The 96,451-nt window shown below is 70.4% G+C and carries 97 protein-coding genes and 9 tRNA genes (1 of these 106 running past the window's edge); 41 read left to right on the top strand and 65 right to left on the bottom strand.

Annotation, left to right across the window (positions count from 1 at the left end; genetic code table 11):
* The 3 genes from EFL95_RS03695 to EFL95_RS03685 all read left to right on the top strand — a co-directional run.
* The coding region (locus tag EFL95_RS03695) for a helicase-related protein (RefSeq protein ID WP_123232727.1) at positions 1 to 1,472 on the top strand (1,472 nt) is incomplete at its 5' end.
* Positions 1,473 to 1,539: 67 nt separating this feature from the next.
* Entirely contained in the window at positions 1,540 to 2,055 is a 516-nt protein-coding gene (locus EFL95_RS03690; protein WP_123232648.1) for a SigE family RNA polymerase sigma factor, read from the top strand.
* Entirely contained in the window at positions 2,048 to 3,265 is a 1,218-nt protein-coding gene (locus EFL95_RS03685) for a hypothetical protein (protein ID WP_123232647.1), read from the top strand. Before EFL95_RS03690 ends, EFL95_RS03685 begins: the two co-directional genes overlap by 8 nt.
* Before the next feature lie 8 nt (positions 3,266 to 3,273).
* On the opposite strand, the gene EFL95_RS03680 is transcribed toward EFL95_RS03685, so the two are convergent.
* From EFL95_RS03680 to EFL95_RS03655, 6 genes are read right to left on the bottom strand one after another with little or no spacing between them, the layout of a single operon-like run.
* Complete coding sequence (locus tag EFL95_RS03680; protein WP_123232646.1) at positions 3,274 to 4,281, bottom strand: GTP pyrophosphokinase; 1,008 nt, start codon at positions 4,279 to 4,281, stop codon at positions 3,274 to 3,276.
* A gap of 29 nt (positions 4,282 to 4,310) precedes the next feature.
* On the bottom strand, positions 4,311 to 4,979 hold the full coding sequence (locus EFL95_RS03675) for a response regulator (protein WP_123232726.1): 669 nt from the start codon (positions 4,977 to 4,979) through the stop codon (positions 4,311 to 4,313).
* 32 nt (positions 4,980 to 5,011) lie between these two features.
* Positions 5,012 to 6,271: a sensor histidine kinase gene (locus EFL95_RS03670; protein ID WP_123232645.1), complete on the bottom strand. Its 1,260-nt coding sequence runs from the start codon at positions 6,269 to 6,271 to the stop codon at positions 5,012 to 5,014.
* A complete protein-coding gene (locus tag EFL95_RS03665; protein ID WP_123232644.1) occupies positions 6,268 to 7,230 on the bottom strand; it encodes a D-alanine--D-alanine ligase family protein in 963 nt (320 codons plus the stop codon). The genes EFL95_RS03670 and EFL95_RS03665 overlap by 4 nt, the downstream gene beginning before the upstream one ends.
* Positions 7,227 to 8,378, bottom strand: coding sequence for an alanine racemase (gene alr / locus EFL95_RS03660; protein ID WP_123232643.1), 1,152 nt, complete (start codon positions 8,376 to 8,378; stop codon positions 7,227 to 7,229). Before alr ends, EFL95_RS03665 begins: the two co-directional genes overlap by 4 nt.
* Entirely contained in the window at positions 8,375 to 9,001 is a 627-nt protein-coding gene (locus EFL95_RS03655) for a M15 family metallopeptidase (RefSeq protein ID WP_123232642.1), read from the bottom strand. Before EFL95_RS03655 ends, alr begins: the two co-directional genes overlap by 4 nt.
* A gap of 92 nt (positions 9,002 to 9,093) precedes the next feature.
* Here EFL95_RS03655 and EFL95_RS03650 point away from each other — a divergent pair, with 92 nt between their 5' ends.
* Positions 9,094 to 9,597 carry an SHOCT domain-containing protein gene (locus tag EFL95_RS03650; RefSeq protein WP_123232641.1) on the top strand — a complete coding sequence of 168 codons (504 nt, stop codon included), beginning with the start codon at positions 9,094 to 9,096 and terminating at the stop codon, positions 9,595 to 9,597.
* A 1-nt stretch (position 9,598) separates the two neighbouring features.
* Here the strand turns inward: EFL95_RS03650 and EFL95_RS03645 are convergent, their stop codons facing one another.
* Together EFL95_RS03645 and EFL95_RS03640 are read right to left on the bottom strand one after the other, a co-directional pair.
* Positions 9,599 to 10,426, bottom strand: coding sequence for a serine/threonine-protein kinase (locus EFL95_RS03645; protein ID WP_123232640.1), 828 nt, complete (start codon positions 10,424 to 10,426; stop codon positions 9,599 to 9,601).
* Between the two features lie 98 nt (positions 10,427 to 10,524).
* On the bottom strand, positions 10,525 to 11,073 hold the full coding sequence (locus EFL95_RS03640) for an SACE_7040 family transcriptional regulator (RefSeq protein ID WP_123232639.1): 549 nt from the start codon (positions 11,071 to 11,073) through the stop codon (positions 10,525 to 10,527).
* A gap of 73 nt (positions 11,074 to 11,146) precedes the next feature.
* Here EFL95_RS03640 and EFL95_RS03635 point away from each other — a divergent pair, with 73 nt between their 5' ends.
* Genes EFL95_RS03635 through EFL95_RS03625 form a run of 3 tightly spaced genes read left to right on the top strand, consistent with a single transcriptional unit; the run spans position 11,147 to position 15,508 of the window.
* Positions 11,147 to 12,718: a carboxyl transferase domain-containing protein gene (locus EFL95_RS03635; RefSeq protein WP_281272185.1), complete on the top strand. Its 1,572-nt coding sequence runs from the start codon at positions 11,147 to 11,149 to the stop codon at positions 12,716 to 12,718.
* A gap of 5 nt (positions 12,719 to 12,723) precedes the next feature.
* The gene (locus EFL95_RS03630) at positions 12,724 to 14,616 is read left to right on the top strand and encodes an acetyl/propionyl/methylcrotonyl-CoA carboxylase subunit alpha (RefSeq protein WP_246004782.1); all 1,893 of its coding nucleotides are present in this window, start codon (positions 12,724 to 12,726) and stop codon (positions 14,614 to 14,616) included.
* Positions 14,609 to 15,508: a hydroxymethylglutaryl-CoA lyase gene (locus tag EFL95_RS03625; protein ID WP_123232637.1), complete on the top strand. Its 900-nt coding sequence runs from the start codon at positions 14,609 to 14,611 to the stop codon at positions 15,506 to 15,508. Before EFL95_RS03630 ends, EFL95_RS03625 begins: the two co-directional genes overlap by 8 nt.
* A gap of 3 nt (positions 15,509 to 15,511) precedes the next feature.
* On the opposite strand, the gene EFL95_RS03620 is transcribed toward EFL95_RS03625, so the two are convergent.
* Complete coding sequence (locus EFL95_RS03620; protein ID WP_123232636.1) at positions 15,512 to 16,204, bottom strand: EcsC family protein; 693 nt, start codon at positions 16,202 to 16,204, stop codon at positions 15,512 to 15,514.
* Between the two features lie 31 nt (positions 16,205 to 16,235).
* Between EFL95_RS03620 and aat the strand changes: the two genes are divergently transcribed.
* Positions 16,236 to 16,895, top strand: a complete 660-nt coding sequence (gene aat, locus EFL95_RS03615) for a leucyl/phenylalanyl-tRNA--protein transferase (protein WP_123232635.1) — start codon at positions 16,236 to 16,238, stop codon at positions 16,893 to 16,895.
* Here aat and EFL95_RS03610 read toward each other — a convergent pair.
* The 3 genes from EFL95_RS03610 to EFL95_RS03600 are packed head-to-tail and all read right to left on the bottom strand — an operon-like array spanning position 16,892 to position 19,435.
* The gene (locus tag EFL95_RS03610; RefSeq protein ID WP_123232634.1) at positions 16,892 to 17,227 is read right to left on the bottom strand and encodes a rhodanese-like domain-containing protein; all 336 of its coding nucleotides are present in this window, start codon (positions 17,225 to 17,227) and stop codon (positions 16,892 to 16,894) included. The two genes, aat and EFL95_RS03610, sit on opposite strands and share 4 nt — an antisense overlap.
* Positions 17,228 to 17,244: 17 nt before the next feature.
* Positions 17,245 to 18,111: an Fpg/Nei family DNA glycosylase gene (locus EFL95_RS03605; RefSeq protein WP_123232633.1), complete on the bottom strand. Its 867-nt coding sequence runs from the start codon at positions 18,109 to 18,111 to the stop codon at positions 17,245 to 17,247.
* A gap of 16 nt (positions 18,112 to 18,127) precedes the next feature.
* Complete coding sequence (locus EFL95_RS03600; RefSeq protein WP_123232632.1) at positions 18,128 to 19,435, bottom strand: hypothetical protein; 1,308 nt, start codon at positions 19,433 to 19,435, stop codon at positions 18,128 to 18,130.
* Between the two features lie 126 nt (positions 19,436 to 19,561).
* Here EFL95_RS03600 and EFL95_RS03595 point away from each other — a divergent pair, with 126 nt between their 5' ends.
* The 4 genes from EFL95_RS03595 to EFL95_RS03580 all read left to right on the top strand — a co-directional run bounded on the left by EFL95_RS03595 (position 19,562) and on the right by EFL95_RS03580 (position 22,922).
* A complete protein-coding gene (locus EFL95_RS03595; protein ID WP_123232631.1) occupies positions 19,562 to 20,767 on the top strand; it encodes an ATP-binding protein in 1,206 nt (401 codons plus the stop codon).
* An 82-nt stretch (positions 20,768 to 20,849) separates the two neighbouring features.
* The gene (locus tag EFL95_RS03590) at positions 20,850 to 21,440 is read left to right on the top strand and encodes a 1-acyl-sn-glycerol-3-phosphate acyltransferase (RefSeq protein ID WP_221176303.1); all 591 of its coding nucleotides are present in this window, start codon (positions 20,850 to 20,852) and stop codon (positions 21,438 to 21,440) included.
* A gap of 55 nt (positions 21,441 to 21,495) precedes the next feature.
* The gene (locus tag EFL95_RS03585) at positions 21,496 to 22,119 is read left to right on the top strand and encodes a DUF4304 domain-containing protein (RefSeq protein WP_123232629.1); all 624 of its coding nucleotides are present in this window, start codon (positions 21,496 to 21,498) and stop codon (positions 22,117 to 22,119) included.
* Positions 22,120 to 22,205: 86 nt separating this feature from the next.
* Positions 22,206 to 22,922: a hypothetical protein gene (locus EFL95_RS03580; RefSeq protein WP_123232628.1), complete on the top strand. Its 717-nt coding sequence runs from the start codon at positions 22,206 to 22,208 to the stop codon at positions 22,920 to 22,922.
* A gap of 1 nt (position 22,923) precedes the next feature.
* On the opposite strand, the gene EFL95_RS03575 is transcribed toward EFL95_RS03580, so the two are convergent.
* The gene (locus tag EFL95_RS03575) at positions 22,924 to 24,453 is read right to left on the bottom strand and encodes an SDR family NAD(P)-dependent oxidoreductase (protein WP_123232627.1); all 1,530 of its coding nucleotides are present in this window, start codon (positions 24,451 to 24,453) and stop codon (positions 22,924 to 22,926) included.
* 36 nt (positions 24,454 to 24,489) lie between these two features.
* Here EFL95_RS03575 and EFL95_RS03570 point away from each other — a divergent pair, with 36 nt between their 5' ends.
* From EFL95_RS03570 to EFL95_RS03560, 3 genes are read left to right on the top strand one after another with little or no spacing between them, the layout of a single operon-like run.
* Positions 24,490 to 25,278 (top strand): glycerophosphodiester phosphodiesterase family protein, encoded by a 789-nt coding sequence (locus EFL95_RS03570; RefSeq protein ID WP_221176302.1) that lies wholly within the window; start codon positions 24,490 to 24,492, stop codon positions 25,276 to 25,278.
* 58 nt (positions 25,279 to 25,336) lie between these two features.
* A complete protein-coding gene (locus EFL95_RS03565; RefSeq protein ID WP_123232625.1) occupies positions 25,337 to 25,753 on the top strand; it encodes an ATP-binding protein in 417 nt (138 codons plus the stop codon).
* A gap of 45 nt (positions 25,754 to 25,798) precedes the next feature.
* The gene (locus EFL95_RS03560) at positions 25,799 to 26,731 is read left to right on the top strand and encodes a DUF5926 family protein (protein WP_123232624.1); all 933 of its coding nucleotides are present in this window, start codon (positions 25,799 to 25,801) and stop codon (positions 26,729 to 26,731) included.
* Positions 26,732 to 26,863: 132 nt separating this feature from the next.
* On the opposite strand, the gene EFL95_RS03555 is transcribed toward EFL95_RS03560, so the two are convergent.
* From EFL95_RS03555 to larB, 6 genes are read right to left on the bottom strand one after another with little or no spacing between them, the layout of a single operon-like run.
* A complete protein-coding gene (locus tag EFL95_RS03555; protein WP_123232623.1) occupies positions 26,864 to 28,045 on the bottom strand; it encodes an arginine deiminase in 1,182 nt (393 codons plus the stop codon).
* A 16-nt stretch (positions 28,046 to 28,061) separates the two neighbouring features.
* Complete coding sequence (locus tag EFL95_RS03550) at positions 28,062 to 29,123, bottom strand: hypothetical protein (protein WP_123232622.1); 1,062 nt, start codon at positions 29,121 to 29,123, stop codon at positions 28,062 to 28,064.
* Positions 29,120 to 29,641, bottom strand: coding sequence for a SigE family RNA polymerase sigma factor (locus tag EFL95_RS03545; protein ID WP_123232621.1), 522 nt, complete (start codon positions 29,639 to 29,641; stop codon positions 29,120 to 29,122). Before EFL95_RS03545 ends, EFL95_RS03550 begins: the two co-directional genes overlap by 4 nt.
* 52 nt (positions 29,642 to 29,693) lie before the next feature.
* Positions 29,694 to 30,296, bottom strand: a complete 603-nt coding sequence (locus EFL95_RS03540) for a TMEM165/GDT1 family protein (protein ID WP_123232620.1) — start codon at positions 30,294 to 30,296, stop codon at positions 29,694 to 29,696.
* Between the two features lie 9 nt (positions 30,297 to 30,305).
* The gene (gene larC / locus EFL95_RS03535) at positions 30,306 to 31,511 is read right to left on the bottom strand and encodes a nickel pincer cofactor biosynthesis protein LarC (RefSeq protein WP_123232619.1); all 1,206 of its coding nucleotides are present in this window, start codon (positions 31,509 to 31,511) and stop codon (positions 30,306 to 30,308) included.
* Complete coding sequence (gene larB, locus EFL95_RS03530; RefSeq protein ID WP_123232618.1) at positions 31,511 to 32,203, bottom strand: nickel pincer cofactor biosynthesis protein LarB; 693 nt, start codon at positions 32,201 to 32,203, stop codon at positions 31,511 to 31,513. Before larB ends, larC begins: the two co-directional genes overlap by 1 nt.
* 107 nt (positions 32,204 to 32,310) lie before the next feature.
* Between larB and EFL95_RS03525 the strand changes: the two genes are divergently transcribed.
* Positions 32,311 to 33,090, top strand: a complete 780-nt coding sequence (locus tag EFL95_RS03525) for a VOC family protein (protein ID WP_123232617.1) — start codon at positions 32,311 to 32,313, stop codon at positions 33,088 to 33,090.
* 1 nt (position 33,091) lies between these two features.
* On the opposite strand, the gene EFL95_RS03520 is transcribed toward EFL95_RS03525, so the two are convergent.
* The gene (locus EFL95_RS03520) at positions 33,092 to 33,931 is read right to left on the bottom strand and encodes a prephenate dehydratase (RefSeq protein ID WP_123232616.1); all 840 of its coding nucleotides are present in this window, start codon (positions 33,929 to 33,931) and stop codon (positions 33,092 to 33,094) included.
* A 64-nt stretch (positions 33,932 to 33,995) separates the two neighbouring features.
* On the opposite strand from EFL95_RS03520, the gene EFL95_RS03515 reads away from it, so the two are divergent.
* Positions 33,996 to 34,394, top strand: coding sequence for a DUF4446 family protein (locus EFL95_RS03515; RefSeq protein WP_246004781.1), 399 nt, complete (start codon positions 33,996 to 33,998; stop codon positions 34,392 to 34,394).
* Position 34,395: 1 nt separating this feature from the next.
* Here the strand turns inward: EFL95_RS03515 and EFL95_RS03510 are convergent, their stop codons facing one another.
* From EFL95_RS03510 to EFL95_RS03495, 4 genes are read right to left on the bottom strand one after another with little or no spacing between them, the layout of a single operon-like run.
* The gene (locus EFL95_RS03510) at positions 34,396 to 34,896 is read right to left on the bottom strand and encodes a nitroreductase family deazaflavin-dependent oxidoreductase (RefSeq protein WP_123232614.1); all 501 of its coding nucleotides are present in this window, start codon (positions 34,894 to 34,896) and stop codon (positions 34,396 to 34,398) included.
* A 16-nt stretch (positions 34,897 to 34,912) separates the two neighbouring features.
* Complete coding sequence (locus EFL95_RS03505) at positions 34,913 to 36,499, bottom strand: bifunctional phosphatase PAP2/diacylglycerol kinase family protein (RefSeq protein WP_246004780.1); 1,587 nt, start codon at positions 36,497 to 36,499, stop codon at positions 34,913 to 34,915.
* Positions 36,496 to 37,176, bottom strand: a complete 681-nt coding sequence (locus tag EFL95_RS03500) for a phosphatase PAP2 family protein (RefSeq protein WP_183407000.1) — start codon at positions 37,174 to 37,176, stop codon at positions 36,496 to 36,498. Before EFL95_RS03500 ends, EFL95_RS03505 begins: the two co-directional genes overlap by 4 nt.
* The gene (locus EFL95_RS03495) at positions 37,173 to 39,437 is read right to left on the bottom strand and encodes an FdhF/YdeP family oxidoreductase (protein WP_123232613.1); all 2,265 of its coding nucleotides are present in this window, start codon (positions 39,435 to 39,437) and stop codon (positions 37,173 to 37,175) included. Before EFL95_RS03495 ends, EFL95_RS03500 begins: the two co-directional genes overlap by 4 nt.
* Positions 39,438 to 39,480: 43 nt before the next feature.
* On the opposite strand from EFL95_RS03495, the gene serS reads away from it, so the two are divergent.
* Genes serS through EFL95_RS03475 form a run of 4 tightly spaced genes read left to right on the top strand, consistent with a single transcriptional unit; the run spans position 39,481 to position 44,068 of the window.
* A complete protein-coding gene (gene serS / locus EFL95_RS03490; protein WP_123232612.1) occupies positions 39,481 to 40,755 on the top strand; it encodes a serine--tRNA ligase in 1,275 nt (424 codons plus the stop codon).
* Positions 40,756 to 40,757: 2 nt separating this feature from the next.
* The gene (locus tag EFL95_RS03485; protein ID WP_123232611.1) at positions 40,758 to 41,633 is read left to right on the top strand and encodes an HAD family hydrolase; all 876 of its coding nucleotides are present in this window, start codon (positions 40,758 to 40,760) and stop codon (positions 41,631 to 41,633) included.
* Positions 41,621 to 42,127 (top strand): GNAT family N-acetyltransferase, encoded by a 507-nt coding sequence (locus EFL95_RS03480; protein ID WP_246004779.1) that lies wholly within the window; start codon positions 41,621 to 41,623, stop codon positions 42,125 to 42,127. Before EFL95_RS03485 ends, EFL95_RS03480 begins: the two co-directional genes overlap by 13 nt.
* A 39-nt stretch (positions 42,128 to 42,166) precedes the next feature.
* Positions 42,167 to 44,068, top strand: coding sequence for a reprolysin-like metallopeptidase (locus tag EFL95_RS03475; RefSeq protein ID WP_123232610.1), 1,902 nt, complete (start codon positions 42,167 to 42,169; stop codon positions 44,066 to 44,068).
* Here EFL95_RS03475 and EFL95_RS03470 read toward each other — a convergent pair.
* Positions 44,037 to 44,603: a TIGR03086 family metal-binding protein gene (locus EFL95_RS03470; RefSeq protein ID WP_123232609.1), complete on the bottom strand. Its 567-nt coding sequence runs from the start codon at positions 44,601 to 44,603 to the stop codon at positions 44,037 to 44,039. The genes EFL95_RS03475 and EFL95_RS03470 overlap by 32 nt on opposite strands.
* A gap of 55 nt (positions 44,604 to 44,658) precedes the next feature.
* Between EFL95_RS03470 and EFL95_RS03465 the strand changes: the two genes are divergently transcribed.
* Positions 44,659 to 45,453: a Cof-type HAD-IIB family hydrolase gene (locus EFL95_RS03465; protein ID WP_123232608.1), complete on the top strand. Its 795-nt coding sequence runs from the start codon at positions 44,659 to 44,661 to the stop codon at positions 45,451 to 45,453.
* 25 nt (positions 45,454 to 45,478) lie between these two features.
* On the top strand, positions 45,479 to 46,051 hold the full coding sequence (locus EFL95_RS03460; protein WP_123232607.1) for a hypothetical protein: 573 nt from the start codon (positions 45,479 to 45,481) through the stop codon (positions 46,049 to 46,051).
* On the opposite strand, the gene EFL95_RS03455 is transcribed toward EFL95_RS03460, so the two are convergent.
* On the bottom strand, positions 46,048 to 46,596 hold the full coding sequence (locus EFL95_RS03455; RefSeq protein ID WP_123232606.1) for a bacterial proteasome activator family protein: 549 nt from the start codon (positions 46,594 to 46,596) through the stop codon (positions 46,048 to 46,050). The two genes, EFL95_RS03460 and EFL95_RS03455, sit on opposite strands and share 4 nt — an antisense overlap.
* A gap of 62 nt (positions 46,597 to 46,658) precedes the next feature.
* On the opposite strand from EFL95_RS03455, the gene EFL95_RS03450 reads away from it, so the two are divergent.
* Positions 46,659 to 47,147 (top strand): YgdI/YgdR family lipoprotein, encoded by a 489-nt coding sequence (locus EFL95_RS03450; protein WP_148044955.1) that lies wholly within the window; start codon positions 46,659 to 46,661, stop codon positions 47,145 to 47,147.
* 22 nt (positions 47,148 to 47,169) lie between these two features.
* A complete protein-coding gene (locus EFL95_RS03445) occupies positions 47,170 to 47,550 on the top strand; it encodes a hypothetical protein (protein WP_123232604.1) in 381 nt (126 codons plus the stop codon).
* Here the strand turns inward: EFL95_RS03445 and EFL95_RS03440 are convergent.
* Genes EFL95_RS03440 through mobA form a run of 3 tightly spaced genes read right to left on the bottom strand, consistent with a single transcriptional unit; the run spans position 47,547 to position 49,469 of the window.
* Positions 47,547 to 48,515 (bottom strand): NAD(P)H-quinone oxidoreductase, encoded by a 969-nt coding sequence (locus tag EFL95_RS03440; RefSeq protein ID WP_123232603.1) that lies wholly within the window; start codon positions 48,513 to 48,515, stop codon positions 47,547 to 47,549. The two genes, EFL95_RS03445 and EFL95_RS03440, sit on opposite strands and share 4 nt — an antisense overlap.
* 23 nt (positions 48,516 to 48,538) lie before the next feature.
* The gene (locus tag EFL95_RS03435; RefSeq protein ID WP_123232602.1) at positions 48,539 to 48,844 is read right to left on the bottom strand and encodes a DUF6457 domain-containing protein; all 306 of its coding nucleotides are present in this window, start codon (positions 48,842 to 48,844) and stop codon (positions 48,539 to 48,541) included.
* 49 nt (positions 48,845 to 48,893) lie between these two features.
* Positions 48,894 to 49,469: a molybdenum cofactor guanylyltransferase gene (gene mobA / locus EFL95_RS03430; protein ID WP_123232601.1), complete on the bottom strand. Its 576-nt coding sequence runs from the start codon at positions 49,467 to 49,469 to the stop codon at positions 48,894 to 48,896.
* Positions 49,470 to 49,510: 41 nt separating this feature from the next.
* Between mobA and EFL95_RS03425 the strand changes: the two genes are divergently transcribed.
* The 3 genes from EFL95_RS03425 to EFL95_RS03415 are packed head-to-tail and all read left to right on the top strand — an operon-like array spanning position 49,511 to position 52,226.
* Entirely contained in the window at positions 49,511 to 50,284 is a 774-nt protein-coding gene (locus EFL95_RS03425; RefSeq protein ID WP_123232600.1) for a carbon-nitrogen hydrolase family protein, read from the top strand.
* A gap of 56 nt (positions 50,285 to 50,340) precedes the next feature.
* A complete protein-coding gene (locus tag EFL95_RS19810; RefSeq protein ID WP_246004778.1) occupies positions 50,341 to 51,960 on the top strand; it encodes a hypothetical protein in 1,620 nt (539 codons plus the stop codon).
* Positions 51,961 to 52,004: 44 nt separating this feature from the next.
* Positions 52,005 to 52,226, top strand: a complete 222-nt coding sequence (locus EFL95_RS03415; protein WP_123232599.1) for a biotin/lipoyl-binding carrier protein — start codon at positions 52,005 to 52,007, stop codon at positions 52,224 to 52,226.
* A gap of 7 nt (positions 52,227 to 52,233) precedes the next feature.
* Here the strand turns inward: EFL95_RS03415 and EFL95_RS03410 are convergent.
* A tRNA-Ser gene (locus EFL95_RS03410) sits at positions 52,234 to 52,321 on the bottom strand.
* A gap of 43 nt (positions 52,322 to 52,364) precedes the next feature.
* Entirely contained in the window at positions 52,365 to 52,721 is a 357-nt protein-coding gene (locus EFL95_RS03405; RefSeq protein WP_148044954.1) for a hypothetical protein, read from the bottom strand.
* A 150-nt stretch (positions 52,722 to 52,871) separates the two neighbouring features.
* Here EFL95_RS03405 and EFL95_RS03400 point away from each other — a divergent pair, with 150 nt between their 5' ends.
* Together EFL95_RS03400 and EFL95_RS03395 are read left to right on the top strand one after the other, a co-directional pair.
* Positions 52,872 to 53,333 (top strand): hypothetical protein, encoded by a 462-nt coding sequence (locus EFL95_RS03400; protein ID WP_123232597.1) that lies wholly within the window; start codon positions 52,872 to 52,874, stop codon positions 53,331 to 53,333.
* Positions 53,334 to 53,404: 71 nt separating this feature from the next.
* A tRNA-Ser gene (locus tag EFL95_RS03395) sits at positions 53,405 to 53,498 on the top strand.
* 489 nt (positions 53,499 to 53,987) lie between these two features.
* Here the strand turns inward: EFL95_RS03395 and EFL95_RS03390 are convergent.
* Together EFL95_RS03390 and EFL95_RS03385 are read right to left on the bottom strand one after the other, a co-directional pair.
* Positions 53,988 to 55,016, bottom strand: coding sequence for a TrmB family transcriptional regulator (locus tag EFL95_RS03390; protein WP_183406999.1), 1,029 nt, complete (start codon positions 55,014 to 55,016; stop codon positions 53,988 to 53,990).
* Between the two features lie 118 nt (positions 55,017 to 55,134).
* A complete protein-coding gene (locus EFL95_RS03385; RefSeq protein ID WP_123232720.1) occupies positions 55,135 to 56,961 on the bottom strand; it encodes a phosphoenolpyruvate carboxykinase (GTP) in 1,827 nt (608 codons plus the stop codon).
* Between the two features lie 261 nt (positions 56,962 to 57,222).
* Between EFL95_RS03385 and EFL95_RS03380 the strand changes: the two genes are divergently transcribed.
* A tRNA-Arg gene (locus EFL95_RS03380) sits at positions 57,223 to 57,295 on the top strand.
* A 53-nt stretch (positions 57,296 to 57,348) separates the two neighbouring features.
* On the opposite strand, the gene EFL95_RS03375 is transcribed toward EFL95_RS03380, so the two are convergent.
* Together EFL95_RS03375 and EFL95_RS03370 are read right to left on the bottom strand one after the other, a co-directional pair.
* A complete protein-coding gene (locus tag EFL95_RS03375; protein ID WP_123232596.1) occupies positions 57,349 to 58,572 on the bottom strand; it encodes a S1C family serine protease in 1,224 nt (407 codons plus the stop codon).
* 125 nt (positions 58,573 to 58,697) lie between these two features.
* The gene (locus EFL95_RS03370; protein ID WP_123232595.1) at positions 58,698 to 59,657 is read right to left on the bottom strand and encodes an alpha/beta hydrolase; all 960 of its coding nucleotides are present in this window, start codon (positions 59,655 to 59,657) and stop codon (positions 58,698 to 58,700) included.
* Positions 59,658 to 59,729: 72 nt separating this feature from the next.
* Between EFL95_RS03370 and EFL95_RS03365 the strand changes: the two genes are divergently transcribed.
* Positions 59,730 to 60,761 carry an AraC family transcriptional regulator gene (locus tag EFL95_RS03365; RefSeq protein WP_123232594.1) on the top strand — a complete coding sequence of 344 codons (1,032 nt, stop codon included), beginning with the start codon at positions 59,730 to 59,732 and terminating at the stop codon, positions 60,759 to 60,761.
* Here the strand turns inward: EFL95_RS03365 and EFL95_RS03360 are convergent.
* Positions 60,754 to 61,203: a nuclear transport factor 2 family protein gene (locus tag EFL95_RS03360; protein WP_123232593.1), complete on the bottom strand. Its 450-nt coding sequence runs from the start codon at positions 61,201 to 61,203 to the stop codon at positions 60,754 to 60,756. The genes EFL95_RS03365 and EFL95_RS03360 overlap by 8 nt on opposite strands.
* A gap of 8 nt (positions 61,204 to 61,211) precedes the next feature.
* On the bottom strand, positions 61,212 to 62,243 hold the full coding sequence (locus EFL95_RS03355; RefSeq protein ID WP_123232592.1) for a CE1 family esterase: 1,032 nt from the start codon (positions 62,241 to 62,243) through the stop codon (positions 61,212 to 61,214).
* Between the two features lie 46 nt (positions 62,244 to 62,289).
* On the opposite strand from EFL95_RS03355, the gene EFL95_RS19165 reads away from it, so the two are divergent.
* Positions 62,290 to 62,946, top strand: a complete 657-nt coding sequence (locus EFL95_RS19165) for a Crp/Fnr family transcriptional regulator (protein ID WP_183406998.1) — start codon at positions 62,290 to 62,292, stop codon at positions 62,944 to 62,946.
* 148 nt (positions 62,947 to 63,094) lie between these two features.
* On the top strand, positions 63,095 to 64,351 hold the full coding sequence (locus tag EFL95_RS03345) for a choice-of-anchor P family protein (protein WP_123232591.1): 1,257 nt from the start codon (positions 63,095 to 63,097) through the stop codon (positions 64,349 to 64,351).
* Between the two features lie 65 nt (positions 64,352 to 64,416).
* Here EFL95_RS03345 and EFL95_RS03340 read toward each other — a convergent pair whose 3' ends face one another.
* From EFL95_RS03340 to EFL95_RS03280, 14 genes are all read right to left on the bottom strand, one after another.
* Positions 64,417 to 65,706: a sensor histidine kinase gene (locus tag EFL95_RS03340; RefSeq protein ID WP_123232590.1), complete on the bottom strand. Its 1,290-nt coding sequence runs from the start codon at positions 65,704 to 65,706 to the stop codon at positions 64,417 to 64,419.
* Positions 65,707 to 65,769: 63 nt separating this feature from the next.
* Positions 65,770 to 66,636 (bottom strand): alpha/beta fold hydrolase, encoded by an 867-nt coding sequence (locus tag EFL95_RS03335; protein WP_183406997.1) that lies wholly within the window; start codon positions 66,634 to 66,636, stop codon positions 65,770 to 65,772.
* A complete protein-coding gene (locus EFL95_RS03330) occupies positions 66,633 to 67,091 on the bottom strand; it encodes an HNH endonuclease (RefSeq protein ID WP_246004777.1) in 459 nt (152 codons plus the stop codon). Before EFL95_RS03330 ends, EFL95_RS03335 begins: the two co-directional genes overlap by 4 nt.
* Positions 67,092 to 67,129: 38 nt before the next feature.
* Positions 67,130 to 67,363 (bottom strand): hypothetical protein, encoded by a 234-nt coding sequence (locus EFL95_RS03325; RefSeq protein ID WP_123232588.1) that lies wholly within the window; start codon positions 67,361 to 67,363, stop codon positions 67,130 to 67,132.
* 87 nt (positions 67,364 to 67,450) lie between these two features.
* Positions 67,451 to 68,692 (bottom strand): RtcB family protein, encoded by a 1,242-nt coding sequence (locus EFL95_RS03320; protein ID WP_123232587.1) that lies wholly within the window; start codon positions 68,690 to 68,692, stop codon positions 67,451 to 67,453.
* A 33-nt stretch (positions 68,693 to 68,725) separates the two neighbouring features.
* Positions 68,726 to 68,799, bottom strand: a tRNA-His gene (locus tag EFL95_RS19345).
* A 2-nt stretch (positions 68,800 to 68,801) separates the two neighbouring features.
* Positions 68,802 to 68,873: transfer RNA gene (locus EFL95_RS03315), tRNA-Arg, on the bottom strand.
* A 49-nt stretch (positions 68,874 to 68,922) separates the two neighbouring features.
* Positions 68,923 to 69,234 (bottom strand): WhiB family transcriptional regulator, encoded by a 312-nt coding sequence (locus tag EFL95_RS03310; RefSeq protein ID WP_221176300.1) that lies wholly within the window; start codon positions 69,232 to 69,234, stop codon positions 68,923 to 68,925.
* Between the two features lie 129 nt (positions 69,235 to 69,363).
* A tRNA-Gln gene (locus tag EFL95_RS03305) sits at positions 69,364 to 69,439 on the bottom strand.
* Between the two features lie 4 nt (positions 69,440 to 69,443).
* Positions 69,444 to 69,515 (bottom strand) — tRNA-Pro (locus EFL95_RS03300).
* 6 nt (positions 69,516 to 69,521) lie between these two features.
* A tRNA-Asp gene (locus tag EFL95_RS03295) sits at positions 69,522 to 69,594 on the bottom strand.
* A 1-nt stretch (position 69,595) separates the two neighbouring features.
* Positions 69,596 to 69,681, bottom strand: a tRNA-Tyr gene (locus EFL95_RS03290).
* 492 nt (positions 69,682 to 70,173) lie between these two features.
* On the bottom strand, positions 70,174 to 71,880 hold the full coding sequence (locus EFL95_RS03285; RefSeq protein ID WP_123232586.1) for an aminotransferase class V-fold PLP-dependent enzyme: 1,707 nt from the start codon (positions 71,878 to 71,880) through the stop codon (positions 70,174 to 70,176).
* 19 nt (positions 71,881 to 71,899) lie between these two features.
* Positions 71,900 to 73,564, bottom strand: a complete 1,665-nt coding sequence (locus EFL95_RS03280) for an APC family permease (protein ID WP_123232585.1) — start codon at positions 73,562 to 73,564, stop codon at positions 71,900 to 71,902.
* Between the two features lie 31 nt (positions 73,565 to 73,595).
* On the opposite strand from EFL95_RS03280, the gene EFL95_RS03275 reads away from it, so the two are divergent.
* Positions 73,596 to 73,976: a hypothetical protein gene (locus tag EFL95_RS03275; protein WP_148044952.1), complete on the top strand. Its 381-nt coding sequence runs from the start codon at positions 73,596 to 73,598 to the stop codon at positions 73,974 to 73,976.
* 39 nt (positions 73,977 to 74,015) lie between these two features.
* Here EFL95_RS03275 and EFL95_RS03270 read toward each other — a convergent pair whose 3' ends face one another.
* From EFL95_RS03270 to EFL95_RS03260, 3 genes are all read right to left on the bottom strand, one after another.
* Entirely contained in the window at positions 74,016 to 75,854 is a 1,839-nt protein-coding gene (locus tag EFL95_RS03270; protein WP_123232583.1) for a phosphoenolpyruvate carboxykinase (GTP), read from the bottom strand.
* A gap of 160 nt (positions 75,855 to 76,014) precedes the next feature.
* Positions 76,015 to 76,365: an MmcQ/YjbR family DNA-binding protein gene (locus tag EFL95_RS03265; RefSeq protein WP_221176299.1), complete on the bottom strand. Its 351-nt coding sequence runs from the start codon at positions 76,363 to 76,365 to the stop codon at positions 76,015 to 76,017.
* Positions 76,366 to 76,398: 33 nt separating this feature from the next.
* Positions 76,399 to 77,643 (bottom strand): cytochrome P450, encoded by a 1,245-nt coding sequence (locus EFL95_RS03260; protein ID WP_221176298.1) that lies wholly within the window; start codon positions 77,641 to 77,643, stop codon positions 76,399 to 76,401.
* Between the two features lie 35 nt (positions 77,644 to 77,678).
* On the opposite strand from EFL95_RS03260, the gene EFL95_RS03255 reads away from it, so the two are divergent.
* Positions 77,679 to 78,260 (top strand): TetR/AcrR family transcriptional regulator, encoded by a 582-nt coding sequence (locus tag EFL95_RS03255; RefSeq protein WP_123232581.1) that lies wholly within the window; start codon positions 77,679 to 77,681, stop codon positions 78,258 to 78,260.
* A 9-nt stretch (positions 78,261 to 78,269) separates the two neighbouring features.
* Here the strand turns inward: EFL95_RS03255 and EFL95_RS03250 are convergent, their stop codons facing one another.
* The 6 genes from EFL95_RS03250 to EFL95_RS03225 all read right to left on the bottom strand — a co-directional run bounded on the left by EFL95_RS03250 (position 78,270) and on the right by EFL95_RS03225 (position 84,255).
* On the bottom strand, positions 78,270 to 79,493 hold the full coding sequence (locus EFL95_RS03250) for an HNH endonuclease (protein WP_123232580.1): 1,224 nt from the start codon (positions 79,491 to 79,493) through the stop codon (positions 78,270 to 78,272).
* 117 nt (positions 79,494 to 79,610) lie between these two features.
* A complete protein-coding gene (locus tag EFL95_RS03245; RefSeq protein WP_123232579.1) occupies positions 79,611 to 80,459 on the bottom strand; it encodes an SCO6745 family protein in 849 nt (282 codons plus the stop codon).
* 45 nt (positions 80,460 to 80,504) lie between these two features.
* A complete protein-coding gene (locus EFL95_RS03240) occupies positions 80,505 to 81,083 on the bottom strand; it encodes a hypothetical protein (RefSeq protein WP_123232578.1) in 579 nt (192 codons plus the stop codon).
* A gap of 3 nt (positions 81,084 to 81,086) precedes the next feature.
* Entirely contained in the window at positions 81,087 to 81,935 is an 849-nt protein-coding gene (locus EFL95_RS03235; protein ID WP_281272189.1) for a 3-hydroxybutyryl-CoA dehydrogenase, read from the bottom strand.
* Between the two features lie 8 nt (positions 81,936 to 81,943).
* On the bottom strand, positions 81,944 to 82,765 hold the full coding sequence (locus EFL95_RS03230; protein WP_123232576.1) for a carboxymuconolactone decarboxylase family protein: 822 nt from the start codon (positions 82,763 to 82,765) through the stop codon (positions 81,944 to 81,946).
* Complete coding sequence (locus EFL95_RS03225; protein WP_123232575.1) at positions 82,762 to 84,255, bottom strand: aldehyde dehydrogenase family protein; 1,494 nt, start codon at positions 84,253 to 84,255, stop codon at positions 82,762 to 82,764. The genes EFL95_RS03230 and EFL95_RS03225 overlap by 4 nt, the downstream gene beginning before the upstream one ends.
* Positions 84,256 to 84,344: 89 nt before the next feature.
* On the opposite strand from EFL95_RS03225, the gene EFL95_RS03220 reads away from it, so the two are divergent.
* From EFL95_RS03220 to EFL95_RS03210, 3 genes are all read left to right on the top strand, one after another.
* Positions 84,345 to 84,557, top strand: coding sequence for a hypothetical protein (locus tag EFL95_RS03220; protein WP_123232574.1), 213 nt, complete (start codon positions 84,345 to 84,347; stop codon positions 84,555 to 84,557).
* A gap of 92 nt (positions 84,558 to 84,649) precedes the next feature.
* Complete coding sequence (locus tag EFL95_RS03215) at positions 84,650 to 87,136, top strand: lamin tail domain-containing protein (protein ID WP_123232573.1); 2,487 nt, start codon at positions 84,650 to 84,652, stop codon at positions 87,134 to 87,136.
* 126 nt (positions 87,137 to 87,262) lie between these two features.
* Positions 87,263 to 88,261 (top strand): hypothetical protein, encoded by a 999-nt coding sequence (locus EFL95_RS03210; RefSeq protein WP_123232572.1) that lies wholly within the window; start codon positions 87,263 to 87,265, stop codon positions 88,259 to 88,261.
* 68 nt (positions 88,262 to 88,329) lie between these two features.
* On the opposite strand, the gene EFL95_RS03205 is transcribed toward EFL95_RS03210, so the two are convergent.
* The 3 genes from EFL95_RS03205 to EFL95_RS03195 form a co-directional block, all read right to left on the bottom strand.
* Complete coding sequence (locus EFL95_RS03205) at positions 88,330 to 89,772, bottom strand: phosphoinositide-specific phospholipase C-related protein (RefSeq protein WP_221176297.1); 1,443 nt, start codon at positions 89,770 to 89,772, stop codon at positions 88,330 to 88,332.
* 77 nt (positions 89,773 to 89,849) lie between these two features.
* Complete coding sequence (locus tag EFL95_RS03200; RefSeq protein WP_183406996.1) at positions 89,850 to 90,179, bottom strand: DUF3817 domain-containing protein; 330 nt, start codon at positions 90,177 to 90,179, stop codon at positions 89,850 to 89,852.
* Between the two features lie 22 nt (positions 90,180 to 90,201).
* Positions 90,202 to 91,458, bottom strand: coding sequence for a PucR family transcriptional regulator (locus tag EFL95_RS03195; RefSeq protein ID WP_246004776.1), 1,257 nt, complete (start codon positions 91,456 to 91,458; stop codon positions 90,202 to 90,204).
* A gap of 120 nt (positions 91,459 to 91,578) precedes the next feature.
* On the opposite strand from EFL95_RS03195, the gene EFL95_RS03190 reads away from it, so the two are divergent.
* Positions 91,579 to 93,429, top strand: a complete 1,851-nt coding sequence (locus EFL95_RS03190; RefSeq protein WP_123232571.1) for a DUF3556 domain-containing protein — start codon at positions 91,579 to 91,581, stop codon at positions 93,427 to 93,429.
* Positions 93,430 to 93,436: 7 nt separating this feature from the next.
* Positions 93,437 to 94,873 (top strand): phytoene desaturase family protein, encoded by a 1,437-nt coding sequence (locus tag EFL95_RS03185; RefSeq protein WP_123232570.1) that lies wholly within the window; start codon positions 93,437 to 93,439, stop codon positions 94,871 to 94,873.
* Here the strand turns inward: EFL95_RS03185 and EFL95_RS03180 are convergent.
* The gene (locus EFL95_RS03180) at positions 94,860 to 95,384 is read right to left on the bottom strand and encodes a gamma carbonic anhydrase family protein (protein ID WP_123232569.1); all 525 of its coding nucleotides are present in this window, start codon (positions 95,382 to 95,384) and stop codon (positions 94,860 to 94,862) included. The two genes, EFL95_RS03185 and EFL95_RS03180, sit on opposite strands and share 14 nt — an antisense overlap.
* 10 nt (positions 95,385 to 95,394) lie before the next feature.
* Positions 95,395 to 96,451, bottom strand: the 3' portion of a protein-coding gene (locus EFL95_RS03175) for an adenylate/guanylate cyclase domain-containing protein (RefSeq protein WP_123232568.1). Its footprint extends 374 nt past the window's final position; only the last 1,057 of its 1,431 coding nucleotides appear in the window; its start codon lies off the right edge, out of view; its stop codon occupies positions 95,395 to 95,397.

Raw genomic sequence — 96,451 nt, 5'->3', positions numbered from 1 at the left:
GCGTCTCGAAACCCGTCCTGGTGCTCCGCGGCGAGCTCGACCGCGAGTCCCTCAGCCTCGCGGTCCTCCAGCTCAAGCGACCCGAGGAACGACTCGGTTGGCTGGCCGACCACCTCGACGAGCTCGACGGCTCCGGGATCATCTACACGCTGACCGTTGCCGCGGCGAGCGAGATCGCGGACTTCCTGCGCGACCGCGGGCACAACGTCGCGGCTTACTCCGGGCAGACGGAAACCACCGAGCGCCAGGTGCTCGAGCAGGACCTGCTGGCGGGCCGGTTGAAGGCGCTCGTGGCCACCAGTGCGCTGGGGATGGGCTTCGACGCAATGCTCGGGTTCGTCATCAACGTCGGTGCTCCAGCCTCCCCGGTCGCCTACTACCAGCAGGTCGGTCGTGCCGGACGTGGCACCGACAAGGCGACGGTGCTGCTGCTGCCGGCCTACGAGGACCGCGACATCTGGCGCTACTTCGCCTCGCTCGCCTTCCCGCCCGAGCAGCACGTCCGGACGGCACTCTCCGCGCTGGAGGCGCACGGTGGCGCGATGTCGACCGCGACCCTGGAGACCTTCGTCGAACTCTCCCGCAACCGGTTGGAGATGATGCTGAAGGTCCTCGACGTAGACGGAGCGGTGCGACGCGTCCAGGGTGGCTGGACCTCCACCGGGCAGGACTGGGTCTACGAGCAGGAGCGCTACGACCGGGTGGCGGCCGCGCGCCGCGACGAGCAGGCGCTGATGCTCGAGTACATCGCCACCGACCGCTGCCGAATGCGGTTCCTGCGCGAGGCGCTCGACGACCCGGGCGCGACCGACTGCGGGCGGTGCGACAACTGCGTCGGCCTCCCGGTCTCCGCCGACGTCTCCGAGGCGTCGCTCCGGGGTGCGGGCGAGCGGCTGGCCCGTCCCGGCGTCGCGGTGCAGCCCCGGAAGCTGTGGCCGACCGCGCTGGCCAATCTCGGGATCGAGCTGTCCGGCAAGATCACGGGTGCGGACGAGGGGCGGGTCGTCGCCCGGCTCACCGATCTCGGGCTCGGTCAGGCGCTGCGCGACGTTTTCCGTCCCGGGACCCCGGACGCCGAGGTCCCGGCAGCCCTGGTCCAAGGAGTGCTGGCCGCGCTGACCGACTGGCAGCCCAAGCCCGACGGCATCGTCGGCTTCGAGTCGCGCACCCACCCAATGCTGGTCGACAGCCTGGTCGACGGACTCTCCCGGGTCGGCCGGATCCCGGTGCTCGGGCGGGTCGTGATCCGCAACGACGACATCGGACCCGGGCAGGGCGCGACCAACTCGGCGCAGCGGGTCGCGGCGATCAGCCGGCGCTGCACGCTCGACGCTCCGGAGGTGGCCGGCAAGCGCATCCTGCTGGTGGACGACCTCATCGTCTCCGGTTGGTCGATGACCCTCGCGGCCCACTGGTTGCGCGAAGCGGGCGCCGAGGCGGTGCTCCCGCTGGCTCTCGGCAGCGAGACCTGAAAAAGATCGCCCCCCGACCCAACCGAAGACCGCGCTCGTCGGTCTGAAGGGGTGAAAGGTGGTGCACATGGACCTCGACGAGTCGTTCACCGCGTACGCCGGCGCCCGCTGGCCCGCGCTGTACCGGCTCGCCGTCCTCCTGGCAGGCGAGAGCGATGCCGACGACCTCGCCCAGCAGGTGCTCTTCCAGGCGTACCGTGCCTGGGACCGGGTGATGGCGGCTTCCTCCCCGGACGCCTATGTCCGCAAGATCATGGTCAACACCCTTATCAGCCAACGGTCCCGGCATCGGCGCGGACTCGAGCTGGTCACCAGCGGCCGGGTCGATGACCGTGTCGCCTCCGTCGAGGACGACGTCGTGCAGCACGACGAGCTCTGGAACCGGATCTTCCTGCTTCCGCCGAAGCAGCGGGCCGTGATCGTGCTCCGCTACTACGAGGACCTCTCGGAGCAGGCCATCGCTGATGTCCTGGGCTGCGCGCCCGGCACCGTCAAATCGCAGGCGGCGGCCGCCCTGAGGACACTGCGGATCGGCTACGACTCCGCGTCCGACCTCTCCGCGTCCGGAGGAACCCATGCCTGAGCCCACCCTCGACGACCTCCGGTCCGTGCTCCAGCAGCACGCAGACCGGCCCAGGGTCCCCGACCTGCCCCTGGATTCGCTCCAGGAGCAGCTCGAAACGCACCGGCACGGGCGCCGTCGTCGTGCTGCGATCGTGGCCGTGCTGGCGGCGGCCGCGGCAGCGGTGGTCGTGGTGACGGTCCCGGGACTCGGGGTCCGCCACGACTCCGGCAACCCTGCGCCGGCGACGAACCTGCCGACACCGACCCCGACGGCAGACGGATTCCGCCTCCCGCGGGGAGGCCCGCCCGAGGTCGCCTACACGGCAGGGACCCAGCTCTTCGTCCCCGGCCCCGACGGGCCGACCAAGGTCGTCCTCGACGGACAGCCGACCAGCCTGCACCAGGCCGGGAACACCCTGATGGTGAACCTTGACGAGAACCGCGTGCGCGTCTTCACCTTCGGCTCGAAGAGCGACCTGGTCGACGAACCGGCGACCGGCGCCAGTGTGCTCTCGGGCGACGGCCGCTACGCGGCGTGGGTCAAGCCGGGAGGCGGCAAGCCGGTGGTCGTGGTCCGCCGACTCGATGGAACCCAGCCGGCGGACCGGTCGATCACTTTCCCGGTTGCACCGGCCGCCGACGACCCGCTCCGCCTGGTCGGCATCACCACGGACGGGCGTCTGCTTGCGTGGATGGGCGGGCAGATGGCGACCTGGGTCTGGGACTTCGCGCACGGCGGGGACGTGGTCGAGGTGCGGAAGCTCGAGAACCCGCGACCGCAGCGGGGCCAGAACCCCGGCCTCGGCATCGTGCAGCAGGTGATCGGCAACCGCTTCGTCGTCCAGTACGACGGCGGCGGGCACGACCTGGGGGACATCGCCCCGGACGGCTTGTGGAAGCCCGAAGCTCGGAACCCCGACGACGGGGCGGCCTCCCTGTTCGGGGAAACCTTGTTCTCGCCCGACGGGAAGTCGGCCGTTGAGGTCCAAGGAAGCAACGTCTTCGCGTACGTCGGCGCCTCGGCTTACGAGCTTCCCTTGCCGGACGGGACCACCGAGGCTGCTGCGACCTTCGAGAGCGACACCCGCGTTCTCTTCGCCCTGGAGCCCGATGCTGAGAACCGCACGGTCGTGGTCCGTTGTACGGCACCCGCGGAGACCGACTCGGTGCCCGGAGGATGTGAGCAGGCTGCGGTCATCCAGGGGAGCTACCTGCTGCCGCAACGCTGAGGTTCCGCTCAGCCCTCCTCGTTGCGGACCTTCTCCAAGCGGGTCGCGAGCAGCTCGCGCCGGTGCGCGTTGCCGGTCAGGTCGACGTAGCCCTGGCCGAACACCGCGAGCAGCGCGTCGTCGAGACGGCGGACCGCGCCCGGCGGGTACTTGTAGGACAGCCGGGCGTTGATCATCTCGCTGTCGACGGAGGAGAGCAGCGCGTCGAGCTCCTGGAGCGAGGTGATCCCGAGCTCGAGCAGCAGCCCGGAGATCCAGGCGTAGTGGTCGGTGCGCGACCAGCCGGCGTCGGCGTACTGGCCGGAGAGGAACGCGGCCAGGTCCTGCGCCGAGAGCCGCGGGTCGCCCGGGTCCTCGCCGTCGCGGGGTTGCGGGACGGCTGCCTGGATCCGGTCGCGGATCTCGGAGAACTCGCGGTCGGCCAGCTCGAGCAGGCCGGCGGCCAGGGTGAACCGGCGGTCCAGGTCGGGCACGTGCTCCTCCGGGACGGTGCCCTTGTAGCGGATGTCGTGCTCGAACTCGGCCCACGCGTGCTGGAGCACCGTGCGGATCTGCACCGAGGCGGGGCGCACCAGCGGGGCTTTGCGGTCCTCCACCAGGACGTGCCGACTGGCGTAGCCGAAGCTGCCCCTGCTCGCGGTCTCCATCGCCATGTCCCGGTCGTCGAGGACCCGGAGCTGGTCGGCGAGCAGGTCGGCGACCGCGGCCACGTCGCTGAGCACGTAGGTGATGACGCGGACGCCGCACTGGTCGGTGATGCCGCTCATCGGGTCGTCGTGGGCCGGCGAGCCCGGCAGCGAGCGGTTCGCCTTGGCGGCGAAGGAGGGGACGCTCTTGGTCCGGCCGGTCACCGAGAGGTAGTTGATGCCGGCGTCGTCGAGCAGCCGAGTGACCAGGTCGATGTAGGCGTCGGTGACCTCGAGCAGGCGCGGCTGGAGCTCGGCGTACGCCTGGACGGCGCTGTGCACCGGCCCGGTCGAGGCCGGTCCGGAATCCAGGTCCGCTTCTGTGCTCACCGGACCATCATGGCCGTTGGGTACCGGAGTCAGCGACCGACGAGCCCGTGCTCGTGCGCGAAGACGACGATCTGGACCCGGTCGCGCAGCGCGAGCTTGCGCAGGATCGCACCCACGTGGGTCTTCACCGTCGACTCGCTGGCGAAGATCAGCTCGGCGATCTCGGTGTTCGACAGACCGCGGGCGACGGCCGCGAAGACCTCGCGCTCCTTCTCGGTCAGCGCCTCGTACGCCGGCGGTGCCGGCGTACGGGCCTGGAACTGGCCGTCGAGCAGGACCGTGAGGTCTTCCGGGGCGAGCACCGCGTTGCCGGCGTGCACGGTTCGGATCGCGTCGCGCAGCATCACCGGCGTGGTGTCCTTGAGCAGGAACCCGCTGGCGCCGTGCCGGATCGCGGTCGCGGCCCGGTCGTCGAGGTTGAACGTCGTCAGCACGATCACCCGGACCGGCTTGCTGCGCCGCTTGACCCGGTCCGGGGAGAAGATCTGCCGGGTCGCCTCGACACCGTCCATCTCCGGCATCCGGATGTCCATCAGCACCACGTCGGGCTCGAGCTCGTCGACCAGCCGGACCGCTTCCAGCCCGTCGGGAGCAGCACCGACGACGGTCATCCCGTCCTGGGCGTCGATGATGACCGCGACGCCCTCGCGGAACAGGTCCTGGTCGTCGACCAGCAGCACGGAGATCTCGGAGGTCATCGCGGAGCTCATCCCGGTGCTCATCTCGGTGCTCATCTCGGGCGCACCGGGATCCACGCGGTCACCGTGAAGCTGACCCCGTCGGACTCGTCGCGCTTGCGGACGTCGAGCCGTCCGCCGACCGCCTCCAGGCGACGACGCATGCCGGTGAGGCCCTGACCGCTGCCGATCGGGATGGCGCCGGTGTCGTCCGGGCTGCCGCTCATGTTCCGCACCTCGATCCTCAGGTCCTCGCCCCCCAGGCCACTGTCGGGCCAGTGTCGCTCGACGCGGACCGGCTGGTCGCGGCGGCCGTACTTGATCGCGTTGGTGAGCATCTCCTGGAGCACCCGGTACGCGACCACCTCGAGCTCGGGCGGCAGCGGTTGCCGGGTGCCGATCTCCTGGGAGTCCAGCTCGTGACCGCCACCGCGGATGCCGTTGATCAGCGAGTCCAGGCCGCCGTCGCGCGGGGCCGCCGGTGCCTTGGTGGCCGACAGCACCTGGCGCACGTCCTGGAGCGAGGAGCGCGCCGAGGTCGCGATCGTGGCCATCGTCTCCTTCAGCTTCGCGGCGTCGTCGGGTTGGTACTGGGCGGCCTCCGCCTGGGCGAGGATCACCGCCAACGAGTGACCGACCACGTCGTGCACGTCGCGGGCGAGCTTGGCCTGCTCGTCGCGCAGCCCGGCGATCTCGTGGGCCTGCTCCGACTCGACGTTGGCACGTTCGGCATCGGCCTGGGCGGCGCGCTCGGAGATCCGGGACTCGGTGGCGCGGGTGCTGAACCGGAGCGCCAGACCGGCGAGCCAGGGAGCGGCCAGCAGGATCGTGCCGAGCACCGCCGCCGCGACCTGCCAGGTGGTGCCGGTCGCACGCACCGCGTCGAAGATCCGGTTGTACTGGGCCCGGTTGAGCATGGCCACGAACAGGTCCGGGCTCGCGAACGCGGTGGCCAGCACTCCCGCGACGGGGATCGAGGCACCGCTGATCGCGACCGTGATGGTGCGGCCCCACCGCGCAGCGCCGAACGCCACCACCGCCATGGTGACCTGCACCAGCATCAGCTGCACCGCGGAGACCAGCTGGAAGCCGCACACCAGCCAGACCAGCGCCAGCGCCGCGCTGGGCAGCCGCCGGCTCAACGACACTGCAAGCGCCGTCAGGGCCGCGATCCAGATCAGGCCCAATCGGGTCTGCGAGGTGATGTAGTCCGTGGTGAACGCCTCGACCAGGCCGAGGGCCAGGACGAGCAGTCCGCCGACGGCGTCCGGGACCCAGTTGCGGGGCTCGGCCCACACCTCGTCCCACGTCATGCCGGTAATGGAACCACGCGGCCCGACGCCGCCAGCGCATCGGTGACCAGCAGGTCGAGAAGGTCGGTGTAGGAGATGCCGGCCGCGGCGAACATCTTCGGCACCTGGGACGCCGCCGTGAAGCCAGGCATCGTGTTGACCTCGTTGAGCACCGGTCCGTCGGCGGTGAGGAAGAAGTCCACCCGGGCGATGCCGTTGCAGCCGAGAGCGTCGAAGACGCGCACCGCGGCGGACTCCAGCGAGGCGAGCTCGGCCTCGTGCAGCGGCGCCGGGATCCGGAAGTCGGCACTGCCGTCGTACTTGGTGCCGGCGTCGAACAGGCCGTCGACCACGATCTCGAGCGCGGGTGCGACGGCTCGGGTGCCGTCGGGGCGAGCCAGCACGGCGAGGTCGATCTCGCGTCCGACGACGACGTCCTCGACCAGGATGCGGTCGTCCAGCGCGAACGCGGCGGCGAGGGCCGGACCGAGGTCGGCGGCGGTGCGGACCAGGGCCACTCCCTGGCTCGATCCGGCGGCGACCGGCTTCACCACCACCGGGTGGGTCCACCGGTACGACGAGTCCTGGGTCAGCAGCACCCCGGGCGCGGTCGCCACCCCGACGTTCGCCGCCAGGAGCTTCGTCGCGTGCTTGTCCATCGCCAGGGCCCCGGCCCGCACCCCGGAGCCGACGTACGGGACTGCGGTCAGGTCGAGGAGCGCCGCCACGGTGCCGTCCTCGCCCCGCGGTCCGTGCAGGGCCGGGATCGCGACCGCGCACGACTGGAGCAGCGTGATCGCGTGCGGCAGGGCCAGCCCGACCCCGTTGGCGTCGGACCACCTGCCGTCGCGTCCGATCGTCAGACGGACCGGCCGGTACTTGGTCGGGTCGAGCGCCGCGGCGATCCCGGCGGCCGAGGCGAGGGAGACCTCGTGCTCGCAGTTCTGACCGCCACCGATGACGGCGACCCGGGTGCTCACGACAGCCTCCGCAGGCTCGTCGAGGAGGGGGTGTGCACCCGCTCGAGGCGGCCCCCGAGGCCGGTGACGATCTCGTGCTCGGGAACCCCGGCGGCATCGGCCCACGCGCGCACGGTCGGCTCGCCTGCCCGACCGGGTCCGAAGACACAGGCGAGGTCGCCGAGCTCGGCGGGGGTGTCGCCCAGGTCGACCACCGTCATGTCCATCGAGATCCGGCCGACCACCGGGACGCGCCGACCCGAGATGAGCACCTCGGCGCGCCCGGAGGCGGAGACGGGGAGGCCGTCGGCGTACCCGACGGGCAGCAGCGCGAGCCGGGTCGCCCGCGGTGCCTGCCAGGTGTGCCCGTACCCGACGCCGGTCCCGGCGCGGACCGAGCGCAGCGCGACGATCGGCGCGGTGAGCGTCAACGCCGGACGCAGATCGGTCGTGCGGCTGGGGTCGATGCCGACCAGGCCGGCGCCCACCCGGCTCATCGTGTGGTGGGAGAGCGGGTCGAGCAGGGTCGCCGACGTGGCGGCGAGGTGGCGCTGGGTCGGTCGCAGCCCGGCGCCGCGGGCGACCTGGAGACCCCAGGCGAACCGGGTGCGGCCTGCCGCGTTCGACGGGTCGGTCGGTACGTCGGCACAGCCGAGGTGCCCCATCAGCCCGACGACAGTGAGCTCACCGCGCAGCTCGGCACGTCGCGCGGCCCGGCACAGCCCGGCCCAGGCGCTCGGGGCGGCGCCGTCGCGCGCCATCCCGGTGTCCAGGTGCAGGTGCACCCGGGCGCCCCGACCGGCGGCGATCACCGCGTCCAGGTGCTCGCGGCTGGGCACTGCCACCTCGATGTCGCGGGCCACGGCCGAGGCCCAGTCCGCGTCCACCGGGTTCAGCCAGGAGAGCACGGGTGCGACCAGGCCGGCGTCGCGCAGGGCGAAGGCCTCGTCCAGCGAGGTGACCCCGAGCCGGGTCGCTCCGTGCACCAGCGCGGTGCGCGCCACGTCGGCAGCACCGTGGCCGAAGCCGTCGGCCTTGACCACGGCCATCAGCTCGCCGGCGGTCCGGCGCGCGAACAACCGGGTGTTCACCGCGACGGCGTCCAGATCGATGGTCAGCCGCGGGCGGGTGGGGAGGGCCGCGACGGCGACCGGCTGCGGGCGGCTCATGCCGCCGCGCTCGCGAGCAGGGCCGGACCGTAGAGGGCGGCGTCGGCGCCGGTGACCAGCGCCCAGTACCGGTCGCCGTAGGACCAGTGCCACCACTCGGTCGGGTAGTTCACCAGGCCGACGACCCCGAGCACCTCGGCGAGCAGGTCGCGGTGCGCCCGGGCGTCGGCGCTGATCCGGGTGGAGTCGAAGTAGCAGCGACCCTGCGACTGCTCGGGCGTCGCGTCGATCGGGGTGCCCAGGTCGAGCGGGTCGCCGCAGGCGTCGACCAGGGTCAGGTCGACCGCGGCCCCGGCGACGTGCGGAGCAACGGCGAGCGGTGCCACGTACCGACTGGTCAGCCGGTCGAGCTCGGTGGCCGAGATGCCGGGGTGCAGTGCGCAGACCTCGGCGGAGTACTGGGCGAGGATCGCCTGCTGGTCGGCCGGCGACCGGTGTCCCTCGACCACCCGCAGTCCGAGGCCCGCCGGCAGCAGGCCGGCGGCGACGCCCAGGCGGGTGGCGAGGGAGGCCCGGACCAGCGCGCGAGCCGGCCCGAAGGAGGAGTCGAGTGCGACCAGGGGTTCGCCGCACTCGACGACGGGGACCGCCGCGACCTGCGGGTCCGAGAGGAGGATCGTCATGCCCCTACGGTCGCCTCCGACGCGGGTCGGCGGCCTCCACCTGGGGTACCGAAACGGTGTCCTCGAGGACGAGGCGGTGGTTGACTGCCGCCATGACGTTCCTCGGATCCGTTCGTCTCGCCGTCGTGGCCCTGCTCTGCACGGTCACGCTCGGCCTGGCTCCTGCGGCTACCGCTGCGAGCTCTGAGGCCTGTTTCGACGGGACGTCCGGCAGCTTCGACGACGGCTGCACGATCGACGCCACCGACTCCGGGTTCGACGGGGGCACGGGCATCCCGTCCGGGTTCATCGTGCTGTTCGTGCTCGTCGCCCTCGGTGGCGTGGCCGCGACGATCTGGCGGGTCAGCACGGCCCGCCGGCTGGCCGAGCAGGCCGGTCTCGACCCGAACCTCGCCGGCCGGGTGGCGCTGATGGACGAGGACGGCCTCAGCGCCGCTTACGTGGCGTCGAGCCTGCGCCAGCAGCAGGGGGCAGCGCCGCCGCCGTCCGCTTCCGCGTCGGACCGGCTCGCCGAGCTCAAGGGCATGCTCGACAAGGGCCTGATCACCCAGGCCGAGCACGACGAGCGCCGCAAGGCGATCATCGACTCCGTCTGAGTCAGCCCGCCGCTGCGGTGTGCGGCGCCGGCTCGAGAGCCTCGCGCTGCCGGGGCACCGTTGCGAACGTCGCCGAGCCCAGCCAGCCCAGGCCGAACGACCGCTGCGCGGCCAGGTCGAGAGCGTTCAGCAGGTCACCCGCGGTCGGGTAGCGGTCCTCGGGCGTCGGGGTCAGCGCCTGGTTGAGCACCGGCCGCAGCGCCGGCGGGATCGCCTCGACGGGCGGCCGATCGCTGCGCGACCCGGCGCGCAGGGTGCGGCTCAGCAGGCGAGCGAGCAGTCCCGCGGCGGAGTAGACGTCGCTGGCCGGGGTCAGCACCTGGCCGAGCCGGCTCTCCGGGCTGGTGAAGCGTGACGTCGACGGGATACCGGTGGTGCCCATCGGCCCGGACAGCCCGAAGTCGAAGAGCCGCGGCAGCCCGGTCGGCGTGATCACGATGGTGGCCGGGCAGACGTCGCCGTGCACGATGCCGAGGTGGTGGGCATGGGTCAGACCGTGCAGGACGCCGGCCATCGTCGCCACCGCTTGCTGGGTGTTCATGGTTCCGGCCGGGAGCTGGTCGAGCAGCACGCCGTCGACCCACTCCTGGACCAGCCAGAGCGCGTCCGGGGTGTAGACGAGCCGGTCGACGTCGACCAGGTTCGGGTGCGGGGAGCCGGCAAGCACCTCGACCGAGGAGCGCAGCCGCGACCCGGCTCCGGGTGAGGCGGCGTGGATCTGCTTGAGGGCGACGGTGCGTCCGACCACGAGATCGGTGGCGCGGTAGAGCGCACCCGTGGGTGGGTCGAGAACCTTGCCGTGGATCTCGAAGCCAGGAACCTCGACCATGCAACCTCCGGGACGAACTACCCGAGAGCTGAAACCGAGACGTCAGGACACTAGTGCCCGGGTCAGCCGAATGGGCAGTCCGGTCTAGCCAAGAGGGACTAGGGGAGCAATGCCCGAAAAGCCATCCCGGTCAGGATCGGACGCATCGCGTCGTCGGACACGAGCGCGCTGTGCGGGGTCGAGTTGATCAGTCCGAAGGCCGCGTGCACCGTGGCCCGGCCCTGGGCCAGGGTCATCTCCGGGTGCAGCGAGCGCAGCACCTTCACCCACACGTCGACGTACTTGCGCTGGGTGTCGCGGACCTTCTCGCGGGCCTCGAGCGGCAGCGCGGACCAGTCCCGGTCCTGGACGACGATGAGCGGCTTGTGCGCCAGCGCAAAGTCGACGTGCCAGGCGATCAGGGACTCCAGGGCCGCCTTGTCGTCGCCCGCGTCGCGGACCCGCTGGCGGCCCTCGCGGAGCAGCTCCTCGCTGATCGAGACCAGCATCTCGGAGAGGATCGCCTGCTTGCCGCGGAAGTGCTTGTAGAGCGCGGGGCCGGAGAACCCACAGGCCGCGCCGAGGTCGGCGATCGAGACGCCGTGGAAACCGTGCTGCGCGAACAGCGCTGCCGCGGTCTCGAGGATCTGCTCGCGGCGTGTGGTCACCGGTGCATTCTAGGGTGTGTGGACCTGCCCGTGGCGCAGACCCTAGTATTGGTTAACGATCATTAACCTCGACGTGAGGAAGCCAGTGGCCTCGGAGATGAAGGAGCTCGTCGCGCAGCTGCGTGAACGGCTCGCGGTGGTGCGCCAGGGTGGTTCGGAGAGCGCGCGCCGCAAGCACACCGACCGCGGGAAGCTGCTGGCCCGCGACCGGATCGACGCGCTGCTCGACCCGGGCAGCCCGTTCCTCGAGCTGAGCCCGCTGGCGGCGTACGGGATGTACGGCGAGGAACACGCGGTCCCCAGCGCGAGCATCGTCACGGGTGTCGGCCGGATCAACGGACGGCTCTGCATGGTGGTGGCCAACGACGCCACGGTGAAGGGCGGCACCTACTACCCGATCACGGTCAAGAAGCACCTGCGGGCCCAGGAGGTCGCTGCCGCGAACCGACTGCCCTGCGTCTACCTGGTCGACTCCGGCGGCGCGTTCTTGCCGATGCAGGACGACGTGTTCCCCGACAAGGAGCACTTCGGCCGGATCTTCTTCAACCAGGCGAACATGTCCGGGCAGGGCATCCCGCAGATCGCCGCGGTGATGGGCTCGTGCACGGCCGGCGGCGCCTACGTCCCGGCGATGTCCGACGAGACCGTGATCGTGAAGGACCAGGGCACGATCTTCCTGGGCGGCCCGCCGCTGGTGAAGGCGGCCACCGGCGAGGTCGTCACTGCCGAGGACCTGGGCGGCGGTGACGTGCACGCCCGCCGTTCCGGCGTCGTGGACCACCTGGCCAACGACGACGAGCACGCGCTGGCGATCATCCGGTCGGTGGTGCAGACGCTGCCCCCCTCGCCCGTCGAGCCGGTCGAGGACCCCGTCGAGGAGCCGCACCACCCGGCCGAGTCCCTGTACGACGTGGTGCCGACCGACACCCGCACCCCGTACGACGTGCGCGAGGTGATCAACCGGATCGTCGACGGCAGCCGGTTCCACGAGTTCAAGAAGCTCTACGGCGAGACCCTCGTCTGCGGCTTCGCGACGATCTGGGGACGCCGGGTCGGCATCGTGGCCAACAACGGGATCCTGTTCTCCGAGTCGGCGCTGAAGGGCGCTCACTTCATCGAGCTCTGCAACCAGCGGAAGACACCGATCGTGTTCCTGCAGAACATCTCCGGGTTCATGGTCGGCCGCGAGTACGAGAACAACGGCATCGCCCGGGACGGCGCGAAGCTGGTCACCGCCGTCGCCTGCTCGGTGGTGCCGAAGTTCACCGTCGTCATCGGCGGCTCGTTCGGGGCCGGCAACTACGGCATGTGCGGCCGCGCCTACGACCCGCGGTTCCTCTGGATGTGGCCGAACGCCCGCATCTCGGTGATGGGCGGGGAGCAGGCCGCGAGCGTGCTCGCGACCGTGCGCCGCGACGGCATCGAGAGCCGCGGCGAGGAGTGGAGCACCGTGGACGAGGAAGCGTTCAAGGACCCGATCCGCGCCCAGTACGAGGAGCAGGGCTCGGCCTACTACTCGACCGCACGCCTCTGGGACGACGGCATCATCGACCCGGCCGACACCCGCCGCGTGCTCGGGATGGGCCTGGCCATCGCCGAGCAGGCTCCGATCGCGGAGCCGCGCTACGGAATCTTCCGGATGTGATGGGCGTGCCGATCAAAACCCTCCTCATCGCCAATCGCGGCGAGATCGCGATCCGGGTGATCCGCTCGGCGCGTGCCGCCGGCATCCGCACCGTGGCGATCCACACCGACCTCGACGCAACCGCGCCGCACGTGCGCGCCGCCGACGTCGCGGTGCCCGTCGTCTCCTACCTCGACATCGCCGAGGTCGTCGCGGCTGCGGTCGCCGCCGGCGCCGACGCCATCCACCCCGGCTACGGGTTCCTCTCCGAGCGCTCCGCCTTCGCGCGTGCGGTCGAGGAAGCCGGCATCAAGCTCGTCGGGCCGTCCTCGACGGTGATGGACAAGATGGGTCGCAAGGACGCCGCGCGGGAGATCGCGGTCGCTGCCGGCGTACCGGTGGTGCCGGCGTACACGCTCGACACCCCGGCCACCGAGCTCGCCTACCCCGTCCTCGTCAAGGCGGCCGCAGGCGGCGGCGGCAAGGGCATGCGGATCGTGCGCAACGCCGACGAGTACGCCGGCGCCGTCGAGGCGGCGGCACGCGAAGCCGCGCACTCCTTCGGGGACGACACCCTGCTCATCGAGAAGTACGTCGAGTCCGGACGGCACATCGAGGTGCAGGTGATGGCCGATGCCCACGGCAACGTGCTGCACCTCTTCGAGCGCGACTGCTCCACGCAGCGCCGGCACCAGAAGGTGCTCGAGGAGGCACCTGCTCCGACGATCTCCGAGGAGATCCGGAAGGCGGTCACGTCCGCTGCGGTCGCGCTGGCCGCGGAGGTCGGCTACGAGAACGCCGGCACCGTCGAGTTCCTTCTCGACAACGCGTCGGGTGAGGCCTACTTCCTGGAGATGAACACCCGGCTCCAGGTCGAGCACCCGGTCACCGAGCTCGCCGTCACGGTGCAGGGCGAGCACCCGGACCTGGTGGCCGTCCAGCTGCGCATCGCCGCCGGCGAACCGCTCGGCTTCACCCAGGACGACGTCGCCCTGGCCGGTCATGCGATCGAGGCCAGGGTCTACGCCGAGGACAGCTTCGGTGGCTTCCTGCCCCAGGCCGGCACCACCAGCATCGTGCGCTGGGCCGAGCACGCCCGTGTCGACCAGGCGCTGGAGCCGGGCCAGGTCGTCTCCACCGCCTACGACCCGATGCTCGGCAAGGTCATCGCGCGCGGTCCCGACCGGGAGTCCGCACGCCGGGCCCTGGTCGCCGCGCTGGACGAGACGGCCATCCTCGGCCTGACCACCAACGTCGGTTTCCTGCGCGCGCTCGCGGCCTCGGACGAGTTCCGAGACGCGACCATCGACACCGCCTGGCTCGACCACCACGAGGTCCCCGCCCCTGACGCGGACGTGGCGCGGATCGGCGTCGCCTGGGTGATGGCGCTCCTGGCGCCGTCGAACCCGAGCGACCCGTTCAGCGCGGACGGCTGGCGCTCGGCCGGCGCCGCATCCCCCTTCCTCGCCCGGCTCGACCGCACCGTCGCGGTGGACAGGGTCGCAGGCACCGCGGACGGTCGTCGCGTGGTCGAGCTGTCGGCGGAGAACCACGTCCTCGAGCTCGAGGTCGACGGGGTGCGTCACCGGATCACCGCCAACGTGCAGCGAGGAGTGCTCGAGGCGGTTCACCAGGGACAGCGCTTCGTCTTCGAGCGCCCCGACCCGTTCGCCGAGCACGGTCCGGCCGAAGGCGACGGGTCCCTGCTCTCGCCGATGCCCGGCACCGTCCTGGCGGTCGACGTCACCGTCGGCGACCAGGTCGAGGAGGGCCAGCGGCTCGGCGTGATCGAGGCGATGAAGATGGAGCTCGTCCTCAAGGCGCCGTTCGCCGGGACGGTCAGCCAGGTCGGTGCCGCGACCGGTGACCAGGTGCAGCTCAAACAGCTGCTGTTCTCCGTGGAGGCGCTTGATGGTTGAGCCTGTCGGAACCGACGTCACCATCTACGAGGTCGGCCCTCGTGACGGCCTGCAGAACGAGAAGGGTCTGGTCCCGGTCGAGGCCAAGGCCGAGTTCATCAGCCGCCTCCTCGGCGCGGGCCTGCCGATCGTGGAGGCGACGTCGTTCGTGCACCCGACGTGGGTGCCGCAGCTGGCCGACGCCGCCGAGCTGATGAACCTGCTTGGGGAGGACGGCCGACACCTCCCGGTGCTCGTCCCGAACGAGCGAGGCCTGGACCGGGCGCTGGAGCTCGGCCTGGAGCACATCGCGATCTTCGGCAGCGCCACCGAGACCTTCGCGCAGCGCAACCTGAACCGCAGCCTGGACGAGCAGTTCGCGATGTTCGAGCCGACCGTCGTCCGGGCGCGCGAGGCCGGGATGGACGTGCGCGCCTACGTGAGCATGTGCTGGGGCGACCCGTGGGAGAGCGCGGTCCCGGTCGACCAGGTCGTCTCGGTCGGCAAGCGGCTCTACGACCTCGGCGCGAGCCAGCTCTCCCTGGGCGACACCATCGGTGTCGGGACCGCCGGGGCGGTGGGCACGCTGCTCGACGCCTTCAACGAGGCCGGCCTGGCCGATGACGTGCTGGCCGTGCACTTCCACGACACCTACGGGCAGGCGCTGGCCAACGCGTACGCCGCGTACCAGCACGGCGTGCGCACCTTCGACGCCAGCGCGGGTGGCCTCGGCGGCTGCCCGTACGCCGAGAGCGCGACCGGCAACCTGGCCACCGAGGACCTGGTCTGGATGTTCCGCGGACTGGGCGTCGAGACCGGCGTCGACCTCGGACAGCTGGTGGAGACCAGCCTCTGGATGGCCGAGGTCCTCGGGAAGCCGAGCGTCAGCCGCGTGGTGCAGGCACTCGGATAGCGGTCACTTCCGCCGCTTGCGCTCGGCTTTCGGCAGGAACTCGCGGTCCACGTACCGTCCGATCTTCCAGGTCACGTAGCCGTCGGTTCCCGCCCCGACGACACCGCCGACGACCGGGACCCGGCGTCCGACGGTGGTGGCCAGGCGCTTGCCGGCGGCTCGGGTGATCAGCTCGGCGGCGACCTCGTTCGCGATCAGCAGGTCCAGCGACGCGTCGTGCACCTTCGCCGCCGCGAGCTCCATCGGCGTGCCCGGGAGGTCGCGCGCCTTGACCATCTTGAGGATGCGCTCCTCGCCGAGCAGGCTCGCCAGGATCGCGTCCCGGGTGCGCGGGTCGTTCAGGTCGTAGCCGCGCAGGTGCACGATGCCGGCGACCATCCGGCACTGGATCAGCGCCAGGCCGGTGATGTTCGTCGGCACGGTGAAGGCCATCGTGACCAGGCCGCCGAGGTTCGTCGCGAAGCCCTGCACACCGGCGTACCGGACGTGGTTCTCGATGACGTCGTGGATGCCGCGCTCCACGTCGCCCCCGTTCTGGGCGAGCTGCTTGTCGGCGGCCGACGCGGCGCTCGGCAACGGGCCGACTCCGGAGATGGCCTTGGCCAGCGCCTGGTGCACGAACGCGGCGGACAGGTTCGGCGCGATCTCCGGGACCTTCGGGGCCAGGGCGGCCCCGATGCGCTTGGCGTAGCTCATGCGAAGAGCCTAGACAGGGTTGGATGGACCCATGCCCGTCGACCCCGGTCCCTCGCCGTGGCGGTTGCCGGTGCCCGGACCGGAGGTCGGTGACCTCGTCGCCCTCGGTGCGGACCTCGAGCCGGCGACGGTGCTCGCGGCCTACCGGGCCGGGCTGTTCCCGATGCCGGTGGACGGTGAGCTGGGCTGGTGGTCACCGGTGCACCGCGGGGTGCTGCCGCTGGACGGGCTCCGGGTGAGCCGGTCGTTGGCCAAGTCGGTGCGCCGGTACGAGGTCCGGGTGGACACGGCCTTCGAGCGGGTGGTCGCGGCCTGTGCCGAACCGCGGCGCGACGGCGCCTGGATCGACGCACGCATCTCCGCGGCCTACGCCCGGCTGCACGCGATGGGCTGGGCACACTCCGTGGAGACCTGGTACGACGGCGAGCTGGTCGGCGGCCTCTACGGTCTGGCGATCAACGGGCTCTTCGCCGGGGAGTCGATGTTCTCCCACGCCCGGGACGCCTCGAAGGTCGCGCTGGTCCACCTGGTCGACCTGCTCCGCGACGAGCATGCTGATCAGCGGGTGCTCGACACCCAGTGGCAGACCGAGCACCTGGCCAGCCTCGGTGTGGTCGAGATCGACCGGGACGAGTACTTCCGCCGCCTGGGCGGTGCGCTCGCGCTGCCGCTGCCGGGGTTCGCTCGCTAGACGACGACCCCGTCGCCGCTGTCGCCGACCAGCGCGCGCCCGGCCGCGGCCCACTCCAGCACGCCGCCGTCGAGGTTGACCGCCTCGTACCCGGACTGGACGAGGTACTGGGTGACCTGCGCCGAACGGCCACCGACCTTGCACACCACCAGCACCTGCTGGTCGTTCGGGACCTCGGCGATGCGCTCGACGAACTGCGACATCGGGATGTGCACCGAGCCGTCGATGCGACCGTGCGCCCACTCGACCGGCTCGCGGACGTCCACGACGAACAGCCCGTCGGGCAGCGGGTCGGGGACCTGGGCGACGGAGACCGTGGGGATGCCGTTCATGACCAAAGTCTATCGAGTCACTTGAGAAGCTTGGACAGCCGGCGGTCCGCCAGCGGCTTCCCGCCGGTCTGGCAGGTCGCGCAGTACTGCAGGCTGCGGTCGGCGAAGGACACCGACCGGACCACGTCCCCGCAGACCGGGCACTTCTCGCCCTCGCGCCCGTGCACGCGCATGTTCGACTTCTTCTCGCCCTTGAGCTCGCTGGCCGCGAGACCGTCCGCGCGGGAGAGCGCGGCCCCGAGCTCCTCGCGGATCGTGGTGTGCAGCAGCTCGAGCTCGAACTCGGTCAGGCTGCTGGCCGGCTTGAACGGCGACATCTTCGCGGCGTGCAGGATCTCGTCGGAGTAGGCGTTGCCGATGCCGGCGATGTTGCTCTGCATCCGCAGCACGCCCTTGATCTGGGCCTTGCCGGAGCGCTGCAGGATCTCGCCGAGTACCTCGACGGTGAAGTCGTCGGCGAGCGGGTCGGGCCCGAGGCGGGCGATGCCCTCCACGTCGTTGGGGTCGCGGACGACGTACAGGGCCAGGCTCTTGCGGGTGCCGGCCTCGGTGATGTCCAGTCCGCTGCCGTCGTCGAGCACGATCCGGGCGGCCAGGGGCGACTTGCTGTTCGGCTTGGCCGGCAGCGTGGGCACCTCGTCCTTCCAGCGCACCCAGCCGGCCAGGGCCAGGTGCAGCACCAGGTAGGTGCCGCCCACGTCGAAGACCAGGAACTTGCCCCGCCGGCTGACGCCGTCCACCATCGCCCCCGACAGGGCGGTGACCGGCGGGTCGTAGGTCTTCAGGCAGCTGAAGTTCGCGATGTCGACCCGGACGATCGCACGTCCGTCGAGCCGGCCGGACAGGTCGCGGGCCAGCGCCTCAACCTCGGGCAGCTCGGGCATGGACCTACGGTACGGGTCAGCAGATGTGCAGCAGGTGCTGCAGCCGGTTGCAGGGCTTCGTCGGCGTGGCCGTCGGAGTCGGCGTCGGGGTCGGCTCGGAGGTCGTCGGCTGCGAGGTCGGGGTCGGCGTCGAGGGGTTGCTCCGGGTCGGCGTGGACGCCGGCTTGGTCGCTGCCTTGGTCGGGGTCGACGCCGTGGTCGCCTTGCTGGTGGCTGCCTTGGTCGGCGCCAGCGGTGCGTCGACGGTCGTGAAGCCCGACGGGCTCTCGGTCGCCGGGTCCTCGACGTCGTCGGACGGCGTCGCGTCCCCGGAGGGTGCGGCCTGGGTCGTCGTGTCGGTCCCGGCCGCGGTCGGCGCGGTGGTGTCGTCGCCCTGGCCGACCAGGATCACCCCGACGACCGAGACCGCGGCCGCGGCGGCGATGCCGATCGCGATCAGGCGACCCCGCCGGCTCCCCACGTGGGCGGCCGCGACGACGGCAGCAGCCTCGTCCTCGTCCTCCTCCTCGGGGACCGGCTGAGCGTCGAACAGCAGCGGCTCCTCGGGAGCCAGGTAGACCGGTTCCACGAAGTCGGTCGGCTCCTCGGCCGCGGCGCCGTCCTCGAGCTCGAACGGGGCCGCGACGGTCTCGAACGACTCCAGCGGAGCACCGACGGCGACGACCGGCGGGTTCAGCACGGCAGGTTCGATCAGGGCGCCCAGCGCGATGTTGCTGAAGGCGACCTCGTGGAACGCCTCGGTGCACCAGGCGCACGTGCTCATGTGCAGCCAGGTCTTGCGGGGAACGCCCTCGGTGGCGGAGCTGTCGGCCACCGACATCATCGCGATGTGCGCGCGCCGGCAGGCCGGGGTCTCGGCCCGGTCGGTGTGCTCGGCCAGGTAGTAGTGCTGCAGCACCGTCAGGGCGCGCACACCCTCCTCGTCGAGCTGGCCGACGGCGACGGCGGTGCGCAAGGTGTCCTGGAGCTCGGGGTCGAGCTGCGCGAACGAGCTGCTCATCATCGGCGAGACGAACACGGGCGGGTGCTCCGGGCCTCCGACCGGCGGCTCGTCGTCCTCGCCGAGCTCGCGAACGGCCTCGACGACGAACCCGTGCACGTCCTCGCGCGGACCGCGGCCGATGGCGATCGCGGAGACGGTGGCGATCAGTGCCTCGGCGGCAAGGCCCGGGACCTCGTCGGGGCTGACGTAGAGCCGCGCTGCTTCCAGGGCGGTCGGCCAGTGGCGCACCCACAGACGTGCGGCGGCCTCGAGGTCACCGAGACCGATCGCATCGGTGATCTCGGCGTCGCTGATGGCGTCGGACGCCAGGGTGATGGCCATGGGGAAGTACTCCTGAGAAGGCAACGCCGTTGATCCTAAGCGCCCGGGCCGGGGGAGGCCCAAATGGCGATACGACTCGCTAAGGATGTCTAAGGTATTCGCAATACAACCGGATACCTTCTGATCGTGGACCCGATCAGGAACCCGTACGCACCCGGCGCCGGTCAGCGCCCGCCCGAGCTCGCCGGCCGCGACGAGCAGCTCGCCGCCTTCGACATCGTCCTGGAGCGCATCGCCAAGGGCCGCCCGGAGCGCTCACTGGTGCTCACCGGCCTGCGTGGCGTCGGCAAGACCGTGCTGCTCAACGCGCTCCGCTCGGCCGCCGTACGTCGCGGTTGGGGGACCGGGAAGCTCGAGGCGCGCCCGGACCAGAGTCTGCGTCGCCCGCTCTCCAGCGCGCTGCACCAGGCGGTCCGCGAGCTCGGCCACCCCGAGTCGGACCAGGTCGACGGCGTCCTCGGGGTGATCAAGGCCTTCGCCCAGCGCGAGTCCGCGCCCGGCACCAAGCTGCGCGACGTCTGGAACCCCGGCATCGAGGTGGCGGCAGCGAAGGGGCGGGCCGACTCGGGTGACATCGAGATCGACCTGGTCGAGCTGCTCACCGACGTCGGCGGCCTGGCGGCGGACGTCGGCAAGGGGATCGCGGTGTTCATCGACGAGATGCAGGACCTCGGCCCGGACGACGTCTCGGCCTTGTGCGCCGCCTGCCACGAGATCAGCCAGTCGGGCCTGCCGGTCATCGTCGTCGGCGCCGGACTCCCGCACCTGCCGGCGGTGCTCTCGGCGAGCAAGTCCTACTCCGAGCGACTGTTCCGCTACCAGCGCATCGACCGGCTGTCCCGGGAGTGGGCCGACCAGGCGCTGACCGCCCCGGCTCTGGAGGAGGACGCCGCCTACGAAGCGGCCGCGCTGGACGCGCTCTACCTGGCCACCGGCGGCTACCCGTACTTCATCCAGGCCTACGGCAAGGTGGTCTGGGACGTGGCGCCGAGCTCGCCGGTCACCGCCGCCGACGTCGCGGTCGCAGCCCCCGAGGCCGAGGCCGAGCTGGCGGTCGGGTTCTTCGGCAGCCGCTACGAGCGGGCGACGCCGGGAGAGCGGGAGTACCTGCGCGCGATGGCCGACGCCGCGGTCGAGCTGCACGACGACGACGTTGACGACGTGGGCTCCGTGCCGACCGCCGACGTCGCCGCGGTCCTCGGCAAGAAGCCGCAGTCGCTGTCGCCCGCGCGTGATGCGCTGTTGAAGAAGGGCCTGATCTACTCCGGCGAGCGGGGTCGGATTGCGTTCACCGTGCCGCACTTCGGTCGGTACCTGCGTGAGCGAGGGTGACTGCCGGTCCGCGTCACCGGGAATCGCGTCCAGGTTTCCGAGCGCGTGCTCTCGGGGTCCATCTGACAGGTAGTTTGGTCACATGCCCAGAACCATGACGGTCCGGCCCGCCGTGGCTCGCGGCCTCCTCAAGCTCACGCGCTGGAAGCTGTCCGGGACCGTGCCGGAGAGCGGGATCCTGGTGGGCGCTCCGCACACCTCCCGGTGGGACTGGGTCGTGATGCTGATGATCGCGTGGGCGAACGGCAAGCGGCCCGAGGTGCTGATCAAGCACACGTACTTCCAGGGTCCGCTGGGCCCGGTGCTCCGTGCGACCGGCGGGATCCCGCTCAACCGCGAGGACCCGGGTGCCACGATCCGCGCGCTGCTCGCACGCGCCGAAGCCCACGAGTCGTTCCTGCTCGCGATCGCCCCGGAGGGCATCCGCGGCAAGGGCGAGTACTGGAAGCCAGGCTTCTACCGGATCGCCCAGCAGACCGGCCTCCCGATCGGCCTCGGCTTCGTCGACGGGCCGACGCGCACCCTGGGCATGGGGCCGACCTTCCACCCCGGCGACGACGTCGTGGCGGACATGGACTTCGTCCGCGCCTTCTACGCCGACAAGCGCGGGATCATCCCGTCGAGCCGGACCGAGCCCCGGCTGCGCGAGGAAGAAACCGGGCTGCCGGAGTGAGGTTCGCGGGGCCGAGCCCTGTCCGCTTTCCGACGATTCGTGCAAGGCTGGTCCGATGATCGCGCGGGAGGGTCTGGAGGCGGCGCTCGCAGACGTCGTCGACCCGGTCCTGCACTCAGCGGGCTTCGACGGATCGCCGCCGATCTGGCGTCGCCGGAACGACGCCGGCGACTGGGTGGTCGTCGACGCCGAGATCTCCGGCGACGACCAGGTCCAGTGCGTGGTGCACCTCGCCGTGGTCCCGGCGCCGTGGTGGGAGTTCATGGGGGTCTGGCTCGGGATGCCACCGACCGAGGTCCACGAGTCGCTCGGGCTCTACCGCGACCGGTTGACGCCCGAAGGATGGGCGCTGGACCGGGCCGAGGACGCCGAGCAGGTCGCGGCTGAGATCGCCGGCCTGCTGAAGGACGAGGGCCTGCCGCTGCTGGACCGCCTGCAGGACCGTCGCGCCATGGTCGCGACCGTTCGGGCCGGCGACCTCGGAATGCTCAAGCACGCGCAGTACCCGGGCCTCTTCGTGTTCGCCGAGGCGGTGCTGATCTCCGAGGACGGCCCGAGCGACCGCCTCGAGGAGCTCCTCGAGGCGGCGAAGGCGCAGGTCGCGCCGGAGCGTGCCGAGGCGCTCGCGCGCTACTCGCTGTGGATCCACGAGCGGTCGAAGTTCCACGGCGACGACTGACCTCCCGGCGCCTGGTTTCCCCTACGCTGTGAGCCATGGTGAGCCGTTGGCTCGCTCGGGGGCTGGTGCACAGACGTGGGGTCGGCGTGGTTTCGTCCGCCGTCCTCCTCGTGCTGCTGGTCGGTTGCGGCGGCCAGTCGGACTCTGCCGGCCCGCGGTTCGCCCGCGACGGTGACCCGGCTCTGGCTCGCGCCTTGTCGTTCCACTACGACCGGATCGGGAAGTACGGCCAGATGGACCAGGTGCTGACGATCTCCAGCAGTGCGACGGTGCCGATGACGATCACCGCCCGGCTGACCGCCCTCGACAGCGACGGAAAGGTGCTGCCGGGGGTCACGGTCGCCGGCGTCTACGGGACCGAGGTCGGTGACCAGGTGCTGATGCCGGGCGACAACCTGGACGTGCTGACGCTGACGGGCACGGGCGCGGCGAAGGTCCGAGGCGTGGAGGTCAGCAAGCTCCGCGCCGCCCGCGCCCAGGGGGTGGGCGTCGCGCGCGTGCCCGTTTCGGCGCGGGTGGTCAACGCCGCCGGGTTCGACATCGCGACCCGCTTCGCGGGCAACGGCATCCAGGTCGAGAACACCAACACCGTCGGCCTCGACGTCCAGGTCGTTGCGATCATCTGGAGCCGCCCGGGCAAGGGTGAGTCGCAGCAGGCGCTCCAGGTCCTCCGCATCGGCGGCCCGACCCGGGTGCCCGGCTCGGAGTCGGTGGCGGTCCGACCGTCCGCGACGGTGGCCGAGGCGATCGAGCGGTACGGGCCGACGAACGCCGAGTCGATCCGCGCCTACGTGACGCCCTGACTCACCAGGGACTGGGCTTGTAGTCCTTCACGAAGCAGCCGTAGAGGTCCTCGCCGGCCTCGCCGAGCACGATCGGGTCGTAGACCCGGGCGGCGCCGTCGACCAGGTCCAGCGGGGCGTGCCAGCCCTCGGCGGCGATGCGGAGCTTCTCGTGGTGCGGCCGCTCGTCGGTGATCCAGCCGGTGTCGACGGCGGTCATCAGGATCTTGTCGGTCTCGAACATCTCGCCGGCGCTCGTCCGGGTCATCATGTTCAGCGCCGCCTTGGCCATGTTGGTGTGCGGGTGGCCGGCGCCCTTGTAGCGGCGGCCTCCGAACTGGCCCTCCATCGCCGAGACGTTGACGATGTACGCGCGCCGGGCACCGTTCTGGACAGCGGCCCGGAGCGCCGGCCGCAGCCGGCTGTTGATGAGGAACGGGGCGATCGAGTTGCAGAACTGCACCTCGAGGAGCTCCAGCGGGTCGACCTCGTCGAGCACCTGGGTCCACGAGTTGTTGTCCTGGATGTCGGGGATCAGGCCGCCGGCGTCGATCGCCGTCCCGGCCAGGTGCGCGTCCAACGAGGCACCCCCGGCCTTGAGGGCGAGAGCGGTCAGCGACGCCGCGTTGTGCGCGGCCAGGGCGTGTTCCTCGGTCTCGCCGTCGTGGTGCGCGACCGCGGTCGAGGACAGCGCTCCCGCGATCGCCGCCGGGTGCGCTTCGGAGATGCGGTCGAACGTGACCATCTCGGGGAGTTCCGGCAGGTCCGGCAACGGCGCGAGCTCGCCGTCGATGAGGTGCGCGTAGGCGCCGGGCAGTCGACGTACGGTCTGGCAGGCGTTGTTGATGATGATGTCGAGCGGACCGTCGGCGGCGACGTCGTCGGTCAGCGAGATCACCTGGGTCGGGTCGCGCAGGTCGATGCCGACGATCTTCAGCCGGTGCAGCCAGTCGGCGCTGTCCTCCATCGCGGCGAAGCGTCGTACGGCGTCCTTGGGGAAGCGCGTCGTGATCGTGGTGTGCGCGCCGTCGCGCAGCAGCCGCAGCGCGATGTACATCCCGATCTTGGCGCGCCCGCCGGTGAGCAGCGCGCGCTTCCCGGTGAGGTCGGTGCGCTGGTCGCGCTTGGAGTGGCTGAACGCCGCGCAGCTGGGGCAGAGCCAGTGGTAGAACGCGTCGACCAGGGTGAAGTCCTGCTTGCAGATGTAGCAGCCGCGGGCGGTGATCAGCTCGCCGGCGAAGGCGCCCTTCGCGGTCGAGACCAGGGGGATGCCGGCCGTCTCGTCGTCGATGCGCAGCGCGCTGCCGGTGGCGGTCTTCTCGATGATGTCCTGGTCGTGCTTGATCCGGATCGACCGGATCTCGGCCCGCCGCGACTTCTTGATCATCTTGTACATGTAGGACGCGGCCCGCTTCACCGTGCGGACGTCCTCGTGGTCCGGGTGCAGCCGCTGCAGCTCCGACAGGACGCGGAGGGTCGTCTCCAGGTCGGCCGGGTCGATCCGACCGAGCGGCTCGTCGACCGGGCCGTTCGTCCCGCCTGCGTCAGTCACCGGCGAATCGTACGTTGCTTCGCGATAATGAGTCCCATGGGTGAGGGGAGGCCACAGGTGGTGGCCCACCGCGGGTCCAGCGCGACCAACGCGGAGCACACTCTCGGGGCGTACGTCGCTGCCCTTGACGAGGGGGCCGAGGCTCTCGAGTGCGACGTCCGACTTACCGCCGACGGGCACCTGGTCTGCGTCCACGACCGCGACCTGGTCCGGGTCGCGCAGAAGCGGGCCCTGGTCTCCTCGATGGAGCTCTCCGAGCTCGAGCAGCTCGACGTGGCCAGCTGGAAGCACCCCTGGGCCGACCTCGACGACGAGGCCCCCGAACGCGATCCCGAGCTCGGCAAGGTGCTCACGCTGCGCCGGCTGCTGGAGACCGCGCGGGACTACCCGCGACCGGTCGAGCTGGCCATCGAGACCAAGCACCCCACCCGGTACGCCGGGCTGGTGGAGCGGCGGCTGGTCGACCTGCTCGACGAGTTCGGCTGGGCCGGCCCGGACGCACCGGTCCGGGTGATGAGCTTCTCCTGGATCGCGCTGCGCCGGGTGCGCCGCCTCGCGCCGGACCTGCGCCTGGTCTTCCTGATGGACGGTCCGACCGACTGGGCCCGGGTGCGACCGTTCGCGGAGCCCGACTGGATCGCAGGACCGGGCATCAAGCTGCTGCGCAAGCACCCCGACCTGATCCGCAAGATCCGCGCGAACGGGACCGAGCTGCACGTCTGGACGGTCAACAAGGAGTCCGACGTCGACCTGTGCCGCGAGCTGGGGGTCTCGGCGGTGATCACGGACAAGCCGGGCCAGACGCTGCACTACCTCGAGGGCTGAGGTTTCGGCTCACCGGCCTCAGGGAAATCTTCAGGCACACCACCACCGGAGGAATGCCTTGAGCTCCTTCCTTGCAGCCCCTCTGCAGGGTCCCGTCGCACTGAACCTTCCGTTCACCGGCCAGAGCGCCGGCACTGTCCGACGTGCCCTGACGAGCTGGCTCCAGCACCAGCAGGCCTCCGAGGCGAGTCTGAATGACGCCCGGCTGGTCGCGACCGAGCTGGTCAGCAACGCGGTGCGGCACGCAGCTCCTCTGGCGAACGACTCCATGCTGGTCCGCTGGCACCGCGAGCACGACGACCTCGTGCTGAGCGTCTGCGACGGCGGCGGCTCGAGCGACCCGGTCCTGGTGGTCGCGAACGCCCAGGCCGAGCGCGGACGCGGTCTGGCCATCGTCGATGCGCTGAGCCAGCGCTGGTGGGTCCAGCGCAGCCACGGAGTGCACACCGTGCACGTCCGGCTGCCCCTCTTCTGACGGCCGCCGCACCGAGGCGACCGGGGCTGTCCTAACCTTCCCGGCATGGGTAAGAAGTCGCGCACCAAGGGCCGTTCCGAAGCCAGCACTCCCGGCGAGGTCGGACCTCGTCAGCCGTGCCCGTGCGGTTCGGGTCGCCAGTACAAGTCGTGCCACGGCAGCAAGTCCGGACCGCCGCCGGTGTTCTCCGCGCGGCCGTTCGCGGGGCTCGACGGCGAGACCGACCTGATCGCCCTGCGTGAGTTCGTCCCGTCCGCCAGCGCGCCCCTGAAGCTCAAGAGCTCGGACCGCACCGTGACCCTGTGCACGCTGCTGCCCGGAGCGGTTCCCGCGCTGGTCCGCGACAACGGCCACATCTTCCTGGCGCTCCAGGTCCAGCACGGCTTCGGTGACCCCAGCCGCGATCTCGGTGCGGTGCTCACCGCCGCCCTGGACGCCGAGCCCGGCTCGGTCGTCGGCCTCACCGATGACCCCGGAGAGGGCCCGAAGCTGCAGGACCTGGTCCACGGTGGTCTGGACGTTTCCGTGCACGAGGGATTCGACTACTGGCTCACCGATCTGGACGACGCGGACGGCTCGATGGCCGCCCTGCTGGAGCAGGCGGACCAGGCTGTTTCGCCGACGGTGCGGCTCGACGGCGTCGACGCGGCGTACTGGACGGCGATGGGTGAGCGGGAGTTCCTGCGCTGGGTCCGCCCGGAGGACGAGGACCAGCTCCTGGATGCGCTCGCACGCCTGCACGCCGCGGGGGAGGACCACCTCGTCGAGGGCGGGAAGCTGATCGGGATGTTCCGGGCACACGGTGTCCTGGTCCCCGTCTGGGACCTGCCGCGCGGCACCGGAGCGGACGCGCTGGTGGCCCCGGTGGCCGCCTTCGCGGAGAAGCTGACGGCCACGCTGGGCGACGCGCGGCCGCTGGAGACCGAGGAGCGCTCGGTCCGCTCCGGGCTGGCCAGCCGCCAGGTCACGATCCGGTGACGGAGGACTGACTTTCCCATTCGTTAGCGCAAATCGATTACGTGTTCTAGAGTCTGATTTGCCCGGTCGGTGTTGCATCCCCCGTCAACATCGGCCGGGTCTTTCATTTCCCGGTCCGGAACGGTCCGGAGGCTAGTCCCGGGCGATCGGGCAGCTCATGCACCGCGGCCCTCCGCGACCCGATCCGAGCTCGGACCCGGCGATCGCGACCACCTCGATCCCGGCCGCCTCCAGGCGCGAGTTGGTCTCCACGTTCCGCTCGTAGGCGACGGCCAGACGCGGAGCCAGGGCCAGGGTGTTGTTGCCGTCGTCCCACTGCTCGCGCTCGGCGGTGACGGCGTCGAGACCGGTGTCGATCTGGTGCAGGGTATCGATCTGCATCGCCTTCGCAGCGGCCACCAGGAAAGGCTCGGCGGGTGCGACGGCCAGGTCGCCGTCGCGCTGGGTGACCGCGTAGGCACGGAGCTGGTCGGCGACGTTCGGGTACATCACGATCTTGTCGACGTCGACCATCGTGCAGACGGTGTCGAGGTGCATCGTGGCGCGTTCCTGCGTGATCGGCACGGCCAGGACGGTCTCGGCCAGGCCGGCCTCGAACACCTGCCGGGACAGGCGTTCCGCACCGGCGGGGGTGGTGCGCTCGCCGACGCCGACGGCGATGACACCCGGAGCGAGCAGCAGGACGTCGCCGCCCTCGACGTGCTCGCGGTGCGCTCCGTGGATCCGCTCGACCCCGGCGAAGCGCGGGTGCATCGAGTAGATGAGGTCGGTCAGCTGGGTCTCGCGCTCGCGGGCCGGCATGGCCAGCGAGGTGATCGCGACGCGGTCCCGGATCCAGACGCTGGAGTCCCGGGTGAAGAGCAGATTGGGAAGCGGGTCGATGACGAAGTCGTCGTGCGCCAGCAGCGAGGTCACCAGACCGAAACCGCCTCGGACCTCGTCGTTGCGCAGGCCTGCGGTGAGCACCAGCGCCAGGCTGTCGGCGTCCAGATCGCCCAGCACGTGGCGCAGGTAGTCGCGCAGGGTGTCGCCCAGGTGCAGCTTGCCGAGGACGTCGGAGACCGCCCGTTCCCGAGCCTCGGGGTCGGCAAGGGTCTGTACCAGCAGCTCGGTCAGGTAGACCACCTCGACGCCGCGGTCGGTCAGGGCTGCCGCGAACGCGTCGTGCTCGTCCTGGGCCCGGCTGACCCACGGGATGCCGTCGAAGAGGAGCTTGTCGTTGTTGCGCGGGGTCAGCCGCTTCAGCTCCGGCCCCGGACGGTGCAGCATCACCGTCCGCAGGCGACCGACCTCGCTGCTCGCTCCCAGACCCATGCCGCGAGCCTAAGCCTTAGGAGGCCGGCGGCATCGGCGCGTGCTCGCACGTGCGGGTCTCGATGTCGCAGCGCAGCACGTGGTAGGCCGTCTCCTCCTCGCCGACCGTGAGGAGCAGGTGGGTGTCGTCCTCCCACGCCACGATCTGCAGGTGCGCCTCGCTGGCCGGCATCGTGATGAGCACCCGGGTCTCGGGCTTGCGGGGCTGCTGGAACCCGACCGTGGTCCATTCCACGGCGTTCCTCGCGGCCGTCGGCGCGATCTGGTCCGTCAGCCAGGCGCTCCAGGTCCCGGCAGGGTTGCTGACCAGGGTGTCGTAGGCGTCGCGCGGGAACCCGGGGAGGGTGTTGTCGCTGAACTCGGGGAGGTTGACGTCCCGGGGCTGTCCACCCGGCTTCCACGCGTGTCCGCCGACGATTCCTCCGTAGGACACGGTGCCGTCGTCGGTGACCCCCACCAGCGACTCGTGGCCCTCGTTGTCGAGGTCGAGCGCCAGGGCAGGGACCTCCAGCCGACCCAGCTCGGTCAGCCCGGTCGAGCTCAGCCGGGCGACGACGATGAACCCTGTTCCGGTGGCCGGCTCACCCCAGGCGACCGTGCGGTGGTCGGGGGAGATCTCGGGCTCGCCGTTGGTGAACAGCGTGGGCAGCGTCGCGACCTCGCGGCCGCCGAGGAACAACGTCACCGGGTTCCCGTCCGCATCCGAGTGCGCGACGGTGACGTCCCCGAACCGGGTCGGGTTGTCGACCCAGTCCGTGCCGTCCTCGACGACCCCGTCGACGTGCAGGTGCCCGATCTCGTCGACGTAGGCGGCCAACGGTGCGCCGGTCGGCAGGCCGGTCGGCTGCGGATTCGGGACCGGGGGTGCGGCCTTCGGGTTGCCCAGGTGCGCCCCGAGAAGGATGACCCCGAGGACGACCGCGGCCGCCAGGACGACGCTCGCACCGGAGCGGATCGCCCGACGCGCCCGGTCCTGTCGCGCGCGGCCGACCAGCATCGCAACGTCGGGCGGGGGCGGCGGCAGCACCGCGCCGCCGACCTCGCGGAGCTCCGCGGTGATGATCTCTTCGACGTTCATGAGGAGGCTCCTTCCTCGGCAGCCATCCGGGCGCGGAGGGAACTCAGGGCGAGGCTTGCATTCGACTTGACCGTTCCCGGCGAGCAGCCGAGCGCCTCCGCGATCTGGGCCTCGGACAGGTCCTCGTAGTAGCGGAGCACGATCACGGCGCGCTGCTTGGGCGGAAGCGAGGTGATGTGCGGCCAGAGCTGCAGTCGCAGGTCGTCCACGGCATCGGCGGCCTGCGCCTCGGGGACCACGTCGACCAGCCGTTCGCGGCTGACACGCAACGGGCGCTTCGAGCTGACGAAGGTGTTGGTCATGATCCGTCGGACGTAGGCGTCGGGGGACGCAGCCGCCGCGACCTTGATCCAGGACTGGTACGCCTTGACCAGGGTCGTCTGCGCGAGGTCCTCGGCGTCGGCGTGCGAGCCGGTCAGCAGGTACGCGGTGCGGTAGAGCGTCGTCCAACGCGCGGCGACGTAGTCCTCGTACGCCGGGGTCGCGGTGTCTGCCAGGGTGGTTGACCTGAGTCCCATCGGAGCCCCCTTTCTACTGCATCTGACGCAGCGGGGGACCGGTTCGGTTGGGTCAGCTCGCCAGCTCGTAGAGGGTGAGTGCCTCGAGCACCAGGCAGACGGCCGCGCCCACGTAGAACACCACCGAGAGCTTCACGTGGCGCAGCAGGAAACGGCCGGCGACGACAGCCAGCCCGGAGACGGCCAGCAGTGCGGCCCAGGCGCCGATGAACACGCTGACCGGGTGCCCGTACTTGCCGACCAGGCTGATCGTCAGCAGCTGGGAGAGGTCGCCCCACTCGGCGGCGAACAGCACCAGGAACGAGGCGCCGATCGCTGCCAGGCCGGTCTTCGAGGTGGTCGCCTTGGCCGCGAACTCCGCCTCGGTCTCGGCCTCCTCCTGGTCGGCCTTCGGAGCCTCGCGGATGAGCAGCACCGCCCCGATCAGGAAGATCACCGCCGCGACGATCTTCACGACCTCGTCGGGCAGGAACGTCACCGCGTGGCCCACCGTCACGGCGATCAGGGTCTGCACCAGGAACGCCAGACCGACGCCGATCCAGACGAACAGCCCTCGGTAGCGGGTCGAGAGCACCAGCGCGGCGATGAACGTCTTGTCGGGCAGTTCGACCACGAAGATCGCGGCGAAGGTGAGCGCGATGACGGAGACGTCCATCCCGAAAACCTACCCAGTCGTCGGGGCGACCTGACCGCGGGCCAGCGCTGCTGTGGCGGAGAGCACGTCCTTGATCGGCCGGCCGAGCTTCCGCGCTGCAGCCGCGACGTCCTCGTACTCCGGCTGGACGTTGACCAGCTCGCCGTCGAGGTAGGCGAGCTTGACCGCGACCCGGTGCCCGTCGAGCTCCACCTCGGTGAAGGAGCGGTCCAGCGCGTGCTTGGCGAAGGTGTGCTCGCGGACCCCGATCGTCGAGGTCTGCCGGAAGATCTCGCGGCGTACGGCGGCGGCGACCTCGGCCCCCGCCAGCACCGACAGCGTGTGCGCCGGGCGACCCTTCTTCATGAGGATCGGGGTCAGCCAGGCGTCCGAGGCGCCGGCCTCGAGCAGGGCGGTGAGGACGTCCGGCCACAGCCGCGGGTCGAGGTCGTCGACGTTCGCCTCGATCACCAGTGCGCTGCCGCCGTCTGAGCCCTCGCCTGAGCTGGTTGAGCCTGTCGAAACCCCCACGCTCAGCCGCAGCACGTTCGCGTGCCCGACCGGATCGGCACCACCGGCGCCGACCCCGGTCGCGGACACCGTCATCGGCGGCTGCACGCCCCACTGCGTGACTACTGAGGCGAGGATCGCGGCGCCGGTCGGCGTGGTCAGCTCGCGCTCCAGCGGCCCGCCGTACGTCGGGGCGTCCTTGAGCAGCTCGACCACGGCAGGTGCCGGTACGCCGACCCGGCCGTGGCCGATCTCGACGGTGCCGCCGCCGAGGGCGACCGGCGAGCAGCCGATCTGTGCGAGCCCGAGGTGCACGATGCCCGCCGCAGCGCCGACCACGTCGGCGATCGAGTCGAGCGACCCGACTTCGTGGAAGTGCACGTTCTCGACCCCGGTGCCGTGCACCAGCGCCTCGGCCCAGGCCAGTCGGCCGAAGATCTCCAGGGCGAGTGTCCGCACCGGCGCATCCAGGTCGGCGGTACCGATGAGCTCCTGGATCGCGGCCCAGGTCCTCTCGGTCTCCGAGTCGCCGACCTCGACGTGGCACTGCGAGGCCGCGAAACCGTTCCGGGTCACTGCCTCGGCGTGCAGCGTGATCGGCTCCGGGGCGACGGCGGCGACGGCGCCGGCGATCACCTCGTGGGGCACACCCGCGTCGAGCAGTGCACCGAGCACCATGTCCCCGCTCGCGCCGGAGGAGGCGTCGAACCAGCCGACGTTCGTCATCACCGCTCCCGGGCGTTCCGGGCCACCCGGGCCGCGAACACGCCAGCCCCGTAGCCGTTGTCGATGTTGACCACGGTGACGCCCGGTGCGCAGGAGTTGAGCATCCCGAGCAGAGCAGCCAGCCCACCGAAGGAGGCTCCGTAGCCGACGCTCGTCGGCACCGCGACCAGCGGGATCCCGACCAGGCCGCCGACGACGCTGGGCAGCGCGCCCTCCATCCCGGCGACCACGATCAGGCAGTCGGCGTCGGCGAAGCGCTCACGGGCCTCGAGCAGGCGGTGGATCCCGGCGACCCCGACGTCGTCGATGCGGACCGCTTCCGATCCGTGTACCCGAACCGTGAGGGCAGCCTCGGCGGCGACGGGCGCATCGCTGGTCCCGGCCGCGATGATCGCGACGGTCCCGCGGGCGGTCGGCATCGGACCGAGGGTGGCCGCGCGCGCCACCCGGTCGAGGGTGGCGTCCGGGAGCTCGGCGGCGAGCAGGTCGAGGGCCGCGGCGTCCAGCCGCGTGGCCAGCACCGCCCGTTCCGGATGCCGCTCGTGCAGCGTGCGGAGGATGTCCACGACCTGCTCGGCGGTCTTGCCGGCCCCGTAGACGACCTCCGGGTCCCCGGTACGCCGGGCGCGGTCGATGTCGACCCGCGCGTACCCGAGGTCCGCGGTCCGCTCGTCGCCGGTGTGCTCCGCCATGGCGCCAACCTAACCGGTTCACCGGTTGTTGGTTGTTCCTGTCGGTGGACGGGAGTAGGACTGAGGGGTCCGCTACCGCCGGGGTCGAGCACAGAGAAGAGAGCAGCATGCCCAAGTTCGAGAAGTACCAGCAGGCCACGCCCAGCTACATCGAGCTCACCACTCCTGACCCCGAGGCCGGCGCAGCGTTCTACGCGGCCCTGTTCGGCTGGGACATCGACGCGATGGAGATGCCGCCGGAGGCCGGCGGGACCTACCGCCAGGCCAAGATCGAGGGTGACGTCGTCGCCGGGATCAGCGGCCAGATGCCCGGCATGGAGGGTCACCCGGCCTTCTGGGGTGTCTACCTGACCGTCGACGACGTCGACGGCGCTTCCGCCAAGGTCGAGGGTGCCGGTGGCAAGGTCGAGGCCGGGCCGTTCGACGTGATGGACGTCGGCCGGATGGCGGCGATCCAGGACCCGACCGGTGCCCGGGTGAACCTGTGGCAGCCGGGGACCTCGATCGGAAACGAGCGTGCGAACGAGCCGGGCTCGCTGATCTGGAACGAGCTCGTCACCCCGGACATCCCGAAGGCGCTCGCCTTCTACGCCGAGGTGGTCGGGCTGGGCAGCCAGGCCAGCGAGCAGATGCCGGACTACGTGAGCATCACCAACGTCGCCGGCGAGGTGGTCGGAGGCACGATGCTCCCGCAGATGGAGGGCATCCCGCCGCATTGGAACCTCTACCTCGCGGTCGAGGACGCCGACGCCACCGCCGGTCGGATCGCCGAGCTCGGGGGGCAGACGATCGCGCCGAACTTCGACGTCCCCGGTGTCGGCCGGATGGGCGTCTACGCCGACCCGCAGGGCGGCATGTTCAACCTGTTCCAGGCCCCGGCGGAGTAGATCAGTCGGCCCGGCGCGGCGACGCCGGGTACACCCCGAGGATCTTCACCTCGGTCGTGAAGAACTCCAGCTCCTCGAGCGCGTTCTTCAGACCGGGGTCCTCGGGGTGGCCGTCGACCTCGGCGAGGAACTGGGTGGCGGAGAAGTGCCCGCCGACCATGTAGCTCTCCAGCTTGGTCATGTTCACGCCGTTGGTCGCGAAGCCGCCGAGCGCCTTGTAGAGCGCGGCCGGCAGGTTGCGCACGTTGAAGATGAACGACGTGACCACCGGGCCGTTGCCCTGGGGTGCCTGGACGTAGTCGCGGGAGAGCACCACGAACCGGGTGGTGTTGTGGTCCTCGTCCTCGACGTCGGTCGCGAGGATGTCGAGTCCGTAGATCTCGGCGGCCAGCGGCGGGGCGATCGCGGCCTGCGTCGGGTCGCCCGCCTCGGCCACCTCCCGGGCAGCGCCCGCGGTGTCACCGGAGATCACCGACTTCAGGCCGTGCTCGCGGATGATCCGGCGGCACTGACCGAGCGCGTGCACGTGGCTGTGCACGGTCTTGATGGAATCCAGGGTCGCGCCCGGGGTCGCCATCAGGTGGAAGCGGATCCGCAGGAAGTGCTCGCCGATGATGTGCAGGCCCGAGGTCGGCAGGAAGTGGTGGATGTCGGAGACGCGGCCGGCGATCGAGTTGTCGATCGGGATCATCGCGAGCTCCGCGTCACCGTTCTCGACGGTCGCGAAGACGTCCTCGAACGAGGCGCAGGGCACCGCCTCCCAGTCCGGGTAGTGCTCCTTGCACACCATGTGGGAGTTGGCGCCGGGTTCGCCCTGGTAGGCGATGCGTCGTGCGGTCACAAGGGCGATGGTCCCACGGAGAGCCGCCGCGAGCCGACGGTGTTTCACGCCTAGGCTCGACCGGGTGAACACCGCGCTCTCGGTTCTCGCGCTCCTGGCCGCGCTCACCGCGCTCGGCCTGCAGCTGGCGCCGCGCTTCCGACAGGCCCCGGAGCAGGTCGTCGACGTCTCCGACCTGCCTCAGGACGCGCTCGGGCTGCGTCACGAGGTCGCCGCACTCCGGGCCGAGGCCGCCACCGCTCTGAAGCACCTGGCGGTGGTCCGCTACGACGCGTTCGAGGACACCGGGGGCCAGCTGTCGTGGTCCCTGGCGATCCTGGACGACCACGGTGACGGCACCGTGCTGACCTCCATCCACGGCCGCACCGAGGCCCGCACCTACGCCAAGTCGATCTCGGCCTGGCGGTGCGAGCAGCCGCTGTCCCCCGAGGAGTCGGACGCGGTCGCCCACGCCCGCGGCTGACTCAGGCAGCCGGCTCCAGCAGGAACACCGGAATCGTCCGGTCCGAGCGCTCGGCGTACTTGGCGTAGTTCGGCCAGGTCAGGTTCATGTGCGCCCAGACGACCTCGCGCTCCTCGCCGGTGCACTCGTGCGCGACCGCCTCCAGGTCGTGGCCGTGGAAGCTCACCCCGACGTTCTTCGAGTCCTCGATCGCCGCGCGCAGGTTGAACACCCAGGCCGGCATCTTGGGTCCGCCGAAGTTGGACCCGGCGATCAGGTAACCGTCGAGGTAGGGGACGCACAGGACCGGAGTCGAGCGGGGTTCACCGGACTTCCGGCCGATGACGGTCAGCATCATGCTGGGCAGCCCGGCGAGGCGGACGAAGGACCAGCGACCGTGGGTGATCCGGGACAGGAACTTGTCCATGGCGGTGATCTGCTTCAGGAAGCGCGGCACCCAGGAGAGGCTGCCGATCCAGATCGCGACCGGCGTCAGCCAGTTCCTGTCCGAGTCGGGGAGCATGCCCCGATCCTAGGGATCAGCGGGGAACGCGGACGAGCAGCCGTCCGTGGTCGCACTCGGCGCGCAGCTCCTTGCCGGGCTCGATCAGGTCGCCGTCCAGCTGCCGGGGCGCCGCCGCGGGAGTCCGTACGACGACCTGCCGACCGCGCATCCGGGTGATGGTGTCGTCGGTGCGGGGGTTCTTGGTGAGCACGCGGGCAGCCAGCGGCAGCCAGGACAGGAAGCGCCTCGGGTAGAGCAGCACGACGTCGAGCTGGCCGTCGTCGATGGCGGCGTCCGGGATCAGCGGCATGCCGGCCTGCAGGTGGCCGACGTTGCCGATCACCACGGTGCGGGCGCGGTGCTTGGTGAACTCGCCGCCGTCGACGGAGACCTCCACGCGGATCGCCGGGAACATCAGCGCCTTCAGGGCCGACCAGACGTAGGCGAGCCAGCCGACCTTCTTCTTGAAGTCCTCGTTGACGCCCTCCATGATCGCGGCGTCGAAGCCCATGCCGGCCATCACCAGGAAGGTCGCGTCCTCCATCTCGTCGCCGGACACCCGGACCATGTCGATCGCCCGGTCCTGGCCGTTGAGCGCGACGTCCACGGCGGCCCGCAGGTAGAGCGGGATGGAGAGGTTGCGGGCCAGCAGGTTTCCGGTACCGGCCGGGACGATGCCGACCGGGACGCCGGTGCCGGCGAGCTCCTCGCAGACCGCGCGGATGGTGCCGTCACCGCCGATCGCGATCACCAGGTCGGCGCCGGAGACGGCGGCCTCGTGCGCCATCGAGTAGCCGGTGTCCTCGACGGTGGTGTCCCACCAGGTCACGCCGGCCCAGCCGGACTCCTCCGCCATCTTGTCGACCATCGCCCGGAACCCGGCCGGGTCGTCGACCTTGATCGGGTTGAGGATTCCGGCCACGCGCCGGTTGCCGCTCGGGATCGCTTCCGGGAACGGCTCCGTGGAGAGTCCGATCGAGCGCGGTCGCGGGTCGAACAGGATCAGTCCGAGCAGCACCACGGTCAGGCCGAGCAGGTAGCCGGCAACGACGTCGGAGAGCGTGAACCGGCCCAGGAAGATCCGGTCCGCGCCCACGAGCAGGGCGACCACGAGCGCGGCCACGGTCACCAGTCGGCGCAGCCCGCGACGACGGATGAGCATCATCGCCAGCACGATCGACACCCCGGCGGCCGCGGCGATCCCGCTGGCGTGGCCGGACGGGAACGAGCGGTCCACCAGCGTGCTCGGCGGGTTGTCCCAGCCGGGCCGGCCCGCTCCGATCAGGTACTTCACCCCGGTGGTGACCAGGGCGGTCGCCGCCATCACCGCAACCGTCGACAGCGCTGGGCGCCGGTAGCTCTTCACCCAGAGCGCGACCGCGGCGACGACGGTGAGCACCGTCAGGGCCCAGATCCCCGTCAGGTGCGCGACCCAGGTCAGGGTCGAGTGCAGCCAGGTGTGGGCATCGGTGAAATTCCGCGGGCCGCGCCCCACGCTGCGGTCGAGGTCGATCAGGCCTCCGAGGCCGTTCCCGACCATCGTGGTCAGCACCACGAAGGCCAGACCGCTCACCAGTGCTCCGAGGCGGAGGGCCAGCTGCTGGCGAGGGCTGTCGATCACGGCGCGATGGTAGTCCTGTGCGGGCGGTCACGATGCGGCAGCGGGTCGAAGGCGGCCAGGGTGAGCAGCGTGATGCTCGCTCCCAGCAGCAGTCCGCCGAGTACGTCGGAGGGGTAGTGCACCCCGAGCAGGATGCGGTCGAAGCCGACCAGCGCCGCCACGACGAGTGCACCGCTGATCACCCGGTAGCGCAGCCGGCGGGTCGGGCTGAACATGATGGCGAGCACGATCGCGATGCCGGCGAGGGCGGCGATCGCTGTCGAGTGCCCGGAGGGGAACGACCAGCCACCGGCGTGCGCGGCGGGGTGCGCCCAGTGCGGGCGAGGCCGCTCGAACACGGCCTTGAGCAGGTAGTAGCCCCAGCGGGACGCCTCGATGACGATCAACGCCCAGACGCCGGCTCGCCAGTGACCGACGAGGGCGAGCAGTCCGGCGATCACGAGCACCAGGCCGACCAGGTAGTCGGGCTGGGTCACGTCGGCGACGAAGTTGGCGAGGTTCAGCACCCAGCGGTGGTCAGCAGTGAACCGCTGCGGACCGGATCCGAGGCCGTGGTCGAGGCTGCGCAGCCAGTGCGGGTCGGCATGGACCACGAGCGCGATCAGGCCGAACAGCACCACACCCGTACCGCCACCCAGCAGCGCACTGGTGCGGCGCCGCTCGACGTCGTCGTTCACACCGCAGATCGTTCCAGACGAACCAGCACACTCTTCGACGCGGGAGTGTTCGACACCTTGGCCACCGCGTCCAGAGGCACCAGCACGTTGGTCTCCGGGAAGTACGCCGCCGCACAGCCGCGCGCGGTCTCGTAGGACACGACCCGGAAGTCCTCGGCCCGGCGCTCGCCGTCGGACCAGACGCTGACCAGGTCGACGTGGTCGCCGTCGGCGAAGCCCAGCTCGGCCAGGTCGTCGGGTCGCACGAACACCACGCGGCGCCCGGCCTTGATGCCGCGGTAGCGGTCGTCGAGCCCGTAGATCGTGGTGTTGAACTGGTCGTGGCTGCGGATCGTCTGCAGCAGCAGGTGGCCCGGCGGGACCTGGAGCGGGTCGAGCGCGTTCACCGTGAACCGCGCCTTGCCCGTCGCGGTGGGGAACTCGCGCCGGTCGCGCGGCGGGTGCGGCAGCGCGAAGCCGTCGCGCTGGTGGACCCGGGCGTTGAAGTCCTCGAAGCCCGGGACGACCCGGGAGATGTGGTCGCGGATCCGGTCGTAGTCGGCGCGCAGTCCGGCCCAGTCCGCCTGCCCGGGGAGCAGCGCCTCGGCGATCCCGGTGATGATCGCGATCTCGGAGCGCACCTGCTCGCCGGCCGGCTCGAGGCGGCCTCGGGAGAGGTGCACCATGCCCATCGAGTCCTCGACGCTGACGACCTGGTCGCCGCCGGCCTGCCGGTCCCGCTCGGTGCGGCCCAGGCACGGCAGGATCAGCGCCTCCTGACCGCACAGCGCGTGCGACTTGTTCAGCTTGGTGCTCACCTGGACGGTCAGGTCGAGGCCGGCCATCGCTTCGGCGGTGGCCGCGGTGTCCGGAGTGGCCGAGACGAAGTTGCCTCCCAGCCCCCCGAACGCACGCACCTGCCCGGCCCGCATGGCCCGGATGGTGTCGACGGCGTCGAGACCGTGCTCGCGCCGAGGTTCGAAGTCGAACTCGGTCCCGAGCGCGTCCAGGAACGAGTCCGGCGCTTTCTCCCAGATCCCCATCGTCCGGTCGCCCTGGACGTTCGAGTGCCCGCGCACCGGGCACAGGCCCGCGCCCTTCTTGCCGATGTTGCCGCGCAGCAGCATCAGGTTGGTGATCTCCTGGATCGTCGCGACCGCGTCCCGGTGCTGGGTCAGCCCCATCGCCCAGCAGACGATCACGCGGTCCGAGCGCCGGTAGCGCTCGGCGAGCGACTCGATCTCGGTCCGGGTCAGCCCTGTCGCCGCGATCACCTGGTCCCAGTCCAGGGCGCCGAGGTGCTCGACGTACTCGGCGTACTCGGAGGTGTGCTTGGCGACGAAGTCCTCGTCGACCGCCCCGGCCTCGATCGTCAGCTGCGCCAGCGCGGCGAACAGCGCCTGGTCGCCGGACAGCCGGATCTGCAGGAACTCGTCGGTCAGCTCGGTGCCCTTGACCAGGCTCAGCGGTGACTGCGGGTTGTGGAACCGCCGCAGACCGGCCTCGTCCAGCGGGTTGATCGTGACGATGTGCGCGCCGTTGCGCTTCGCCTTCTCCAGGGCGGTAAGCATCCGCGGGTGGTTGGTGCCCGGGTTCTGGCCGACCACCATGATCAGGTCGGCGGCGTACAGGTCCTCGAGGTGCACGCTGCCCTTGCCGATGCCGATCGAGTGGGCGAGCGCCGCGCCGCTGGACTCGTGGCACATGTTCGAGCAGTCCGGCAGGTTGTTGGTGCCGAAACGTCGCACCATCAGCTGGTAGAGGAACGCGGCCTCGTTCGAGGCGCGGCCCGAGGTGTAGAACGACGCGGCGTCGGGGCTCGGCAGCGCACGGAGCCGCTCGGCGATGATCGTGAACGCGTCGTCCCAGGAGATCGGGACGTAGTGGGTGCCTCCGCGCGGCCGGTGCATCGGCTCGACGAGCCGGCCCTGCTGCCCCAGCCAGTAGTCGGACTTCCCGGCCAGCTCAGTGATCGGGTGCTCGGCGAAGAACGCGGGCGTGACCCGGCGCAAGGTCGCCTCCTCCGCGACGGCCTTCGCGCCGTTCTCGCAGAACTCGGCGGTGCTGCGGTGGTGCGGGTCGGGCCAGGCGCAGCCGGGGCAGTCGAAGCCGTCCTTCTGATTGAGCCGGACCAGGGTCAGCGCCGTCCGCCGGATCCCCATCTGCTCGTTCGAGATGAGCAAGGCCTTGGTCACTGCCGTCAGGCCGGCGGCGTCGTGCTTGCGGCCCTTGACCTCGAGCCCGGTGTCGTCGGGGTCCTGCCGCGGTGCGCGTCTGCTCACCTCGACATTCTTACCCGTTCGACGCTGCCGATATCGTTAGCGGGTGATCGATCCTCGTCTGCTGCGTGAGAACCCCGACCTGATCCGTGCCGCCCAGGCGAAGCGTGGTCTGTCCGGGGACGTGGTGGACGCTGCACTGGCCGCGGACGAGGCCCGGCGCGAGGCGATCGTCGCGTTCGAGGCACTGCGCGCCGAGCAGAAGCAGCTCTCCAAGCAGATCCCGCAGGCGCAGGGCGACGAGAAGACCGCCCTGCTCGAGAAGACCAAGCAGCTCTCGGCCGACGTCAAGGCGGCCGAGGCCAAGCAGGGCGATGCCGAGCAGGCCTGGCGGGACGCGATGCTGGCGATCCCGAACCCGGCGGCCGAGGAGGCCCCGGCCGGTGGCGAGGACGACTTCGTGATCCTCGAGCACGTCGGTACCCCCCGCGACTTCGCGGCCGAGGGCTTCGAGCCCCGTGACCACATCGAGCTCGGACGGATGCTCGGCGCCATCGACCTCGACCGCGGCGCCAAGGTGTCCGGCTCGCGCTTCTACTTCCTCACCGGTGTCGGCGCCGAGCTCGAGTTCGCGCTGATCAACCTGGCGATGGAGCAGGCCCGCGAGGCCGGCTTCACCCAGGTCATCGCGCCGTCGTTGGTGAAGCCCGAGGCGATGGCCGGGACCGGGTTCCTGGGCCAGGCGGCCGACGACGTCTACCGGATCGAGGGCCAGGACATGTACCTGGTCGGCACCTCGGAGGTGCCGATGGCGGCGTACCACTCCGACGAGATCCTGGACGGCGCCTCGCTGCCGCTCCGGTACGCCGCGTTCAGCCCGTGCTTCCGCAAGGAGGCCGGCTCGCACGGCAAGGACACCAAGGGCATCATCCGGGTGCACTGGTTCGACAAGGTGGAGATGTTCGTCTACTCCACCACCGAGGACTCGTACGCCGAGCACCAGCGGCTGCTCCAGTGGGAGAAGGACTTCCTCGACAAGCTCGAGCTGGCCTACCGGGTGATCGACGTGGCGGCCGGCGACCTGGGCCTCTCGGCCCAGCGCAAGTTCGACTGCGAGGCCTGGATCCCGACGCAGGGCAAGTACCGCGAGCTCACCTCGACCTCGAACTGCACCGAGTTCCAGACCCGGCGCCTCGACACCCGCGGCCGTTTCGAGGACGGCATCAAGCCCATCTCGACGCTCAACGGCACGCTCTGCGCGATGACGCGGACGATCGTGGCGATCCTGGAGACCCATCAGCAGGCCGACGGTTCGGTGAAGGTGCCGAAGGCGCTGCAGAAGTGGCTCGGCCGCGAGGTCCTGACGCCGATCGGTGGTTGAGGTTGCGTCGTCCTGAGCCTGTCGAAGGGTCGAAACCTGGTGAGCCCGGCTGGGTCCCGAGCCTGGTCGCCCTCGACATCGACGGGACGCTGCTGATCCCCGACCTCGAGCGGGGCATGGCCGCGGAGGTCATGACCCAGCCGGTGCTGGACGCGGTGCTCGACACCGCCCGGGCCGGTGCGCGGGTGGTGCTGGCCTCGGGCCGGGCGCCCCTGAGCATGGCCGGGATCGCCGATCGGATCGGCCTGACCGACCTGGTCCGCGAGCTCACCGGTGAGCCGCTGCACATCGTCGCCTCCAACGGCTCGGTCGTGGTCCGGCACGCGCCGCTGGAGATGGTGCACGAGATCACCTTCGACGCCTCCGAGGCGGTGCGCACCGTCCTGGAGCACGTGCCCGGCGCCGCGGTCGCGGTCGAGGAGCACGGGGTCGGCTACCGGGTGAACCGGCTGTTCCCGCCCGGTGAGCTCGACGGCGAGATGATCATCTGCGACATCGAGGAGATGATCGCCGGTCCGGTGAGCCGGGTGATCATCCGTGACCCGGACTCCACCTCCGAGGACTTCGTCCACCTGGCCAAGCAGCTCGGCCTGCACGGCACCAACTACTTCATCGGCTGGACCGCCTGGCTGGACCTGGCTCCCGAGGGCGTCAGCAAGGCCAGCGGGCTGGAGTGGGTCTGCGCCGAGCTCGACGTGGAGGCCACCGACGTGCTCGCCATCGGCGACGGCCGCAACGACATCGAGATGCTGACCTGGGCCGGTCGCGGCGTCGCGATGGGGCAGGGTCCCCAGGTCGTGCGCGACGCCGCCGACCACGTCACCGGCCCGGTGACCGAGGACGGCGCCGCCACCGAGCTGCGGCGGTGGTTCGGCTGACCGCGAGCATCCCCGACGAGGTCAGCACCGCGCGACTGCGGATGCCGGTGATCACGCCCGACGAAGCACGGGCGATCCTCGGCGGTCACCGGGAGCCCTCCTGGCACCCGGACTACCCGCGCAAGGACGACCTGGACGCGCTCACGATGGTCCGCGAGGAGTCCTGCTGGGCGCCGCGCCACATCGTCCGGGCGTTCGACGGGCTCGTCGTCGGGTCGATCGGGTTCTTCGGCCCGCCGCAGGATGCAGACGACGCGGTCCCCGAGGTCGAGGTCGGGTACGGCCTGGTGCCCGACGCCCGCGGGCACGGCGCCGCCACCGAGGCGCTCCAGGGGCTGCTGGGCCACGTCGACGCCGCCGGGATCCGGGTCCGGGCCTCCGTCGAGCCGAGCAACACCGCCAGCGTGCGGGTGCTGGCGAAGTGCGGCTTCACCGGCCTGCTGGGGAGCGACGAGGACGGCAACCTGGTGATGGTCCGCCCGCTGCCGGCTTGAGCCTGCGTAAGAACGGCGTCCCCCGCGCGTGCGGTAGGCGTGCCCCTCTCCCTCCCCTCGTTCGCCCGTGTCCTGAAGCGTTCGACCCTCGCCGCCGCTGCGCTGGCCGGCACTGCCGCTGCGCTCGTCGCCTCATCGGTCGCCGCACCGTTCGTGCTGGCGGCGGCTCCGGATTCCTCCGCGCAGCACGCGTACGTCGTCAAGATCACCAACAAGGGCGCCTACCCGGACTCCGACGCGACGATCCTCGGGACGATCGACGCGGCCCTGCAGCGCTGGGTGGTGGAGAGCAACGGGGCGCTGACCAGCTTCACCCGGGTCGGCACGGGATTCACCGAGCTGAAGACTGCGACCGACTGCCAGAGCCAGAGCTCGTTGTGGGACGAGGCCGAGAAGCTGTTCCCGGACGTCGACTTCGGCGGCAGCTCGGGCAACCACCTGATCGTCATGGGCCCGTCCGCCTGCACCGGCGGGCACGGAACCATCGGTAGCGACGGGATGACCTCGGGCGGCGAGGTCACGTTCTCCTACGACCCGGCGAAGTCACCGCAGACGCTCCTGCACGAGCTCGGCCACAACTTCGGGCTCATGCACGCGCACTCGCTGATGTGCGACCCGACCTGCACGGACGTCGAGTACGGCGACCGCTACGCGATCATGGGGGTCACGACCTCCAGCACGCCTGCCTACGTGCCGGCTTCTCTCGACTCCTACGAGCGCCAGCTCCTCGGGATCGATGACAGCTGCGAGATCCATGACGCCAGCCTCCCGACCGAGGTTCCGAGTGCGAGCCGTACCTACACCCTCAGCCCACGAGGCACCGACTCCGGGGAGCGCGGCCTCCGGATCACGGACCCGATCACCGGAGCCGTGTACTACCTCGATTTCCGTGACGGCGCCGGCCGGGACTCCGGCGCCTACTACGTGGGGACCTCGACGAGCTCGTCCGCGGGTTGGTTCCGGGACGGCGTGACGGTCGAGCAGGTCGTGCACGATTCCGACGGCAGAGCTGTCTCCCAGCTGCTGTCGTTCCCGGACGCGAAGAACGTGCCGATCTACGCGCGGGTCGCGGGCGAGTCCTTCGACCAGGGCGGCGTGCATGTTGCCGTCAACCAGGTCGGGGCGCCGGGCGATCCGAGTGCGGTCGCGAGCGTCACGGTGACGCTGAGCCGCGCGCCCGGCGTCACGGCCGCGGCCGACCAGCTGGCCGACGCGTGCGAGAACGAGGCGGTCGCGCCGCCGCCCGCCCCGACCCTCTCTCCGACCGACGCGGCTCCGACCGTCAGCCCCACCCAGACGCCGACCGGCGAACCCACGCCGACCCTGAACCCGACCCCGACGACGGCGCCGACGCCGGAACCCACCGCGAGCCTGCCGACACCGGACCTCCCGACCTCGGTCCCCACCCCGCTGCCGACAACGGTTCCGACCGCCGTACCGACTGCTCTGCCGACGGACCTGCTGACGTTGGTCCCCACGGGCCTTCCCTCCGCGGTGCCGACCGCCCTTCCGACCGCCCTTCCGAGCGCTCTCCCCACGGCGTTGCCGACGGCACTACCGCCGGACCTGCCGACAACGCTGCCGACCGACGCTGCGACCGGTCCTTCGGCCACCAGTGCGCCGACCGGCCCACCGACCGCTCCTGGTCCGTCCGCAACCACTCCGCCGGCGCCGTCCCCGTCCGTCACGCTCGCTCCACCGCCGACGACCGGTCCTCCGACGACGGCACCCCCGACGACGGGTGGTCCCACCCACGAGCCCCCGGACGACACCTCGCACCACCAGCCGCGTCCGCCGCGGCACGGGTTGCTGCCGAGCACCGGCAGCCCGCGGCTGCTGCTCGCCGAGATCGCGGCAGCAGCGTTCGCACTGACCTTCGGCCTGGTGCTGGTACTCGCCGGCCGGCGTCCTACGGCCAGGCCCGCGGGTCGCGTCCGATGAAGCCCATCAGGCGCGCCTGGGCGTCGCCGCCCGGCACGTCCACCTTCGGCCCGTACTGACCGGACTCGCGCAGCATCTGGTCGAGCGGTTCCATCCCGGCGAGCATGTCGGCACAGCGGGCTTCGTCGAGGGCGATCGGTTGTCCGGTCGCCTTGGCCAGGTCCCAGGTGTGCAGGAAGACGTCGGAGGTGTAGAACCGCGAGACCGCCTGGTCGACCGGGACCTCGCCGATGTGCGGGTTGGTCAGCACGAGCTCAGCAGTCGCCGGGTCGTCGAGCAGTGCCTGGACAGCGGCGACGTGGTGCTCCCACGCCGCGACCGGGTCGTCCTTGGCCGACGGGCCGGCAGGGAGGCGTACGTCGGATCCTGAGCTGAGCAGCCCGGGCAGCCACTCGACGAGGTGGTCGACGACATCGCGTGCCCGCCACTCCGCGACCGGTGCCGGATCGTCCCAGCGACCCGGATCGGCGCTGCGGACCAGAGCGGTGAAGGCGGCGGCGGTGTCGCGGTGCTCGGCTGCGGGTGTGGGTTCCATGCCGGGAACCATACTCAACCAATTGGTTGAATACAAGGCCCGTTAGCCTCGCCCTGTGAGCCCGCCCCGTCTGATCGCGACCGATCTGGACGGGACACTGGTGCACTCCGACGGGTCCATCACCCCGCGCACCCAGGCGGCACTGCTGGCAGCCGAAGCAGCCGGCGTCGAGGTCGTCTTCGTGACCGGCCGACCGCTGCGGTGGGCGAAGGACGTCTTCGACCACGTCGGTGGCCACGGGCACGCGATCGTCTCCAACGGCGCCCTGATCTGGGACGTCGCGACGTCCTCGCCCTACCTGGTCCGGGCGTTCGAGTCGGCGATCGCGGTCGAGGTCGCCGACCGGATCCGAGACGCGGTCCCCGGCACCCACTACGCCGTCGAGACCCTGGACGGGATCGCGCTGGAGACCGGGTTCCTGGAGCGCTACCCGGTTCCGGAGGGCAGCCTGCGCGGCTCCTTCGAGGAGATCGCCGGGCGCCCGGTGCTCAAGATCCTGGCCCGTCACGAGGAGCTGGACCCGCAGTCCTTCTGGGACGCTGCGCTGGCCGTGGCCGCCGACCTCGCCGAGATCACCTGGTCGTCAGCGACGACCCTGCTGGAGATCAGCGCCCACCAGGTCACCAAGGCCTCGACGCTGGCCGTCTTCGCTGCCGAGCGCGGCATCGGGCCGGACGAGGTGGTCGCGTTCGGCGACATGCCCAACGACCTGCCGATGCTGGAGTGGGCCGGTACGTCGTACGCGATGGCCAACGCGCACCCGAGCGTGCGCGCGATCGCGACCCACGTCGCCGGAACCAACGACGACGACGGTGTGGCCGAGGTCATCGAGCAGCTGCTCGACTCCTGACCAGCCCCGGGGCAGGCTTGAACCCATGCTGCGGACCGCGAGGCTCCTGTTCGTCCTGGCGGTGACCGCCGGGATGCTGGTGCTGACCCCGCAGACGTCGTGGGCGTGCAGCTGCGTCTCGATGACGACCGCCGAGCTGGTGAAGAACGCCGGCACCGTGGTCGACGCGAAGGTGGACTGGGTGGCCACCAACGGCATCACCACGACCTACAGCGTGAAGGTCTCCCAGGTCTACAAGGGCAAGGCCGCGGAGAAGGAGAAGCTGACCGGGGCAGCGCAGGAGTCCGCCTGCGGACTCGGGTCCCTGGTCACCGACAAGCGCTACCTGATCTACATCCACGGCAAGCACCCCGGCGCGATGGGCGTCTCGACGTGCAGTGGCGGAGCCGTCCCGTACGACGCGGCGCTGGCCTCCCGGATCGAGAAGATCACCGGTGAGCCGCCGACCGGTCCCTACGCCACTCCGGGGAGCCGACCCGGGGCGGTCGACGAGGACCCCATCGCCGGAACCGCCTGGTACACGGTCGTCATCACCGGCCTGATCGTGGCTGGTGCCCTCGGGTTCCTGATCTGGATCCGTCGGCCGACGAGGTCCTAGAGGTACATCCCTCCCGAGCTGCTCTCGGCAGCCGTCTCGGTCGGGTCCGGCTGCATGCCCGGCACGGCACCCGGCGGGAGCGCGCGGCGCATCTGCTCGAGCTGGGCGCGGGCTGCCATCTGCTGGGCGTAGATCGCGGTCTGGATGCCGTGGAACAGGCCCTCGAGCCAGCCGACCAGCTGGGCTTGGGCGATACGCAGCTCGGACTCCGACGGCGTCTGGTCGGAGAACGGGTCGATCAACCGGTCGAGCTCTTCCCCGAGCTCGGGGGCCAGGCCCTCCTTGAGCTCGGCGATCGAGGTCTTCAGGACACTGGCGAGACGGTTGCGCCCGGCCTCGTCGACCGGTGCCGCCTTCACCTCCTCGAGAAGCATCCGGATCATGCTGCCGATCCGCATCACCTTGGCCGGCTCCTCGACCAGGTCGGTGACCTGCTCGATGTCCTCCTCGGACCCGTCCTCGGGCGCGACGAGACCGGTCGGCTGACCCTGCGGATCGATGATCACCACGCGGGGGTCCTGGTCTTCGGGCTGCTGGCTCGACATGGCCGAAAGCCTAGCCAATCGGCCCATGCCGCCGGTCCGGGCCGACTGCTTGGATTCCGCGCATGACATCCAAGGTGCGGAACCTCTCGGCGATCGCTCTGCTGGTCGCCTCCCTGGCGCTGACCGGCTGCGGCGGCAAGACCGTGACGACCTCCGACGGCTCGAAGGTGCACGTCGACGGCAACGGTGACGGCGCGACGATCAAGACCGACGACGGCGAGATCACCGTCGGCAAGGGCCTTCCTGACGGTTTCCCGAAGGACGACGTCCCGGTCGTCGACGGCACGATCATCGGGGGCTCGAAGGGCACCGACACCGGCCCGTACGCGTGGTCGGTCGTGGTCCAGAGCGACGGCGACGCGAGCGACGTGTTCGGCGACGCCAAGTCCAAGCTCGAGGGCGCCGGGTTCACCGCCGGCCAGAACATGGACATGGGCGAGGTGCACACCGGGCAGTTCACGAGCGCGAAGTACGAGGTCAGCGTGAACGCCGCCAAGACCGGCAGCACCGTGACGGTGACGTACCTGGTGAGGGTTCCCCCCGCCTCGTGAGCGGGAGTGCGAGACTCCGGGCATGAACGCCGTCACCTCGCGGTTCCTGGTCATCCTCAGCGCGGCCCTGGTCCTCACCGGCTGCGGCGGTGGCACCCCGGTCGGCACGGCGCCGCGCTGCGTGGACCACTACGAGCCGGTCGCGGCGGCGGCGAACCGGCAGGCACTGACGCGTCTGCTCCGGCACGCCATCGACCCCAAGGTGGCCGCGATCAAGGTGGTGCCGCACCAGCCGGCGGACGGCAAGGAGACGGTCACCCTGCTCGACAAGCAGAAGCAGGTCGTCCAGTCGCTGGACATGTGGCGCAAGGACGACGGCACCTGGGTCGCGCAGCGGTTCGTGCCCTGCGTCAACGGCAGCCCTTCGACGCCGTCGTCGCCGTCGACACCCGCGACCCCCTAGGTCCGCAGCAGGATCTTCCCGGTGTGGTCACCCGACTCCATCAGGGCGTGCGCCTTGCCGGCCTCCTCGAGCGGGAACTCGGCGTCGACCATCGTCCGGATCCGGCCGTCCGACACCAGCGGCCACACGTGCTCCTCGACGGCCCGGCAGATCGCCGACTTCTCAGCGGTCGGCCGAGCCCGCAGCGACGTGGCGATCACCGCGCCGCGCTTGCGCAGGAGCGCGTTGATGTCGAGCTCGCCACGGGTGCCGCCCTGCATGCCGATGATGACCAGCCGTCCCTCGGTGGCCAGGGCGGAGACGTTGCTCTCCAGGTACTTCGCGCCCATGTTGTCGAGGATGACGTCGGCACCGCCGGCCTCGGAGACGACCGTCACGAAGTCCTCGTCGCGGTAGCTGATCGCCCGGTCGGCGCCGAGGTCGAGGCAGAGCTGCTGCTTCTCCGGTGTCCCGGCCGTGGTGAAGACCCGGGCACCGAGCGCCTTCGCGGTCTGGATGGCGAAGGTGCCGATGCCGCCGGCACCTCCGTGCACGAGGAAGGTCTCGCCCGGCTGCAGGTGGGCCAGCATGAAGACGTTCGACCAGACGGTGCAGGCGACCTCGGGCAGCGAGGCCGCGACCTCGAGCGGGACGCCGTCGGGCACCCGCATCAACTGTCCGGCCGGCACCAGCACCTGCTCGGCGTAGCCACCGCCGGCCAGCAGGGCGCACGCCTCGTCGCCCACCGACCAGCCCTCGACACCCTCGCCGACGGCGCGGACGCGGCCGGAGCACTCCAGGCCGATCACGTCGCTCGTCCCCGGCGGTGGTGGGTAGAACCCCATCCGCTGCAGGGTGTCGGCGCGGTTCACCGCGGTGGCGACGACGTCGAGGACGACCTCGCCAGGACCCGGGGTCAGGTCGGGAAGCTCGGCGACGACCAGGGCGTCCGGACCGCCCGGCTCGGGCACGACAACAGCTCGCATGCCTCCAGATTAGGGGGCAGCGATCAGGCGTCGGCCGATGCCAGCTCCTCCTCGACCTCGGGGTCGTCGTCCTCGTGCTCGAGCACCTCGGCCGGCTTGTCCCAGCGGAGGGCGAGGTCCTGCGCCGCCGAGGCCAGTCGCTCGATCTCGTCGGGATCTCCGTCGGACTTCGCCGCGGCGTACCCGAGCAGGAAGGTGGTGATCGGTGCAGCCGGACGTGCCACGTTGTGCGCGGCGTCGCGGGCCACGTCGAGGATCAGTGCTTCGTCGAGGTCGATCTCCACGTCGAGGGCGTCGCAGAGCTCATCAATCCAGTCGTGCAGATTCACGAACCCACCTTCACCCCCGTCGCCGGACGGGCGCAAGAGGCATAGGCGATCAGTCGCCGAAGGTTTCCCTCAGCGCAAGCAAGTCGTCCCAGGTGTCCACGTCGCGGGTCTCCGGGCCGAAGGCCGCGACCTCGACGAGCTCCAGACCTCGGACCAGGTCCCGCATCGACAACCCGTGCTCGTCCTCGTAGGAAGGCCGCACCCGGTCGAGGGCGTCGGGCCGGTACGCCGCGCACAGGAACTGGACCTTCCCGTCCTGGTCGACGAGCACGGCGCCGTCGCCCGAGGATGCCTCGGTCAGCCGACGCACCGTCGAGCTGGTGACGAGCGGCATGTCCACGGCGAGCACGACCAGCAGATCGGGACGACGCGCGAACGCCCGCAGTCCGGCCAGCAGACCGGCGGCCGGACCGCCACCCCGCGGGTCCTCGCGCGTGAAGGTGACCGGTCGCGTGGTGGGCACCGGGTCGCCGACGACCACGACCTCGTCGATGTCGAGCATCGCGCCGAGGGCGTGCTCGAGGAGCGTCAGCCCCCCGAGCTCGATCGACGCCTTGTCGGCCCCGCCCAACCGGACGGAGCTGCCCCCGGTGAGGACCACGGCACCGGTCCTGTGCGTCTCCACGTCGCGCAGTCTGCCACCGTCGATGCCTCTACGCTGGATGCATGGGCGCACAGGTGCGGGTGACGGTGTGGCAGCACGCCTCCGACCTCGACCCTGCGGTGAACCAGGACGCGCTCGCGGGTCTCGAGCTGCCCGCCGGAACCGATCTCCTGGTCCTGCCCGAGGCCTTCGCCCGGGACTTCGGCGAACCGGGCTCGCCACTCGCGCCGATCGCCGAGCCCCTGGACGGCCCCTTCGTCTCGGCGGCGCGGGCGAAGACCGAGGCGACCGGTGCAGCGGTGGTGGCCGGCATGTTCGAGCAGTCCTCCGACCCGGAACGGCCGTTCAACACCCTGGTGCTGAACCAGCCCGGGTCGTTGACGACGTACCGCAAGATCCACCTGTACGACGCCTTCGGGCAGCGCGAGTCGGACATCGTCAGCGCCGGTGCGACCGAGCCCGTCGTCGCCGAGGTCGCCGGGCTCCAGGTGGGCCTGATGACCTGTTACGACCTGCGCTTCCCGGAGCTGGGCCGCGCCCTGTCCGCAGCCGGCGCCGAGGTGCTGGTGCTGCCCGCGGCCTGGGTGGCCGGTCCCGGCAAGGTCGCGCAGTGGCAGACCCTGATCCGCGCCCGGGCGATCGAGAACGTCGCGTGGCTCGTCGCCGCGGCCCAGCCGGGTCCGCGCTACTGCGGGCACTCCGCGGTGATCGCTCCGACCGGGGACGTCGTCGCCGAGGCGGGCGAGGGCGAGGAGCTGCTCACCGCCGAGATCGACCTGGACGTCGTACGGGCCGCTCGCGAGCGCAACCCGGCGCTGAGCCTTCGACGGATGTGACCCGTTGATAGTCTCCGATGTCGATTTCGTGAGTTCTGCAGGTGAAGGTGAGCCAGGTGTCTGTTCCTGAGGGCACGCCCGAGGGAAGCTCGGAGCAGCCGCAGCGACCCCCGGCCCGGCCTCCGGGTTGGCGCAAGGCGACCCCTGAGAACCCCGCTTCGCCGCGTCACTCGGGCGCGCCGACGCACGCCCGACCCGCTGCCCGGCCCGCGTCGCGTCCGCCGTCGCCGTCCGGCTACTCCGGAATCCCGGCCAGCGAGCGTCCCGCGGCCCGGCCGGCGGCCCGCCGGCGCGCCGACGACATCAGGCCGTACCTGCCCCCGATGCCGGACTCGCCCGACGACCCTCGTCGTCCGCACCCGGTCACCCCGGTCGAGGGCCGGGCCGAGGTCGCACCCCCGGTTCCCGAGCACGCCGTCACTCCCACGGCGCCTGCTCCCACGGCGCCTGCTCCCGCGGTGCCGGCGCCCGTTCCCGCACCCCCGACCCCTGCCGCTCCGGTCGTGCGGACCGAGCCGCGGAAGACGCCGACCCTGGCCGAGACGAAGGCTGCGGCTCGCACCGCCGCGACACCGGCGCGCAAGCGGGCCGAGGCCCGGGCGCAGACCGCCCGTCCGCACGCACGTACCGCTGCGCCCGCGACTGCCTCCGCGTCCCGGCCCGCACTGCCGAAGGCGTCGACGGGGGTCGACCGGTTCACCGCAGGTGACGGCGAGGGCTGGCTGGTCCTGCTGCTCCTCGGGGCGTTCGGCATCGTGCTCGTCCGGATCGCGCCGGATCTCCCCGAGCTCGTCCGCCAGGTCTCCGCGGTCGTCGTCTCCGGCGCCCTGGCCTGGGGCCTCGCCATCCGCACCGGGGGTCGCCCGTTCTGGGCTGCGGGTCTCGGCGCCGCGCTCGCGATCGGTGCGGTCGCCAGCGACTGGCACCCGCTGGTCGCCGGAGCCGCCGTCGGCACCGGCGTCATGGGCGCCACCCTGGCGGTGATGGCGACGACACCCGCCGCCACCTACCTGCTCGCGCTGCGCGAGGCCGTCGTCGCGTCCCTGATCGCCGCTGTCGGCGCCATCGGAGCCGTCGGCTACGGCGTCGACAAGGATGCCGACATCGCGGCCGATCGCTTCGGGTACGCCGTGCTCGTGCTGTCCCTGATCGGCACCTTCGCCCTCGTCTACCGGCTCGGCGCCGGCCTGCACGGCCTCGGCCGCCGCGGGTACGTCGTCGCGGGCGGTGCGGTGGTGATGCTGGTCTTCGCGCTGGCCTACAGCGCGGCGATCGCGCACTGGGGCTCGCGCGACTTCGTCGGCATGATGGACGACGTCCGCGACTCCACCCGCGACCACCTGGGGGCGGTCCCGCACCCGATCGTGGCGCTGCTCGGCTACCCGGCACTGATCTGGGGCGTGTTCATGCGCGCCCGCCGACGCCAGGGCTGGTGGGTCTGCGCGTTCGGTGTCGCGGCCACGGCACCGATCTCGACCCGGCTGGTTTCCTCCGACCTGGGCGCGCGCAGCGTCGCTCTCGGCGGTCTCTACAGCCTCGTCGTCGGCGCGGTCGTCGGGTACCTCGTCATCCGGGTCGAGCAGTCGCTGACCGGCAGCCACGGGCGACGGGCCCGGCGCGACGAGGAGGCCGAGGCGCACCGTCCCGAACCCCGTCGTACGCGCGCGCTGCACTGAGCCCAACGCGCGAGTAACCGTCGCGGGGCGGTAGCGTCCGCGACATGGCAACGTCCGAGGTGCTCGCCGAGATGGTCGCCAGCGTGCTGTCGGTCCCGGTCGCCGTCGGTGACCCGGTGGTCGTCGGCGACACGGTGATCCTGCTGGAGTCCATGAAGATGGAGATCCCGGTCCTCGCCGAGGTCGCCGGGACCGTCGCCGAGATCCGGGTCGTGCCCGGCGACGTCATCCAGGAGGGTGACGTGCTGGCGGTGCTCGAGCACTGAGCCGGTCTGGCAGAGGGGGCGGGATTCGAACCCGCGGTAGGTCTCCCTACGACCGCTTTCAAGGCGGTTCCGATCGGCCACTCCGGCACCCCTCCGTGCACCCGCAGAACGGGCACGAGGGATGAGTTTAGGCGAGGGCTACTCCGAGCCGCCGATCTCCATCGACACCGAGTCGTAGACCAGGTCGTGCATCTTCTGCCGGTAGTGCTCGACATCGTTGAGCAGCCGGCGGACCTCGGCGGCCACCCGGTCGGTGTCGAGGCGGTCGAGGAGACCGCCGCCGAGCGCGGTGAGGCGCCCGAGGAGCTGCTGCCGCTCGCGGTCGCTGGCACCGCTGCGCGCGGCGAGCCAGCCGTCCCAGGACGAGAACCGTTCGTCGCTGAGCGCCTCGCGGACCGCGGCGAGCTGCTTGCGCGTCATCAACCGCCAGTTCGAGGCCGAGCGCGTCCCTCCCAGGGTGCTCCGCAGCTCCGAGATCGCTGACTCGAGAGTCATCGAGCCACCACCTTCCACGCCTTCGTTCGTGCACAGTGGAGATCTGAGTGTGACCCAGGCCACAGTCCGAAACAAGACCCGTGTCGCGATTCGGGACTTCAGTCCTACCCCGATTCGCGTCGGCGTACTCCACGACGATGTAATCGGACGATGAGCACCACCGAACCGCGCGAGTACGGCCTCGCTCCTCAGCTCCGCGCCCGGTTGATGGGCACGTTCCTGGCGGCGGTCGGCGTCACCCTGCTGGTGATGACGGTGGTCGTGGTGGCGTTCAAGCTTCCCGGTGACGTGCTCAGCGCGGTCGTCATCCTGGTGGTCGTGGGGATCGTCGCGTCGGCTTTCTTCCTGGGCCGCCGCTGGTACGTCGTCCGGGTCGACGACACCGGCTACCAGGTCCGCTTCGTCCGCGGTGCGGGGGCGGCGCAGGCGCGTTGGACCGAGGTCGAGGACCTCACCACGGCCGTGGTCGCCGGGTCCGAGTGCGTGCTGCTCCGCCTGCGCGACGGCAGGTCGACAACGATCCCGGTGGCCCTGATCGAGGGCGACCAGGAGGAGTTCGTCGACGAGCTCCAGCGGCGCCTCGACACCGGCCACGGCTACCGCCGGCTCTGACCCCGTTCGGAGTTGGCAGGCCCGATTTCCCGCGGGACCTCAGCGGTGGGTAACCTTTCCCTCGCTGTCGGGGAGGTGTCGCCTAGTCCGGTCTATGGCGCCCGCCTGCTAAGCGGGTTTGGGGCTAAAACCCCATCGAGGGTTCAAATCCCTCCACCTCCGCCAGTGGTCTACCAGGAACCCCGCCCGAACCGGGCGGGGTTCTTGCATGTTTGAGCAATTGCACGCGGGGGCAGGGTTGTTGCATGAACTTGCAGGAAGGTGCAGTGCAGGTTCATGAGGTAACTGGTCTACTTCCCGCCGCAGGTGGGAGTCGAAAGAATCAGGGACACCGATCGCACCCCTTGGTGATCGGACAAAGGGAGGACTCGTCTGATGCGCAAGTACCTAGTTCGCTTGGGAGCGGCCGCAGTTCTCGCTACCACCATCTTCGCCGGGGGCTCGGGCCCGGCGGACGCAGCACCCGCAAGTCATCTCCACCACGTGGTGTCGAGCTTCTCGGACACTGGTTGGTAGACCTGCGGGACAACTGAAAACCCGAGACGAGGACGTCCACGTCACCCCCCAGGCGAACGTCAAGCCTCACGGCCCGTCTCGTGACAAGAGCGGAGAGAACCCCCACTCTCCGCTCTAGTCATGTCCGGGGGAGGTCGCTCACTCCTGGGTGGAGGTCGTGCTCCCCGGCGTCCCCTCGCGCGCGTTCTCGCGCAGCTCCTGCTGGCCGATCGCGTGGCCGAGCTGGAACCGGGTCTCCACGCCGTACTCGGCCTTGAGCGAGGCGACGTAGCCGGCGTAGGTGCGGGTGCTCACGCCGACCCTCTTGGCGCTGGCGTGGTCGCTGTGGCCCTCGACGAGCATCCGCACCGTCATCTTGTGGACGTCCTCGGCGATCCCGCGCTCGGTCGAGACGTCGCGGTCGGCGTACGGGCGGGCTCTCTCCCAGAACCGCTCGAAGATGTCGACGAGGTAGGCCACCATGTTGGCGTCGTGGATGACGACCGCGATCTCGGAGTCCTGGGCGCTGGGCACGACCGCCAGCCGTCGGTCGACGACGATCAGCTTGTTGAAGAACTCGTCGAGCGTGCGCACCTCGGCACCCACCTGGGTCACCTCCTCGACGTACTCACGCGTGGCGACGCTGCGGCGCGCGGAGTGCTGGTACAGCGTGCGCATCTTCACGCCTCGGCCCAGCGCACGACGGTCGCGCTCGATCGCCACCTCGAGGACAGCCTGAGGGCGAGCGCCGTCCGGCTGTGCGGTGAGGAGCTCCTCCTGGGCGTCTCCCACCGTGGCCGTGAGGAACCGGTTGATGTTCGGCCGTCCGCGCAGCTCCACGATCGGTACGTCGGCCGGCGCGGTACGCCGGTAGGCGAGGCCCAGGTCGGCGAAGGTCGTCGCCCAGCCGGTCGACTCGGCGAGCAGCTCGGCGGCGCGCTGGCCCATCGGGGCGACGACGCGGGACTGCACGATGGCCGGATCGACGGGAAGGTAGCTCGCGGTCGACGGGTCGAGGGCGAGCAGGCCGAGGTCGAGCAGGAAGGCGAAGTTGTCGGTCTCGGGGCCTCCGGCCACGATCCGCTCGTCGTCCTGGCTGATCGAGCCCTCGAGCACGATCTTCTGGTAGAGCGCGCCTGCATCGTTCTGCAGCAGCTCCCGGTGCGCGCTGTCGAACTCGGTGCTCATCTGAGGACTATCGCAGAAACCTGCAATATCGGACACAGAACCCGCGGTGAAAAAGCATGCAGGGCCGCACCCGTGCGGGTGCGGCCCTGCATCACTGGCTGGTTGAGCCGGTCGAACCTCAGAGGCCCAGGCGGGCCTTGAGGCCGTCGAGCTCGGTCCAGAGAACGGCCGGCAGGTCGTCGCCGAACTTCTCGAACCACTCCTGGATCTGCGGGATCTCGGCCTTCCACTCCTCGACGTCGACCTTGAGCGCCTCGGCCAGCTGCGCCTCGGTCATCTCCAGGCCGTCGATGTCGAAGGATCCCGGCGCCGGCACGTGACCGATCGGGGTCTCGATCGCGGCGGCCTGACCGTCGATGCGCTCGATGATCCACTTGAGCACCCGGCTGTTCTCGCCGAAGCCCGGCCACAGGAACGTGCCGTCCTCGTCGAGGCGGAACCAGTTCACGTAGAAGATCTTGGGCATCTTGGACGCGTCGTTGTCCTTGCCCATGTTGATCCAGTGGCTGAAGTAGTCGCCGGCGTTGTAGCCGATGAACGGGATCATCGCCATCGGGTCGCGGCGGACGACGCCGACCTGACCGACCGCGGCAGCGGTGGTCTCCGACGACAGCGTCGCGCCGAGGAAGGTGCCGTGGGTCCAGTCGCGGGCCTCGGAGACCAGCGGGATCGTCGTCTTGCGACGGCCACCGAACAGGATGGCGTCGATCGGGACTCCGCGCGGGTCGTCGTACTGGGCGGCGAGCATGTCGCACTGCTTGATCGGGGTGCAGTAACGGCTGTTGGGGTGGCTGGACAGCTCGTCGCTGTCCGGCGTCCAGGGCTCGCCCTTCCAGGACGTGGCCTTCGCCGGCGGGTTCTCCAGGCCCTCCCACCAGACGTCGCCGTCCTCGGTCAGCGCGACGTTGGTGAAGACCGAGTTGCCCTTGTTGATCGTCTTCATCGCGTTCGGGTTGGTGTGCTCGTTGGTGCCCGGGGCCACGCCGAAGAAGCCGAACTCCGGGTTCACGGCCCACAGGCGGCCGTCCTCGCCGATGCGCATCCAGGCGATGTCGTCGCCGATCGCCTCGACCTTCCAGCCCGGGATGGTCGGCTCGAGCATCGCCAGGTTGGTCTTGCCGCAGGCGCTCGGGAAGGCGGCGGCGACGTACTTCACGACCCCGACCGGCGAGGTCAGCTTGAGGATGAGCATGTGCTCGGCCATCCAGCCCTCGTCACGCGCCATCACCGAGGCGATGCGCAGCGCGTAGCACTTCTTGCCGAGCAGCGCGTTGCCGCCGTAGCCCGAACCGAAGCTCCAGATCATCCGCTCCTCGGGGAACTGGACGATGTACTTGGTGTCGTTGCACGGCCAGGCGACGTCGGCCTCGCCCTCGGCCAGCGGGTGGCCCACCGAGTGCAGCGCCGGGACGTAGGTCGCGCCGGTCTCCTCGAGCTTGCGCAGCACGTTGCTGCCCATCCGGGCCATCACGCGCATCGACGCGACGACGTACGCCGAGTCGGTGATCTCGATGCCGAACATCGGCTTGTCGGCCTCGAGGTGGCCCATCACGAAGGGGATGACGTACATGGTGCGACCGCGCATGCAGCCGGCGTAGAGCCCGCGCATGATGTCCTTCATCGCGTTCGGGTCCATCCAGTTGTTGGTGGGCCCGCAGTCCTTCTCGTCGACCGAGCAGATGAAGGTCTTGTCCTCGACGCGTGCCACGTCCGTGGGGTCGGAGGCTGCGTAGAACGAGTTCGGCTTCTTGCTCTCGTCCAGCTGGATGAAGGTGCCGGTGCCGACCAGGAAGTCGGTCAGCTCGGTCCACTCCTCGTCGGAGCCGGTGCACCAGTGGATCGAGTCCGGCTGGGTGAGCTCGGCGACCTCGGTGACCCAGGCGAGGATGTCCTCGCGGGTGGTGGGCGCAGCAGTCTCGTTTGAAATGGGCGCAGTGGCGGTCATGCAGGTGGTCCCCTTCGATCGCGGCGCGTCGCCCGAGGCGATGGTGCGCACCGGCCGTCGAGCGCATCGACGGATTTGGAAGTTGGTGTGTGCGCGATCGGCAGCGCCGTTGCAGACGATCGAATTGTTCGACTGTAACTGTGCGCTCCGGCCCCACCTATTGGATCGTTCCAGTGGTGGCCGGGGTCACTGAGCGCTGCCCGATTTCTGCTCCTGCTCGCGCTCCGCTAACATTGCCGGGTTCCTGCGGCGCAGGGACGAGCGCCCGTAGCTCAACGGATAGAGCATCTGACTACGGATCAGAAGGTTTGGGGTTCGAATCCCTACGGGCGCGCAGACGGAAAAGCCCCCGAAGGTCGAACCTTCGGGGGCTTTTCGATGCCGATGTCAGGCCACCGGCCCACTCCCCAACGTCACCGTCGCGGAGTGCGAGACCCCGGCGCTCGTCTTCCACGAGACATACACCCGGTCCCCGGGCGACTTCGCCGCGATGAGGTCGTGCAGCTGCTCAGCACTGGTGACGGCGACCCCGTTCACCCGGGTGATGGTGTCGCCGGCCTTGATGCCGGCGTCTGCAGCGGCGCCTCCGGACTCGACGCCGGCGACGACCGGCTCGTTGCTCGCGGCGGACAGCTCGACGCCCAGGTAGCCGCTGTAGCCGATCTTCACGTCCGCGCTGGCGTTGCCGGCGATGATCTGCGCGGCGATCGAACGCACCTGGGCGATCGGGATCGCGTAGCCGGTGACGTCCCGCGATCCGCTGGAGGCGGCGACGTTCATCCCGACCACGTCGCCGCTCTTGTTCAGCACGGCCCCACCCGAGTCGCCCGGGACGACGTAGGCGTGCAGCTCGATGAGGCCGGAGAGCCTCGACGAACCCCCGTTGTCGTCCTGGACGGTGATGCTCTGGTCGACCCCGGTGACGGTGCCCGGCGACGCCGTGAGGGATCCGCCGTCACCACCGGCGTCGCCCACCGCCGTCACCGCGTCGCCGACCGCGGCGGCGCTCGAGGCGAACGATGCCGGGGTCAGACCGGAAGCACCCTGGAGCTTGAGGACCGCGACGTCGTGCGTGGCGTCCGCCCCGAGGAAGGTCGCGGTGTAGGTCTTCCCGGTCGAGACGACGGTGACCTTGATCGAGGTCGCGCCGGCGACGACGTGGTGGTTGGTGACGATGGTGCCATCCGCGCTCAGGACCAGGCCGGTGCCCTTGGCGGCGCCGTTCGCCAGGGTCGAGGTGATCTCGACGATGCCGACGGACTGGCTCGAGCTGGCGTCGGACGCGGTCTCGGCTGCCGTGGTCGTCGTGCCCTGCTGACCCGTGTACGGCTGGTCCGAGTACTGCCGCGAGTAGGGCTGGAGCTGCTGGGTCGAGTAGCCGCCCCAGCCGCCGGCCTGCTCGGCGACGTACGGACTGCGCTGCGCTGACGACGTCGGCGGCGGACCGTGGTGGTGGACGGCGTAGACCGAGCCGACCACGGCGCTCGAGGCGAGCAGTCCCAGTGCGGCGACGGTCGCACGCCCGCGGTAACGCCGCGTTCGGGGCTCAGGCCCGGGCTGGGGCTGGAACTCTTGGCTGGGCTCGGTGGTCTCCACGGCTGTCATCTCCATCGCTCATCGGTTACCTCACCGATGCTGGGCGCGATGGCTGTGCGACGTCTGTGGACGCGGTGTCCGAGGACCCAGGAAGTGCTGAAGGAATGCTGAGTGGCGCTCAGCCGGAGAACCTCAGGTCGTCAGGCCTTCTTCAGGCGCGCGATCACACCGTCGATGTCCGCCTGCAACATCTCCCGGCGCACGAAGTGCGCGCCGGGCAGCTCGTACCACTCGTGCGGGATGCCGCGCTGCGCGAGGAGGCCCCGGAACTCCCGCTGCCCGTTGCGGACCGGCGTCTCGTTGACGTCCTCGTCGGTGCCGCAGACCAGGAAGATCCGCTTGTTGCGGTAGCTCTCCAGCCGCTCGACGGGGTTGTCGGCGGTGACCCGACCCTGGTCCCAGAACGGCTCGCCGTAGATCGTGCCGCCGGCCAGGTCGGTCCACTGCGCGCTGGTGTTCGCCCAGTGCACCACCAGGCCGCCGTCGCGACGCAGGCTCGCCGGCCCCGAGTGCGCACTGACCGAGGCGAAGTGGCCGTAGTACTTCGCGGTGTACTTCAGCGCGCCGAAGCCGCCCATCGAGAAGCCCGACACCGCGCGGCCGTCGTACTCGGCGTAGGTGCGGAAGTTGGCGTCGATCCAGGGGATCAGCTGGTTCATGTGGAAGGACTCCCAGTTGCGCGGCCCGTTGTACGCCGAGACCGGGTTGCAGTACCAACCGGCGGTGCCGCCGTCGGGCATCACGACGATGAGGTTCTTCCCTGCGGTCAGGCCGCGGATGTCGTCCTCCATGTCGAACTTGCGGAAGTCCTGCGCACCTCCGTGCAGGAGGTACATCACCGGGTAGCGCCGGCCCGAGGTGTAGTAGTCGCTGGGCAGCAGCACGTTCACCCCCGGCTGCCAGGAGATGTTGCTGGTCGCGAACCGGTAGTACTCCATCCGGTCGAAGGTCGCGTGGTCGGTGATGGTCAACCCGAAGCCGTTGCCCACCGCCCCTGCCGGGGACGCCCCGAGCGAGAGCGCGCCGACGGAGCCGAGCGCGGCCGCGCCTCCGACGGCCTTGAACAGGGTGCGACGACTGACTGCCTGGTCACTGGTCATGCCGTCAGTCTCGGTTCGGCGCGGATCCCGAGCCATGGCGCCAGGGGCCGAAGTTGTTGTCAGAATGGGCCAATGAGGCTGGACGACTTCACCCGCCCGGCGGTGCCGGTCGGCTACGGCCAGCTCATCCTCGACGTGGCTGCGACGCACGGGGTCGAGCCTGCGGCGCTCCTCGCTGCTTCGGACGTCCCTCCCGAGCTGATGCAGGACCCGAACGGGCGGATCTCCGCGATGCAGTCCGGTCTGCTCCTCCTGAATGCGATGGAGATGAGTGCCGAACCGGCGCTCGGCTACGAGATCGGCCTGCACAGCAGCCTCACCTCGCACGGACTGATGGGCTACGGCCTCATCAGCTCTCCCACCGTCCGTGACGCGATCGGTCTGAGTGAGCGGTACATGCCGGCCCGGCTGCCGATGCTGACGATGACCCTGGCCGTCGACGGTCCGGTCGCGGCGATCGAGGTGGTGGACAACGCGCCTCTCGGGCCGGTGCGGCAGTGCACCATCGACCTGTACCTGGTCGGGGTCGCGCGGATCGCTCCGATCCTCACCGATCGCGTGCGCCGGTCCGAGGAGCTCGAGCTCTGGTTCGACTACCCCGAGCCGGAGTACTACGCGCGCTTCGCCGACCGGCTCCCGTCAGCCCGGTTCGAGATGGGCGTGAACCAGGTCCGGTTCCCGGCCGCCGACCTGGACCTCACGCCGGAGACGGCCAACCACGTCACCGTCGCGATGATCGAGGACCAGTGCCGACGCGAGCTCGAGCAGCTCGGCCTGGGTGGCGACCTGGTCACCCAGGTGCTGGCCGCGCTCCGCGAGTCACCGGGCGGAGTCCCGGACCTGGACACGATCGCCGAGCGCCTGCGGATGTCGAGCCGCACCTTCAAGCGCCGGCTGCAGGAGCACGGCACCAGCTTCCGCCAGCTCGTCGAGTCGGCCCGCAAGGCCGAGGCGGTGCGCCTGCTCAGCGCCACCTCGCTGTCGGTGGCCCAGGTCGCGGACAACCTCGGGTACGCCGATGCGAGCAGCTTCTCGCGCGCCTTCCAGAAGTGGACCTCGACGACCCCCGGAGCGTTCCGGCGCGGAACGCCCGAGGTCAGATGAGGCCGGTCGCGTCGTAGACCCAGCTGGTGTCCGCGGACGCCAGGCTCTCGACCCACCAGGCCGGCGCGTGGTTCATGATCGCGCCGAAGTCCCAGTAGTCCTTCCAGAGCGACACCTTGCCGTCCCGCACCCGGTGCACCGTCGCGAACGGGAGGACGAAGGTCTCGCCGGAGGTGAAGGTCCAGGTCTCGGAGTGCTCGTACATGACCGCGTCGCCGTCGGCGACGAGCAGCCCGTCGTGGTTCTCGTACGCGGCCAGCCCGGCCAGCCCGATGCTCACCCGCTTCGCGATGTCGACCGGGCCACGTGCCGCGAGCGCGAGGCCGACCGGCATGTCGACGTACACGCAGTCGTCGGTGAGCCAGTCGCCGAACGCGTCGAAGTCACGTGCGGCCACCGTCCGCCACAAGCCGCGGACGGCTTCCTCGGGGCTGCACGTCATGGATCTCCTCAGTTCGCGGGCAGTCGGTACCGGGACAGGAAGGCCCAGATCAGCTCGTTCGCGTCCGCGGACAGGTCGTCCGGTCCTGCCACGAAGTTGAACGGCACCGGGGTCGGGTGGCCCCACCAGCTGTGCCCGGCCTTGGTCGAGATCATCGCCTGGACGGTGACGTTGCCCGGGCAGCCGCTCCAGACGCGACGACTGATCGTCGGGCTGACGGTCGTCCTGACGGGCCCGGAGGTGCAGCCGTCGAGCTTCACCCACCGGGCGATCGCGGCCTCGACCGGGTAACCCCAGGCCGGTCCCCAGACCCCGCCACCCTTCTGCCCGGCGTACGGGAGCACCGGGTCCTTCATCCCGTGCAGGGCGAGGATCGCGATCGGTCGCGAGGGTCGGCAGTCGGCGGTGTCGATGGTCTGGAAGTCGCTGCCGGTCGCCTTGCCCGCGCGCACGCCCATCACCGGCGCGACCGCGGCGAACACGTCGGCGTCGTGGCACGCGAGGTACGACGACATGATGCCGCCGTTCGAGGCGCCGGTGGCGTAGATGCGGCGCCGGTCCAGGCACAGCGCCCTGGTGAGCTGGTGGGCGATGGCGACCACGAACCTGGTGTCCTCGCGCGACGTCGGCGGGGGCGGGATCTTGAACAGCGGCAACCCGTCGACGTTCCAGAAGTTGCCGGCCGGAAGGTCGAAGCCGAGATTGAAGTAGCCACCGGTCGGGTAGGCGACCGCGTACCCGTGCTTGTCCGAGGACGCGTTCATGCCCGAGGAGTCCCGCATCATCGGGCCGCTCTGGGTGGCGCCGTGCATGCTGATCACCAGTGCCCGCGTCGCCGCGAGGCGGGCCGGCACGTGGGTGAGTACCTGGTAGGTGCGGCCGTCGTAGGTCACCGGCAGCTGCTGGTCGCCGGTCCGCAGCGTGCACGTGCCGACGGTGATGCCGGTGGCCGCGTCGGCGACCGGAACAGCAGGGGCGAGGAGCAGTCCCGAGACCAGCGCGACGGTCGTGACGACCGCCCGGATCCGGTGCGTGGTCATGCTGGACTATCCCGCGCAAGGGCCGCTGGGTCTACAGTCTCGGCTCGTGGCCGATCTCCAGCACTTCCTCTCCACGGTGCCGCTCTTCGGTGCGGCGACCGACTCCGAGCTCGACAGCCTCGCGGCGTACGCGTTCGGCCGGCTGCTGAAGCGCGGGCAGGCGCTGGTGCGCGAAGGTCAGCCCTCGGACCTGCTGTTCGTGGTGGTCGAGGGTCGGCTCAAGGTCTTCGTCGGCTCCGACCGAGGCGAGCACCTCAGCCTGGCGCTCGTCGGTCCCGGTGAGGTGATCGGTCTCTTCGGGGTCGTCGACGGGCACCCGCGGATGGCGACCATCGAGGCGCTCGAGGACGCGCGGCTGGTCTGCATCCGGGCGGAGGACTTCCAGGCACTGCTGCACAGCTCGGCCGGCCTCAGCCTCGCGGTCGCCGAGGAGCTCGCGTTCCGGATCCGCGACGTCACCGGATCCGCGGCGGACCTGGTCTTCCTCGACCTGCCGCGACGGCTGGTCAAGCTGCTGCTCGCCACCTCCGACAAGGACGGGCTGGGCCTGACCCAGACCGAGATCGCGGACCAGCTCGGCGCGGCCCGTACGTCGGTCAACCGGAACCTCTCGTCGTTCCAGCGACGGGGCTGGGTCGAGATCGGCCACAAGAACGTGCGTGTCCTGGATCGGGATGCTCTGGCCGCCTTCGGAGGCTCCTGATTCTCGGCCTTTGGGGCAAGTCGACCAATTGCGGACCCAAGTAGTCCGTTTCGTGATCTATCGCTGAGGGGCTTCGCAGCGCAACGATGGAGGTCCCTCCCAGGGACTCATTCGGGGGTCCCGACCTGTCTCGAACAGGAGGTGCCTCGTGCGCCGTTTCATCGCCCTGGCCAGCGCCACCACGCTGACCGTCACCGCAGCACTCGCTGCACTCGCCGTACCCGCTCAGGCGGTGCAGGGTGACTACACGTACGTCGGTGCTGCCGGCGGTACGCAGGTCAACGCCCTCGGCACCACCATCACCTCAGGCATCCTCGCCTCCTCGAACCTGGCAGGCAGCGAGTACCCGGCCGTGAAGGCGACCTCGGTCGCGGCCGCGGCGATCCCGAACGTCCTCAAGGTCGGCGCCGTCAGCTCGGGCGAGGTCGCGACCGAGATTCCCGGTGGCTACCAGATCGCCTCGCGCGCGCAGATCGCCGGGGTCAACCTGCTCAACGGCCTCATCACCGCGGACGCGCTCGACACGACCGCGACCGCTCGGGTCATCGACGGCGTGGGTGGCGGTGGCGTGATCACCAAGCTCGTGCACCTGACCATCGGCGGCGCGCTGATCCCGGTCGACGTCCAGCCCAACACGACGATCAACCTCGGCAGCATCGCCAAGGTCGTCATCAACGAGAGCGTGCGCGACCCGCTGCCGTTCAACGAGGTGCGCGTCCACGGTTCCGCGCTGCACGTCACGCTGCTCAAGCCGAGCAACGGCATGCCGGCCGGTGCTGAGATCTGGGTCAACCCGACGATGTCGATGCTGGTCCCGACGATCCACACCGACGCGAAGATCGTGGGTGGCTACTCGTTCGGCGTGACGGCGACCGCGGTCGTCGGCTCGTCGGTCAAGGTCCTCGTCCAGCCGGCGGGTGAGCTCGACGTCCCGCCGTACGGCACGGGCGGCGGCACGGTCACCAACAACGTGGCCGGGATCAAGGTTCCGAACGTCGCGACGGTGGGGGCGGTCACGACCACGATGAACGCCTTGGCAACACCGACGCTCGCGGACGTGACCACCACGTCCGAGATCGCCAAGGTGAACCTGCTGAACGGACTGATCACCGCGGATGCGATCCAGGTGCGCTCGCACCAGTTCCGCGGCGGTGAGTACTCCGAGAACACTGCTCGGCTGAACTTCGTGCACCTCACGATCGGCGGCAAGCCGATCGCGATCAACCTCGCGAAGAACAGCACGATCAACCTGCTCGGCATCGCCAAGATCGTCCTCAACGCGCAGGACTTCACCGCGAACGGCAACACGATCGACGCTCTGCGGATCACCCTGCTCAAGCCCTACGGCAGTCTGCCGATCGGTGCGGTCATCCGGGTGGCAGCGGCTTCGACCTTCGTCCAGTAGGAACAGGAACGACGCAGCCCCGGGTCACTGGACCCGGGCTGCGTCGCGTCCGGCTGGTGGTCGCGTCAGGCGGACTCGAGGTCCGCGAAGGCGGCGAGCTCGTCGGTGACATCACGCACCGGGAGCACCAGGGTGAAACGGGCGCCACCGCCGGCGGCGTCGCCGATGCGGAGCGAGCCGCCGTGGCGCAGGGCAACCCGGCGGGCGAAGGCCAGGCCGATGCCGGATCCCTTGGACCGGGCGCCGGCGCTGCCGCGGGTGAGCATGTCGAAGATCTGGCCGCGCTCCTCCATCGGTACGCCGTCGCCGTTGTCGGAGACGCTGATCCGGATCGTCGAACGCGACTGGGTGCCCTCGATGCGCACGACGGGCGCCTCCGGGTCGCCGTACTGGATCGCGTTGGAGACGAGGTTCTGGAGCACCCGGGCGAGCAGGTCCTTCGAGCCGAAGGCGAGCGGCAGCTCAGCGACCTCGACGACGGCTCCCCGTTGCTCGATCAGACCGCCGAGGTCGCTGAGCACATCGGTCACGAGATCGTTGACGTCGAACTCGTCCCCGTCGATCTCGGCGTTGGCAGCCGTGCTGTAGGAGAGCACCGCGTCGACGAGCCCGCCCATCCGCAGCGCGGTGCGGGTCAGCGTCTCCAGGGCGCGGGTGCCTTCCTCGGACAGCTGCGGTCCGTCGATCATGGTGACGAGCTCGGCGTTGCCGGCGATGGTGCTCAGCGGCGACTTGAGGTCGTGCGCCGCGACCTGCGCGAAGGCGGCGAGGTCGGCGCGCGAGGTCTCCAGCTCGAAGGTGCGCTCGGCGACCGCCTCCTCGAGGTGGTGCAGTACCCGGACGCTCTCCAGGGCGACCGCGGTGCTGTCGGCCAGCGCCTGGAGGACCTCGGCCTCGGCCGCGGTCGCGACGTGGGACTCGGCCCAGTAGGTGCCGATCGACCCGACCGGTTCGGAGGTGCGGATCGGCGTCATCGTCAGGCTCTGCACGAAGGTCGGACGGTAGGCCTCGTGCGGGATCCGCGGGTCGACGTAGATGTCCGGGATGACCACCTGCTCCTTGTTGAGCATGGCCCAGCCGCTGATGCAGGCCTCGAGCGGGAAGCGCATCCCGCGCCAGAGCGGCTCGATGGCGTCCTCGTCGACGTAGTAGCACTGCTCGCGGTCGCGGAGCACGAAGGTGGCGCCGTCGGCGTTCACCAGCTCGCGGGCGGCGTGCCGCACGATGTCCACGATCGCGGTGATGTCACGGGCAGCGGCCAGGTCGGTCACGGCCTTCACCAGCCGTCGCAACGTCGCCACCGAGAGGGCGTCGTCGGTCGGAATCGCCGGCTGCTCGACGAGTTCTGCAGTCATAAACGACTACGGTATCGCAGGATGTCCGTTTTGTCCGACCCGTGAGACGGCTCGGGACCTAGGTCATGCCCGAAGTGCCCGTTCGATCTCGGCGGCGAGCCGCTCGGGGGCCTCGATCGAGGTCCAGTGCCCGATCCCGGGCAGCGGGACCACGCTGGTCGCGGGGCGCAGGGCCTTCATCCGCTCGGTCATCGGCAGGATCGCGATCGGGTCCTCGGTGCCCCAGACCATCGTCAGCGGACCGGGGAAGTCGACGAAGCCGGCGGTCCAGCGGTCCTGGTGCACCCGGCGCTCCTCGATGTAGCGGATCAGCCGTGGCATCAGCCGGTCGCCGCGGTCGTGCTTGATCATCGCGATGAGGTCGTCGACCGCCCCCGGCGGCGGCGGTGCCGTCCGGGTGAAGCTCTCCATCAGGCTGCGGCGGAGGATCACCGTGGGCATCGAGAAGAGGGACGGCCGGTTCGGCAGGCGCAGGGTGAGCTTCTGGCCGCGGGTCAGCTGGGCCAGGTCGATGAAGACCGAGCCGTTGGTGAGGATGATCTGCTCGATCGCGAAGGCGAGCTCGCCGGCGTTGCTGCGATGCGCCAGCTCGGCGGTGACCGTGTCGCCCATGTCGTGCCCGACGACCACGCAACGCGTGACGCCGAGCTCGGCCAGGACGGCCTCGACCGCGTCGGTCTGGTCGAACAGCGTGTACGGCGCGTCGAAGCCCTTGTCCGAAAAGCCGTAGCCGGGCAGGTCGAGGGTGATCACCCGTCCCGGCAGCAGTGGAACGAGACCGGCCCAGTCGTGCGAGGAGCCGGGGAAGCCGTGGATCAGCACCAGCGGGAGGTCGCCCTCGCCACGGTCGGTGACGAAGACCGTCCGCCCGCTGATGCTGATCTCGCGTCCCTGGTCGCGCCAGGCGCGCACCGACGACGACAGGCTCACAGCAGCGCCAGCTGTGCGCGCGTCGGGACGAACGGCGTCAGGTGCAGCACCATCCGCGCCTCCGACGGGGTCCGGTCGGCCTTGCGGAAGTTGCACGGCTCGCACGCCGCGACGGCGTTGAGCCACGACCAGTCACCACCGCGGCTCGCCGGGAGGATGTGGTCGACCGTGGTCGCGCGCGCGCCGCAGTAGGCGCAGCGGTGCGCGTCGCGCTTGAGGACACCGGTCCGGGTGAAGCCGGCCGGGCGGTACATCCACTTGGCCGCGACGTAGCGGACCAGGCGGATCACCTTCGGCCACTGGTGCGGGCCGATCATCCGGTCCTCGTGGCCCTCCTCGACGGTGGCCACCTCGCGGAAGAGCATCCGGACGGCGTGCTTGAACGACACCTTGCCCAGTGGCTCGTAGGAGGCGTTCAGCAGCGTGACCGATGACAGGGCAAGGGTCGTGGTCACCGCGAGCACCTCCTTTCTGGGTAACAGTGTGCGGTGGATCAGTCGAATGTGCGATGACGCCGCGCGTTCCGGTTCTTGAACTCTTGGCGGGCCATCTCCTGGAGCTTTCGTGCGACGGCGGCGAGACGCACCTTCTCCGCGACCGTCAGGTCGGGGCGTGCGTGCCCGAGCAGGACGATGCGGTCCGCGTCGGACAGTGACGCCCAGACCCGGTCGAACGTGTCCGCCGCTCTGCCGCTCGCGAACGGGGTGTGCTGCGTGGTGGTGCCCATGGGCGCCTCTCCTTCCTTGGTCGGGTTCTTCCGGTAGCGCCGCCCCGCCGGCTCCTCGATGGCCGACGGGGCACCGCGATCGGTGGTTCAGCCCTTCACGCACATCAGCGTGGTGAGCCGGGCGACGACCTCGACGAGGTCGCTCTGGGCCTCGACGACGGCGTCGAGGTCCTTGTAGGCACCGGGGATCTCGTCGACCACCCCGGCGTCCTTGCGGCACTCGACACCCGCGGTCTGGGCCGCGAGGTCTTCCACCGTGAAGGTGCGCTTGGCCTTGTTGCGCGACATCTTCCGCCCTGCGCCGTGCGACGCGGACCAGTACGACGCCTCGCTGCCGTGACCCTTCACGACGTACGAACCCGTGCCCATCGAGCCCGGGATCAGGCCGTACTCGCCGGCGCCCGCGCGGATCGCGCCCTTGCGGGTGACGATCAGCTCGGTGCCGTCCGACAGCGTCTCGGTCGCCACGTAGTTGTGGTGAGCCGAGATCTGCTCGCCGAACGTGACCTCCAGACCCTGCGCCGCGAACGCCCGAGCGACGACGGCCTGGAAGAGCGCCATCATCACCGCGCGGTTGCGGGACGCGTACTCCTGCGCCCAGTACAGGTCGCGGAGGTAGGCGTCCATCTGCGCCGAGCCGGCGAGGAACACCGCGAGGTCGCGGTCCGGCAGGTCGAGGTTGTGGTCCAGGCCCTTCGCCTCACCGATGTGCCGGTCCGCGATCTCCTTGCCGATGTTGCGCGATCCCGAGTGCAGCATCAGCCACACCTGGCCCGACTCGTCGGTGGTCAGCTCGATGAAGTGGTTGCCACCACCGAGCGAGCCCATCTGCTCCATCGACTTGCGCTCGCGGTCCTTCACGCCCGGGTGGAGGTCCTCGAAGCCCTTCCAGAACGCCTTCCAGCCGGCGAAGCGCCCGTGGTCGAGGCCGAGAGCCCTCACGTCCGGCGCCGACTTGTGCGCCCGGAAGCCGACCGGGATCGTCCGCTCGACGTCCAGGCGCAGCGGGCGCAGGTCGTCGGGCAGGTCGTCCTGGGTCAGGCTGGTGCGGACTGCCTGCATGCCGCAGCCGATGTCCACGCCGACCGCCGCCGGCGAGACCGCGTCGCGCATCGCGACCACCGAACCGACGGTCGCGCCCTTGCCCAGGTGGACGTCGGGCATCACCCGGACGCCGTGCACCCACGGCAGGCGGGAGATGTTGCGCAGCTGGTCGAGCGCCTGCGGCTCGACGTCGGCCGGGTCGGCCCACATCAGGGTCTCGGCACCCGCGCCCGGGAGGGCCATCGGGAAGCCGTGCCCGTTCTTGGTCAGCTCAGTCGTGCTCATGGTTCGCCTCCTTCAGGCGTTGTTGTTTGTCGGGGTGACTGCCGGGAGTTGAACCCGAACCTCCTGGGCCACGTCCAGGCGTGCAGATGCCGCTACACCACAGCCACAGCACCCCCTCCAGGAGTCGAACCTGGGTCCCCGGCTTCGTAGACCGGTGCCTTGTCCGTTGGGCCAAGGGGGTAGGTGGCTGCGTGCGGAGCAACCCGTCTCCGCACGCAGCCGTGGATGGCTCAGGCCGACACCTTCCGGGGCCGGCCAGGCCGCTTGACGCGCTCGAGCGGCTTGCCGCCCTCGAGCAGCACGCCACCCCAGACGCCCCACTCGTCCCGGCTCACGCCGAGCTCGAGGCAGAGCTCCCGGACGGCGCAGTCACCGCAGACCTCCTGGGCCTCCAGCAGCTGGTCCTCGTCCGTCGGCGAGAACACGTCCGGGTCGCCGTACTCGGCACAGCTCCAGGCGGAGCGAGCCAGGCGCGGCGTCGGGTTCAGGTAGGCGACCGTCACACCCTTGGTGTCGAACAGCGCCTCGATCGTCATCGTCATGTCCATCTCCGGTCACCTCCTTCGTGTTGATGGACTGGCTTCCCCGAGCGGAGAAGCGTCGTTGCGGGCCACGAGTCGAACGTGGACCGTCGGGCTCATGAGGCCCGTGGCGTCTCCCGACACCCGCAGTGGCTGCGCAGGGAGGAATCGAACCTCCGGGGGCGTGGTTCAGAGCCACGCTGGTCTGCCAGCAGACCGCCGCGCACCGGTCGGGTCGGCGGGACTCGAACCCGCGATTGCCTGGTCCCAAACCAGGGGGGATGCCGCTTCCCTACGACCCGTCTGCGCGCTCCGTACGGGACTCGAACCCGTGATCTCCCGCTCGACAGGCGGGCGCCCACTCCACTGGGCCGACGAAGCTTGGTGCGCCGGGCAGGACTCGAACCTGCACGCCCCGAAGGGACCTGGTCTACGGCCAGGCGGGCCAGCCAGTTGCCCGACCGACGCATATCTCGTTCCACTGTTGAGTTCGCCCCCGCTCCCGGCGAGCGCCGGGTCCGGGTCGGGAGAGGTGCTCCACGGCCGTCTGACTGTGAGCCCGGTGCCACCTGCTCAAGGCCTCTCGACCTGGTGCGGGTCCGGTGCCCGTGGGACCTTCCTCGATGAAGTTGTGCGACATGCAAAAGGGCCGCCCCTGCTGACGTTTCGTCGGCTGGAGCGGCCCGGTGTTCGGGTGCGAGAAGGCACCTACCTCGGCGGCTCCAGCTGGCGCGGCAGCTGACCCTGGATCGGGTTCGAGGGCTTGAATCCTTCGACCCTGCACAGGTGGGCAGCATCCAACGCACGAGCGGATCGGCTCGTGTCGGTGGCGACGTACTGCATGCCCATCGGTAGGTCTTTCTCGTCTCTGCGTTGAAGCCGTCCGGAGTGGATCGGCCGAGAAGAAGGGTACGAGCCCGGGGCCGGTGCGGCCTAACAGGTTTCCGGACGAGTTCTGGATCAGACCAAGGAGCGCGCTGGAAGCTCGAACCAGCGCAGGTGCTCGAAGTCCTCCGAGACCTGGTCGACGAGCTCGCCGGCATCGGCAGGCACAGCCGCCTGGAGAACTGCGGCCCCCTCGGTCAGGTAGCCGGCCAGCGCCGACTCCGGGGCCGTGCTGCCGTGCTTCGGGTAGGTCATCCGGCCGTCGGTGTCGTAGCTGATCTGGCTCAGCCGCAACGGCGGCTCGACGAGGCCGTCACGGTGCACCCAGATTCCGGTCGCCTGGTCGAAGCGGTACTCGCCGAGGAGCCGCCAGCCGTCGCGCGCGACGAGGCGAACGGCCTCGACGACGTAGTCGAACACCGCCTGGGAGACGAAGTAGTTGAAGTTGATCCGCACCCAGCCAGGCTTGATGCCCTCGCAGCCGCGGGTGATCTCGCGCTCGAACTCGTGGCTGCGCTCGATGTCGATCCCGAGCAGTCGGTGGCCGTACGGGCCGGCGCACGAGCAGCCGCCGCGCGACTGGATGCCGAAGAGGTCGTTGAGGAGCGCCACCACGTAGTTGTGGTGCAGGTACTTGCCGCTCGGGGCGCGGATCACGAAGGAGATGATCGAGAGGCGCTTGGCGGCCAGGTTCCCCAGGATCTCGATCGCCGGCTCGTCGGCCCAGCGCTCGACGGCCTGCTGGAGGTAGTGCTCCTCGTGGCTGCGGATCACGTCGATGCCGACGGCTTCCTTGAGCTGGAAGACCAGGCCGGCGCGGATCGACTCGACGATGGCGGGGGTGCCGCCCTCCTCGCGGTGCTCGGGATCCTCGAGGTAGCGGTGGTCGTCGGGATTCACGTACGCGACAGTCCCGCCGCCGGGCACGTGCGGGACGCGGTTGGTCAGCAGCTCGCGCCGTGCGACAAGGACGCCCGGCGTGCTCGGACCACCGATGAACTTGTGCGGGGAGAGGAACAGCGCGTCCTTGTAGCAGAGCGGGTCGTCGACGTTCGGTCCGTTCATCTCCATGCCGACGTACGGACCGGCGGCGGCGAAGTCCCAGAACGACAGCGCGCCGTGGCGGTGCAGCAGCGAGGAGATCGCCGCGGTGTCCGACAGGATTCCGGTGACGTTGCTGGCCGCGGAGAAGCTGCCGATCTTCAGGGGCCGGTCGGCGTGGGCGACCAGCTCCTCCTCGAGCCGGGCGAGATCGATGTGGCCGTCGGGGTCGGACCCGATCGCCACGACGTCGGCGATCGACTCGCGCCACGGGATCTCGTTGGAGTGGTGCTCGTAGGGGCCGATGAACACGACCGGCCGCTGCTCGGCCGGGATCTGCTTGCTGAGCTCGTAGGTGTCTTCCAGTCCGGAGGGGATGCGCAGACCGAGGACGCCGATCAGCTTGTCGATCGCCCCGGTGCAGCCGGAGCCCGCGAAGATGACGACCGAGTTCTCGTCGGCACCGACCGCCTGGTGGATGATCGCGCGGGCGTCCGCGCGCAGGCGCGTGGTCTGCAGCCCGGTTCCGCTGGACTCGGTGTGGGTGTTGGCGTAGCTGGGCAGCACCTCGTCGCGGATGAAGTCCTCGAGGAAGCCCAGCGCGCGACCGGACGCGGTGTAGTCGGCGTAGGTGACCCGGCGCGGTCCGAACGGCCCGTGCATGACCTGGTCGTCGCCGATCACGGCATCGCGGATGCGTTGCAGCAGCGGGGTCTGCTCGGGTGCCGCGCGATCGGTCATGGACCGAGCATAGGTCGCCTCAGGCGGAGGTGAGCTCGCCCTCCTCGACCTTCGCCTCGTCCTCGCTCTCGCCGATGTAGGCCTGGGCCTCCTCAGGCGAGAGCCGCAGCCGGTAGGCCATCACGTAGACGAGCGCCGAGAGCAGCAGGAGCAGTCCGGTGGCCGAGGCGAAGCTCAGCGAGTCCAGGTTGCCCGCGGCGGGCTCGGGATAGTTGCCGATGTAGGAGATCAGCGTGAGACCGGCGAGCCAGGGGAGCACCCACGCGCCGGCGCGGGCGTCGATCGAGGGCTGCTCGAGCTTGCCGGAGGCGACGAACACCGCGAGCAGCACGAACCCGATCAGCACGGCGACCATCAGCTTCCAGACCGTGGTCCAGCCGGACCAGTACACGATCATGTTCGCGCTCCAGAAGGCCAGGAACGGGATCACGTGCCCGCCCGGGAGGCGGAACGGCCGCGGCTGGTCCGGCACCTGCTTGCGCAGTGCCACGAGGACGAGCGGACCCGAGGCGAAGGAGAGCACCGTCGCCGAGGTGATGAAGCCGACGAGCTGCTGCCAGCTCGGGAAGGGCAGGAAGGCGACCAGGCCGACCACGAAGGCCAGCACGAGGCCGATCATCGGGCTGCCGTTGTCGTTGGTCTTCGCCAAGGACTTCGGGGCGTTGCCGTTGCGGGCCATCGCGAACGAGAGTCGCGACGCGATCGTCGTGTAGATCAGACCGGTGTCGCCGGGGGAGACCACAGCGTCGATGTAGAGCAGCACGGCCAGCCAGCTCAGACCGAGGCCGGTGGCGAGAGCCGCGAGCGGACCGAAGTCGTTCGCGAAGGAGAGCTTGGCCCAGCTGCCGGAGTGCGCCAGCGTCCCGGGGTCGAGCGCCCCGATGAAGGCGATCTGCAGGAGCACGTAGATCACGCCGGTGATGAGCACCGAGCCGATCACCGCGATCGGCACGTTGCGGCGCGGGTTGTCGGTCTCGCCGGCCAGCTCGATGCCCTGCCGGAAGCCGAGGTAGCTGAAGATGATGCCGCTGGTCGAGATCGCGGTGAAGATCCCGTGCACGCCGGACGGCGCGAAGTCGTGGCTGCTGAAGTTGGAGCCGTGGAAGGCCGTCAGGAAGAACGACGCGACGACGAGCAGGATGATCGCCAGCTTCCACCAGACCAGGGTGTTGTTGATCCGCGCGAACCAGCGAACGCCGTAGTAGTTGATCAGCACGAACAGGGCCATCAGCACCACCGCGGCTCCGTAGCCGAGGGCGGTCAGCGTGTGCACCTCCTCGCCGTTGACCGTGTGCTGATTGGTGAACGCGGCGTACTTGGTGCCGTACTGCAGCGCGGCCTCGACCTCGATGGGTGCGGTCGTCACCACCGCGACCCAGGTAATCCACCCGCCGGTGTAGCTGGCCAGGTGGCCGAAGGCCATGTGCGGGTAGCGGACGACGCCGCCGGAGAGCGGGAACATCGTGCCCAGCTCGGCGTAGGTCAGCGCGATCAGCAGGATCATCACTCCGCCGAGCAGCCAGGAGATCATCGCCGCCGGGCCGGCCTGCTGGGAGGCGTTCAGCGCACCGAACAGCCAGCCCGAGCCGATGATCGAGCCGACGCTCGCGAAGAGCAGCCCGACGACACCGACGTGCCGCTTGAGTTCGGTCCCGTGCTCGGGCTTGCTCGCCGTGAGGGTCATCCCGGTGGGGTACCCAGGGCATGCTGTGCGCATGCAGTTCACCGAGGCCGAGCTCACCAACGTGCTCAAGGGCGTCGCGCTGGCGACCCTCGCCGCGCAGTCCAAGGACATCCGCAAGGGGCGGCTCGATGTCGAGCAGGTCTGGCAGGACCTGGGCGGCTACGGCCGGTACGAGATGCTCGAGGGCCTCAGCCACCGGGTGCTCCCGGCACTGGTCGCGCTTCCCGAGGTGGACCGCGTGCACGGCAAGCGGCTCAAGGTGCGCGGCTCGCAGCTGCGCGCAGCCGTCGAGGAGACCACGGGCGAGGAAGCCGGCACGGGCGTGCGGCGCAAGGCCTACGTCGTCAGCATGGCCGCGCTCATCGCGGCCGGGCTGGCCGGGCTCCCGCCGTACGTCGACCCGGAGAAATGACGAAGCCCCCGACCTTGCGGTCGGGGGCTTCGCTCCAGCTCAGTCCTGCTGGTCCAGGGCCGCGGCCACGCGGCGGTGGGCCACCCAGATCTCCTCGGGCAGGCGCTCGAAGCTCGAGAGGTGCTCCTCGCGGTGCTCCATCTCCTGCTTCCAGCGGTTCACGTCGATGCTGAGGATCGCCTCGAGGTCGGCGTCGCTGATGTCGACGCCGTCGAGGTTCAGCTCCTCGCGGGTCGGGATGATGCCGACCGCGGTCTCCTGGCCCTTGACCTCGCCGTTCTTCAGCTGGAGCAGCCAGAGCAGCGGGCGCAGGTTGTCGCGGTAGCCGGGCCAGCGGAAGTGGCCGTCCTCCGGGTCGCGCTGGAACCAGTTCACGTGCGCGAAGATCGGCTGCTCCTTGGCGGCACCGACGACGTCGAGGTAGTGGCGCGCGTAGTCGCCCTCGCCGTAGGCCATGAACGGCCGGTTCGACATCGGGTCGTAGCGCAGCACGCCCTCCTTGCCCTCGGCCGCGGCGGTCGCCTCGGCACCCAGGGTCAGGCCGTCGTAGACGCCTTCGGCCAGGTCGTGGATCGCGCGCACCAGCGGCTCGCGGTCACGGGTGCGGCCGCCGAAGATGATCGCGTCGATGGGCACGCCCGCCGGCTCGTCGTAGTCCTTGGCGATGTTCGGGACGTTGTCGAGCGTGGTGGTGAACCGGCTGTTCGGGTGCGCCCACGGGGAGTCGTCGCCCTCCTCGCGGTCCGCGATCGGCTTGCCCAGCCAGTCCAGCCAGCCGTGCGGGTCGGCCGGCGGGTTCTTGGTGCGACCCTCCCACCAGACCTCGCCGGTCTCCGGCTTGTAGGCGATGTTCGTGAAGATCGTGCCGGTGCCCGGGGCGATCGAATCGAGGGCGGTCGGGTTGGTGCCTTCGTTGGTGTCCTTGGCGACACCGAAGACGCCGTACTCCGGGTTCATGCCGTACAGGCGGCCACTGGCCTCGTCGACCCAGAGCCAGGCGATGTCGTCGCCGTAGAAGGACACGTGGTACCGGTCGCCGAGGGCGTCGGGGGCCAGCATCATCGCGAGGTTGGTCTTGCCCGAGGCGCTCGGGAAGCCACCGCAGATGTGGTAGTCCTTGCCGGTCTGCTTGTCGTGGATACCGATCAGCATGTACTGCTCGGCGAGGAACTTCTTCGACACCCAGCCGTCGTACGCCGCCTGACGCAGGCCGTGGGCGATCTTGCCGAGCAGCGCGTTGCCGCCGTACGACGAGCCGTAGTGCAGGATCGTCCGCTCGTCGGCGACGGTGACGAAGTAGCGCTGGTCGTCCGGGGTGCCCTGGCCCAGGTTCTCCAGGTCGCCGGTGACGTGCACGGCGCGGACGAAGCTGTTCGGGTCCTCCAGGTCGTTGACGTACTGCACGCCGACCCGAGCCATCCGGATCATGTGCAGGACGACCGTGCGGCAGTCGGTCAGCTCGACGCCGGTGGCCCAGGGAGCCAGGGCGTTGCCGACCGGCGCCATCAGGTACGGGATCACGTACATGGTCTTGCCGGCGGAGGCTCCGGCCATCCGCTCCTTCTGGAGGGCGACCATCTCCGCTGCCGGCTTCCAGTTGTTGTACTCGCCCTTGTCGGTCGGACGGCTGGTAGCGACGACGGTGCGCTCCTCGGAGCGGGCGGTGTCCTTGTGGTAGCTGCGCGAGTAGTAACGACCGTCGCCGGCCGGCTCGAGCTCGCCGGCCTCGAGGCACTCGGCGATCAGGCGGGCGTCGTCAGCAGCGGATACGACCTCGATCCGGGCCGCCCCGGTCAGCTCGGCCCAGTACGCGATGTACTCGCGGACCTGCGGGTTCGTGACGCCTCCGGCGTCCAGGGCGGTGTCGATGTCGACCATTGCTGCTCGTTTCTCTGCGTAAGACGGACGGGCGCGACTGAGGTTACAGGGTGTGTTTCGAGGTCGGGCGCGGGTCCAGGTTCCGGCCAGATCTGCCCTCGTACGGCGAGCACCAAGGGTCCCGCACGCCACTTCCTCACCAGGGTGCTGCGGACACCCCTCAGCTCGGGAGCTCGTCCCCGCGCAGGTCGACGAGGGACTCGGGAGCGGTCAGGCGCCAGGCCTCGAAGGTCAGCTCCGCGAGCTCGTCGCGCTCGATCCGCTCCAGGTAGACCACCACCCAGCCGAACCCGCCCGAGGTGAACTGCACCTCGAAGACGTCCGGGCGTTCGGCGACCAGGGCGAGCTGTTCGACGATCGTCTGCTTGAGCCCGACCGTGCAGGTGCGCGGCCACAGGTAGCCGAAGGCGCGCCCGGAGACGTCGAAGCGCGTCCAGCTCTGGGCGTCGGCCGACCCGACCTCGGGCAGCTGGGCCACCAGGTCGAGGAAGTCGGCGATCTCGCAGGGCACGCGCTGATCATGTCAGCGGTGACCGACGGGATCTCAGGTGTAGCTGACCGGCAGCACCTTGATGCCGTTGAGCCAGCCGGAGCGCAGCCGCTTCACGTCGCCGGTGGCCTTGATGTCGGGCGCCATGTCGGCCAGGGCGTCGAAGATCATCCGGATCTCGGTGCGGGCCAGGTTGGCGCCGATGCAGTAGTGCGCGCCGTGCCCGCCGAAAGCCAGGTGCGGGTTGTTCTCGCGGGTGATGTCGAACGTGCCCGGGTCGGTGAAGACCTCGGTGTCGTGGTTCGCGCTGGCGTAGAAGAGGCCGACCCGCTGACCGGCCTTGATCTGGACGCCGCCAAGCTCGATGTCCTCCAGGGCGGTGCGCTGGAACGAGGTGACCGGGGTGGCCCAGCGGATGACCTCGTCGACCATCGTCGCGGGACGCTCCTTGACCCAGAGCTCCCACTGGTCGGGGTTCTCCAGGAACGCCTTCATGCCGTGGGTGGTGGCGTTGCGGGTGGTCTCGTTGCCGGCGACCGCCAGGGCGATCACGAAGAAGCCGAACTCGTCGTCGGTCAGGCCGCGGCCGTCCAGGTCGGCGTTGACCAGCTTGGTGACGATGTCGTCGCGCGGGTTCTCACGACGGTCGGCGGCGAGCACCATCGAGTACATGAGCACCTCGGCGGCAGCGGCTGCCGGGTCGTTGTCCTCGCGGGCGAGGTCCTCGTCCTCGGCGCCGGTCATCTGGTTGGTCCAGTCGAAGATCTTCTGACGGTCCTCCGCGGGGATGCCGAGCATGTCGCCGATGACCTCCAGCGGGAACTGCGAGGCGACCTGGTCGACGAAGTTGCCGCTGCCGGCGGCGACCGCGTCCGAGACGATCCGGCGGGCGACCTCCTCCAGGCCCTCCTCGAGGGCGCCGATCGCGCGCGGGGTGAAACCGCGGCTGATGATCGAGCGGAGCTGGGTGTGGTCCGGAGCGTCCTGGTTGATGATCACGACCTTCGACATCTCGACGCTGTCGACGGTGGAGGTCTCCGGGTTGCGGATGATCACGCCGTTCACGTGGCTGCTGAACACCTTGCTGTTCTTGGAGACCGCGAGCACGTCGGCGTGCTTGGTGATCGCCCAGTAGCCGGTGCCTGACGATTCGAGCATGCCGGCCCGTGCGCTCGCGGGCTGCTCGACCCAGCGGATCGGCTCGGCCGAGCGGAGCTCGGCGAACTCCTCGTGCGGGATCCGGTCCAGGTTCAGGTCCGGGTCGGTGAAGTCGAAGTCCTGCGGAAGGGTGGCGGTCATAGACCCGACCATACACATCTGGCAAAGTGTATCGAATGCCGAGGTTTGCCAGTGCCGACGAAGCCCGCGTCCAGATCCTTGCCGCGGCCCGGTCGCGGCTGGCCGAGGCCGGCAGCACGAACATCTCGGAGGTCGCCGAGGACCTGGGGGTCACGCGGCAGACCGTGTACCGCTACTTCCCGACCAGTGAGCACCTGGTCGACGCGGCCGCGCTCGACGCCATCTCGGAGATGACCGACCAGCTCGGGGAGCACGTGCGCGGCTACCTGGCGCGCACCGGCGGCGATGCCGGCGACGCGGCGGTCGAGGTCGTGGCCTTCGTCTACGAGCACCTGCGCGGCGACCCGGCGCTCGACCGGATGGTGGCTCCCGGCCGGCTGAGCAGCACCGTCGCGGGCCTGACCGCCCCCGAGTCGATCGCGCTCGGGCGTGAGCTGCTCACCGGCTTCGGCCTGGACTGGGTCGCACTCGGGCTGGACGACGCCGCTCAGCGAGAGCTCGTCGAGCACCTGCTGCGCACCTTGCAGACCCTCGTCCTCGACCCCGGCAATCCGCCGCGGTCGGGGGACCAGGTACGGGCGTACCTCCAACGCTGGCTGGCGCCGGCGCTGCGTTAGGCCCGGAGGTCAGGCTGCCGGCGGGCCCGTCTGGTACGAGTGCCCGGTCGGAGTGACGAGCTCCACCGAGTGTCGGTCCCCCGGGACAGTTCTGCTGCTGAAGCCCGCTGCCTCCTTGGACTGGTTGCAGTCGGCGCACAGCCCTTGTCCGTTCTCGACAGAGGTGGCGCCTCCCTGGGAGTGCGGCGTGACGTGGTCCAGGTTTCGGATCGGGGCGCCGCAGTAGGAGTTGCGACACCAGCGGTCGCGGAGCTCGATGAACTCGGCGAGAGCCTTCGGGAAGTACCGGCCCTTCGAATCCATCGAGATGAGCGCACCAGCCTCCGGCCGGACGAAGAGTCGCTTCAGCCAAACCTTCAGTCCTGCATCGAGGTTGTCGGCGACGAGCGCGCGAGCCGCTTCTGCGGGGATCGGACCGTAGTCGTCCAGGAACGCTGGGTCGTCGGCGTGACCGAGCAGAGCATCGGCCGACATGGTCAGTCGGACCGCGACGGGCTGTGCCGAGACGTTGTCGCGGCCGGTCGCACGCCGGACGAGCTCGTCCGCCATGGCGTTGCCAACGCTCGTCGCCTCCCCGACCCCGACGGCGCGGTCCGCGGCCGCCTTCAGGGCGGCGAAGACGCCGACGCCCTGGGCGACCGGGAGCAACGCGGTCAGGTAGACCATGGCGTCGGGCGCCGGCCGGATGCTCACACGGCGTTCGGACTCTGCTCTGCGCCGGCGCGCGGCGACGGCGGCCGCATCCAAACGAGCCGCTTCACGTCGGCAGGTGGCGACGATCTCGCGATCGCCCCGCGCGGAGAGTGCTTCCGCGTCGGCGGCCACCAGCTCGTCGACCGTGGCTCGGTGCTCGCGTTCGAGACAGCTCGTCTCCCGTGCGATGAGGGTCGCGCGCCATTCGCTGATACGGCCGGTATCGAACGCAGCCTTGGTGTGCGGGAGGTCCTTGGCCAGGTAGCGCGCCAGGGAAAGTGCCTGACGTCCACGGTGCGGGGAGATTCGTCGCGCCAGCGCCACCTCCAGGTGCGGTGCCACCGGTGGAGGGGAGGCGTCGAGCCGCGAGCGCTCGGCGAGCTCGGTCTGACGGATGTGGTCCAGAGCGTTCGCGAGGCGTGCCTGCCTGGCCTCGGCTGCGCACTTGAGCTCCTCCAGGGCGCGGAGCTCGTCGATGATGCCCGTGGCGTCCGATGGCAGGGGTGCCGCAGTCAGGGCCTTGACCTCGAGGTCGAGCATCCCGCACCTCCTCCTTCTTGGCGGCTGCTCGTCCCAAGCTAGGAGCGTTGGGAGGCGCGGTGACGAAGCCGTCTGACGGCTGTGGAAACGACCCGTGTGCGTCAGGGGTGTGGACGGCTACCGGCTCGGGAAGGGCACGCCCATCGGGTTGCCCGCTGGCAGGTTGCCGCCGGCCGCGATCGCGCGGCCGAGGGCCCCGAGGATTTCGCGGATCGCTGGCATATCGTCGCTCAGGGACTCGAGCACCGGCCGAGCCAGTCGATCGGTGTCGGTCTCGACCGCCTCCCGCAGCCGTTGGCCGCGGTCGGTCAGGCTCCCGTTCGCCAGTACGCCGTCCCTGACGAGCCGGGCTGTCGCCGCGTCCCATTCCTCGTCGGTCCACCCGCGGTTGGGCTGCATGGTCTCCCGTGTCACGACCCCGGACGCGATGTGCGTCAGCGTCGTCTCCAGTCCGCTCAGACCGGCGTGCGTCGCCGCCAGCACGTGTCCGTCGCCGCGCTGTTCACGGATGACGGTGGTCGCCCACCACAGGCGTGCGGCCGGATCCGTGGGCGGTTCGATCGCCTGCCAGGCGGCGGCGAGGGCTCGGCCGTTGGTGGGTGCGGTGAGCGCTGCCGCGGTGAGCGCGTCGGTCCCGCGGGCGACCGTCGTCGGCTCGAGCTCGGCGAGGAGTGGAGCCAGGAAGGACCCGGCGGCAGCGATCCGGTGCGCCAGGGCAGCCTCGGGAGCGACCCGGCCCCACACCTTGGGCACGGCCTTGGCCACCATCGCCGGCGAGAACCCGAAGAAGGTCGCTGTCACCGGGCCCGGACCCACGGCACCCATCGGGGCAGCCCGGCCGGCGAAGTACCCGTTCCAGAAGCCGTGCAGGCCCAGGTCGGCGAGGCAGCCCGAGACCGGTGGCGCGAAGTAGACGATCGCGTGCACCGGCTCGACGAGCGACCACAGCTCACGTTCCGAAGTCATGCCGGCACGGTAGTCGTGGCTGCTCTCACCGGTCTGTCTGACGGATCACGTTGACAGCCGGCCCCGGCGACGCAGGATCCCGTTCACGATCAGCTGGAGCTCGATGCAGAACCCTCCGATCAGAACGACGACGATCCACGCGGTGGACCAGAGGAAGCCCTCGGTGAATCCGGTGTCGCACTCGCCTTGGAAATCCGGACCGCCGCAGACGGTGGCCTCGAAGTGACCTTCTCCGACGACCATGGCAACGAACCCGCCGGCCACGGCCAGGAGACCGTAGAGCAGGACCCGGACGAACACGTTCGGAGATCCGGTCGGCCGCGCGGGTTCGTGGATCCGTCGGAGCACGATCGGCCTGTGCTGGGGGGTCCGTGTGGTATCTCGGCGTTGCGACCGGGTTTGGGCGAGCAACGGCAGTCCGAAGGCGAGAGCGGTGACGAGAACCAGGAAGGCAAGACTCGTCAGCAGGCCGGCCGAGTCGTTCACCGTGCATTCCTGGTCGCACTGGTAGCGAGGGAGCACGGAGCCACCGAAGAAGTAGATGACCGGCGCCGTCAGCACCAGGAACACCCAGAGGCCGAGCATGCCGGCGAAGAGTCCGGCAGGCTTGCTCGGGCTGGTCATCGGCTACTTCGCGTAGGTGTAGAACCCGCGCCCGGTCTTGCGACCGAGCAGGCCTGCGCTCACCATCCGCTCGAGCAGCGGCGGCGAGGCGTAGAGCGGCTCCTTGAACTCGTCGTACAGGGACTCCGCGATCGCCTTGATGGTGTCGAGCCCGATCAGGTCGGCGAGGGCGAGCGGCCCCTGCGGGTGCGCGGCGCCGAGCACCAGGCCCTGGTCGATGTCCTCGGGGGTGGCGAAGCCGGACTCCATCATCCGGATGGCCGAGAGGATGAACGGCACCAGCAGCATGTTCACCACGAAGCCGGCCCGGTCCTGGCAGTCGATCGAGTTCTTGCCGAGCTGGTCCTGCACGAAGGAACGGCCGCGCTCGGTCGTCTCCTCGGCGGTCAGCAGGCTGGGCACGAGCTCGACGAGCTTGAGCACCGGTACCGGGTTGAAGAAGTGGATGCCCATCACCTGGGCGGGCCGCGACGTGGCGACCGCCAGCTTCATGATCGGGATGGACGAGGTGTTGGACGCGAGGATCGCGTCCGGTGAGGTGACGATCCGGTCCAGCTCGCGGAAGACCGCGGTCTTGGCTGCCTCGTCCTCGACGATCGCCTCGACGACGAGCTCACGCTCGGCGAGCTGCTCCATGTCGGTCACCACGCGGATCCGGTCGAGCACCTCCTGGGCGTTGTCGAGCTTGCCCCGCTCGACCGCCCGGTTCAGCGACGACTCAAGGCGCGCGGTCCCTGCCTTCGCCGCGTCGTCCGACGACTCGATGACCACGACGTCGAGACCGGCGCGTGCGCAGACCTCGGTGATGCCGGCTCCCATCAGGCCGCAGCCGATGACTCCTACCCGTGTGATGTCTCCCATCAACCCAGGTTAGACCCGGCCGTCCCCACCACTTCAAGGTTGCCGTCGGCATCGGTTGTGAACAGCTCGACGCCCTCGGTCACGGTCGCCGCATCGGCGCCGAGCGACACCGCGATCTTGTTCGCGGCGTTGCGCATCACGTCCAGCACGACCTCGACGACCTGCGCGTCCGTGAGGTGCTCCCGTACGTCGGCAGGAACGGCGGCGCCGAGCACCATCGCGTCGGTCAGGGCGAGGGCTGCCTTGGCCGACGCGGGAAGGTCGCTGGAGTCCCAGGCGTCGACCGCGGCGAACTCGTCGCCGGTGGCACCGGCATCGATCGCGTCCTGGCTGCGCCGGGACTTGCAGACCGCGCAGTCGTGCAGCCGCGCCCCGCGCAGCCGGACGAGCTCGGTGGTCCGGGGGTCCAGGGAACGCAGACGCGCCACGACCACCATGAACTCCTCGAGGAGTGCCCAGGTGTCGGCAGGGGTTTCGACAGGTGGTTCCTGAGGAGGTTGCGCAGCAACCGTCTCGAAGGGCTCAACCAGCGGGGGACCGGCCCAGTCGGAAGCGCCGAAGACGTCGTCGAGCACACGCTCGACCCGCGGCACGAAGTCGTGCACGTAGATGCGTTGCACGACGGCGAACGCCTGGTCCCCGACGGCGGCGAAGAACGCGCCGCGCTGGACGTCGTCCATCGAGGCCACGTCCAGCGCGAGCTGCTCGGCGAACTCGGCGACGGCGTCGTGGCCGAGGTCGGGCGCCGGGATCGCTGCGACCCGCTCGAAGGCGACGGCGGCTTCGCCTCCGTGCGTCGTGAGCGCGCTGCGTCCGGTCACGCGCCGCGCCGCTTGGCGTACCGGAACTTCACCATCTTCCGGACCTGCTCGAAGTCGTCCGGGCGGCGCGGGAACGACTGCATGTCCGGGCCCATCTGGAAGCGCTTGTTCGTGGTCGCCTTCGGCGCCGAGAACTCCCGCAGGCCGTCGTCGCCGTGGAAGCGACCGAAGCCGGAGTCGCCGATGCCGCCGAACGGGACCGACGGCATGCCGACGAAGGTGAGCGCCGAGTTGATGGTGGTGCCGCCGGCCTTGAGCTGGCGGGCGATCTCCTTGCCGCGGCCCTTGGAGAAGACCGAGGAGCCGAGGCCGAACCTGGTGGCGTTGCCGCGGCGGATCGCCTCGGCCGTATCCGCGACCGTGTTGATCACGATCACCGGCCCGAAGGTCTCCTCCTGCACCGCCGCGTTGTCCTCCGGGACGTCGACGAGCACGACCGGGTCGACGAACGGCGCACGGATCGAGTCGACGCCTCCGACCAGCGCGATCGCGCCGCCCTCGATGGCGGCGGTCACGTGCCGGCGCACGACGTCGATCTGCGAGGGCACGATCATCGGGCCGTAGGCGTCGTTCTCGTCCAGGCCGGCGGTCACCTGGTCGGCGATCTCCTTGACCTTGCCGAGGAAGGCGTCGCGCACCGCCTGCACGACGTAGACCCGCTCGATGCCGACGCAGGCCTGGCCGCCGTTGAAGAACCCGCCCCACACGACGGCCCGCGCGGCCGCGTCGAGGTCAGCGTCCTCGGCGATGATCGTGACGTCCTTGCCGCCGAGCTCCAGCAGCACCGGAGTCAGGTTCTCGGCGCAGGCGGCCATCACCTTGCGACCGGTCGGGACCGACCCGGTGAAGGCGATCTTGTCGAGCCCCGCCTTGCAGAGCGCGGACCCGGTCTCGGCGAAGCCGGTCACCCAGGTGATCAGCCCCTTCGGGGCATCCGGGTTGGCGGTGTAGAAGGCGTCGATGACCTGCACCGAGCTCGCCGCGGCGTACTCGCTCGGCTTCACGATCGCGGCGTTGCCGGCAGCCAGCGCGTAGGCCAGGCCGCAGAGCACCGTGTAGATCGGCACGTTCCAGGGCGCGATCACGCCGACCACCCCGAGCGGCGGGTAGGAGACCTCGGCACCGAAGTTGAACAGGGCCATGCCGGGCGCGACCTTGCGCGGCTTGAGCACCCGCTTCGCGTGGGCGGCGGCCCAGCGCAGGTCCTCCAGCCCGGCGATGAGCTCGAACTGCACGTCGCCGCGCGGACGACCCGTCTCGCGGTAGCCCAGCTCGCACAGCTCGTCGGACATCTGCCCGATCGCGGCGATCCACCGGTTGATCCGGCGCTTGCGCTCGGCGAAGGAGAGGCCGGCCCACCACAGCTGTGCCTCGCGCCCGGCAGCGGCCCGCTCGGCGATGTCCTCGGCGGTGTGGATCGGGAAGGTTCCCACCGATTCACCGGTCGCCGGATTGGTGACGGTGAAGGTGTCGGCGATGGTCTGGGTCATGGGCTCACGGTAGTCGCGGACGCGGGAAAGTGGAACAGGTTCTAGTAGCCGGACCGATGCCGGGAAGGTCGGGGTGACAGACTCGATCCGTGCGCGAGTACCTCAAGACCATTCCGATCGGCGCGTGGGCCGGACTGGTCATCATCGCGCTCGGCCTGTGGGCCCGGGACATCCTCGGTGTCGCGCTCGGCGGCATCCTCGCGGTGGTCAGCCTGATTGCCACCGATCGGGCCCGGGCGGCCGAGGACGAGGACAAACCCGGCGAAGACATCACCAAGGACGACCGCTTCAAGGACATGTGACCGAACTTTCGTCACTCGTTCAACCAGTGTTCTCCTGACGCTGCGACGTTCGACCTGCCCTTGCCTCCCAGCAGAACCCGAGGTCGCCTCCGATGCACGTCGCCCGTACCCGAAACGTTCTGACCGCACTGATCGGGCTCCTGGCAGTCCTCGCCGCCGGCCTCGTTCTGGCCGCGCCCGCGAGCGCCGCGGACAGCGACATCCGGATCAACGAGGTCTCCTCGAACCCGAACGACTTCGTCGAGCTGATCAACACCGGCCTGGCGCCGATCGACATCAACGGCTGGAAGTTCGCGGACTCCGACCACGCGCCGATCCCGATCGTCACGACCAGCACGGTCATCCAGCCGGGCGCGCGCTTCAGCTTCGACCCGAACGCGCTGACCGGCGGCTTCGGCCTCGGCGCGACGGACGCGGCGAACGTCTTCAACGCCAGCGGAACGGCGATCGACAGCGACAACTGGACTTCGCACCGCACCCCGTCGTACGGGCGCTGCCCGGAGGGCACCGGACCGCAGGTGCTGCAGACCGCGGCGACGCCGGGTGCGGCGAACGCCTGCGGAGGACCGTCGCCGTCGGCGATCAAGATCAACGAGGTCTCCTCGAACCCGAACGACTTCGTCGAGCTGATCAATACCGGCAGCGCCGCGATCGACCTGCTCGGCTGGACCTTCGCCGACTCCGACCACTCGCCGATCGCGATCGTCTCGGCCAGCACGCTCATCCAGCCGGGCGGCTACTACACCTTCGACCCGAACACGCTGCCCGGCGGCTTCGGCCTCGGCTCGGCGGATGCCGCGACGATCCGCTCCGGCACCACGCTGGTCGACACCTACTCCTGGACCACGCACCGCACCCCGTCGTACGGGCGCTGTCCGAACGGCTCCGGCGACTTCGTGGCCAACACCAGCACCACCCAGAACGCCGCGAACGCCTGCCCGGCGCCGGCACTGCCGAGCGTCGTGATCAACGAGGTCGAGTCCAACGGAGACGCGATCGGTGACTGGGTCGAGCTGAAGAACACCGGTACCACCGCGGTGAACATCTCCGGCTGGAAGGTCCTCGACAACGACCCCGCGCACGCCGCGAACCCCGAGGTCGTGCCGGCCAACACCACGCTGCAGCCGGGCGGCTACTACTCGATCTACACCGAGTTCACCCCGGCGCCGGGCTTCGGACTGGGTACGGCGGACAGCGCCAACCTCTACCTGCCCGACGGCACCACGCTGGTCGACACCTACAGCTGGACGGCGCACGCGGCGACCACCTACGGCCGCTGCCCCGACGGCACCGGCCCGTTCGTGACCACCACGACCCCGACCCGCAACGCCGGGAACGCCTGCAGCCCGATCCGGATCAACGAGATCGAGTCCGACCAGGGCGTCCCGGGTGACTGGGTGGAGCTGAAGAACATCAGCGGCGCGTCGGTCGACATCAGCGGCTGGGTGTTCAAGGACAACCAGGACGCCGACATCTACACAGTCCCGACCGGGACCTCGATCGCCGGCGGCGGCTACTACGTGCTCAACGTGGCGGACTTCGTCTTCGGGCTCGGCAGCTCGGACTCCGCGCGCTTGTACGACAACAGCGCCAAGCTCATCGACTCCTACACCTGGACGGCCCACGCCACCCAGACCTACGGGCGCTGCAAGGACGGGCTCGGCAACTTCGTCGACACCAAGGCGCCGACCAAGGGTGCGGCCAACTCCTGCCCCGGCCTGGACACCCAGCCGTGGCCGGGCGGCCCGACGGTGACCACCGCCGACAACACCGACACCTTCGTGCAGGACCTCTCCGGCCTGGTCTTCGACCCGTCGAACCCGGACGTGCTGTGGGGCGCGCAGAACAAGAAGGGCACGCTGTTCAAGCTCGTCCGCGACGCCAACAACAACTGGGTCCCGGCCGACGGCTGGCCGCGTGACCCGAAGTTCCTCGGCGGCACCGGCAGCCCGGACACCGAGGGCCTGACCATCGGCCCGGACGGCTTCGTCTACGAGACCTCCGAGCGCGACAACGACAACAGCGGGGTCAGCAGGAACACCATCCTGCGCTTCGACCCGAACGCACCCGCCGGCCCGACGATCTCGCCGACCACCGAGTGGGACCTGAACTCGTTCCTGCCGACGGTCGGGGCGAACCTCGGGCTCGAGGGCGTCACCTTCGTGCCGGACAGCTACCTGGTCGCGAGCGGCTTCAAGGACCAGAGCACGGGCCAGGCCTACGACCCGGCGAACTACCCGCTGCACGGTTCGGGCCTGTTCTTCGTCGCGGTCGAGGCGGACGGCTCGCTGGTCGGGTTCGCCCTGGACAGCGATGGCACGCCCCACAAGATCGCGACCGTGGCCAGCGGCCTGGCCCAGCTCGCCGACGTCGACTGGGACCCGGAGCTGAACCGGCTCCGCGCGGTCGCGGACGACACCTGGGACGGCACCACGATCCTGCTGAACGTGGACGGGTCGGGGAACTTCGTGCCGGTCGCGGCCTACGACCGACCGGCCGGGATGCCGAACCTGAACAACGAGGGCCTGGCCGTGGCGCCGCAGTCGCGCTGCGTCTCCGGCAAGAAGGAGGTCCTCTAGTCCGACGACGGCGACACCGACGGGCACTCGATCCGCCGCGGCACGATCAACTGCACCCCGCCGGCCGCCCAGACCGTCACCTTCACGACCGACGCACCGACGGACGGTCGGATCGGCCAGACCTACGTGCCGGCCGCGACCGGTGGCGGCTCGGCCAACCCGGTGGTCATCAGCGTCGACCCGACCTCGGCCGGCGTCTGCTCGATCACGGTGGGCATCGTCAGCCTCAACGGCGTCGGCACCTGCACCCTGAACGCCGACCAGGCCGCGGCGCAGGGCTTCAACGCCGGTCACGCGAGCCAGTCGTTCGCGGTCAGCAAGGCCGACCAGTCGATCACCTTCGCCCAGCCCGGTGACACCGGCTTCGGCGGCTCCGACGTGGCGCTGACCGCGACTGCGAGCTCGGGTCTCGACGTGACCCTGACCTCGGAGACCCCGGGCGTCTGCTCGGTGGTCGGCACGTCAGTGCATCCGGTCTCGGCAGGCACCTGCACGATCACCGCCACGCAGCTCGGCAACGACGTGTTCAACGCCGCGACCCCCGTGAGCCGCTCGCTGAGCGTCGCCAAGGCCGCGCAGACGATCACCTTCGCCCAGCCCGGCAACACGGTGTACGGCGGCGCGGACGTCGCCCTCACGGCGAGCGCCAGCTCGGGCCTTGCAGTGACGCTGACCTCGGAGACCCCGGGCGTCTGCACGGTGGTCGGCACCTCGGCGCACCCGGTCGCCGCCGGCACCTGCACGATCACGGCCAGCCAGGGCGGAAACGGCAACTACGTCGCGGCCACCCCGGTGAGCCGCTCACTGACGGTCGCGAAGGCGCCGGTCACCGTCACCACCAAGGCGACCTCGTCGGTGCTCAGCCTGCTGACGCTGCGGGTGACCTACACGACCACGGTGAAGTCGGCCGTCACCGGCCTGCCGGCCGCAGGCGTCCCGGTCACCACGAAGCTCAACGGCGGATCGGCGGTGACCGGCTGCACCGCGGTCACCAACGCGTCCGGCGTCGCGACCTGCACCGCGGGCCCGATCGTGATCGCGATCCTGTCGCCGTTCACGGCCACCGCCGCGGAGTCGTCGAACTACCTCGGCGGCACGGCGACGGGCCTGACGCCGCTCCTCTGAAGCCCCCGCATCGAGCCTGCCGGACCACGTCCCCCCACGTCCGGCAGGTTCGATGTGCGGTCAGCGATTCAGCTGATCAGGTAGTCGACCCAGACGTCTGTCGAGCCTGCCGCAGCGCGCAGCCGGGTGTTCTGCTCACCCGATCGCGGGACTGCGAAGGTGCTCCCGATCGCCGCGCAGGCCGCGGGTGCCGCTGCCTCCGCGACCGGCGCGGTCACCGTCCAGGTGTCGCCGTTCTTGCAGGCAGCGGGGTGCAGGTCGGTGCACGCTGCGGCGTGCCAGCGCCCGTCCGCGGCCTGCCGGGTGCAGGCCCCGTTGCCCGCGACCGGCTCGTCCGGCGCCCAGCTCCACAGGGTGGACTGGATCCGGCCGTCCTCGGGCAACAGCTGGTCGAACCCGAACAGGTTGACGCCGCAGGACGTCATCGCGGCGACCTTCTCCGGGGTCAGCGCCTCGGGGTCGACCGGAGGACGCGTCGGGTTGAGCAGCGTCGAGACCAGCGTGCTGTCCTCGTAGTAGCGGACCATCTGGTTCGCGTAGACCGACGGACCGTAGGTCGCGTCGCACGCCGGGTAGGGCTGGTACGCCGAGGTCGAGCCGCTCTCGACGTGTGCCGGGTTCCAGTCGAAGACGTCGGCCGACCAACCGGGAGCGCACGAGCCGACCAGGACGACCTGGGCGCCGGCGGCGCGGACGTCGTCGCGGGACTTGTCCAGCGGGAGCGGCGTGCAGCCGTTCGCCGCCTTCTGCGCCGGGTTCGGCTTGTAGATCAGGCTGCTGCCGTCAGGTCGGCGCAGGACCTGGTCCAGGGTGGCGATCGTCGAGGCGTACGCCGCCGCGTTCTGCAGGTTGTCCTCCAGGTAGAGCAGGACCACCTCGTTGCCGTGACCGGGCGCGTTGAGCCAGGTCGCCACCTCCGGCAACACCTTCGCGAACGTCGGCTCGGTGGTGCAGCCGAGGTCGTGCACCTCCGGTCCCTGGCCGTGGCAGACGGTGACGGCCTTGGTGCCGAGGAGCCCGAGGAGCTGCGGGATGTAGTGCAGGTCCAGCTCGATCGAGCGCACGTCGATGTCGAGCTGCTGGGTCAGCGAGAGCTGCTGGTTGGAGTCGGCGTGCGACAGCGTGAACGAGCTGCTCAGGGAGTTGAACGAGTTGTGGGTGCCGATCCACTGCGCGTCCCGCAGTGCGAGCGGGTCACCGAGGGTGTACTGGAACTGCGCGGTGCGGTGCACCCACGAAGCCAGGTAGGCATCGCGGGCTGCCTGGGTCACGTTGTGGGCCAGCGGCAGCGTGCAGAGTTTGTCCGGGATGCCGACCCGCCGGCACTCGGCCGCGACCGCGTCGAAGGTCTTGCCGAGCGCCACGCACGGGATGGCGATCGGACTGATCGCGTCGCACGGCGCGGTCGGGGAGGGGGTCGCAGCCTCGGAGGTGCCGATCGAGGTCGGTGCGAACAGCGCGGCGGCGACGGCGGCGAGCACCGCGGTCCCCTTCTTCAGCCTGGTGAGCATGGGGCACTGTGGCACGTGCGATGCCGGTGGTTACCCGGGTATCCGGGAAGTCGTTTTCGCCCGGGTCTGCGCCGGTGTCAGCGGGTTTCGACCGCCTCGACCACCGACAGCAGACCGCGACGGTCGGCGAGGACCTCGAAGACCGCCGTCGCGAACGGCGGGATGCTGGAGACCAGGGCCAGCAGTGTGGTCCGGGCCGACCAGCCGAAGGTCGTGCGCGCGGTCGGGATGAAGAGCACGTAGGCCAGGAAGATGCAGCCGTGGATCGGCCCCATCACGTGGACGCCGGCCTCGGTCGTCTCGGGCACGTACTTGAGGTACATCCCGATCAGGAGACCGAGCCACGAGCAGGCCTCGGCCAGGGCGATCGCACGGAACCAGGAGCGGACACGCAAGGGGTCGGTCACGGCGCCAAGGTAGCGGGGCTGCTCAAGAGACCGCGGCCGGGCCCAGCCAGCGGCACGCGATGAGCGCGAGCTCGAGGTCGAGGCGGTCCTCGTCGACGCTGCGACCGCGCAGCTCGACGGCGCGGTCGACCCGGTACTTCACCGTGTTCTTGTGCAGGTGCACCAGCTCGGCGGTGGCGGCGAAGCTGTTGCGGGTGGAGAGGAAGACCCGCAGCGTCTCGCGCAGCCGTTCGGCCCCGTCGCTGTCCTCGGCGAGCCCGCCGAGGGCGGAGCGGACCAACCGTCGGGTCGAGTCCAGGTCGGCGGACAGCAGGGCGGCGGCGCGCACCTCGGGGTCCGAGTACGCCGTCACCGCCTGCGCGCGGTCCTGCGCGACCAGCGCCACGGACTGAGCAGCCAAGGCGTCGAGGTGGGAGTTGCGGAAGCCCTCGACACCCGGCGCCGGGACGCCGATCGCGACCCGGATGCCGACGTCCTCGAGGTCGGTCAGCGCGCCGATCCGCACCTTGGCGTTGCCCAGCGGCACCCAGCCCCAGGCGGTGGCACGGTCCTGCGCCACGAACAGCGGTTGCCCGGTGCCGCCGAGCGCCTTGGCCAGCCGGCCGAGGTGTCGCTCCAGGTCGGCGAGGTCGCCCGTCGTCGGCTCGCCGGTGCTCCACAGCACCACGCCGACGTGGGTCTGCCGGAACCGGTACCCCAGGGCGTTCTCGGCCGTGGTCGCGTCGATGCTCTCGCCGGCCAGCAGGTCGGCCAGCACCTCGGCGCGCACGGTGTTGCGGTTGGCCAGCCAGCGCTCCCGCTCGACCTCGTAGACCGTGAGCACCTGTTCCGAGACGGCGTCGATGTAGCGGAAGGTGATCGCGACGAAGGCCTGGCCGGCGGCGTACGCGACGCGCGGATCGGCCTCCTCCTCGCTGATCCGCTCCAGCGCCCAGGCCGTCGCCGTCTCCTGCCCGAGGCGGTAGGCGCGGAGCAGGGCACTGGAGGAGACACCGCGCTGGGCGAGCCGGCGGGCGTACTCGACAGCGGTCGGTGGCGCAGTGATCTCGGCGACCGGCATGTCGTAGCGGATGACCTCGGCGATGGTCTTCAGGTTGCCGTCGATGCTCGCCTCGAGCAGCTCGACGATCTTCGGATCGCCCTGGAGGTCGGTGATCGTCTCGATCAGCACACCGAGCAGCTCACCCGTCAGGTCGGCGACGGTCTCGATCATCCGATCGGCCGTGGCCGTCACCCGGGTCGTCGTCCGGGTGATGAAGTCGGTGTCAGCCTTCTGCACGGCTTCATGGTGGCAGACCAAAGATCATCGCGTAACTGTCAGCGACTCTTGGTTTTCCGGTGCAAACCTTGGTCCGCGAGCACAATGCCGCCCTGCTCCTGCGGGCCCTAGCCTCAACCCATGGGATTCATCACCCCGAGCGAGCAACCCGTCGAACCCCAGGTCTTCCTCCAGCTCCCGCTGCGCGAGCGGATCCGGATCCTGGCCACGCACTGGGTCGACGACGGCTTCGGCACCCCGCGGGTGCTGCACGTCGTCTACGTCCTGAAGATGCTCGGCCTGTACTTCGGCGTCGGCCTGGCGATCACCTCGTGGACCACGGTCGGCGTGCACTTCTCCGACCCGGGCACCTGGTTCGACAACATCGTCGTCTACCAGAAGCTGGCCATCTGGCTGATGCTGCTCGAGGTCCTCGGCCTCGGCGGTGCGTTCGGCCCGCTGTGCGGGCACTTCGCCCCGATGCTCGGCAACGTCCGCTTCTGGATCCGCCCCGGCACGCTGCGGATGGCGCCGTGGGGCCGGCACGTCCCGGGCACCGGAGGGGATGAGCGCACCGTCGGTGACGTGGTGCTGTTCCTGGCCGTGCTCGCCAGCCTCGTCTACCCGCTGGCCATCCACGCCGACCTGGTGAAGCACGTCCCGGTGGGCACCGGGCCGCAGGAGCTGGTGCCGGCGTACGCGTTCATCCCGATCCTGGTGACGATGCCGTTGATGGGCCTGCGCGACAAGGTGATCTTCCTGGCGGGCCGTTCCGAGCAGTACCTGCCGATCATGCTGTTCTCCGCGACCCTGGGCGCGCTCGTGCTGCGCGACGGAGCGAACGCCGGCGACTTCCTGGACCTGGTGGTCGCCTTCAAGATCATCATCTGCATCGTCTGGATCGGTGCCGGTACCTCCAAGCTCGGGCTGCACTTCGTGAACGTGGTGCCCCCGATGGTCTCCAACCAGCCCGGGCAGCCCGGCTTCGTGAAGCGGATGCACTACCGGAACTTCCCCGACGACCTGCGCCCCAGCCGGCTGGCCTGGTTCATGGCGCACGTGGGCGGGACGACGGTCGAGATCATCATCCCGGTGACGCTGCTGCTGACCACCAACAACACCATCGCCCTGCTGGGCGCGGTCGCGATGCTCGCCTTCCACATCTTCATCACCTCGACCTTCCCGCTCGCGGTGCCGTTGGAGTGGAACGTCTACTTCGGCTACATCGCGATCGTGCTGTGGGGTGGTTTCGGTGACGGCTTCGACGCCTCGGTCTACAACATCTGGGACTTCCACCAGCCGCTGCTGCTGATCCCGATCTTCGCGCTGCTCACCTTCGGGCCGATCCTCGGCAACCTGCGCCCCGACCTGGTCTCGTTCCTGCCCTCGATGCGTCAGTACGCCGGCAACTGGGCCTCGGCGATCTGGCTGATGAAGCCGGGCGTCGAGGAACGGCTCAACGAGCTGCCGCTGGTGGAGAACCAGGTCGACCAGCTCCAGCGGATGGCCCCGACGCCGTACGAGAAGGACGACGCCGAGATGACCTTGCAGAAGGTGACCTCGTGGCGGGCGCTGCACAGCCAGGGGCGCGGGCTCTTCTCGGCGGCCTACGCCCACCTCGACGACATCGAGACCCGGACGATCCGCGACGGGGAGTTCGTCTGCAACGCCGTCCTCGGCTGGAACTTCGGCGACGGGCACCTGCACGACGACCGGATGATCGCCGCGGTGCAGAAGCGTCTCGGTCTGGCACCGGGCGACCTGGTGGTCATGTACTGCGAGTCGCAGGCGACGCCGTGGCTGAACCCGCCGCAGGAGTACCGGGTCATCGACGCTGCCCTCGGCGTGGTCGAGCGCGGCACCTGGAACGTGGCCGACTGCGTGGCCGAGCAGCCGTGGCTGCCCAACGGCCCGATCCCGCTGGCGGCCACCTGGACCGCACCTGGGTACGTTCGTCAGCAGACGCTGACGTCCGGTCAGCCGACCGGGTGAGGTGCCGATGAGACGTGCCGTGGTGGTCGGCAGCGGCCCCAACGGGCTGGCCGGGGCGGTCCGCCTGGCCCAGGCCGGGCTCGAGGTCACCGTGCTCGAGGCGGCCGAGACCTACGGCGGCGGCACCCGGACCAGCGAGCGGATCGTGCCGGGTCTGCTGCACGACGACTGCTCGGCGTTCCACCCGACCGGGGCCGCGTCGCCGTACCTGAGCACCCTCGGGCTGGAGGAGCACGGCCTGCGCTGGCTGTGGCCCCAGATCGACCTGGCGCACCCGCTCGACGACGGACGGGCCGGGATCATCACCCGCACGATGAGCGACAGCGACCGCACCCTGGGCGCGGACGCCCGCAGCTGGCACCGGGTCTTCGAACCGCTGGCGCGGACCTTCGACAAGATCGCGGTCGACGCGATGCGTCCGCCGGTGCACGTTCCGAAGCACCCGATCGCCTTCGGACGCTTCGGTCCGCAGGCGTTGCTGCCGGCCACGGTCACGGTGCGGCACTGGAAGGACGACCCGGCGCGCGCGCTGTACTCCGGCGTCGCCGCGCACGCCTTCGGGCGGCTGGACACCCCGCTGAGCGGCTCGGTCGGGCTGATGCTCGCCGCCGCGGGCCACGCGGTCGGCTGGCCGGTCGCCGAGGGCGGCAGCGGCTCGATCTCCGGAGCGCTCGTCCGGCTGCTCGAGAAGCTCGGCGGCTCGGTGCGCACCGGGGTGCGCGTCACCTCCCGCGCCCAGCTGCGCGAGGTCCTCGGGCACGACCCGGAGGTGGTCCTGCTCGACGTCGCCCCGGCCGGGGCGCTCGAGATCCTCGGCGACGACCTGCCGGGACGGATCAGCCGGGCTTTTCACCGCTACCAGTACGGCCCGGCCGTGCACAAGGTCGACTACGCGATCGAGGGCGACGTCCCGTGGACCAACGAGGACTGCCGGCAGGCCGGCACCCTGCACCTGGGCGGCACCGCGGAGGAGGTCTTCGCGACCGAGGCCGCCACCGCGCGCGGGGAGATGCCGGACCGGCCGTTCGCCCTGATCGGCCAGCAGTACCTCGCCGACCCGAGCCGCAGCACGGTCTCGGAGGGACGGACGATCAACCCAGTCTGGGCCTACGCGCACGTGCCGGCCGGCTTCACCGGTGACGCCACCGAAGCGCTGACCGCGCAGATCGAGCGGTTCGCGCCCGGGTTCCGCGACCGGATCGTCGGCACCTTCGTGCGCAGCGCGACCGACATGGCGGCGTACAACGCGAACTACATCGGCGGCGACATCAGCGCCGGCGCGAACAACGCGCGCCAGATCCTCTTCCGGCCGCGGATCACGTGGAACCCCTACTCGCTCGGGATCCCCGGTCACTACCTGTGCTCCTCCTCGACGCCCCCCGGTGGCGGGGTGCACGGGATGAGCGGCTACTACGCCGCCGAGGCTGCGCTCAGACGGCTGTGATGCCGGTGCGGTGCCGCTGCGCCAGCTCGGCGTAGTACGGCGGGTTGGCCTCGACCCAGAACTGCGCGGCCGTGCCCTCGATCGGCTTCTTCACCTGCGCCGGTGCGCCGGCCGCCAGCACCCCTGCCGGGATCTGGGTGCCGGGGCTGACCAACGAGCCGGCCGCGACCATCGAGCCGGCGCCGAGCCGGGTGTCGTCGAGCATGGTGCTCCCGTTGCCGAGCAGCGCCCTCTCCTCCAGCACCGCTCCGTGAACGATGCAGCTGTGCGCGACGGTGGCGCCGGGGCCGACCTCGACCAGGGCGTCCGGGGCTCCGTGCAGCACGGAGTTGTCCTGCACGTTCGCGCCCTCGCGGACCACGATCCGGCAGATGTCGGCGCGCAGCACCGCGCCGTACCAGACGCTGGCGCCCTTCTCGATGGTGACGTCGCCGATCAGCGTCGCCGTGGGGGCCACGAAGGCCTCGGGGTGGACCGTGGGGCGCTTGCCCTCGAACTCGAAGAGATGCACGGAGCCGAGGTTAGTCGGCCGGGGCCTCGACCGGCTCGGGCTGCTCGTCGTCGCCGTAGTCCGCGCTGGCGTGCGGCCGCTGGAACGGCACGGTGCCCGGGGTGGTCAGCACCGGCGGCGCGACCCGGGTGTCCTCGATGGTGACCTCGACCGGCTCCGGGATGCCGGCCAGGTTCAGGACCTCCCGGCTCCAACCGGGCGCCTCCTCCAGGGCCCGGGCGGTTCCCGGGCCCATCAGGATCTGCCCGTCCTGGGCGATGCTGCACAGGCGGGCGGAGAGGTTCACCGTGGTGCCGATGGCGGCGTACTCGAGCTGGGCGTCGGTGCCGATCGCGCCGACGGCGCACTCTCCCGACGACAGCCCGATGCCGATGCCGAGCGGGGTCTCCGGGGTCGACCACTTGTCGGTGACCGCGCGGACCTGGGACATCATGTGCCGCGCCAGCCGCAGGCCGATGCGCGGGTGGTCCGGGCGCGGGAACGGCGCACCGACCAGGATGAGGGCACCGTCGCCGGCGAAGTCCTTGACCGTCGCGCCGTACTCGGCGGCGGAGTCGATGACCACCGCGTAGTACTCGTGCAGCACCTGGACCATGAACTCGGCGCCGTGCCGCTGGGTGAACGTGGTGAAGCCGCGCAGGTCGATGCTGACCGCCGTCAGGCTGTATATCTCGGTGCGGATCTCCATGCCCAGGCCGGAGAGGTGCGCGGTCTCGGCGATGTCGGGGGAGACGAAGCGGGCCATGTTGGAGCGCTCCTCGAAGAGCGCCTCCTGCTGGGTCTCGATGATCAGGTGGTCGACGTAGGTCTGGCGGGTCAGCCACTCCACCGACAGGTTCAGCACCATCCCGACGAGCAGCGCGGTGAGCGGGATGAACAGCCCGACCGCCAGGTCCGCGTCGCTGACGTCGGCGGTCGCGGAGTGCATCCGCACCGCGGCACCCGCGGCGATCAGGCAGTACGGCGCGACCGCGACCAGCGCGAGCTTGGGGGTCAGCCGGAACATCGTCAGCCCGACGTACGCCGACATCGTCACGCAGGCCCCGGTCAGCGACGGGTCGTGGCGC

It is taken from the genome of Nocardioides marmorisolisilvae, assembly GCF_003725775.1.
Lineage (GTDB): Bacteria > Actinomycetota > Actinomycetes > Propionibacteriales > Nocardioidaceae > Marmoricola > Marmoricola marmorisolisilvae.
This window is presented reverse-complemented; position numbering and strand designations above follow the sequence as displayed.

Coding starts and splice junctions, on each gene's coding strand:
- EFL95_RS03650 (WP_123232641.1), top strand. CDS start 9,094: ATGACGTTCCTCGGATCCGTTCGTCTCGCCGTCGTGGCCCTGCTCTGC.
- EFL95_RS03460 (WP_123232607.1), top strand. CDS start 45,479: ATGCTGCGGACCGCGAGGCTCCTGTTCGTCCTGGCGGTGACCGCCGGG.
- EFL95_RS03190 (WP_123232571.1), top strand. CDS start 91,579: ATGGGATTCATCACCCCGAGCGAGCAACCCGTCGAACCCCAGGTCTTC.
- EFL95_RS03570 (WP_221176302.1), top strand. CDS start 24,490: ATGGGTGAGGGGAGGCCACAGGTGGTGGCCCACCGCGGGTCCAGCGCG.
- EFL95_RS03390 (WP_183406999.1), bottom strand. CDS start 55,016: ATGAGCACCGAGTTCGACAGCGCGCACCGGGAGCTGCTGCAGAACGAT.
- EFL95_RS03645 (WP_123232640.1), bottom strand. CDS start 10,426: ATGGTCGAGGTTCCTGGCTTCGAGATCCACGGCAAGGTTCTCGACCCA.
- EFL95_RS03470 (WP_123232609.1), bottom strand. CDS start 44,603: ATGGAACCCACACCCGCAGCCGAGCACCGCGACACCGCCGCCGCCTTC.
- EFL95_RS03270 (WP_123232583.1), bottom strand. CDS start 75,854: ATGGTCGACATCGACACCGCCCTGGACGCCGGAGGCGTCACGAACCCG.
- EFL95_RS03605 (WP_123232633.1), bottom strand. CDS start 18,111: ATGCCCGAGCTGCCCGAGGTTGAGGCGCTGGCCCGCGACCTGTCCGGC.
- EFL95_RS03285 (WP_123232586.1), bottom strand. CDS start 71,880: ATGACCGATCGCGCGGCACCCGAGCAGACCCCGCTGCTGCAACGCATC.
- EFL95_RS03310 (WP_221176300.1), bottom strand. CDS start 69,234: ATGACGATGACGATCGAGGCGCTGTTCGACACCAAGGGTGTGACGGTC.
- EFL95_RS03425 (WP_123232600.1), top strand. CDS start 49,511: ATGGGCGCACAGGTGCGGGTGACGGTGTGGCAGCACGCCTCCGACCTC.
- EFL95_RS03690 (WP_123232648.1), top strand. CDS start 1,540: ATGGACCTCGACGAGTCGTTCACCGCGTACGCCGGCGCCCGCTGGCCC.
- EFL95_RS03385 (WP_123232720.1), bottom strand. CDS start 56,961: ATGACCGCCACTGCGCCCATTTCAAACGAGACTGCTGCGCCCACCACC.
- EFL95_RS03685 (WP_123232647.1), top strand. CDS start 2,048: ATGCCTGAGCCCACCCTCGACGACCTCCGGTCCGTGCTCCAGCAGCAC.
- EFL95_RS03365 (WP_123232594.1), top strand. CDS start 59,730: ATGAGGCTGGACGACTTCACCCGCCCGGCGGTGCCGGTCGGCTACGGC.
- EFL95_RS03225 (WP_123232575.1), bottom strand. CDS start 84,255: ATGACCCAGACCATCGCCGACACCTTCACCGTCACCAATCCGGCGACC.
- larB (WP_123232618.1), bottom strand. CDS start 32,203: ATGGCGGAGCACACCGGCGACGAGCGGACCGCGGACCTCGGGTACGCG.
- EFL95_RS03455 (WP_123232606.1), bottom strand. CDS start 46,596: ATGTCGAGCCAGCAGCCCGAAGACCAGGACCCCCGCGTGGTGATCATC.
- EFL95_RS03510 (WP_123232614.1), bottom strand. CDS start 34,896: ATGCTCCCCGACTCGGACAGGAACTGGCTGACGCCGGTCGCGATCTGG.
- EFL95_RS03670 (WP_123232645.1), bottom strand. CDS start 6,271: ATGACGTGGGACGAGGTGTGGGCCGAGCCCCGCAACTGGGTCCCGGAC.
- EFL95_RS03625 (WP_123232637.1), top strand. CDS start 14,609: ATGGTTGAGCCTGTCGGAACCGACGTCACCATCTACGAGGTCGGCCCT.
- EFL95_RS03245 (WP_123232579.1), bottom strand. CDS start 80,459: ATGACTTCGGAACGTGAGCTGTGGTCGCTCGTCGAGCCGGTGCACGCG.
- EFL95_RS03610 (WP_123232634.1), bottom strand. CDS start 17,227: ATGAACGGCATCCCCACGGTCTCCGTCGCCCAGGTCCCCGACCCGCTG.
- EFL95_RS03240 (WP_123232578.1), bottom strand. CDS start 81,083: ATGACCAGCCCGAGCAAGCCTGCCGGACTCTTCGCCGGCATGCTCGGC.
- EFL95_RS03205 (WP_221176297.1), bottom strand. CDS start 89,772: ATGCTCACCAGGCTGAAGAAGGGGACCGCGGTGCTCGCCGCCGTCGCC.
- EFL95_RS03415 (WP_123232599.1), top strand. CDS start 52,005: ATGGCAACGTCCGAGGTGCTCGCCGAGATGGTCGCCAGCGTGCTGTCG.
- alr (WP_123232643.1), bottom strand. CDS start 8,378: ATGAGCCGCCCGCAGCCGGTCGCCGTCGCGGCCCTCCCCACCCGCCCG.
- EFL95_RS03550 (WP_123232622.1), bottom strand. CDS start 29,123: ATGAACGTCGAAGAGATCATCACCGCGGAGCTCCGCGAGGTCGGCGGC.
- EFL95_RS03405 (WP_148044954.1), bottom strand. CDS start 52,721: ATGACTCTCGAGTCAGCGATCTCGGAGCTGCGGAGCACCCTGGGAGGG.
- EFL95_RS03325 (WP_123232588.1), bottom strand. CDS start 67,363: ATGGGCACCACCACGCAGCACACCCCGTTCGCGAGCGGCAGAGCGGCG.
- EFL95_RS03450 (WP_148044955.1), top strand. CDS start 46,659: ATGACATCCAAGGTGCGGAACCTCTCGGCGATCGCTCTGCTGGTCGCC.
- EFL95_RS03255 (WP_123232581.1), top strand. CDS start 77,679: ATGCCGAGGTTTGCCAGTGCCGACGAAGCCCGCGTCCAGATCCTTGCC.
- EFL95_RS03540 (WP_123232620.1), bottom strand. CDS start 30,296: ATGGACGTCTCCGTCATCGCGCTCACCTTCGCCGCGATCTTCGTGGTC.
- EFL95_RS03655 (WP_123232642.1), bottom strand. CDS start 9,001: ATGACGATCCTCCTCTCGGACCCGCAGGTCGCGGCGGTCCCCGTCGTC.
- EFL95_RS03215 (WP_123232573.1), top strand. CDS start 84,650: ATGCACGTCGCCCGTACCCGAAACGTTCTGACCGCACTGATCGGGCTC.
- larC (WP_123232619.1), bottom strand. CDS start 31,511: ATGACGAACGTCGGCTGGTTCGACGCCTCCTCCGGCGCGAGCGGGGAC.
- EFL95_RS03370 (WP_123232595.1), bottom strand. CDS start 59,657: ATGACCAGTGACCAGGCAGTCAGTCGTCGCACCCTGTTCAAGGCCGTC.
- EFL95_RS03560 (WP_123232624.1), top strand. CDS start 25,799: ATGGGTAAGAAGTCGCGCACCAAGGGCCGTTCCGAAGCCAGCACTCCC.
- EFL95_RS03355 (WP_123232592.1), bottom strand. CDS start 62,243: ATGACCACGCACCGGATCCGGGCGGTCGTCACGACCGTCGCGCTGGTC.
- EFL95_RS03585 (WP_123232629.1), top strand. CDS start 21,496: ATGATCGCGCGGGAGGGTCTGGAGGCGGCGCTCGCAGACGTCGTCGAC.
- EFL95_RS03340 (WP_123232590.1), bottom strand. CDS start 65,706: ATGACTGCAGAACTCGTCGAGCAGCCGGCGATTCCGACCGACGACGCC.
- EFL95_RS03260 (WP_221176298.1), bottom strand. CDS start 77,643: ATGACCGCCACCCTTCCGCAGGACTTCGACTTCACCGACCCGGACCTG.
- aat (WP_123232635.1), top strand. CDS start 16,236: ATGCCCGTCGACCCCGGTCCCTCGCCGTGGCGGTTGCCGGTGCCCGGA.
- EFL95_RS03360 (WP_123232593.1), bottom strand. CDS start 61,203: ATGACGTGCAGCCCCGAGGAAGCCGTCCGCGGCTTGTGGCGGACGGTG.
- EFL95_RS03525 (WP_123232617.1), top strand. CDS start 32,311: ATGCCCAAGTTCGAGAAGTACCAGCAGGCCACGCCCAGCTACATCGAG.
- EFL95_RS03400 (WP_123232597.1), top strand. CDS start 52,872: ATGAGCACCACCGAACCGCGCGAGTACGGCCTCGCTCCTCAGCTCCGC.
- EFL95_RS03675 (WP_123232726.1), bottom strand. CDS start 4,979: ATGACCTCCGAGATCTCCGTGCTGCTGGTCGACGACCAGGACCTGTTC.
- EFL95_RS03555 (WP_123232623.1), bottom strand. CDS start 28,045: ATGGGTCTGGGAGCGAGCAGCGAGGTCGGTCGCCTGCGGACGGTGATG.
- EFL95_RS03590 (WP_221176303.1), top strand. CDS start 20,850: ATGCCCAGAACCATGACGGTCCGGCCCGCCGTGGCTCGCGGCCTCCTC.
- EFL95_RS03620 (WP_123232636.1), bottom strand. CDS start 16,204: ATGAGCTACGCCAAGCGCATCGGGGCCGCCCTGGCCCCGAAGGTCCCG.
- EFL95_RS03320 (WP_123232587.1), bottom strand. CDS start 68,692: ATGAGCACGACTGAGCTGACCAAGAACGGGCACGGCTTCCCGATGGCC.
- EFL95_RS03250 (WP_123232580.1), bottom strand. CDS start 79,493: ATGCTCGACCTCGAGGTCAAGGCCCTGACTGCGGCACCCCTGCCATCG.
- EFL95_RS03280 (WP_123232585.1), bottom strand. CDS start 73,564: ATGACCCTCACGGCGAGCAAGCCCGAGCACGGGACCGAACTCAAGCGG.
- EFL95_RS03445 (WP_123232604.1), top strand. CDS start 47,170: ATGAACGCCGTCACCTCGCGGTTCCTGGTCATCCTCAGCGCGGCCCTG.
- EFL95_RS03275 (WP_148044952.1), top strand. CDS start 73,596: ATGCAGTTCACCGAGGCCGAGCTCACCAACGTGCTCAAGGGCGTCGCG.
- EFL95_RS03375 (WP_123232596.1), bottom strand. CDS start 58,572: ATGGAGATGACAGCCGTGGAGACCACCGAGCCCAGCCAAGAGTTCCAG.
- EFL95_RS03185 (WP_123232570.1), top strand. CDS start 93,437: ATGAGACGTGCCGTGGTGGTCGGCAGCGGCCCCAACGGGCTGGCCGGG.
- EFL95_RS03440 (WP_123232603.1), bottom strand. CDS start 48,515: ATGCGAGCTGTTGTCGTGCCCGAGCCGGGCGGTCCGGACGCCCTGGTC.
- EFL95_RS03600 (WP_123232632.1), bottom strand. CDS start 19,435: ATGGCCATCACCCTGGCGTCCGACGCCATCAGCGACGCCGAGATCACC.
- EFL95_RS03545 (WP_123232621.1), bottom strand. CDS start 29,641: ATGGGACTCAGGTCAACCACCCTGGCAGACACCGCGACCCCGGCGTAC.